Annotated in this window: 108 protein-coding genes and 1 rRNA gene (1 of these 109 running past the window's edge); 47 read left to right on the forward strand and 62 right to left on the reverse strand. The window is 72.4% G+C overall.

Translation table 11 applies throughout. The annotated features are described in order from the left end of the window. Window positions 1-92, reverse strand: a 16S ribosomal RNA gene (locus ABZ386_RS15605); the annotation flags it as partial. An 838-nt stretch (window positions 93-930) separates the two neighbouring features. Between ABZ386_RS15605 and trpS the strand changes: the two genes are divergently transcribed. Next, complete coding sequence (gene trpS / locus ABZ386_RS15610; RefSeq protein ID WP_356618626.1) at window positions 931-1,959, forward strand: tryptophan--tRNA ligase; 1,029 nt, start codon at window positions 931-933, stop codon at window positions 1,957-1,959. 39 nt (window positions 1,960-1,998) lie between these two features. Here the strand turns inward: trpS and proC are convergent, their stop codons facing one another. The 6 genes from proC to ABZ386_RS15640 all read right to left on the reverse strand — a co-directional run bounded on the left by proC (window position 1,999) and on the right by ABZ386_RS15640 (window position 6,523). Then, the gene (proC, locus tag ABZ386_RS15615; protein ID WP_351339886.1) at window positions 1,999-2,811 is read right to left on the reverse strand and encodes a pyrroline-5-carboxylate reductase; all 813 of its coding nucleotides are present in this window, start codon (window positions 2,809-2,811) and stop codon (window positions 1,999-2,001) included. 100 nt (window positions 2,812-2,911) lie between these two features. Continuing rightward, window positions 2,912-3,691 (reverse strand): ABC transporter permease, encoded by a 780-nt coding sequence (locus ABZ386_RS15620; protein ID WP_356618624.1) that lies wholly within the window; start codon window positions 3,689-3,691, stop codon window positions 2,912-2,914. Then, a complete protein-coding gene (locus ABZ386_RS15625) occupies window positions 3,688-4,533 on the reverse strand; it encodes an ABC transporter ATP-binding protein (protein ID WP_356672887.1) in 846 nt (281 codons plus the stop codon). Before ABZ386_RS15625 ends, ABZ386_RS15620 begins: the two co-directional genes overlap by 4 nt. Window positions 4,534-4,565: 32 nt before the next feature. After that, window positions 4,566-5,396 (reverse strand): class I SAM-dependent methyltransferase, encoded by an 831-nt coding sequence (locus ABZ386_RS15630; RefSeq protein ID WP_358964911.1) that lies wholly within the window; start codon window positions 5,394-5,396, stop codon window positions 4,566-4,568. A gap of 249 nt (window positions 5,397-5,645) precedes the next feature. Beyond that, window positions 5,646-6,161: an EamA/RhaT family transporter gene (locus tag ABZ386_RS15635; RefSeq protein ID WP_358964912.1), complete on the reverse strand. Its 516-nt coding sequence runs from the start codon at window positions 6,159-6,161 to the stop codon at window positions 5,646-5,648. Window positions 6,162-6,202: 41 nt separating this feature from the next. After that, a complete protein-coding gene (locus tag ABZ386_RS15640; protein ID WP_355725803.1) occupies window positions 6,203-6,523 on the reverse strand; it encodes an SH3 domain-containing protein in 321 nt (106 codons plus the stop codon). A gap of 183 nt (window positions 6,524-6,706) precedes the next feature. On the opposite strand from ABZ386_RS15640, the gene ABZ386_RS15645 reads away from it, so the two are divergent. Further along, window positions 6,707-8,833 carry a serine/threonine-protein kinase gene (locus ABZ386_RS15645; RefSeq protein ID WP_358964913.1) on the forward strand — a complete coding sequence of 709 codons (2,127 nt, stop codon included), beginning with the start codon at window positions 6,707-6,709 and terminating at the stop codon, window positions 8,831-8,833. A gap of 82 nt (window positions 8,834-8,915) precedes the next feature. Here the strand turns inward: ABZ386_RS15645 and ilvD are convergent, their stop codons facing one another. The 4 genes from ilvD to ABZ386_RS15665 all read right to left on the reverse strand — a co-directional run bounded on the left by ilvD (window position 8,916) and on the right by ABZ386_RS15665 (window position 13,407). Continuing rightward, window positions 8,916-10,769 (reverse strand): dihydroxy-acid dehydratase, encoded by a 1,854-nt coding sequence (gene ilvD / locus ABZ386_RS15650; protein ID WP_351339870.1) that lies wholly within the window; start codon window positions 10,767-10,769, stop codon window positions 8,916-8,918. 139 nt (window positions 10,770-10,908) lie between these two features. Continuing rightward, window positions 10,909-11,538: a TetR family transcriptional regulator gene (locus ABZ386_RS15655; protein ID WP_358964914.1), complete on the reverse strand. Its 630-nt coding sequence runs from the start codon at window positions 11,536-11,538 to the stop codon at window positions 10,909-10,911. Then, window positions 11,535-12,359, reverse strand: coding sequence for a sugar phosphate isomerase/epimerase (locus ABZ386_RS15660; RefSeq protein ID WP_351339866.1), 825 nt, complete (start codon window positions 12,357-12,359; stop codon window positions 11,535-11,537). The genes ABZ386_RS15655 and ABZ386_RS15660 overlap by 4 nt, the downstream gene beginning before the upstream one ends. Before the next feature lie 115 nt (window positions 12,360-12,474). Continuing rightward, entirely contained in the window at window positions 12,475-13,407 is a 933-nt protein-coding gene (locus tag ABZ386_RS15665; protein ID WP_351339863.1) for a Ppx/GppA phosphatase family protein, read from the reverse strand. A 71-nt stretch (window positions 13,408-13,478) separates the two neighbouring features. On the opposite strand from ABZ386_RS15665, the gene ABZ386_RS15670 reads away from it, so the two are divergent. Continuing rightward, window positions 13,479-14,279 carry a hypothetical protein gene (locus ABZ386_RS15670; protein ID WP_355727712.1) on the forward strand — a complete coding sequence of 267 codons (801 nt, stop codon included), beginning with the start codon at window positions 13,479-13,481 and terminating at the stop codon, window positions 14,277-14,279. A gap of 257 nt (window positions 14,280-14,536) precedes the next feature. On the opposite strand, the gene ABZ386_RS15675 is transcribed toward ABZ386_RS15670, so the two are convergent. Then, entirely contained in the window at window positions 14,537-16,246 is a 1,710-nt protein-coding gene (locus ABZ386_RS15675; protein WP_358964915.1) for a hypothetical protein, read from the reverse strand. Between the two features lie 197 nt (window positions 16,247-16,443). Here ABZ386_RS15675 and radA point away from each other — a divergent pair, with 197 nt between their 5' ends. Both radA and disA read left to right on the forward strand, forming a co-directional pair. Then, window positions 16,444-17,853 carry a DNA repair protein RadA gene (gene radA, locus ABZ386_RS15680; RefSeq protein ID WP_351339856.1) on the forward strand — a complete coding sequence of 470 codons (1,410 nt, stop codon included), beginning with the start codon at window positions 16,444-16,446 and terminating at the stop codon, window positions 17,851-17,853. 80 nt (window positions 17,854-17,933) lie between these two features. Then, entirely contained in the window at window positions 17,934-19,058 is a 1,125-nt protein-coding gene (disA, locus tag ABZ386_RS15685; RefSeq protein WP_114254596.1) for a DNA integrity scanning diadenylate cyclase DisA, read from the forward strand. A 98-nt stretch (window positions 19,059-19,156) separates the two neighbouring features. Here the strand turns inward: disA and ABZ386_RS15690 are convergent, their stop codons facing one another. Continuing rightward, window positions 19,157-20,023, reverse strand: a complete 867-nt coding sequence (locus ABZ386_RS15690) for a hypothetical protein (protein ID WP_358964916.1) — start codon at window positions 20,021-20,023, stop codon at window positions 19,157-19,159. 174 nt (window positions 20,024-20,197) lie between these two features. Between ABZ386_RS15690 and ABZ386_RS15695 the strand changes: the two genes are divergently transcribed. Further along, a complete protein-coding gene (locus tag ABZ386_RS15695; protein WP_356618611.1) occupies window positions 20,198-20,851 on the forward strand; it encodes a phosphatase PAP2 family protein in 654 nt (217 codons plus the stop codon). A gap of 12 nt (window positions 20,852-20,863) precedes the next feature. Here ABZ386_RS15695 and ABZ386_RS15700 read toward each other — a convergent pair whose 3' ends face one another. After that, window positions 20,864-21,520 (reverse strand): response regulator transcription factor, encoded by a 657-nt coding sequence (locus tag ABZ386_RS15700; protein WP_351339848.1) that lies wholly within the window; start codon window positions 21,518-21,520, stop codon window positions 20,864-20,866. Continuing rightward, window positions 21,517-23,094 (reverse strand): histidine kinase, encoded by a 1,578-nt coding sequence (locus ABZ386_RS15705; RefSeq protein WP_356618609.1) that lies wholly within the window; start codon window positions 23,092-23,094, stop codon window positions 21,517-21,519. Before ABZ386_RS15705 ends, ABZ386_RS15700 begins: the two co-directional genes overlap by 4 nt. 187 nt (window positions 23,095-23,281) lie before the next feature. On the opposite strand from ABZ386_RS15705, the gene ABZ386_RS15710 reads away from it, so the two are divergent. From ABZ386_RS15710 to cseC, 5 genes are all read left to right on the forward strand, one after another. Beyond that, entirely contained in the window at window positions 23,282-24,247 is a 966-nt protein-coding gene (locus tag ABZ386_RS15710; RefSeq protein WP_351339844.1) for an A/G-specific adenine glycosylase, read from the forward strand. Between the two features lie 232 nt (window positions 24,248-24,479). Further along, window positions 24,480-25,019: a SigE family RNA polymerase sigma factor gene (locus ABZ386_RS15715; RefSeq protein ID WP_010048809.1), complete on the forward strand. Its 540-nt coding sequence runs from the start codon at window positions 24,480-24,482 to the stop codon at window positions 25,017-25,019. Between the two features lie 47 nt (window positions 25,020-25,066). Next, a complete protein-coding gene (locus tag ABZ386_RS15720) occupies window positions 25,067-25,666 on the forward strand; it encodes a hypothetical protein (protein ID WP_351339939.1) in 600 nt (199 codons plus the stop codon). A 135-nt stretch (window positions 25,667-25,801) separates the two neighbouring features. After that, window positions 25,802-26,503: a two-component system response regulator CseB gene (cseB, locus tag ABZ386_RS15725; RefSeq protein WP_114254590.1), complete on the forward strand. Its 702-nt coding sequence runs from the start codon at window positions 25,802-25,804 to the stop codon at window positions 26,501-26,503. Window positions 26,504-26,512: 9 nt separating this feature from the next. Beyond that, a complete protein-coding gene (cseC, locus tag ABZ386_RS15730) occupies window positions 26,513-27,862 on the forward strand; it encodes a two-component system sensor histidine kinase CseC (protein ID WP_351339840.1) in 1,350 nt (449 codons plus the stop codon). Window positions 27,863-27,917: 55 nt separating this feature from the next. On the opposite strand, the gene ABZ386_RS15735 is transcribed toward cseC, so the two are convergent. The 3 genes from ABZ386_RS15735 to ABZ386_RS15745 form a co-directional block, all read right to left on the reverse strand. Continuing rightward, window positions 27,918-28,364: a VOC family protein gene (locus ABZ386_RS15735; protein WP_355716636.1), complete on the reverse strand. Its 447-nt coding sequence runs from the start codon at window positions 28,362-28,364 to the stop codon at window positions 27,918-27,920. Window positions 28,365-28,426: 62 nt separating this feature from the next. Then, window positions 28,427-28,864, reverse strand: a complete 438-nt coding sequence (locus tag ABZ386_RS15740; protein WP_351339937.1) for a helix-turn-helix transcriptional regulator — start codon at window positions 28,862-28,864, stop codon at window positions 28,427-28,429. A gap of 158 nt (window positions 28,865-29,022) precedes the next feature. After that, window positions 29,023-30,618: an MDR family MFS transporter gene (locus ABZ386_RS15745; RefSeq protein WP_351339835.1), complete on the reverse strand. Its 1,596-nt coding sequence runs from the start codon at window positions 30,616-30,618 to the stop codon at window positions 29,023-29,025. Between the two features lie 124 nt (window positions 30,619-30,742). Between ABZ386_RS15745 and ABZ386_RS15750 the strand changes: the two genes are divergently transcribed. Beyond that, a complete protein-coding gene (locus tag ABZ386_RS15750) occupies window positions 30,743-31,339 on the forward strand; it encodes a helix-turn-helix domain-containing protein (protein WP_351339833.1) in 597 nt (198 codons plus the stop codon). Between the two features lie 25 nt (window positions 31,340-31,364). On the opposite strand, the gene ABZ386_RS15755 is transcribed toward ABZ386_RS15750, so the two are convergent. Next, window positions 31,365-32,087, reverse strand: coding sequence for a M23 family metallopeptidase (locus ABZ386_RS15755; protein ID WP_114254585.1), 723 nt, complete (start codon window positions 32,085-32,087; stop codon window positions 31,365-31,367). A gap of 452 nt (window positions 32,088-32,539) precedes the next feature. On the opposite strand from ABZ386_RS15755, the gene ABZ386_RS15760 reads away from it, so the two are divergent. Both ABZ386_RS15760 and ABZ386_RS15765 read left to right on the forward strand, forming a co-directional pair. After that, window positions 32,540-33,199, forward strand: a complete 660-nt coding sequence (locus tag ABZ386_RS15760) for an HAD family acid phosphatase (RefSeq protein ID WP_356527495.1) — start codon at window positions 32,540-32,542, stop codon at window positions 33,197-33,199. Window positions 33,200-33,258: 59 nt separating this feature from the next. Then, on the forward strand, window positions 33,259-36,312 hold the full coding sequence (locus ABZ386_RS15765) for an NACHT domain-containing protein (RefSeq protein ID WP_358964917.1): 3,054 nt from the start codon (window positions 33,259-33,261) through the stop codon (window positions 36,310-36,312). A gap of 66 nt (window positions 36,313-36,378) precedes the next feature. Here ABZ386_RS15765 and ABZ386_RS15770 read toward each other — a convergent pair whose 3' ends face one another. Beyond that, complete coding sequence (locus tag ABZ386_RS15770) at window positions 36,379-38,904, reverse strand: ATP-dependent Clp protease ATP-binding subunit (protein ID WP_114254583.1); 2,526 nt, start codon at window positions 38,902-38,904, stop codon at window positions 36,379-36,381. A gap of 441 nt (window positions 38,905-39,345) precedes the next feature. Between ABZ386_RS15770 and ABZ386_RS15775 the strand changes: the two genes are divergently transcribed. Beyond that, entirely contained in the window at window positions 39,346-40,209 is an 864-nt protein-coding gene (locus ABZ386_RS15775) for an SCO3374 family protein (protein ID WP_358964918.1), read from the forward strand. A gap of 9 nt (window positions 40,210-40,218) precedes the next feature. Here the strand turns inward: ABZ386_RS15775 and ABZ386_RS15780 are convergent, their stop codons facing one another. The 10 genes from ABZ386_RS15780 to ABZ386_RS15825 all read right to left on the reverse strand — a co-directional run bounded on the left by ABZ386_RS15780 (window position 40,219) and on the right by ABZ386_RS15825 (window position 48,502). Further along, window positions 40,219-40,554, reverse strand: a complete 336-nt coding sequence (locus ABZ386_RS15780) for an Lsr2 family protein (RefSeq protein ID WP_010048839.1) — start codon at window positions 40,552-40,554, stop codon at window positions 40,219-40,221. A 318-nt stretch (window positions 40,555-40,872) separates the two neighbouring features. Next, window positions 40,873-41,406, reverse strand: coding sequence for an amino-acid N-acetyltransferase (locus ABZ386_RS15785; protein WP_114254581.1), 534 nt, complete (start codon window positions 41,404-41,406; stop codon window positions 40,873-40,875). Window positions 41,407-41,415: 9 nt separating this feature from the next. Next, window positions 41,416-41,955: a BlaI/MecI/CopY family transcriptional regulator gene (locus tag ABZ386_RS15790; RefSeq protein ID WP_351339820.1), complete on the reverse strand. Its 540-nt coding sequence runs from the start codon at window positions 41,953-41,955 to the stop codon at window positions 41,416-41,418. 146 nt (window positions 41,956-42,101) lie between these two features. Continuing rightward, a complete protein-coding gene (locus ABZ386_RS15795; RefSeq protein WP_114254579.1) occupies window positions 42,102-42,290 on the reverse strand; it encodes a hypothetical protein in 189 nt (62 codons plus the stop codon). A gap of 18 nt (window positions 42,291-42,308) precedes the next feature. Further along, window positions 42,309-42,971 (reverse strand): hypothetical protein, encoded by a 663-nt coding sequence (locus ABZ386_RS15800; RefSeq protein WP_356668884.1) that lies wholly within the window; start codon window positions 42,969-42,971, stop codon window positions 42,309-42,311. A 102-nt stretch (window positions 42,972-43,073) separates the two neighbouring features. Further along, complete coding sequence (locus ABZ386_RS15805) at window positions 43,074-43,871, reverse strand: type III pantothenate kinase (RefSeq protein WP_031115868.1); 798 nt, start codon at window positions 43,869-43,871, stop codon at window positions 43,074-43,076. 17 nt (window positions 43,872-43,888) lie between these two features. After that, on the reverse strand, window positions 43,889-44,863 hold the full coding sequence (gene nadC / locus ABZ386_RS15810) for a carboxylating nicotinate-nucleotide diphosphorylase (protein WP_351339814.1): 975 nt from the start codon (window positions 44,861-44,863) through the stop codon (window positions 43,889-43,891). Between the two features lie 5 nt (window positions 44,864-44,868). Beyond that, window positions 44,869-46,578, reverse strand: a complete 1,710-nt coding sequence (locus ABZ386_RS15815) for an L-aspartate oxidase (RefSeq protein WP_356668885.1) — start codon at window positions 46,576-46,578, stop codon at window positions 44,869-44,871. Beyond that, window positions 46,575-47,576, reverse strand: a complete 1,002-nt coding sequence (gene panC / locus ABZ386_RS15820) for a pantoate--beta-alanine ligase (RefSeq protein ID WP_351339809.1) — start codon at window positions 47,574-47,576, stop codon at window positions 46,575-46,577. Before panC ends, ABZ386_RS15815 begins: the two co-directional genes overlap by 4 nt. Next, on the reverse strand, window positions 47,573-48,502 hold the full coding sequence (locus ABZ386_RS15825; RefSeq protein WP_114254575.1) for a DUF2520 domain-containing protein: 930 nt from the start codon (window positions 48,500-48,502) through the stop codon (window positions 47,573-47,575). Before ABZ386_RS15825 ends, panC begins: the two co-directional genes overlap by 4 nt. A gap of 187 nt (window positions 48,503-48,689) precedes the next feature. Between ABZ386_RS15825 and ABZ386_RS15830 the strand changes: the two genes are divergently transcribed. After that, the gene (locus ABZ386_RS15830; RefSeq protein ID WP_351339931.1) at window positions 48,690-49,859 is read left to right on the forward strand and encodes a beta-eliminating lyase-related protein; all 1,170 of its coding nucleotides are present in this window, start codon (window positions 48,690-48,692) and stop codon (window positions 49,857-49,859) included. 23 nt (window positions 49,860-49,882) lie between these two features. Here ABZ386_RS15830 and ABZ386_RS15835 read toward each other — a convergent pair whose 3' ends face one another. Continuing rightward, window positions 49,883-50,095 (reverse strand): hypothetical protein, encoded by a 213-nt coding sequence (locus ABZ386_RS15835; RefSeq protein ID WP_351339806.1) that lies wholly within the window; start codon window positions 50,093-50,095, stop codon window positions 49,883-49,885. 157 nt (window positions 50,096-50,252) lie between these two features. On the opposite strand from ABZ386_RS15835, the gene ABZ386_RS15840 reads away from it, so the two are divergent. Further along, entirely contained in the window at window positions 50,253-51,359 is a 1,107-nt protein-coding gene (locus ABZ386_RS15840; RefSeq protein ID WP_351339803.1) for a DUF5937 family protein, read from the forward strand. A gap of 41 nt (window positions 51,360-51,400) precedes the next feature. Here ABZ386_RS15840 and ABZ386_RS15845 read toward each other — a convergent pair whose 3' ends face one another. Together ABZ386_RS15845 and ABZ386_RS15850 are read right to left on the reverse strand one after the other, a co-directional pair. Next, on the reverse strand, window positions 51,401-52,069 hold the full coding sequence (locus tag ABZ386_RS15845; RefSeq protein ID WP_031115876.1) for a response regulator transcription factor: 669 nt from the start codon (window positions 52,067-52,069) through the stop codon (window positions 51,401-51,403). Window positions 52,070-52,137: 68 nt separating this feature from the next. Further along, complete coding sequence (locus tag ABZ386_RS15850) at window positions 52,138-53,328, reverse strand: sensor histidine kinase (protein ID WP_351339799.1); 1,191 nt, start codon at window positions 53,326-53,328, stop codon at window positions 52,138-52,140. Window positions 53,329-53,497: 169 nt separating this feature from the next. On the opposite strand from ABZ386_RS15850, the gene ABZ386_RS15855 reads away from it, so the two are divergent. Beyond that, on the forward strand, window positions 53,498-54,511 hold the full coding sequence (locus tag ABZ386_RS15855; RefSeq protein WP_358964919.1) for an SAM-dependent methyltransferase: 1,014 nt from the start codon (window positions 53,498-53,500) through the stop codon (window positions 54,509-54,511). Between the two features lie 4 nt (window positions 54,512-54,515). Here ABZ386_RS15855 and ABZ386_RS15860 read toward each other — a convergent pair whose 3' ends face one another. After that, window positions 54,516-55,667: an NADH-quinone oxidoreductase subunit D gene (locus tag ABZ386_RS15860; protein ID WP_114254570.1), complete on the reverse strand. Its 1,152-nt coding sequence runs from the start codon at window positions 55,665-55,667 to the stop codon at window positions 54,516-54,518. A 178-nt stretch (window positions 55,668-55,845) separates the two neighbouring features. On the opposite strand from ABZ386_RS15860, the gene ABZ386_RS15865 reads away from it, so the two are divergent. Next, window positions 55,846-56,355, forward strand: a complete 510-nt coding sequence (locus ABZ386_RS15865; RefSeq protein WP_351339926.1) for a PH domain-containing protein — start codon at window positions 55,846-55,848, stop codon at window positions 56,353-56,355. Then, window positions 56,352-57,695: a PH domain-containing protein gene (locus ABZ386_RS15870; RefSeq protein ID WP_351339794.1), complete on the forward strand. Its 1,344-nt coding sequence runs from the start codon at window positions 56,352-56,354 to the stop codon at window positions 57,693-57,695. The genes ABZ386_RS15865 and ABZ386_RS15870 overlap by 4 nt, the downstream gene beginning before the upstream one ends. Before the next feature lie 71 nt (window positions 57,696-57,766). Here the strand turns inward: ABZ386_RS15870 and ABZ386_RS15875 are convergent, their stop codons facing one another. Next, the gene (locus ABZ386_RS15875) at window positions 57,767-58,951 is read right to left on the reverse strand and encodes a hypothetical protein (RefSeq protein WP_356618591.1); all 1,185 of its coding nucleotides are present in this window, start codon (window positions 58,949-58,951) and stop codon (window positions 57,767-57,769) included. 141 nt (window positions 58,952-59,092) lie between these two features. Next, window positions 59,093-60,217 carry an alpha/beta hydrolase-fold protein gene (locus ABZ386_RS15880; RefSeq protein ID WP_355725884.1) on the reverse strand — a complete coding sequence of 375 codons (1,125 nt, stop codon included), beginning with the start codon at window positions 60,215-60,217 and terminating at the stop codon, window positions 59,093-59,095. Between the two features lie 232 nt (window positions 60,218-60,449). On the opposite strand from ABZ386_RS15880, the gene ABZ386_RS15885 reads away from it, so the two are divergent. The 6 genes from ABZ386_RS15885 (at window position 60,450) to ABZ386_RS15910 (ending at window position 65,483) form a co-directional block, all read left to right on the forward strand. After that, a complete protein-coding gene (locus tag ABZ386_RS15885) occupies window positions 60,450-62,294 on the forward strand; it encodes a phosphatidylglycerol lysyltransferase domain-containing protein (RefSeq protein WP_351339787.1) in 1,845 nt (614 codons plus the stop codon). A 62-nt stretch (window positions 62,295-62,356) separates the two neighbouring features. Then, window positions 62,357-63,238, forward strand: coding sequence for a dihydropteroate synthase (folP, locus tag ABZ386_RS15890; RefSeq protein ID WP_114254565.1), 882 nt, complete (start codon window positions 62,357-62,359; stop codon window positions 63,236-63,238). Beyond that, a complete protein-coding gene (locus ABZ386_RS15895; protein ID WP_114254564.1) occupies window positions 63,235-63,741 on the forward strand; it encodes a nuclear transport factor 2 family protein in 507 nt (168 codons plus the stop codon). The genes folP and ABZ386_RS15895 overlap by 4 nt, the downstream gene beginning before the upstream one ends. A 225-nt stretch (window positions 63,742-63,966) precedes the next feature. Beyond that, window positions 63,967-64,326, forward strand: a complete 360-nt coding sequence (folB, locus tag ABZ386_RS15900) for a dihydroneopterin aldolase (RefSeq protein WP_031115890.1) — start codon at window positions 63,967-63,969, stop codon at window positions 64,324-64,326. Next, window positions 64,323-64,934, forward strand: a complete 612-nt coding sequence (folK, locus tag ABZ386_RS15905) for a 2-amino-4-hydroxy-6-hydroxymethyldihydropteridine diphosphokinase (protein WP_114254563.1) — start codon at window positions 64,323-64,325, stop codon at window positions 64,932-64,934. The genes folB and folK overlap by 4 nt, the downstream gene beginning before the upstream one ends. A gap of 60 nt (window positions 64,935-64,994) precedes the next feature. After that, complete coding sequence (locus tag ABZ386_RS15910) at window positions 64,995-65,483, forward strand: DUF3180 domain-containing protein (RefSeq protein ID WP_358839999.1); 489 nt, start codon at window positions 64,995-64,997, stop codon at window positions 65,481-65,483. A gap of 30 nt (window positions 65,484-65,513) precedes the next feature. Here ABZ386_RS15910 and folE read toward each other — a convergent pair whose 3' ends face one another. The 6 genes from folE to dacB all read right to left on the reverse strand — a co-directional run bounded on the left by folE (window position 65,514) and on the right by dacB (window position 73,347). Then, window positions 65,514-66,119, reverse strand: coding sequence for a GTP cyclohydrolase I FolE (gene folE, locus ABZ386_RS15915; protein ID WP_114254561.1), 606 nt, complete (start codon window positions 66,117-66,119; stop codon window positions 65,514-65,516). Window positions 66,120-66,246: 127 nt separating this feature from the next. Then, window positions 66,247-68,286 (reverse strand): ATP-dependent zinc metalloprotease FtsH, encoded by a 2,040-nt coding sequence (ftsH, locus tag ABZ386_RS15920; RefSeq protein WP_114254560.1) that lies wholly within the window; start codon window positions 68,284-68,286, stop codon window positions 66,247-66,249. A gap of 186 nt (window positions 68,287-68,472) precedes the next feature. Beyond that, window positions 68,473-69,033, reverse strand: coding sequence for a hypoxanthine phosphoribosyltransferase (gene hpt / locus ABZ386_RS15925; RefSeq protein WP_031115895.1), 561 nt, complete (start codon window positions 69,031-69,033; stop codon window positions 68,473-68,475). A 60-nt stretch (window positions 69,034-69,093) separates the two neighbouring features. Next, window positions 69,094-70,143 (reverse strand): tRNA lysidine(34) synthetase TilS, encoded by a 1,050-nt coding sequence (gene tilS, locus ABZ386_RS15930; protein WP_114254559.1) that lies wholly within the window; start codon window positions 70,141-70,143, stop codon window positions 69,094-69,096. Between the two features lie 195 nt (window positions 70,144-70,338). Beyond that, the gene (locus ABZ386_RS15935) at window positions 70,339-71,466 is read right to left on the reverse strand and encodes a zinc-dependent metalloprotease (RefSeq protein WP_356504380.1); all 1,128 of its coding nucleotides are present in this window, start codon (window positions 71,464-71,466) and stop codon (window positions 70,339-70,341) included. Window positions 71,467-71,760: 294 nt separating this feature from the next. Next, window positions 71,761-73,347, reverse strand: coding sequence for a D-alanyl-D-alanine carboxypeptidase/D-alanyl-D-alanine-endopeptidase (dacB, locus tag ABZ386_RS15940; RefSeq protein ID WP_356618587.1), 1,587 nt, complete (start codon window positions 73,345-73,347; stop codon window positions 71,761-71,763). Between the two features lie 79 nt (window positions 73,348-73,426). On the opposite strand from dacB, the gene ABZ386_RS15945 reads away from it, so the two are divergent. Beyond that, complete coding sequence (locus ABZ386_RS15945; RefSeq protein ID WP_031115900.1) at window positions 73,427-73,918, forward strand: inorganic diphosphatase; 492 nt, start codon at window positions 73,427-73,429, stop codon at window positions 73,916-73,918. 121 nt (window positions 73,919-74,039) lie between these two features. Continuing rightward, window positions 74,040-75,737 (forward strand): threonine/serine exporter family protein, encoded by a 1,698-nt coding sequence (locus ABZ386_RS15950; protein ID WP_356618585.1) that lies wholly within the window; start codon window positions 74,040-74,042, stop codon window positions 75,735-75,737. Between the two features lie 26 nt (window positions 75,738-75,763). Here the strand turns inward: ABZ386_RS15950 and ABZ386_RS15955 are convergent, their stop codons facing one another. Continuing rightward, window positions 75,764-76,633, reverse strand: coding sequence for a VTT domain-containing protein (locus tag ABZ386_RS15955; protein WP_358840003.1), 870 nt, complete (start codon window positions 76,631-76,633; stop codon window positions 75,764-75,766). Window positions 76,634-76,768: 135 nt separating this feature from the next. On the opposite strand from ABZ386_RS15955, the gene ABZ386_RS15960 reads away from it, so the two are divergent. Beyond that, window positions 76,769-77,134, forward strand: coding sequence for a YbjQ family protein (locus ABZ386_RS15960; RefSeq protein ID WP_031115903.1), 366 nt, complete (start codon window positions 76,769-76,771; stop codon window positions 77,132-77,134). 16 nt (window positions 77,135-77,150) lie between these two features. Here ABZ386_RS15960 and ABZ386_RS15965 read toward each other — a convergent pair whose 3' ends face one another. After that, on the reverse strand, window positions 77,151-77,912 hold the full coding sequence (locus ABZ386_RS15965; RefSeq protein ID WP_356504386.1) for a MerR family transcriptional regulator: 762 nt from the start codon (window positions 77,910-77,912) through the stop codon (window positions 77,151-77,153). A 119-nt stretch (window positions 77,913-78,031) separates the two neighbouring features. Here ABZ386_RS15965 and ABZ386_RS15970 point away from each other — a divergent pair, with 119 nt between their 5' ends. Both ABZ386_RS15970 and ABZ386_RS15975 read left to right on the forward strand, forming a co-directional pair. Beyond that, a complete protein-coding gene (locus ABZ386_RS15970) occupies window positions 78,032-79,318 on the forward strand; it encodes an ion channel protein (RefSeq protein ID WP_358964920.1) in 1,287 nt (428 codons plus the stop codon). Between the two features lie 32 nt (window positions 79,319-79,350). Next, window positions 79,351-80,757, forward strand: a complete 1,407-nt coding sequence (locus tag ABZ386_RS15975) for a glutamate decarboxylase (protein ID WP_355719480.1) — start codon at window positions 79,351-79,353, stop codon at window positions 80,755-80,757. A gap of 20 nt (window positions 80,758-80,777) precedes the next feature. Here ABZ386_RS15975 and ABZ386_RS15980 read toward each other — a convergent pair whose 3' ends face one another. The 4 genes from ABZ386_RS15980 to ABZ386_RS15995 form a co-directional block, all read right to left on the reverse strand. After that, the gene (locus ABZ386_RS15980) at window positions 80,778-81,419 is read right to left on the reverse strand and encodes a PadR family transcriptional regulator (protein WP_114257537.1); all 642 of its coding nucleotides are present in this window, start codon (window positions 81,417-81,419) and stop codon (window positions 80,778-80,780) included. A gap of 10 nt (window positions 81,420-81,429) precedes the next feature. Then, on the reverse strand, window positions 81,430-81,981 hold the full coding sequence (locus ABZ386_RS15985; RefSeq protein ID WP_351339760.1) for a DinB family protein: 552 nt from the start codon (window positions 81,979-81,981) through the stop codon (window positions 81,430-81,432). Window positions 81,982-82,050: 69 nt separating this feature from the next. Beyond that, window positions 82,051-82,278, reverse strand: a complete 228-nt coding sequence (locus tag ABZ386_RS15990; RefSeq protein ID WP_358964921.1) for a DUF397 domain-containing protein — start codon at window positions 82,276-82,278, stop codon at window positions 82,051-82,053. Further along, entirely contained in the window at window positions 82,271-83,068 is a 798-nt protein-coding gene (locus ABZ386_RS15995; protein ID WP_358964922.1) for a helix-turn-helix transcriptional regulator, read from the reverse strand. Before ABZ386_RS15995 ends, ABZ386_RS15990 begins: the two co-directional genes overlap by 8 nt. A gap of 266 nt (window positions 83,069-83,334) precedes the next feature. On the opposite strand from ABZ386_RS15995, the gene ABZ386_RS16000 reads away from it, so the two are divergent. Beyond that, window positions 83,335-83,625, forward strand: a complete 291-nt coding sequence (locus ABZ386_RS16000; protein ID WP_351339752.1) for a hypothetical protein — start codon at window positions 83,335-83,337, stop codon at window positions 83,623-83,625. A gap of 26 nt (window positions 83,626-83,651) precedes the next feature. Here the strand turns inward: ABZ386_RS16000 and ABZ386_RS16005 are convergent, their stop codons facing one another. Both ABZ386_RS16005 and ABZ386_RS16010 read right to left on the reverse strand, forming a co-directional pair. Further along, a complete protein-coding gene (locus tag ABZ386_RS16005; protein WP_358964923.1) occupies window positions 83,652-85,115 on the reverse strand; it encodes an aldehyde dehydrogenase family protein in 1,464 nt (487 codons plus the stop codon). A 96-nt stretch (window positions 85,116-85,211) separates the two neighbouring features. Then, complete coding sequence (locus ABZ386_RS16010; protein WP_351339922.1) at window positions 85,212-86,036, reverse strand: helix-turn-helix transcriptional regulator; 825 nt, start codon at window positions 86,034-86,036, stop codon at window positions 85,212-85,214. A gap of 364 nt (window positions 86,037-86,400) precedes the next feature. Here ABZ386_RS16010 and ABZ386_RS16015 point away from each other — a divergent pair, with 364 nt between their 5' ends. After that, window positions 86,401-86,895 carry an ATP-binding protein gene (locus ABZ386_RS16015; protein WP_358964924.1) on the forward strand — a complete coding sequence of 165 codons (495 nt, stop codon included), beginning with the start codon at window positions 86,401-86,403 and terminating at the stop codon, window positions 86,893-86,895. A gap of 93 nt (window positions 86,896-86,988) precedes the next feature. Here the strand turns inward: ABZ386_RS16015 and ABZ386_RS16020 are convergent, their stop codons facing one another. The 5 genes from ABZ386_RS16020 to rpmG form a co-directional block, all read right to left on the reverse strand. Beyond that, entirely contained in the window at window positions 86,989-87,207 is a 219-nt protein-coding gene (locus ABZ386_RS16020) for a DUF397 domain-containing protein (RefSeq protein WP_051648637.1), read from the reverse strand. Window positions 87,208-87,839: 632 nt separating this feature from the next. Then, entirely contained in the window at window positions 87,840-88,073 is a 234-nt protein-coding gene (gene rpsR / locus ABZ386_RS16025; protein WP_114254543.1) for a 30S ribosomal protein S18, read from the reverse strand. A gap of 6 nt (window positions 88,074-88,079) precedes the next feature. Further along, window positions 88,080-89,318: a GTP-binding protein gene (locus tag ABZ386_RS16030; RefSeq protein WP_358964925.1), complete on the reverse strand. Its 1,239-nt coding sequence runs from the start codon at window positions 89,316-89,318 to the stop codon at window positions 88,080-88,082. A gap of 4 nt (window positions 89,319-89,322) precedes the next feature. Next, window positions 89,323-89,571, reverse strand: a complete 249-nt coding sequence (locus ABZ386_RS16035) for a type B 50S ribosomal protein L31 (protein ID WP_114254541.1) — start codon at window positions 89,569-89,571, stop codon at window positions 89,323-89,325. A gap of 2 nt (window positions 89,572-89,573) precedes the next feature. Next, window positions 89,574-89,738 (reverse strand): 50S ribosomal protein L33, encoded by a 165-nt coding sequence (rpmG, locus tag ABZ386_RS16040; RefSeq protein WP_010044249.1) that lies wholly within the window; start codon window positions 89,736-89,738, stop codon window positions 89,574-89,576. Window positions 89,739-89,801: 63 nt separating this feature from the next. On the opposite strand from rpmG, the gene rpmB reads away from it, so the two are divergent. The 4 genes from rpmB (at window position 89,802) to ABZ386_RS16060 (ending at window position 91,702) form a co-directional block, all read left to right on the forward strand. After that, window positions 89,802-90,038: a 50S ribosomal protein L28 gene (rpmB, locus tag ABZ386_RS16045; RefSeq protein WP_031115922.1), complete on the forward strand. Its 237-nt coding sequence runs from the start codon at window positions 89,802-89,804 to the stop codon at window positions 90,036-90,038. Next, window positions 90,038-90,343 carry a 30S ribosomal protein S14 gene (rpsN, locus tag ABZ386_RS16050; RefSeq protein WP_355724130.1) on the forward strand — a complete coding sequence of 102 codons (306 nt, stop codon included), beginning with the start codon at window positions 90,038-90,040 and terminating at the stop codon, window positions 90,341-90,343. The genes rpmB and rpsN overlap by 1 nt, the downstream gene beginning before the upstream one ends. A gap of 122 nt (window positions 90,344-90,465) precedes the next feature. Then, window positions 90,466-90,981 (forward strand): hypothetical protein, encoded by a 516-nt coding sequence (locus ABZ386_RS16055; RefSeq protein ID WP_358965024.1) that lies wholly within the window; start codon window positions 90,466-90,468, stop codon window positions 90,979-90,981. A 160-nt stretch (window positions 90,982-91,141) separates the two neighbouring features. Then, window positions 91,142-91,702 carry a DUF4232 domain-containing protein gene (locus ABZ386_RS16060; RefSeq protein WP_358964926.1) on the forward strand — a complete coding sequence of 187 codons (561 nt, stop codon included), beginning with the start codon at window positions 91,142-91,144 and terminating at the stop codon, window positions 91,700-91,702. A 7-nt stretch (window positions 91,703-91,709) separates the two neighbouring features. On the opposite strand, the gene ABZ386_RS16065 is transcribed toward ABZ386_RS16060, so the two are convergent. Next, on the reverse strand, window positions 91,710-92,810 hold the full coding sequence (locus ABZ386_RS16065; protein WP_358964927.1) for a DUF2786 domain-containing protein: 1,101 nt from the start codon (window positions 92,808-92,810) through the stop codon (window positions 91,710-91,712). A gap of 109 nt (window positions 92,811-92,919) precedes the next feature. On the opposite strand from ABZ386_RS16065, the gene ABZ386_RS16070 reads away from it, so the two are divergent. From ABZ386_RS16070 to ABZ386_RS16080, 3 genes are read left to right on the forward strand one after another with little or no spacing between them, the layout of a single operon-like run. Next, entirely contained in the window at window positions 92,920-93,552 is a 633-nt protein-coding gene (locus ABZ386_RS16070) for a LysE family translocator (RefSeq protein ID WP_355724121.1), read from the forward strand. 59 nt (window positions 93,553-93,611) lie between these two features. Further along, window positions 93,612-94,355: a Clp protease N-terminal domain-containing protein gene (locus ABZ386_RS16075; RefSeq protein ID WP_356504407.1), complete on the forward strand. Its 744-nt coding sequence runs from the start codon at window positions 93,612-93,614 to the stop codon at window positions 94,353-94,355. Between the two features lie 54 nt (window positions 94,356-94,409). Then, window positions 94,410-96,089 carry a bifunctional 3'-5' exonuclease/DNA polymerase gene (locus ABZ386_RS16080; RefSeq protein ID WP_358840012.1) on the forward strand — a complete coding sequence of 560 codons (1,680 nt, stop codon included), beginning with the start codon at window positions 94,410-94,412 and terminating at the stop codon, window positions 96,087-96,089. On the opposite strand, the gene ABZ386_RS16085 is transcribed toward ABZ386_RS16080, so the two are convergent. The 6 genes from ABZ386_RS16085 to ABZ386_RS16110 all read right to left on the reverse strand — a co-directional run bounded on the left by ABZ386_RS16085 (window position 96,090) and on the right by ABZ386_RS16110 (window position 106,010). Beyond that, on the reverse strand, window positions 96,090-99,404 hold the full coding sequence (locus ABZ386_RS16085; RefSeq protein ID WP_358964928.1) for a BTAD domain-containing putative transcriptional regulator: 3,315 nt from the start codon (window positions 99,402-99,404) through the stop codon (window positions 96,090-96,092). 406 nt (window positions 99,405-99,810) lie between these two features. Further along, the gene (locus tag ABZ386_RS16090; RefSeq protein ID WP_355712992.1) at window positions 99,811-100,704 is read right to left on the reverse strand and encodes a glycosyltransferase; all 894 of its coding nucleotides are present in this window, start codon (window positions 100,702-100,704) and stop codon (window positions 99,811-99,813) included. A gap of 135 nt (window positions 100,705-100,839) precedes the next feature. Further along, window positions 100,840-101,781, reverse strand: coding sequence for an EamA family transporter (locus ABZ386_RS16095; RefSeq protein ID WP_355713081.1), 942 nt, complete (start codon window positions 101,779-101,781; stop codon window positions 100,840-100,842). A 73-nt stretch (window positions 101,782-101,854) separates the two neighbouring features. After that, on the reverse strand, window positions 101,855-102,352 hold the full coding sequence (locus tag ABZ386_RS16100; RefSeq protein WP_114254533.1) for a YbaK/EbsC family protein: 498 nt from the start codon (window positions 102,350-102,352) through the stop codon (window positions 101,855-101,857). After that, on the reverse strand, window positions 102,349-104,568 hold the full coding sequence (locus tag ABZ386_RS16105; RefSeq protein ID WP_358964929.1) for a class II fructose-bisphosphate aldolase: 2,220 nt from the start codon (window positions 104,566-104,568) through the stop codon (window positions 102,349-102,351). The genes ABZ386_RS16100 and ABZ386_RS16105 overlap by 4 nt, the downstream gene beginning before the upstream one ends. Beyond that, window positions 104,565-106,010, reverse strand: coding sequence for a hypothetical protein (locus ABZ386_RS16110; protein ID WP_358964930.1), 1,446 nt, complete (start codon window positions 106,008-106,010; stop codon window positions 104,565-104,567). The genes ABZ386_RS16105 and ABZ386_RS16110 overlap by 4 nt, the downstream gene beginning before the upstream one ends. An 897-nt stretch (window positions 106,011-106,907) precedes the next feature. On the opposite strand from ABZ386_RS16110, the gene ABZ386_RS16115 reads away from it, so the two are divergent. The 7 genes in view from ABZ386_RS16115 to ABZ386_RS16145 are tightly spaced (at most 3 nt apart) and all read left to right on the forward strand, a layout consistent with a single transcriptional unit that may run on beyond the window. Beyond that, a complete protein-coding gene (locus ABZ386_RS16115) occupies window positions 106,908-107,300 on the forward strand; it encodes a hypothetical protein (protein ID WP_355713003.1) in 393 nt (130 codons plus the stop codon). 3 nt (window positions 107,301-107,303) lie between these two features. Then, window positions 107,304-107,876, forward strand: coding sequence for a thiamine pyrophosphate-dependent enzyme (locus ABZ386_RS16120; RefSeq protein WP_198678245.1), 573 nt, complete (start codon window positions 107,304-107,306; stop codon window positions 107,874-107,876). Then, window positions 107,873-108,898: a hypothetical protein gene (locus ABZ386_RS16125; RefSeq protein WP_351339702.1), complete on the forward strand. Its 1,026-nt coding sequence runs from the start codon at window positions 107,873-107,875 to the stop codon at window positions 108,896-108,898. Before ABZ386_RS16120 ends, ABZ386_RS16125 begins: the two co-directional genes overlap by 4 nt. Beyond that, window positions 108,895-109,824 carry an isocitrate lyase/phosphoenolpyruvate mutase family protein gene (locus ABZ386_RS16130; RefSeq protein ID WP_351339699.1) on the forward strand — a complete coding sequence of 310 codons (930 nt, stop codon included), beginning with the start codon at window positions 108,895-108,897 and terminating at the stop codon, window positions 109,822-109,824. Before ABZ386_RS16125 ends, ABZ386_RS16130 begins: the two co-directional genes overlap by 4 nt. After that, window positions 109,821-110,936, forward strand: coding sequence for a hypothetical protein (locus ABZ386_RS16135; RefSeq protein WP_358964931.1), 1,116 nt, complete (start codon window positions 109,821-109,823; stop codon window positions 110,934-110,936). Before ABZ386_RS16130 ends, ABZ386_RS16135 begins: the two co-directional genes overlap by 4 nt. Beyond that, window positions 110,933-111,397, forward strand: a complete 465-nt coding sequence (locus ABZ386_RS16140) for a YjbQ family protein (protein WP_358964932.1) — start codon at window positions 110,933-110,935, stop codon at window positions 111,395-111,397. The genes ABZ386_RS16135 and ABZ386_RS16140 overlap by 4 nt, the downstream gene beginning before the upstream one ends. Then, a protein-coding gene (locus ABZ386_RS16145; RefSeq protein WP_351339690.1) for an alanine--glyoxylate aminotransferase family protein crosses the window boundary here: on the forward strand, window positions 111,394-111,560 show its 5' portion. The gene runs 976 nt beyond the window's last position; only the first 167 of its 1,143 coding nucleotides appear in the window; it begins with the start codon at window positions 111,394-111,396; its stop codon lies off the right edge, out of view. Before ABZ386_RS16140 ends, ABZ386_RS16145 begins: the two co-directional genes overlap by 4 nt.

Genomic DNA, 111,560 nt, shown 5'->3' on the forward strand with positions numbered 1-111,560 from the left:
CTAATCCCCACCGAAGTGGTTCATCGTTCGACTTGCATGTGTTAAGCACGCCGCCAGCGTTCGTCCTGAGCCAGGATCAAACTCTCCGTGAATGTGTACCGGTAATCCGGTCGACACCACGAGAGCGGAACAGTCAGGCGGAATAAGCCCGACCGTTCACAGCGTCCTCGCTGTGTTTTTTCAAAGGAACCTCGACCATCAGAGATCCGATGGACGGGGTATCAACATATCTGGCGTTGACTTTTGGCACGCTGTTGAGTTCTCAAGGAACGGTCGCTTCCTTTGTACTCACCCTCTCGGGCTTTCCTCCGGGCGCTTCCCTTCGGTCTTGCGTTTCCGACTCTATCAGATCTTTTCTCGATCCGATTTCCTCGGTGCTTTCCAGGTTCCCGCTTCCGCGTTTCCCTTTCCGGCGGTTCCGACTCTATCAGATCCTTTCGGGCCTGATTCCCAGTCAGTTGGGGTTGTCTTCGCGGCTGTTGGGCCGTTCCGACGAGTGAGACTTTAGCGGATTCCCCGGCTCCCGAGCCAATCGGGGGCCGCGTCCTTTCGAACGGGGATTCCTCATTCCGTAAATACGCATGCCAATGAAACGACGACAGAACTACTGCACGTCGAGTAGTGGTTGGTACTTGCGGATTGGCTGCCCGGGGACCGACCGGGGTCGGCGCTCACGTCGGGCAACTCGGAGAACACTACGGATCGGGTCTGGGCGTGTCAACTCACGGGCGGGCGGCACTCCCGGGGCGTACTCTGGGGCGCATGACGACGCGTACGTGCAGCCAGTTCTGGTGGGCCGCCTGACGGCGGCCGTCCTCACGTATGCACTCAACGGCCGCCGCTTCGGCGGCCGTTCTTGTTTCTCCCTCCAGGAACCACCGGGGGGCCGGCCGCCCGGGGCGGCGGTCCCGACCAGGAGGTGGAGGAGAGATGACACGGGTCTTCAGCGGGGTCAAGCCGACGGGGCATCTGACGCTGGGGAACTACCTGGGGGCCATGCGGCGGTGGGCCGAGGTCGATCAGCACGCGGCGGACGCCCTGTTCTGTGTCGTGGATCTGCACGCGCTGACCGTGGACCACGATCCCGCGCGGGTGCGCAGGCTGAGCCGGCAGGCGGCGACGTTGCTGCTGGCGTCGGGGCTGGATCCGGAGCGGTGCACGGTGTTCGTGCAGAGCCATGTGGACGAGCACGCGCGGCTGTCGTACCTGCTGGAGTGTGTGGCCACCGACGGTGAGATGCGGCGGATGATCCAGTACAAGGAGAAGGCCGTGCGGGAGCAGCGTCGGGGTGGGAGTGTGCGGCTGTCGCTGCTGACGTATCCCGTGCTGATGGCGGCGGACATCCTGGCGCACGGGACCGACGAGGTGCCGGTGGGGGACGATCAGCGGCAGCACGTGGAGCTGGCGCGGGATCTGGCCGTGCGGTTCAACCAGCGGTACGGGCACACGTTCGTGGTGCCGCGGGCCACGCGGCCGGGGGTCGCGGCGCGGGTGATGAACCTGCAGGAGCCGACGTCGAAGATGGGCAAGAGCGACGACGTCGGGCCGGGGATCGTCTATCTGCTGGACGAGCCGGACGTGGTGCGGAAGAAGGTCATGCGGGCCGTGACCGACAGTGGGCGGGAGGTCGTGTACGACCGGGAGTCCCGGCCGGGGCTCGCCAATCTGCTGGAGATCCTCGCGGCGTGCACGGGTGGGGAGCCCGAGTTGTTGAGTGGTGCGTACACGTCGTACGGGGACCTGAAGAAGGACACCGCGGAGGCCGTGGTCGAGGTGCTGCGGCCCTTGCAGGAGAGGCACAAGGAGTTGTGTACGGATCCCGCGTATGTGGAGGGGGTGCTGCGGGACGGGGCCGAGCGGGCTCGGGGGATGGCCCGGCCGACGGTGGATGCCGCGTACCGGGCGATCGGCTTGCTGCCGGCGGTGGCGGAGAAGGAGCCGGCCGACGCCCGGGTGTGACGTGGCTGCGGGGGCGGGTGTCGGGCCCGCCCCCGCAGGTCAGCTGTTGTTGCCGGTGGCCAGGGCGCGGCTGCGGTCGCGGGCGGCTTCGAGGGCGGCGATGAGGGCGGCTCGTACGCCGTGGTTCTCGAGTTCGCGGATGGCGTTGATCGTCGTGCCGGCGGGGGACGTGACGTTCTCGCGGAGCTTGACCGGGTGTTCGCCGCTGTCGCGGAGCATCGTCGCGGCGCCGATGGCGGACTGGACGATGAGGTCGTGGGCCTTGTCGCGGGGCAGGCCGAGGAGGATGCCGGCGTCGGTCATGGCTTCGACCAGGTAGAAGAAGTAGGCCGGGCCGGAGCCGGAGAGGGCGGTGCAGGCGTCCTGCTGGGACTCGGGGACGCGGAGCGTCTTGCCCACGGCGCCGAAGATCTCCTCGGTGTGGGCGAGGTGGTCGGCGGTGGCGTGGGTGCCGGCGGAGATGACGGACATGGCCTCGTCGACGAGGGCGGGGGTGTTCGTCATGACGCGGACGACCGGGGTGCCGGGGGCCAGGCGTTCCTCGAAGTAGGCCGTGGGGATGCCGGCGGCGCCGCTGATGACCAGGCGGTCGGCGGGGACGTGCGGGGCGAGCTCGTCGAGGAGGGTGCCCATGTCCTGCGGCTTGACCGTGAGGATCAGGGTGTCGGCGGTCTTGGCGGCTTCGGGGTTGGTGACCGGGGTGACGCCGTAGCGGGTGCGGAGTTCTTCCGCCCGTTCCTGGCGGCGGGCGGTGACCAGGAGGTCGGCCGGGGTCCAGCCGGCGCGGATCATTCCGCTGAGCAGGGCTTCGCCGATCTTGCCGGTGCCGAGGACTGCGACTTTCTGGGTCATGGCGCGGGGTGCCTCCGAAGGGTGCGTCGTCCGGGGTCCATCCTCGCACCGGGGAGTGGGGGGCGGCTCGGGTGTCCGCTGGGCGGGATGCGGGCGGGGGCTACGCCGTCCGGCGCCTGAGGGTCGCCGCGCCCAGGGTGAGGACCAGCAGGGCGCAGCCCGCGACGATCAGGACGTCGCGGACGAAGGTGGCCGTCATGTCGGTGTGGTGGAGGACCTCGTTCATGCCGTCGACGGCGTAGGACATGGGCAGGACGTCGGAGAGGGTCTCCAGGGCCGGGTGCATGGCGTCGCGCGGGGTGAACAGGCCGCAGAGCAGGAGCTGGGGGAAGATCACCGCCGGCATGAACTGGACCGCCTGGAACTCCGAGGCCGCGAACGCCGAGACGAAGAGGCCGAGGGCCGTGCCGAGGAGGGCGTCGAGGAGGGCCACCAGGAGGAGGAGCCAGGGGCTGCCGGTGACGTCGAGGCCGAGGAGCCAGAGCGCGAGACCCGTGGCCAGGGCGGACTGGATGATCGCGAGGGTGCCGAAGGCGAGGGCGTAGCCGGCGATGAGGTCGCCCTTGCCGAGGGGCATGGCGAGGAGGCGTTCGAGGGTGCCCGAGGTGCGTTCGCGCAGGGTGGCTATGGAGGTCACCAGGAACATCGTGATCAGCGGGAAGATCCCGAGCAGGGACGCGCCGATGTTGTCGAAGGTGCGGGGGCTGCCGTCGAAGACGTAGCGGAGCAGGAGCAGCATCACGCAGGGGATGAGGAGCAGCAGCGCGATGGTGCGGGGGTCGTGGGTGAGCTGGCGGAGGACCCGGGTCGCGGTGGCGGTGGTGCGGGAGGGGTTCAGGGCCTTCGGCGGGCTGGGGGCGGGGGTGGTCGTGGGGGTCATCGGGTCGTCTCCTTGGTGCGGGCTGCGGCCTTTGCCTCGTCGACCAGGTGGAGGAAGGCCTCTTCGACGGTTTCCGCGCCGGTGCGAGTGCGCAGGGCGTCGGGGGTGTCGTCGGCCAGGACCTCCCCCTCGCGCATGAGGAGGAGGCGGTGGCAGCGCTCGGCCTCGTCCATGACGTGGGAGGAGACCAGGAGGGTGGTGCCGCGGCCGGCCGCGATGTCGTGGAAGAGGGCCCAGAGGTCGCGGCGCAGGACCGGGTCGAGGCCGACGGTCGGTTCGTCGAGGACCAGGAGTTCGGGGGTGCCCAGGAGGGCGACGGCGAGGGAGACGCGGCTGCGCTGGCCGCCGGAGAGGGTGCCGGCCAGGGCGTCGGCGTGGGTGGTGAGGTCGACGTCGGCTATGGCCCGGGTGACGTGCTCGTGGCGGCGGTCGGCGGCGGCCCGGCCGGGGTCGAGTATCGCGGCGAAGTAGTCGAGGTTCTGGCGGACGGTCAGGTCGTCGTAGACGGACGGGGCCTGGGTGACGTAGCCGATGCGGGAGCGCAGGGTGGGGTGGCCGGCGGGGTGGCCGAGGACGTCGAGGGTGCCGGTGACCTTGGCCTGGGTGCCGACGATCGCGCGCATGAGGGTGGACTTGCCGCAGCCGGAGGGGCCGAGGAGGCCCGTGATCCGGCCTCGGGGAACGGTGAAGGCGAGGTCGCGCAGGACGGTGCGGGGGCCGCGGACGACGGTGAGGTCCTGGGCGTGGACGGCGGCCGGTCCGGTGTCGGTGGGGTCGGTGGGGTCCGTGGCCGAAAAGGTCTCGGTGGCCGGGCGCGGCGGGTCGGGAGCATTATTCATCATGTGATGAATAATGCTCCCGGGGAGGGGACCCGTCAAGCGGGTGGGCGTCGGGCCGGGGCCTTGGCGAGCAGGAGGATCACGTCGTAGACCTCCTCGACGTGGCCGTCCGGGAAGGCCCTGAGCAGGTGTTCGCGTTCCTCGGCGAGGAAGGCCGCGGTGTGGTCCTCGCCGTGCACCAGGAAGACCGAGTGGCTGCCGATGTTGGCGAGGTGGGTGTCGACGGGGACGCGGCGGCTCCAGCGGACCGTGCGGCGGGTGAAGTCGAGGCGGTCGGCCGGGTCGGCGGCGTGGGCGTTGACGTTGCGCTTCTCTGCGGAGACGTCGATGCCGAAGTGGCGGGCCGTGCGGGCGGCGGCCTCGGCGATCCACGGCACGTCGAGGGCGTCGGTGTTCCACCACAGGGCCAGGGCGCCGCCGGGGCGCAGGACGCGGAGCGCCTCCGGGACGGAGCGGGCGGGGTCGGTCCAGTGCCAGGCCTGGGCGTAGGTGACGAGGTCGACCGAGGCATCGGCGAGGGGGAGGTCGTCGCCCGTGCCGCGGACGAGGGGGAGGGCGGGATGGGCGCTGCGGAACTGGGCCGCCATGCCGTCGCCGGGTTCCACGGCGACGACGTCCGCGCCCCGGGCGTGCAGGAGGGCGGTGGCTATGCCGGTGCCGGCGCCGATGTCCGCGACGCGCGCGCCGTCGAGGGGACGCCCGGCGAGGTCTTCTACCGCGTCGAAGAGGGCCGGGGGGTAGGAGGGGCGGTTGGCCGCGTACTGGGCCGCGGCGGCGTTGAAGGAGTGGGCCCGGGCGGATCGGGTGGGTGGTTCGGGGGTGGTGGGGGCTCCGGTGGGGTCGTCGGCGGTGGGTGGTGTGGTCATACGGCCATGGTGGCCGGGGGTGGGGTGGGGGGCGGTGAGATTTCGGTGAGAGGGCCCGGGAGCCTAGGGCCTGTCGTTTGGATCACGCCGCAGACGCGGGGCGTGGCACGCGCATCTGCCGCGTTGTCGTCGGTTGCCGATGCTCCGCATCGCCGCCCTCCTCCGCCTTGCAGCTGCACGCACCACGCCCCGCTCACCGGCACAGAACGGCACCGTCACTTTCCTGCGACCTGATCCAAACGACAGGCCCTAGGCGCGGCGGCGCTTTTTCGACGGGTTGCCCGTGCGGCGGGTGGTGCGCTTCTCGTGCTGCCGGCGGGCTTCCTCGTACTCGGCGCGGTGGAGTTTCTCGCCGGGGGCCTCGGTGAAGGAGCGGACGAAGTAGGCGAGGAGGGAGCCGACGAAGCCGATGGTCAGCAGGCCGCGGAGGGACGCCTGGCGGTCCGGGTCGGGGCGGCGGGTGAAGCCGTCCCAGGTGTGGCGGAAGGCCATCGCGCTGCAGATCGCGAACATGACGGTCATGAGGAGCGTGACGAAGGTGCCGATCGCGGCGATCTGGAGGCCCTGGTAGGCGAGGCGGAGGACCAGGCAGGAGATGGCGGCGGCGGTGAGTGAGCCGGCGGAGACCGCGATACGGCGGGTGGTGTAGCCGTTGTCGTGGTGCAGCCAGGTCGTGCCGAAGAAGCGCAGGGGTTCGGGGCGGGGGCCGGTGGGGTCGGCCGGGGAGCCCGCGGGGGCGGCCGGGGTGCCGGGTTCGTCTCTCACGAGTCGATTATGGCTCCGGGGCGGCCGCGGGCTCCCGGGCCTCAGCCGCAGCGCGGGCGGACGTAGCCGTCGCTGCCCGTCCGCACGTAGGCGTCCGAGATGTACTCGCCGTCGGCGATGTTGTCCCAGATGTTCGACGTGCCGTACGGGCCCGAGACCGTCGTCCCCGGTGTCTGGCAGAAGATGGTGACTCTGGCCCCCTCGGGCAGGACCCGGACGATGGAGTAGCCGGTGCCGGGGCCGCTGCGGACGTTGACCCGGTAGCCCGGGGCCACCGAGTAGGTGCGCAGGGCCGTTGCCGCCAGGGTGGCGACTTCGCTCTCGTCCCCGCTCCCGACTGCTTCCACGCGATCGACAGACATGAAAAACCTCCCCCGTTGAACCCCCATGGCTGCCATGGGGTCCCGTTGATTCCCCCGAGTCGCCCCATGAAACACATGTGCGTGACTCGCGCAGGGAGGCTAGCAAGCCGCCTCTGTCCCGCACGAGTCATCGACTAGGCTCCGTGCGTCGCGCGCGCGGACGAACAGCACGGGGGTGGTCCCATGGCGCCACAGCGAGACGCCGGAGCGGACCCGGAAGCGGAACTTCCCGAGTACGTCGGTCACTACCGGCTGGAGTCCTGTCTGGGCTCCGGCGGCATGGGCGTCGTGCACCTGGCCCGGAGCACGTCCGGGATGAAGCTCGCGGTGAAGGTGGTGCACGCCCGGTTCGCCGACGACCCCGATTTCAGAGGGCGTTTCCGGCAGGAGGTGGCGGCGGCGCGCCGGGTCAGCGGGGCCTTCACCGCACCCGTCGTCGATGCCGACCCGGAGGCCGGACGGCCGTGGATGGCCACCCTGTACATCCCGGGTCCGACCCTCTCCGAAGAGGTGAAGCGGAACGGGCCCATGGCGACGGCCCAGTTGCGTCGGCTGATGGCCGGGCTGGCCGAGGCGCTGCGCGACATCCATCGGGCCGGAGTCGTCCACCGGGATCTGAAGCCGAGCAACGTCCTGCTCGCCGACGACGGGCCGAAGGTCATCGACTTCGGTATCTCCCGGCCGTCGGACAGTGAACTGCGGACCGAGACGGGCAAGTTGATCGGCACGCCGCCCTTCATGGCACCCGAGCAGTTCCGGCGTCCGCGGGACGTCGGTCCGGCCGCCGACGTCTTCGCGCTCGGGTCGGTGATGGTGCACGCGGCCACGGGACGCGGGCCGTTCGACTCCGACAGCCCCTACGTCGTCGCCTACCAGGTCGTGCACGACGAGCCCGACCTGGCCGGCCTGCCGGACGAGATCGCGCCGCTGGTGCGGCGGTGCCTGACCAAGGAGCCGGAGGACCGGCCCACGCCGGACGAGTTGATGCGGGAACTGCGCTCGGTCGCGGCCTCGTACGACACCCAGACGTTCATACCCGCTCAGCGGGCGGGGGACGTTCCGGAGCGGCAGCCCGCCGTCGAGGAGCCCGACCACGCGGCGGAGCCCGAACGCTCGGCGGAGCCCGAGCGCAAGCCGGGACGGCGCCTCGGCAGACGGGCGGCACTCGGTGCCGGACTGCTCGGCGTGGCCGTCGCCGGCGCTCTGGTGTCGCTCCCCTTGACCGGCCCCGGCGGCGGTGCCCCGCCGCACAGCGCCCCGCGGACGACGTCCGCCGCGTTCACCGGCTGGGAGACGACACCGGCCGCCTCGGGGGGAACGCCCCAGTGCTCCTACGGGGCGGAACGGTTGCTCTGTGCCGTGCCGGGACGGGTCTTCGCCCTCGATCCGTCCGACGGGCACCTCCTGTGGCGGCATGCCGTCGGCGCGGGCGTCAGAAGCGGACCGCCCGTGCTGACCGGCGGGCTCGTGCAGAGCGCGATCGGCCAGGGGCGTCACGTGGAGGCGCTCGACCCGGGGTCGGGCAAGGTGAAGTGGCAGCGGGACATGCCCGCGTACAGCGGCGTGGAGTCCGCCGGGGGCATGCTGCTGTTCACGGGGACGGACGGGACGGTCACCGGCGTGGACAGCGCGTCGGGCGACCCGCGGTGGAGCCACCGGATACCCGGCCACGCCATGCCGTACTTCGTCACGTTCTCCGGCGACCCGCTGGCGTACGTCACGAGCACGTCGGACGACGGCTCCGGCACACGGGTCACCGCCGTGGACCCGGAGACGGGAGACGTGCGCTGGGACGCCCGGCTGGACGGGGCGCTGCGGCCCTTCGACACGGTGGACGGGTCGCTGTTCCTGCTGTCCGTCGACGCGGTGCGCGGGGACGCGCGGGCCGTGGTCCGCTACACCCCGGGCAGCGGAGCGACGCGGCGGGTTCCCCTTGCCGTTCCCCTCCAGCAGGCTCGCGGCACCGCGCGCGGAGACCTGGTCTTCCTCACCGGCACCGGCGGCTCCCTCGTCGCCGTCGACCTGGCGGCCCGCAAGCAGCTGTGGAATCTCGAGACCGGCGTCGTGCGGAGTTCCACGCCCGTCGCCGGGGAACGGTACGTGTACATCACCGCGCCGGACGGGCGGCTGCTCGCCGCCGACGCCCGGCGCGGGACCCTCGCCGGGCAGACCTCGCCCCGGCTGAGGACGCAGTCGGACCGGGTCCCGGGAGCGCTTCCCGAGCCCCTGCTCGTGGGCGACCGGATCTACGCCACCGCGCCGGACGGCAGTGTCTTCGCCGTCGACGCGCGGGATCCGGGCGGGTGGTAGCCGGCCGGGTCGTAGCGGGACGCGCGGAGGGCCGCTCCCGGTGGACGGGGGCGGCCCTCGGCGGCAGCAGGGGGCAGGGGGGTCAGCCCAGCTTCGACACGTCCCGGACCGCGCCCTTGTCCGCGCTGGTCGCCATCGCCGCGTAGGCGCGCAGGGCGGCCGAGACCTTGCGGTCGCGGTTCTTCGGGGCGTACCGGCCGTTCAGGGCCTGCTCGCGGCGGGCCAGCTCGGCGTCGTCGACCAGGAGGTCGATCGAGCGGTTGGGGATGTCGATGCGGATGCGGTCGCCGTCCTCGACGAGGGCGATGGTGCCGCCCGCGGCCGCCTCCGGGGAGGCGTGGCCGATGGACAGGCCCGAGGTGCCGCCGGAGAAGCGGCCGTCGGTGACCAGCGCGCAGGTCTTCCCGAGGCCGCGGCCCTTCAGGTACGAGGTCGGGTAGAGCATCTCCTGCATACCGGGGCCGCCCTTGGGGCCCTCGTAGCGGATGACGACGACGTCGCCGTCCTTGACCTGCTGGGTGAGGATCTTCTGGACGGCCTCCTCCTGCGACTCGCAGACGACCGCCGGGCCCTCGAAGGTCCAGATGGACTCGTCGACGCCGGCCGTCTTCACGACGCAGCCGTCCACGGCCAGGTTGCCCTTGAGGACCGCGAGGCCGCCGTCCTTGGAGTAGGCGTGCTCGACGGAGCGGATGCAGCCGCCCTCGGCGTCCTCGTCCAGGGCCTCCCAGCGCTCGGACTGGGAGAAGGCCTCGGCGGAGCGGACGCAGCCGGGGGCCGCGTGCCACAGCTCGACGGCCTCCGGGGACGGGGAGCCGCCGCGCACGTCCCAGGTCTTCAGCCAGTCGGCGAGGGAGGGGCTGTGGACGGAGTGCACGTCCTCGTTGAGCAGGCCCGCGCGGTGCAGCTCGCCGAGCAGGGCGGGGATGCCGCCGGCGCGGTGCACGTCCTCCATGTAGTACGTGCGGTCCTTGGCCACGTTGGGGGCGACCTTGGCCAGGCACGGCACGCGGCGGGAGACCTCGTTGATCTCCTCCAGGCCGAAGGGGACGCCCGCCTCCTGGGCGGCGGCCAGCAGGTGCAGGATCGTGTTGGTGGAGCCGCCCATGGCGATGTCGAGGGCCATGGCGTTCTCGAAGGCGGCGAAGGACGCCACGCTGCGGGGCAGGACGGTGTCGTCGTCCTGCTCGTAGTAGCGGCGGGTGATGTCCATGACGGTCTTGGCCGCGTTGACATACAGCTGCTTGCGGGCCGTGTGCGTGGCGAGGACCGAGCCGTTGCCGGGCAGGGAGAGGCCGATGGCCTCGGTCAGGCAGTTCATCGAGTTGGCCGTGAACATGCCGGAACAGGAGCCGCAGGTCGGGCAGGCGTTCTCCTCGATGCGGAGGATGTCCTCGTCGGAGATCTTGTCGTTCACGGCGTCGGAGATCGCGTCGACGAGGTCGAGCGTGCGGACCGTGCCGTCGACGAGGGTGGCGCGGCCGGACTCCATCGGGCCGCCGGAGACGAACACCGTGGGGATGTTCAGCCGCAGGGCCGCGTTGAGCATGCCCGGGGTGATCTTGTCGCAGTTGGAGATGCAGATCAGGGCGTCGGCGCAGTGGGCCTCGACCATGTACTCCACGCTGTCCGCGATCAGGTCGCGGGAGGGCAGGGAGTAGAGCATGCCGCCGTGGCCCATGGCGATGCCGTCGTCCACGGCGATGGTGTTGAACTCGCGCGGGATGCCGCCGGCCTCGACCACCGCCTCGCTGACGATCCGGCCGACCGGCGCCAGGTGCGTGTGGCCCGGCACGAACTCCGTGAAGCTGTTGGCGACCGCGATGATCGGCTTGCGGCCGATGTCCGCACCGGGTACACCGGAGGCGCGCATCAGGGCGCGGGCGCCCGCCATGTTGCGGCCGTGGGTGACTGTGCGGGACCTCAGCTCGGGCATCGTCGCTCGCTCCTTCTACAGGCTGCGTCAGAGGATTCGGAGATTTCTGACTGCTACCGAGCGTACGCCGGTCATCCAGTGGGCGGGACGGAGTGTCCGGAATGCGGGATGCCCGTCTCGCGACGGCCCGGCCGGGGCGCTACGGAGCGGTCAGGTGTCCCTGGACGACGGGGGCCAGCCGCTCGATGATCTGCTCCGGGTCCGCCGAGGCCAGCGGCTCGACCTTGATGACGTAGCGCAGGACGGCCGTGCCCACGAGCTGGGCGGCGGCCAGCTCGGCCCGCAGTTCCGCGTCGGGCAGGTCCAGTCGTACGGCGATGCGGTGCAGGACCTGGGTGGCGACGATCCGGCGGAAGACGGCGGCCGCGGTGTCGTTGGTGAGGGCGGAGCGGACGATGGCGAGCAGGGGCGTGCGGGTCGCCGGGTTCTCCCAGACGCCGAAGAAGAAGCGGGCCAGCCGCTCCCCCACGCCGTCGAGGGGGCCCTCCTCGATGGCCTTCGGCGCCTGCAGCGCGGGTCCGAAGGACTGGGTGATCGCCGCCTCGAAGACCTGCTCCTTCGTGCCGAAGTAGTGGTGCACGAGGGCCGAGTCGACACCGGCGGTCTTGGCGATGCCGCGCACGGACGTCTTCTCGTAGCCGCGCTCGGAGAACTCGTCGCGGGCGGCGGTGAGGATGCGGTCGCGGGTGTCGGCGGACTCCGTGCGCGGGGGGCGGCCGCGGCGGCGGGCGGGGCCGGGCCCGGTGCCGGCCGGGGGCCGGTCGGTCATCGGCGCGGCACCTTCGCCGCCGAGGCCAGGTGGAGGCGGGTGAAGGCCAGGGCCTCGGCCAGGTCGGCCTCGCGCTCGGCGGTGGACATGGCGCGGCGGGTGTTGACCTCGATGACGACATGGCCGTCGAAGCCGGTCAGGGCGAGCCGCTCCAGCACCTCGGCGCAGGGCTGGGTGCCGCGGCCGGGCACCAGGTGCTCGTCCTTGGCGGAGCCGCGGCCGTCGGCGAGGTGGACGTGGCCCAGGCGGTCGCCCATGCGCTCGACCATGTCGAGGGCGTCCGTGCGGGCCGTCGCGGTGTGGCTGAGGTCGATCGTGAAGTGGCGGTAGTCGTCGTTCGTGACGTCCCAGTCGGGGGCGTAGGCGAGCATCTCGCGGTCGCGGTAACGCCAGGGGTACATGTTCTCGACGGCGAACCGTACGTCCGTCTCGTTCGCCATGCGCCAGATGCCGGTGACGAAGTCCCGGGCGTACTGGCGCTGCCAGCGGAACGGGGGGTGGACGACGACCGTGGACGCGTCGAGCTTCTCGGCCGCCGCGCGGGCCCGCTGGAGCTTGGTCCAGGGGTCGGTGGACCAGACGCGCTGCGTGATGAGCAGGCAGGGGGCGTGCACGGCCAGGACCGGGATCTGGTGGTAGTCGCTCAGTCTGCGCAGGGCCTCGATGTCCTGGCTGACGGGGTCGGTCCAGACCATGACCTCGACTCCGTCGTAGCCGAGGCGCGCGGCGATCTCGAAGGCCGTGGCCGTCGACTCCGGGTAGACCGAGGCCGTCGAGAGGGCGACCTTCGCGTCCGGGATCTTTACGGCTGGCTCTGCCATGGAGGACAGATTACGGGGTGGGGTGGGGAGGTCGTGGGGTGCCTGCTCGCCGTTGTGGTGATTGCCACGTGGCGGGTGCGGCGTCCGTCGTGGCTCGTCCCCGCCGCCTGGACGTCTACACGGACTCCATGTGGTCCAGCCGGCGCAGGATCACGCCCTCCCGGAGCGCCCAGGGGCAGATCTCCACGCGCTCCACGCCGAACAGGTCCATCGCCGCCTCGGCGACGAGGGCGCCCGCCAGCAGCTGGCCCGCCCTGCCCTCCGAGACGCCCGGGAGCTCGGCCCGTTCCGCCTCCGTCATGCCGGACAGCCTCGGGACCCAGCCCTCCAGGGACTCCCGCTTGAGTTCCCGCTGGACGTAGAGGCCCTCGGCGGAGCGGGCCGCGCCGGCGATGCGGGCGAGCTGCTTGAAGGTCTTGGACGTGGCGACGACGTGGTCGGGGGCGCCGAAGCGGCTGAACTCGCCGACCGTGCGGGCGATCTCCGTGCGGACGTGGCGGCGCAGGGCGCGGACGTCGTCCGGGGCGGGCGGGTCGCCGGGCAGCCAGCCGGCGGTGAGGCGGCCGGCGCCCAGCGGCAGCGAGGCGGCCGCGTCGGGCTCCTCGTCGATGCCGTAGGCGATCTCCAGGGAGCCGCCGCCGATGTCCAGGACCAGGAGCTTCCCGGCCGACCAGCCGAACCAGCGGCGGGCGGCGAGGAAGGTGAGCCGGGCCTCCTCCGCGCCGGTGAGGACCTGCAGCTCGACGCCCGTCTCGGACCGCACGCGCGCGAGGACGTCGTCGGCGTTGCGGGCGTCCCGGACCGCGGAGGTCGCGAACGGCAGCACCTCTTCGACGCCCTTGTCCTCGGCGGCCTGGAGGGACTCGTGGACGACCCCTATGAGCCGGTCTATGCCGTCGGGGCCGATCGCGCCGCTGTCGTCGAGGAGCTGGGCGAGGCGCAGTTCCGCCTTGTGCGAGTGCGCGGGCAGCGGGCGCGCGCCGGGGTGTGCGTCCACCACCAGCAGATGCACCGTGTTCGATCCCACGTCGAGGACACCGAGTCTCATGTACGGAACGCTACTGCCAGCGGTGCCGTCCGCCGTCCTCGGTGGGGGCATCAGGCCCGTACCCTGGACTCGTGCCAAAGACGAAAAAGGCCAAGCGCGACAAATCACCGGGCGTCGCGGTATCCGACGAGAAGGGGCTCGACTTCGCTCGCGCGTGGGTGGAGTTTCCCGATCCGGCGGACGACGAGCAGGTGTTCCGCTGCGATCTGACATGGCTGACCTCTCGCTGGAACTGCATCTTCGGCAGCGGCTGCCAGGGCATCCAGGCGGGCCGCGCGGATGACGGGTGCTGCACGTTGGGTGCCCACTTCTCCGACGAGGACGACGAGCAGCGCGTCGCCGAGCATGTGGCGAGGCTCACGCCGGACATCTGGCAGCACCACGCCGAGGGCACGGCCAACGGCTGGGTGTCCGAGGACGAGGACGGCGACCGTCAGACCCGCCCCTTCCAGGGCTCCTGCATCTTCCAGAACCGGCCCGGTTTCCCGGGCGGCGCGGGCTGCTCGCTGCACATCCTCGCCCTGAAGGAGGGCCGGGAGCCGCTGGAGACCAAGCCGGACGTGTGCTGGCAGCTGCCGGTGCGGCGGACGTACGAGTGGATCGACCGGCCCGACGACACGCGCGTGCTGCAGGTGTCGATCGGTGAGTACGACCGCCGGGGCTGGGGCCCGGGCGGGCACGACCTGCACTGGTGGTGCACCTCGGCGACCTCGGCGCACGGCGCGGGCGAGCCGGTGTACGTCTCCTACCGGCCCGAGCTGATCGAGCTGATGGGCAAGGCCGGCTACGACCGGCTGGTCGAGCTGTGCGAGGAGCGGCTGGCCTCGCAGCTGCCGCTGCTCGCGCCGCATCCGGCGGACCCGGCGGTCTGAGCGGCCGGGGCCTAGGGGGTGTCCGCAAAGTCACGTCGTTCGCCCGGAGGGCGGGCCCTGCGGCGTCATGGGGGTCCCCCCTGCTCGAGCGAAGCCGAGAGCTTGGGGGAGCGTGCTCTCGGCGTGCCGGGCGGACGCCTGCGTACTGGTTGTACTCGGGTGTTCGCCCGGTACGGCGAGTGGGGGCACCCCCTGCTCGAAGAGCTTGGGGGAGCGTGCCAGGCGTCACGGGGCAGGCGGGACTTTGCGGACACCCCCTAGGACGTGGCCGGGCTCGGGTCGCCGCTGTCCGGGGGCGGGGGCGGCGAGTCCGCCGGGGCGGTGGGCTCCGGGTCCGTCGGTGTGGGCGTGGGGTCCGGGTCGGGCGACGGGGGCGGCGTGGTCGGGGTCGGGTCCGGGGCGGACGTCGTGGGCGTCGGGTCGGGCCGGGTCGGGGGCGGCTCGGCCGGGCTGCTGGGGCGCGGGCCGGGGCCGGAGGGGCTGGGCACGGTGCCGTAGCCCTCGATGTGGACGACGGCGCCGACGGGTGCCACCGCCACCTGCGCGCGCCAGGGGCCGGAGGGGTCCCGCAGGTGGTCGACGTACACCTTGATCGTCAACGACTCGCCGGGCCGGAGCGTTCCCGACGACTGGCTGAGGTAGAGCCAGTCGGCTCCCGTGGTGGCGGACCAGCGGACCGGGGCGGGGCCCGTGGCCGTCAGCGTGATCAGGGTGGTGTCGCCGCTGTGGCCGGCCGTGACGTCCAGGGCGGCCTTGCGGCCGGCGCCGGGGACGCCGATGACCTCGACGGAGACGTCGGCCTTGCCGTCCTTGCCGAAGCGGGGGCCGGGGCGGGTGCTGGCGTTGCCCGTGTTCTCGTAGCCGCCGCCCGCCATCTCGCCGTCCAGGCCGAACGGGTCGTCCGCCTCGCGCGCGGAGGCCGAGCGGCCGTCCTGGCCCTCGCCCACGGGGGTGCCCCGGTAGGCGGCCCACAGGGCGAGCACGGGGGCGGCCACCACGGTGGCGACAACCGTGGTCGTGACGGCACGCGCGCGGAGCCGGTCCCTTCGGGCGGCGTGGTCCTTGGGGTCCATCGGGAAGCCGCGCCGGTCGAAGCGGGGCGCGGCGCCCCGCGCGCGCGGGTGGTGGGCCATGGCGACGTGCAGGGCCGCGCGGGGCGCCGGCAGGACGGGCAGTTCGGCGGGGGTGACGCTGGTGCCGGGCCAGCGGCCGGGGATGGCGCGCTCGGCGGTGCGGCGGCAGCGCGGGCAGTCGTCGACGTGCCGGACGAGTTCGCGGCGCAGGGCCGTGCCGAGCACGAGCCGGTCGTCGCCGACGAGGTGCGCGACGCTCGGGCACGCCCCGGTCTCGACGACGGCGAGGGCGGCACGCGTGCGTTCCACCTCGCAGGCGGCGGAGGCGAGCAGGTCGCGGGTGGCGGCCACGTCCATGCCGAGGACGGCGGCGACCTCGTGGGCGGCGAGGTGGTGGCGCACGGCGAGTTCGAGCGCCTCCCGCTGCTCCGGGGTGGTGCCGGCGGCCTCCGGCCAGGCCAGCAGGGCCAGTTCGGCGCGCCGGCGTTCCCGGACCTCCTCGGAGAGGGCCGGGGCGGTCTGCCGGTCGGCGCGCTGCCGGTCGGAACGGCCCGCCGCGTGGCTGCTCTGACGTTTCTGCTTGGCCTCGGCCAGCTTGCGCAGACACGCCCAGCGGGCCAGCGCGTACAGCCAGGCCCTGCGGTCCGCGGGCGCCTCGGGGACGTGCCGGCCGCGGCGTTCGGCGAGGGCGAGGACGTCGCCCAGAGCGGCGGTCGCGGCGTCGTGGTCGCACAGCACGGACAGGCAGTAGGTGAACAGGCCGTCCAGGTAGGGCTCGTAGCGCGCGGGCGGCCGCTGCGCCAGGGTGCGGGCGGCCCCGCGGTCACGCGCTTCCCGGTGCACCCGGTGTGCGCCGGCCGTGCGGGTCGAGATCTCCGGAGTACTGCTCATCATTCGGCGACCGTAGGGTGCCGGGAGTGGCACCTTCAGGCGGCTTGAGCGCTTTTAATCCGTACGGGTGAAACGATCCCTCAATCGGGGACAGGAACCCGGCGTTCCGCCGCTGGCGCGGGGTGGCGGGCGCCTGGCGCGCGGGGGGCCGCGCCCGCCCGCTCCCCCTGTTGTCAGTGGCTGCGGCTACGGTTTCGTCCATGGCTGCCCGTACGAAGACCACCAAGGACCGCCCGTCCTACCGCTGCACGGAGTGCGGCTGGCAGACGGCGAAGTGGCTCGGCCGCTGCCCCGAGTGCCAGGCCTGGGGGACGGTCGAGGAGTACGGCGCGCCCGCGGTCCGTACGACGACGCCGGGGCGGGTCACCACCTCCGCCCTGCCGATCGGCCAGGTGGACGGCCGTCAGGCCACCGCCCGCCCCACCGGCGTGCCGGAGCTGGACCGCGTGCTCGGCGGCGGGCTGGTCCCCGGCGCGGTGGTGCTGGTCGCGGGCGAGCCGGGCGTCGGCAAGTCGACGCTGCTGCTGGACGTGGCGGCCAAGTCGGCGAGCGACGAGCACCGCACCCTGTACGTCACGGGCGAGGAGTCGGCGAGCCAGGTCCGGCTGCGCGCCGACCGCATCGGCGCCATCGACGACCACCTGTACCTGGCGGCCGAGACGGATCTGGCGGCGGTGCTGGGCCACCTGGACGCGGTGAAGCCCTCGCTGCTGATCATGGACTCGGTGCAGACGGTGGCCTCCCCCGAGATCGACGGCGCGCCCGGCGGCATGGCCCAGGTGCGCGAGGTCGCCGGGGCCCTGATCCGGGCGTCCAAGGAGCGCGGCATGTCCACGCTCCTGGTGGGCCACGTCACGAAGGACGGCGCGATCGCGGGCCCGCGCCTGCTGGAGCACCTGGTCGACGTCGTCCTGCACTTCGAGGGCGACCGGCACGCGCGCCTGCGGCTCGTGCGCGGCGTCAAGAACCGCTACGGCACCACGGACGAGGTCGGCTGCTTCGAGCTGCACGACGAGGGCATCACGGGCCTGGCCGACCCGAGCGGGCTCTTCCTGACCCGCCGGGCCGAACCGGTCCCGGGCACCTGCCTGACCGTCACCCTGGAGGGCCGCCGCCCCCTGGTCGCCGAGGTCCAGGCGCTCACGGTGGACTCGCAGATCCCCTCCCCGCGCCGCACCACCTCGGGCCTGGAGACCTCCCGGGTGTCGATGATGCTGGCGGTGCTGGAACAGCGCGGGCGGATCAGCGCCTTGGGCAAAAGGGACATCTACTCCGCGACGGTCGGCGGGGTGAGGCTCTCCGAGCCGGCGGCGGACCTGGCCGTGGCCCTCGCCCTGGCGAGCGCCGCGAGTGACACACCTCTCCCCAAGAACCTCGTCGCGATCGGCGAGGTGGGCCTCGCGGGCGAGGTGAGACGGGTCACGGGCGTGCAGCGCAGGCTGGCGGAAGCCCACCGTCTGGGCTTCACTCATGCCCTGGTACCGGGCGACCCGGGCAAGATCCCGGCGGGTATGAAGGTCCTGGAAGTCGCGGACATAGGGGACGCCCTGCGGGTCCTTCCCCGGTCCCGTCGCCGAGAGGCCCCACGGGACGAGGAGGGTCGCCGGTAGACTTTGCCCTGGTCTCGCCCGTCCGTGCGAACCGAGCGCGCGACACGGGGGCGCCCAGAACCTGCGACCGGAGGAGTGCAGTGGCAGCCAACGACCGGGCATCAGCTCCCGGAAAGTCCGGCGGGAGTGCCGGTACCGATGGCCTGATGCGCGCCTCGCTGAGCGCCGTGGCACCCGGAACCGCCCTCCGCGACGGACTGGAGCGCGTGCTCCGCGGCAACACCGGCGGGCTCATCGTGCTCGGCTCCGACAAGACGGTCGAGGCGCTGTGCACGGGCGGTTTCGTGCTGGACGTCGAGTTCACCGCGACCCGTCTGCGCGAGCTGTGCAAGCTGGACGGCGGCATCGTGCTGTCCTCGGACCTGTCGAAGATCCTGCGCGCGGGCGTGCAGCTGGTCCCGGACCCGACGATCCCCACGGAGGAGACGGGCACCCGGCACCGCACGGCGGACCGCGTCAGCAAGCAGGTCGGCTTCCCGGTCGTGTCGGTCTCCCAGTCGATGCGGCTGATCGCCCTGTACGTCGACGGCCAGCGCCGCGTGCTGGAGGACTCGGCGGCGATCCTGTCCCGCGCCAACCAGGCCCTCGCGACCCTGGAGCGCTACAAGCTCCGCCTCGACGAGGTCGCGGGCACGCTGTCGGCGCTGGAGATCGAGGACCTGGTGACCGTCCGGGACGTCTCGGCGGTCGCCCAGCGCCTGGAGATGGTGCGCCGCATCGCCACGGAGATCGCCGAGTACGTGGTGGAGCTGGGCACGGACGGCCGGCTGCTCGCCCTCCAGCTGGACGAGCTGATCGCGGGCGTCGAGCCCGAGCGCGAGCTGGTCGTGCGGGACTACGTCCCCGAGCCCACGGCCAAGCGTTCCCGCACGGTCGACGAGGCCCTGGCCGAGCTCGACGCCCTCAGCCACGCCGAGCTGCTCGAACTGCCCACGGTGGCCCGGGCGTTGGGCTACACGGGCTCTCCCGAGACGCTGGACTCGGCGGTGTCCCCGCGCGGCTTCCGGCTCCTCGCCAAGGTGCCGCGCCTGCCCGGCGCGATCATCGACCGCCTGGTGGAGCACTTCGGCGGTCTGCAGAAGCTGCTCGCGGCGAGCGTCGACGACCTCCAGACGGTGGACGGCGTGGGCGAGGCGCGGGCGCGCAGCGTCCGGGAGGGGCTGTCGCGGCTGGCGGAGTCGTCGATCCTGGAGCGGTACGTCTAAGCACTCCCCCTCACCGCACTCCCCCCGCACCGGCTGGAACGGCTGAGGGCGGTACCCGTCGCCGGGTACCGCCCTCGAGTCTTCTTCGCCGCAGGCTTCTAGTCCGCCGACAGCACGAACGACGTCTGCACCTTCGCGAAGCCCGGAGCCTTGGCTTCCACCAGGTACGTGCCCGTCCCGGCCGAGCCCGCGGGAGGCGTGGCGCACTCGGGGGCGCTGGGCTTGCGGTCCCACGTCACGGTGTAGGTGATGCCGCTGCCGGCGGGGACCCGGTAGAGCTGGTGGGCGGCGGACTTGGGGCAGTCCGCGGAGGACCAGTAGTCGTCGTCGCTGCTCGCCGGGGTGACCGTGAACACCGCGCCCTTCGGCCCGAGATCGATCTTGCAGTCGCTGCCGGAGATGTTCCGCGCGGTCAGCAGGAACGTGGGCGTCTGCTCGGGGTCGTAGGTGTTGTGCCGGCTGCGCAGGCTGAACTTGACCACGCTGGCGGTGCAGTTGGGCAGCGTGGAGCCGGCCGGCAGGGTGTCGCCGATGCCGACGCCGCCCGCCGTGTCGCCGCCCGAGCCACCGCTGCCACCCGAGCCCGCGGAGCCGGAGCCGCCCGAGCCCGCGGAGCCGGAACCGTCGCCGGAGCCCGAGCCGCCTGTGGAGCCGTCGCCCGAGCCGCTGCCCGAACCGTCCCCGGAGCCCGACGACGAGCCGCCGGAGCCCGAACCGCCCGACTCCTCACGCCCGCCGGGGGCTTGACTGATGGCCGGACCCGAACTCGACGGGCCGGGGGTGATGGAGGGCGCGGGATTCTTGCCGTTGGCGCCGTTGTCGCTGTCCTTGCCGCCCCCGCCGCCCATGGTCACGATCCAGGTGATCAGCAGCGCCAACAGGGCGACCACAGACACCAGTACGACCCTCCGACGCCAGTAGATGGAGGAGGGAAGCGGCCCGACCGGATTGCGCAGAGATCCCACGGCGCAAACCTTACGAGAGATCGGCGCGTTCGCCGGTCCCACCCGCCGCCGGGACGACAACTTTTCCGGATCATCATCCCGGAAACTGCCGCCCCACCCCTGTCTTTCGTCAGGTTCGGAACGCGACGATCGCTGGGTGTGACGGGATCGGGATTCCGCCTACCGTCCGTGACCATGACCTTCGAGGACACCGCGCTCTACCGCGACATCACCGACTTCGCCCACGACTCCCCGATGTGGGTACGGCACGGGGCCGAGCTGTGGACGGAGGCCGGACTGCTGGTCTTCGTCGGCCTGTTCGCCGCCGCCTGGTGGCGGGCCCGCCGCGACAGCACCCAGGTGTTCGCGATCGCGGCCCTTGCACCTCTGGCCACGGCCGTGGCGTACGTGGTGAGCGAGCTGCTCAAGTCCGTGGTCGCGGAGGAGCGTCCGTGCCGGGCGGTCGCCGGGGCGGCCGCGTCCCTGGCCGCGTGCCCGGCGCACGGCGACTGGTCGTTCCCGTCCAACCACGCCACGATCGCGGGCGCGGCGGCGGTCGCCCTGGCCCTGGTCCGGCGCGCGCTCCTGTGGCTGACGGCCCCGCTCGCCCTGCTCATGGCGTTCTCCCGGGTCTTCGTCGGCGTGCACTACCCGCACGACGTCGTCGCGGGGCTGGCGTTGGGCACGGTCGTCGCCCTCGTCGCCGTGCGGCTGGGCACGGGGCCGATGACGCGGCTGGCCGGGGCGCTGCGCGGCTCACCGGCGCCGGTGGTGCGGTGGGTGGCGGGGCCCGGCCGCCCGAACCCTCCCACGGCCATACCGTCGTACGAGATGCCCGCGGAGCGCTGAGCGGACCGGCCGCTACGGCTCCACCAGCCCGGCCTCGTACGCGACGATCGCCGCCTGTACCCGGTTGCGTACGCCCAGCCGGTCCAGGACCGCGCTCACGTACGCCTTCACCGTGCCCTCGACGAGGTGCAGCCGGGCGGCGATCTCCGGGTTGGACAGGCCGGCGCCGACCAGGCCGAGCACCTCGCGTTCACGGGGGCTCAGGCCGGCCACGCGCTCGCGTGCCCGCGCCTCGCGGGTGAGCCGGCCGCCGCCGAGTCCCTCGTCGATGACGTACCGGGCCACCTTGGGCGAGAGGAACGCCGCCCCGGCCGCCACCGCCCGTACGCCCGCGATCAGTTCGTACGGGTCCCCGGACTTCAGCAGGAAGCCGGTGGCGCCGCCGCCGAGGGCGCGGGTCACGTAGGCGCCCTCGGAGAACGTGGTGAGCATCGCGACGGCCGTGCCGGGCACGGTCCGCACGATCTCCTCCGCCGCCGTGAGGCCGTCCAGGCGCGGCATGCGGATGTCGAGCAGGGCCACGTCCGGACGGTGGGCGCGGGCCAGCTCGACCGCCGCGCGCCCGTCGCCCGCCTCGGCGACGACCTCCGTCTCGCCGCTGCTGCCCAGGATGGCGCGCACACCGGCGCGGACCATGGCCTCGTCGTCGGCCAGGAGCACGCGGATCACTGTGAGAACTCCTCGAATTCTTCCCGGCCTTCGCCGGACAGGCCGATGCGGGGAACGACGTCCTTGGCGACCAGCCGCCCGGCCTCGAAGCACAGCCGGAAGTGGTCGACGGAGACGAAGAGTTCGCCGCTCGCACGGTAGTAGCGGCAGTCCGCCCCCTCGGGCGGGGCGGGGGCCCGTTCCTCGGGCGGGTCGTTCACGTCCCGCTCGGGCAGCAGGTGCCGGACCTCGGCCGCCGGGGTGCCCAGGCGCAGTTCCGCGTACGCGGCGGGTTCCAGCACCGAGTGCTTCTCCGCGTACGCGTACCAGCCGAAGGCCACGCCGACCAGGACGGCGCCCGCGCCGGCCGCGGCGCCGAGGGCGGCGGCGACACGGCGGCGGGCGTGCCGGAAGGGAGCCGGGCCGGGGGGCTTGGCGGTGGGCTGCTGCTCGGGGGCGGCGGGGACGTACGCCGAGACCCGGAACCCTTCCTCGTGCGGGCCGGCCTCGAACGTGCCGCCGGCGGCGGTCACGGCGGCCCGCAGCCCGAGCAGGCCCGTACCGCCCCCGGAGGGCCGGGAACCGTCCTGCGCGGCCCGGCCGTTGGTGAGGGTGACGGCCGTCCCCGTGGGCCTCCCCTCCACCGCCACGACCACGGGGGCGCCCGGCGCGTGCCGTGCCGCGTTGGTCAGTGCCTCCCGGACCACGCGGTGCAGCAGCCGCTCGGCGACCCCGCCCGGCTCCACGGGCGGGTCCTGTCCGGCGGGCTCCCAGCGCACGGGGAGCCCCGACTCCGCGGCGCGGGCGACGAGTTGCTCCAGGGTCTCGCCCGCCGGGGCCAGCGGCGCCGGCTCGTCGTCGTCCTCGCGCAGCACGCCGATGATGCGGTGCAGCCGGTCCGTGGCGTCGGCGGCCGCCGCGCGCAGGTCGGCCGCCGCGCTCCGGTGCTCGTCGCCGAGCCCGGGGGCGACCTGGAGGGCGCCCGCGCGCAGGGCGATGAGGCTCAGTTCGTGGCCGAGGGAGTCGTGCATGTCCTGGGCGATCCTGGCCCGTTCGCGCAACCGGGCGCGTTCCTCCGCGAGGCGCTGCTCGTCCTCCAGCCGGGCGGCGCGCAGCCAGCCCGCCTCGGCCAGCTCGCGGCTCTGCCGCCAGTAGCGCCCGCCGAGCCAGGGGAAGACGCAGCCGAACAGCAGCGTGCCCGTCATGACGAGCCACTCGGGGGCCGGATCGACCCCGACGAGCGCGATCCGCGCGGTGCCGGCGCAGGCGACCGCCGCGAAACACAGCACCGCGGGGCGCGCCCGGCCGGCCCGCAGCCCGAGCAGCAGCGCGAACAGGCCGAGGGCCGGGCCGTAGGAGGCGGTGAACAGTGCCGGGGCGGCGGTCAGGCTCAGGGCGGCCGCCAGTGCGAAGGCGGTGAGCGGTGACCGCCGGGACAGGGCGGCCGCGACCGCCAGCACGGCCACACCGACCGCCTGCTGCCAGGCCGGCCGGGGTTCGTTCAGCCCGATCCGGTCGGCCGTGAGCGCCGGCAGCGCGAGAGCGGCCCACAGGAGGGCGCCCCGGGCGAGAGGGGCCGGACGAGGACGTTCCATGCGCGTGACGCTACAAGCGCCGGGCGGGGTGGCACTGCTGCCGATCGTCAGGTACGTGGCTGCCCTGTGCCCGGACGTCAGATGCCTGGCTCCTTCGGAGCGCGGCGCCCGGACGTCAGGTACCTGGCTCCCTCAGGGGTGGCGGTGTGCCCGGATCGGTGGCTCTGCGTGGCACCATCGAGAGGCCATGACTGCTCCCACGAAGCCCCCGCGCCCCACCGCCTCCCCCACCACCTCCCTGACCGAAGCGTCCTCCGAAGCCCCCTCCGGCCCGCCCCTCGGCGAGAACCTGCACTCCCCCGTCATCGACTGGTTCGACGAGAACGCCCGTGACCTGCCGTGGCGGCGTCCCGAGGCCGGGGCGTGGGGGGTGATGGTCAGTGAGTTCATGCTGCAGCAGACGCCGGTGAGCCGCGTGCTGCCCGTCTACGAGCAGTGGCTGGCCCGCTGGCCGCGCCCCGCCGACCTGGCCGCGGAGGCGCCCGGCGAGGCCGTCCGCGCCTGGGGCCGGCTCGGCTACCCGCGCCGCGCGCTGCGGCTGCACGGAGCCGCGGTCGCCATAACGGAACGGCACGGCGGTGACGTGCCGGCCGACCACGCCCAGCTGCTGGCCCTGCCCGGCATCGGCGAGTACACGGCCGCCGCCGTCGCCTCCTTCGCCTACGGGCAGCGGCACCCGGTGCTCGACACCAACGTGCGCCGGGTCTTCGCCCGCGCGGTCACCGGCGTGCAGTACCCGCCGAACGCCACCACCGCCGCCGAGCGCAGGCTGGCCCGCGCGCTGCTGCCCGAGGACGAGCCGACCGCCGCCCGCTGGGCCGCCGCCTCCATGGAGCTGGGCGCGCTGGTGTGCACGGCCAAGAGCGAGTCCTGCCACCGCTGCCCGATCGCCGCGCAGTGCGCGTGGCGGCTGGCGGGCAAGCCGGAGCACGACGGGCCGCCGCGCCGCGGCCAGACGTACGCGGGCACCGACCGGCAGGTGCGCGGGCGGCTGCTCGCCGTGCTGCGGGAGGCCCACGGTCCGGTTCCGCAGGCGGCCCTGGACCGGGTGTGGCACGAGCCGGTGCAGCGCGCGCGGGCCCTGGACGGCCTCGTCGCCGACGGGCTGGTGGAGCCGCTGGCGGGCGGGATGTACCGGCTGCCGCTGACGTGACACGGCTTCCGTTGCCGTGAGACGGCGCGCAAATCGCCCGTAACCATGCCAACCAACCCAGCCCTTTACCCGCGTCCGACAGCTGTTACACAACCGACGGACAGCCGAGCGCTGGCCGCAGGCTGCTTCGGACAGCGCCGTGACAACGCCTCCGTAGCTTCTTCTCCGTCATCAGGGACAGCGGAACCCGGCGGCAGGACGCGCCGGTATACGGGGATGGAGGCGGTTGCACATGGCGCAGGGCGAGGTGCTCGAGTTCGAGGAGTACGTGCGCACCCGGCAGGACGCGCTGCTGCGCAGTGCCCGCCGCCTGGTCCCGGACCCGACGGACGCGCAGGACCTGCTGCAGACGGCGCTGGTCCGCACGTACGGCCGCTGGGAGACCATCGAGGACAAGCGGCTGGCGGACGCCTACCTGCGCCGGGTCATGATCAACACCCGGACGGAGTGGTGGCGGGCCCGCAAGCTGGAGGAGGTCCCGACCGAGCAGCTCCCGGACGCCTCGGTCGACGACTCCACCGAGCAGCACGCCGACCGCGCCCTGCTGATGGACGTGCTGAAGGTGCTCGCCCCGAAGCAGCGCAGTGTCGTGGTGCTGCGACACTGGGAGCAGATGTCCACGGAGGAGACGGCCGCCGCCCTCGGCATGTCGGCCGGAACGGTCAAGAGCACGCTGCACCGGGCGCTCGCCCGGCTCCGCGAGGAGCTGGAGTCCCGCGATCTCGACGCACGCGCGCTGGAGCGTGAGGAGCGGGAGCGGTGCGCGGCCTGACCGGCGAGGGTTCCGCGGGGAACCGGGGCGGCATCCAGGCGGTGATCATGGCACTGGCCGTGTTCGCCGCCCTCGCCCTTTTCGCGTCCTCGTGCGCCGCCGGCGGCACCGGCGCGCGTGACGAGGGCCCGGCGCACACGGACTCGGACTCGGTGGCGGGTGCCGCCGGCACGCCGTCCGCCGCGCCGTCGAAGACGCCCGACGCGGTGAACGCGGTCCGGCTCGTCAAGGACGACCCCGAGGTCGCACCCGAGGTGAAGCGCGACCTCAAGCCGTGCGTCGCCGACGAGTACCCCGTCGACGTCTCCTACGGCAACCTCACCGGCGGCTCGGCCGACGATGTCGTCGTCAACGTGCTGACCTGCGGTGACGCGGTGGGTGTGGGCAGTTACGTGTATCGCGAGCAGGACGGCTCGTACAAGAATGTGTTCAAGGCGGAGGAACCTCCGGTCTACGCGGAGATCGACCGCGGCGACCTGGTGGTGACGAAGCAGGTGTACGAGAAGGGCGACCCGGTGTCGAGTCCCTCCGGGGAGAACGTGATCACGTACCGGTGGGCCTCCGGCCGGTTCACCGAGGAGTACCGCACGCACAACGACTACGGGAAGGTCGTCGGCGACAGCGCGTCGCCGGTGCCCGCGAGCTGAACGGGCCGGGCCGCGTGAACCGGTCGGGCCGCTCGGAACGATTCCCCGGTGAACGCGTCGCACGGACCGTGCGTCCCAGCAGAGAGAACGCACCCCACGCACCCCACGGATCACACGAGGACTGAGAGCACCGGGATGGCAGACCAGACCCACGTCCTGTTCGTCGAGGACGACGACGTCATCCGCGAGGCCACGCAGCTCGCCCTGGAACGGGACGGCTTCGCGGTCACCGCCATGCCCGACGGCCTGTCGGGCCTGGAGGCGTTCCGCCGGGACCGCCCCGACATCGCGCTGCTGGACGTCATGGTGCCCGGCCTCGACGGGGTCAGCCTGTGCCGCCGGATCCGGGACGAGTCGACCGTGCCGGTGATCATGCTGTCGGCGCGGGCCGACTCCATCGACGTCGTACTGGGCCTGGAGGCGGGCGCCGACGACTACGTGACCAAGCCGTTCGACGGTGCCGTCCTGGTCGCCCGGATCCGCGCGGTGCTGCGCCGGTTCGGGCACGCGGGCGGCGGCCGGGGCGAGGAGCAGGCCGCCCCGGCGAGCGGCGGGGTGCTGACCTTCGGGGAGCTGGAGGTCGACACCGAGGGCATGGAGGTCCGCCGGGCCGGGCAGCCGGTGGCGCTGACGCCGACCGAGATGCGGCTGCTGCTGGAGTTCTCCTCGGCGCCGGGCACGGTCCTGTCCCGCGACAAGCTGCTGGAGCGGGTGTGGGACTACGGCTGGGGCGGGGACACCCGGGTCGTCGACGTGCACGTGCAGCGGCTGCGGCAGAAGATCGGCCAGGACCGTATCGAGACGGTCCGCGGCTTCGGCTACAAGTTGAAGGCCTGAGCAGGGGTTATGAGGGGGCATTTCCGGCGCCTGGTCGCCACGGGCTTGGAGCGCGCGGGCATCCGCACGGGCCTCAGATGGAAGCTGAGCGCGGCCATCGCGCTGGTCGGGGCGCTGGTGGCGGTCGCGCTGAGCCTGGTCGTGCACAACGCCGCGCGGGTGTCGATGCTGGACAACGCCCGGGACCTCGCCGACGAGCGCATCATCATCGCCCAGCGCAACTACGAGCTGTCCGGGCGGATCAACTTCCCCAACACCAAGATCGACGACCCCGATCTGCCGGCGGCGCTGCGGGACCGGGTCGAGGCGGGGCAGCGGGCGACGTACGTGGCCGACCGGCCGGGTGACGCGCCCGACATATGGGCCGCCGTGCCGCTGAAGAACGGGCATGTGATGTCCCTGCACTCGGGCTTCACGGACCGCAGCTCGGACATCCTGAAGGATCTCGACCAGGCCCTGGTGATCGGCTCCATCGCCGTCGTCCTCGGCGGCAGCGCCCTCGGGGTGCTCATCGGCGGGCACCTCTCACGGCGGCTGCGCAAGGCGGCCGTCGCGGCCAACCAGCTCGCGGGCGGCGAGACGGACGTCCGCGTGCGGGACGCCATGGGCGGGGTCGTCCGGGACGAGACCGACGACCTGGCGAGCGCGGTGGACGCCATGGCGGACGCGCTGCGGCAGCGGATCGAGGCCGAGCGGCGGGTCACCGCCGACATCGCGCACGAGCTGCGCACCCCGGTGACGGGGCTGCTGACCGCCGCCGAGCTGCTGCCGCCCGGCCGGCCGACCGAGCTGGTGCTGGACCGGGCCAAGGCCATGCGCACGCTCGTGGAGGACGTGCTGGAGGTGGCCCGGCTGGACGGGGCCTCGGAGCGGGCGGAGCTGCAGGACATCATGCTGGGCGAGTTCGTCGCCCGGCGGGTGGCGGCCAAGGACCCGGACGTCGAGGTGCGGATCGTGCACGAGTCGGAGGTGACCACCGACCCGCGGCGCCTGGAGCGGGTGCTGTTCAACCTCCTCGCCAACGCGGCCCGGCACGGCAAGCCGCCCATCGAGGTCACCGTCGAGGGCCGGGTCATCCGCGTCCGCGACCACGGCCCCGGCTTCCCGGAGGACCTGCTCGCCGAGGGGCCGAGCCGCTTCCGCACCGGCAGCAGGGACCGGGCCGGCCACGGTCACGGCCTCGGCCTGACCATCGCGGCCGGGCAGGCCCGGGTACTGGGCGCCCGGCTCACCTTCCGCAACGTCCGCACGCCGGGCGCGCCGGAGGAGGTGCCCGCCGAGGGCGCGGTGGCGGTGCTGTGGCTGCCGGAGCACGCGCCGACGAACACGGGGAGCTATCCGATGCTGCCGGGGTCGTAGACCGCCGCCCCGATCAGGCGCCGGAGGCCGTCCCGGTCAGCAGGTCCAGTCCCGGTCAGCAGGTCCAGTCCTGGTCCATGTCGAGGCCGCCCTCGCGGGGCTGGGTGAACGAGAACCAGTTGCCGGAGTCGTCGCGGAACAGCGCCTCCGTGCCGTACGGGCGCTCCTGCGGCTCCTGGAGGAACTCCACGCCGCGGTCCTTGAGCTTCTTGTAGTCGCCGTGGATGTCGTCGGTGGTCAGCACGCCCGCGCCGAGCGCCCCCTTGGTCACCAGCTTGCGGAGCATCTCGGCCGACTCGGGGTCCATCGCGGGGCCGCCGGGCACCATCAGCGTCAGCTCCACGTCGGGCTGGTTCGGCGAGCCGACCGTGAGCCAGCGCATGCCGCCCTCGCCCATGGTCATGTCCGTACGGACCTCCAGGCCCAGTTTCTGGGTGTAGAACTCCTTGGCGCGGTCCTGGTCGAGGACCCAGACGGTCGAGATGGCGAGACCCTTGATCATGGCGTGCTCCTGCTGCTCGCGGCCGGTTCGTGCGTGTCCTGCCACCGTAGGCAGCGGGGGTGTCAGCCCGCTTCTCCGGAATTGCGCTGCTGTCCCGGCCCGGCCCCGGGCCCGGGTGGGGTGCGGAAGCCGCCCGCCCAGAGCATGGCGTAGCAGCCGGGTATCAGCGCGGCTCCGCGGCCCACGTGCTGGTGCCGGTACTCGCTCGGTGTCAGCCCGGTCCAGGCCTTGAAGCGCGCCGAGAACGTGCCCACGCTGCTGAAGCCGACCAGGTGGCAGATCTCCGTCACCGAGAGGTTCGCCGTGCGCAGCAGGTCCTCGGCGCGGTCTATGCGGCGGTGCGTGAGGTACTGGCCGGGGGTCTCGCCGTACGCCTCCTTGAAGGCGCGGATGAAGTGGTAGCGCGAGTACCCGGCGTGCGCGGCGACGGTGTCCAGGTCGAGCTCGGGGTCGGCCCAGTCCCGGTCCATGGCGTCCTTGGCGCGCCGCACCTGCCGCATCTTGTCCATGCGACCGATGGTGGCACGGGGGTCTGACAGTGGGGTCCGACCGATCCGGCAGCGGGGGTCCGACAGCGGGAAGCCGGCAGCCGGGCCCGGTGCGGCCGGGCAGGGCGAAGCCCCCGGGGCGGACACCCCGGGGGCTTCTCACGGTCCGGTCAGACGGCCTCGACCACCGGCGTCTGCGCCGCCGGGCCGTCCGCGCGGTCCTCGTCCGCCGTCTTCGGCCCCGCTCCCCGCAGCGGCACCTCCTTGACGAACACGGCGGCCGCCAGCGACACCACCGCCACCACGGCCCCGAGCAGGAACGCCGAGTGCGTGCCGGCGGAGACCGCGTGCTGGTAGGCCTCGCGGGCCAGCGCCGGCAGCTTGGCGAGGCTCGCCGCGTCGAGCTGCGCCGACTGCTCGGTCACCTTGGAGCCCAGCGCCCCGGCCCGCTCGGACATGACGTCCTGGACGCGGCTGTTGAACAGCGCGCCCATGATCGCGACGCCGAAGGAGGAACCGAGGGTGCGGAAGAGCGTGGTGGACGAGGAGGCGACGCCCATGTCCTTCATCTCCACGCTGTTCTGCGCGACGAGCATGGTGATCTGCATCAGGCAGCCCATGCCGAGCCCGACCACGGCCATGAAGACCCCGGAGGTGAACCGCGAGGTGCCCGTGTCCATGGTGGACAGGAGGTAGAGCCCGACGATCATCAGCGCGCTGCCGAGCACCGGGAACACCTTGTACTTGCCGGTGTTCGTGGTGACCCGGCCGGCGACCATGGACGTGACGAGCATCGCGCCCAGCATCGGCAGGAGCAGCAGCCCCGAGTTCGTCGCGGAGGCGCCCTGCACGGACTGCTGGTACAGCGGCAGGAACAGCGTGGCGCCGAACATCACGAAGCCGGTGATGAAGCCGATGACCGACATCAGCGTGAAGTTGCGGCTGCGGAAGATGTGCAGCGGCAGCACCGGCTCGGCGGCCCTGGTCTGCCAGAACACGAACCCGACGAGCGCGGCGACGCCGATGCCGATCAGCTCCATGATCCGCGCGGAGCTCCAGGCGTACTCCGTGCCGCCCCAGGTGGTGACGAGCACGATCGCGGTGATGCCGACGGTCAGCAGCGCGGCGCCCAGGTAGTCGATGCTGGCCTCGGCCCGCTTCTTCGGCAGGTGCAGCACGGCGCTGACGGCGACCAGTGCGACCGCTCCGAGCGGCAGGTTGATGTAGAACGCCCAGCGCCAGCCCCAGTTGTCCGTGATCGTGCCGCCGACCAGCGGGCCGCCGATCATCGCCAGCGCCATGACGCCGGCCATCATGCCCTGGTACTTGCCGCGCTCCCGGGGCGGGATCAGGTCGCCGATGATCGCCATGACGCCGACCATCAGACCGCCGGCGCCGAGGCCCTGCACGGCCCGGAAACCGATCAGCTCGCCCATGTTCTGGGCCATGCCGCTGAGCGCCGAACCGATCAGGAACAGCACGATGGAGGACATGAACGTGCCCTTGCGGCCGTACATGTCGCCGAGCTTGCCCCACAGCGGGGTCGAGGCGGCGGTGGCCAGGGTGTAGGACGTGACGACCCAGGAGAGGTGTTCGAGGCCGCCCAGCTCGCCCACGATCGTCGGCATCGCCGTACCGATGATCATGTTGTCGAGCATCGCGAGCATCATCGCGATCATGAGCGCGAGCAGCACGACCCGCACGCTCTTCGGCTGTTTCCCCCCGGTGTCGGCGCCGACCGCCGGTGTGTCCGTCGTGTCCGCCATGGTTTCCCCACTCCCCAGCTACCGCTACTTACTTGCCGACCGGCTAGTGACTACACTCGGGAAGCTAGCCGCGGAACTAGCCGGGCGTCAAGTAAGTTTTATGGAAAGCGGGCGGCGTAGGAGGATGGGCGGCACCATGGACGGCACCAGGCAGCGGCGCCGCGGGGACACCCGCCGGCGCATCCAGGACGTGGCCCTCGACCTCTTCGCGGAGCAGGGCTACGAGAAGACGTCCCTGCGCGAGATCGCCGAGCGCCTGGACGTCACCAAGGCGGCGCTCTACTACCACTTCAAGACCAAGGAAGAGATCCTCGTCAGCATCTTCGAGGACCTCACGCAGCCGATCGAGGACCTGATCGACTGGGGCCGGCGCCAGCCGCACACGCTGGAGACCAAGCAGGAGATCATCCGCCGCTACGCCGACACGCTCGCCCAGGCGGCACCGCTGTTCCGTTTCATGCACGACAACCAGGCGTCGGTACGGGACCTGCGGATCGGCGAGTCCTTCAAGGCGCGCGTGCACAGCCTGCGCGAGATCATCGTCGACCCGGACGCGGACCTGGTCGACCAGGTCCGCTGCGCCAGCGCGATCTTCACGCTGCACGCCGGGATGTTCCTGCTCCAGGACGTGGGAGACGACCCCGAGGAACGGAACAAGGCCGTCCTCGAGGTCGCCACGGACCTGGTGACCCAGGCCCACCGGGGAACCAGGGGCTCCTAGCGGACCCGGGGGGCGCGGGGCCGGGTCAGACCTTCACGCCCTTGGCGCGCAGGAACTTCACCGGGTCGACCGCCGAGCCGTAGTTCGGGGTCGTACGGATCTCGAAGTGCAGGTGCGGGCCGCTCGAGTTGCCGGTGTTGCCGGACCGGGCGATCTCCTGGCCGGTCTTGACGATCTGGCCGATCCGCACCTTCACCTTCGACAGGTGGGCGTACTGCGAGTACGTGCCGTTGCCGTGCTTGATCACGACGGCGTTGCCGTACGCGGGGCCGTCACCGGCGCCGTTGCCGCCGGCCTTGACCACCGTGCCGCCGTGCGCGGCGACGACCTGGGTGCCGCTCGGGACGGCGAAGTCCTGGCCGCTGTGGGTGGACTGCCACATGCCGCCGTTCTGGGCGAAGCTCGCGGAGAGCTTGTACTTCTTCACCGGGTCGACCCAGGACGGCTTGGCCTTCTTCGCGGCGGCCTTCTTGGCGGCGGCCTTCTTCTCGGCCGCCTTCTTCGCCGCGGCGGCCTTGGCAGCCTGCGCGGCCTTCTCGGCCTTGGCCTTCGCGGCCTCGGCGGCCTTGGCCTGGGCGGCGGCCTGCGCCTGGACGGCGGTGGCCGCACCGGACGCGGCCGTGGTGTCGGCGGCGGACGCGACCCCGGCTCCCAGTGCGACCGAGACACCGAGGCCGGCGGCCAGCACGGTCGCACGGGTGCGGAGCTGGGACGTACGGGAGGAACGGGACGTGACGCGCTGGGACATCGAAACCTCATGGGGAAGGGGACGGAGAAAACCACCCGGCGCGCAGTCGCTCGCCGAATGGCCATCCCTTGGTAACCCGAAGTCCGACAAACTCCCAAAAGCGTGATCTACGACAGAAGTTAGTAATTTCGTTCAGTGTTCTATGTCTCTTGACACAGCGCTCATTCGGGACGAATCAGCCCACTGCCCTGCACTTCACCCGGCAACGCCGGGCGAGAATCCCTTTCCTCCCGGCCCCTTCAGCACTATTCCGCCTAGTAACGGACATATCGCCTGTGCGCCATGTCACCGGGGCCCCTCTTCGGCCATTCCGGAAATGTGGCGCACGCCTCTAGGCGCCTACCGTCCAGTAACCCTACGGTTCCCCTCGCGCCACCCTCGCGCACGAACATGCACACGACATGTTGGCAGCGTCACGGACGTGAGAGGACCCCCACGACATGCAGACCCGACTGCAGACCCGACGCCCCTGGTTGCGCCGCGCCTCGGTGACCGCCGTCTCGGCGGCGGCCCTCGTGGCGATGGCCGCACCGGCCGACGCCACGACCACCGCCCAGGCCTCCACGGCGACCGCCCAGGCCTCCACGGCGGCCACCACCGCCACCAGCACGGCCGCCGCCGTCGACTACGCCACCTGGCAGAAGGACTGCCAGGCGGTGATGGACCAGGCGCTGCCCTACCTGAAGCAGCGCATAGCGGCCGCGAAGCCCGGCGAGAAGCAGGCGATCGTCCTCGACATCGACAACACCGCGCTGGAGACCGACTTCGGCTTCAGCTACCCGCAGCCGGCCAACAAGCCGGTCCTGGAGGTCGCCAGATACGCCCAGGAGCGCGGCGTCGCCCTGTTCTTCGTGACCGCCCGCCCGGACATCATCCAGTCGTTCACCGAGTACAACCTGAAGCAGGCTGGCTACCAGGTCTCCGGCCTCTACGTCCGCAACTTCATCGACCTCTTCAAGAACGTCGCCGAGTACAAGACGGCCCAGCGCGTCGACGTCGAGAAGAAGGGCTACACGATCATCGCGAACATCGGCAACAGCGCCACCGACCTCTCGGGCGGCCACGCCGAGAAGACGTACAAGCTGCCGGACTACGACGGCCAGCTCTCCTGACCCGTCCCCAACTCCGGGTAGTCTCACCCCCGTTCGCGCGATCACGGGGGTGAGGCGGTTTGGATCCGACGGTACTCGGCGGCAAACTGGCGTCCGCGCTGGTCGGCCCGCTGCTGAAGAAGCTCTTCCGCCCGGACGGACCGGGAGCGGGCCTGGTCGACAAGCCCGTACGCCTGTCCGCTCTCGTGTCCTTCCGGGGCGAGAAGCGCACCCTGACCGAGCCGGACGTGCACAAGCTCGCCGAGCGGATCGTGGCGCAGGCGGTGGACTCCCCGGGCGAGCCGCCCTTCCCGGCCGACGAGCGGATCGCCGTCACCGACACCCTGGCCCGCAGGCTGCTCGCCCTCGGCGACCTCGACATGGACGACGTCCAGGCGGTCCGCCTCGGCCACCGCGAGCTGGCCAGGAAGCTCCACTACGCGGCCTCCGCACCCGACGGCCTGTCCGCCGACTCCTGTCACTTCCTCGACCACACGACCGACTGGGCGTGCCTGAACATCCTGGAGTTCTTCACCCGCCGCTCCACCTTCGTCGCCCGCACCCTCGTCGAGCAGACCCAGGCCCAGGCGGAACTGATCGCCAAGATCGACGAGCTGATCACCCGCACGCCCCGCCCGGGCGCCCGGGACGGCGCCTTCGAACGCCGCTACCTGCCGTACGTAGCCGAGCGCCACAACCACATCACCATCTACGGCATCGACCTGCGAGACTCCCCCGACCGCTGGCCCCTGGAAGTCGCCTACCTCAGCCTGGAGGCGACGGGCGGCGAGCAGACCGCCGTACCCGATGCGCCGCCGGGCGAGCAAGCAGCCGCCGCGACCGCCACCGTCCGGCTGCCCGCCGAGGAGGCCCTCGGCAGCCACGACCGCGTCATGCTGCGCGGTGACGCCGGCTCCGGCAAGACCACCCTGGTGCAATGGCTGGCGGTGACCGCCGCCCGGGACGGGGCTCGCATCCCGTTCGTCCTCCCCCTGCGCACGCTGATCCGCGCGGGCGCGCTCCCGGCACCGTCCACCTTCCTCACGGCGGTGGGCTGCCCGCTCACCCCGCCCGAGGGCTGGGCCGAGCGCGTCCTGACCGCCGGCCGGGGCCTGGTCCTCGTCGACGGTCTGGACGAGATCCCCGCCGCCGACCGGCACCGCGCCCGCGACTGGCTGCTGGCCCTGATCCACGCCTTCCCCGGCAACCACTGGCTGCTGACCTCCCGCCCCACGGCCGTACGCCCCGACTGGCTGGCCACCGAGGGCTTCCGGGAACTGACCCTCACCCCGATGCGCCGCGCCGATGTGACGACGTTCGTGCACCGCTGGCACGCGGCGGCCCAGGCGCCCGAGTACGAGACGCAGCTCCTGGACGCCCTGCGCACCAAACGCGACCTGGCCCGCCTCGCCACCAACCCCCTGATGTGCGGGTTGATCTGCGCCCTGCACCGGGAGCGGCGGGGCTACCTCCCCACCGGCCGCAAGGAGCTGTACGACGCCGCCCTCGGGATGCTGCTCGCGCGCCGCGACCGGGAGCGGGGCATGGGCGCGGTGGACGGGGTCGAGCTGGGTGAGGAGGCCCAGCTGGAGCTGCTCCAGCGCCTGGCCTACGCGCTGGTGCTGAGCAGCCGTACCGAGATGGACCTGGAGACGGCGGAGGGCATCGTGGCCCGCTGCCTGCCGGCCATCGCGCCGGCGTCGGGCCAGGGCGACGCGGGGGCGGTCCTGCACACACTCCTGCTCCGCAGCGGCCTGCTCCGCCGCCCCGGCGAGGGCGTCGTCGACTTCGTCCACCGCACGTTCCAGGACTACCTGGGCGCCCGGTACGCGGTCGAGGAGGGGCACCTGGACGTCCTGGCCGGCCACGCGGGCGACAGCCTCTGGGACGACGTGATCCGCATGGCGGTCGCGCACGCCCGCCCCCGGGAGCGGGCGACGCTGCTCCGCCGGCTACTGGCCGAGGACACCCCGCGGCTGACCCTCCTGGCGCTGGCGTGCCTGGAGCACGCGGCGGCCCTGGACCCTGGAGTACGGGGGGAGGTGGAGGAACGGGCCGGGGCGCTCATTCCGCCGCGTACGACGCCGGAGGCGAAGGCTCTGGCGGAAGCCGGGCCGCTGGTCCTGGAGCTGCTGCCCGGGCCGGAAGGGCTGACCGCCAAGGAGGCCCACGGCGTCGTCGTCACCGCCTCGCTCCTCGGAGCCAAGGAGGACGAGGGCGCGTTCGCGGTGCTGCGCCGCTTCCGCGAGCATCCGGATCTCGACGTACGACGCCAGCTGGTGGGCACCTGGAGCCGCTTCGACACCCGCGAGTACGCGGTCGAGGTGCTCGACCACCTGGAGCGGGGCGGCCTCTTCCTGAACTGCGAGTCGGCCGAGCAGCGGGCGGCGCTCCGGCTGATGCGCCCCTGGCGGTGGCTGAGGTTCGACGGCCCGCTGACCGCGACCGAACTCCTCGACTGCGTCCCGGAGCCCGCCGAGGTCCGCCAGCTGGACCTGCGGGACAACCCGAGCCTCGGCCACCTGGGGGAGCTACTGGCGTTCCCGTCCCTGACCGGTCTGTGGCTCCAGCGCTGCTCCGATGCGGTAGGCCTCTCACCGCTGGCGGAGCTTCCGCTCACCGGTCTGGTCCTGTCCAGCGTGAGGGCGGACCTTACCGGGCTAAGGACACTGCGCCTGCTCACCCAGCTCTCGATCGACCAACAGCTTCCGGGGGACTGCCTCACCCGCACCCTCCCCACCGAGGCGCCCCTGCGGAATCTCATCCTGGGCTTCAATTCCATCCGCTCGACAGGGCTGCGCGGCCTGAGCCGGTGGCCCACGCTCCGGTCGCTCACGTTCGGTGTGTCCGGTCGGCAGCGCCTGAGCGCCGAGGACTGGTCCGAGGTGGCCGCCCTCCCCGAGCTCACGCAGCTGTCCCTCTACGGCGAGACCTACGCTCACGACGCCATGCCGGAACTGCCCGGCATCTGGAACCTTCGGATTCTCGCGTACTCGCCACCCCCGGAAGCGCTGCGTCTCCTCAGCTCCCGCCTGCCCGGGCTGCGCACCCTGGGCATCGCCACGCTCGACAGCGAGCAGTCCCTCGCCCCCTACGCCGAGATCTTCCCCACCGCCGAGATCATCCGCATCTGAACCCCGGACACGGAAAAGGGGCCGGTGCCCCGGAAGGCACCGGCCCCTCTCACTCGGCCGTGACGCTTACGCGTCCTTGCTCAGGTTCGGACCCGTGCCGCCGGCCGCCTGCTCGATCGGCGGGACGTCGGGCAGGGCCGACTTCTCCTCGCCGCGGAAGGTGAAGGTCTTGGCCTCGCCCTCGCCCTCCGTGTCCACGACCACGATGTGGCCGGGGCGGAGCTCGCCGAAGAGGATCTTCTCCGACAGCGAGTCCTCGATCTCGCGCTGGATGGTGCGGCGCAGCGGCCGGGCACCCAGCACGGGGTCGTAGCCCTTCTTGGACAGCAGCTCCTTGGCGGACTGGGAGAGCTCGATGCCCATGTCCCGGTCCTTCAGGCGCTCGTCCACCTTGCCGATCATCAGGTCGACGATCTGGAGGATGTCGTCCTGGCTGAGCTGCGGGAAGACGACCACGTCGTCGACACGGTTGAGGAACTCGGGCCGGAAGTGCTGCTTGAGCTCGTCCTGGACCTTGTTCTTCATGCGCTCGTAGTTGGTCTTCGTGTCACCCGAGGCCGCGAAGCCCAGGTTGAAGCCCTTGGAGATGTCCCGGGTGCCGAGGTTGGTCGTCATGATGATGACCGTGTTCTTGAAGTCCACGACCCGGCCCTGGGAGTCGGTCAGGCGACCGTCCTCCAGGATCTGCAGCAACGAGTTGAAGATGTCCGGGTGGGCCTTCTCGACCTCGTCGAAGAGGACCACCGAGAACGGCTTGCGCCGCACCTTCTCGGTCAGCTGGCCGCCCTCCTCGTAGCCCACGTAGCCGGGGGGCGAACCGAAGAGCCGCGACACCGTGTGCTTCTCGCTGAACTCCGACATGTCGAGGGAGATCAGCGCGTCCTCGTCGCCGAAGAGGAACTCGGCGAGCGCCTTGGACAGCTCGGTCTTACCGACACCGGACGGGCCGGCGAAGATGAACGAGCCGCCGGGGCGCTTGGGGTCCTTCAGACCGGCACGCGTACGGCGGATCGCCTTCGACAGCGCCTTGACGGCGTCGTTCTGGCCGATGACCCGCTTGTGGAGCTCCTCCTCCATGCGCAGCAGGCGCGAGGACTCCTCCTCGGTGAGCTTGAAGACCGGGATGCCGGTGGCGGTCGCGAGGACCTCGGCGATCAGCTCGCCGTCGACCTCGGCGACGACGTCCATGTCGCCGGCCTTCCACTCCTTCTCCCGCTTGGCCTTGGCGGCGAGGAGCTGCTTCTCCTTGTCGCGCAGGGAGGCGGCCTTCTCGAAGTCCTGCGAGTCGATCGCGGACTCCTTGTCCCGGCGGACGCCGGCGATCTTCTCGTCGAACTCGCGCAGGTCCGGCGGCGCGGTCATCCGGCGGATGCGCATCCGGGAACCGGCCTCGTCGATCAGGTCGATCGCCTTGTCCGGCAGGAAGCGGTCCGAGATGTACCGGTCGGCCAGGGTGGCGGCCTGGACCAGCGCCTCGTCGGTGATGGAGACGCGGTGGTGGGCCTCGTACCGGTCACGGAGACCCTTGAGGATCTCGATCGTGTGCGGCAGGGACGGCTCGGCGACCTGGATGGGCTGGAAGCGGCGCTCCAGGGCCGCGTCCTTCTCCAGGTGCTTGCGGTACTCGTCCAGCGTCGTCGCACCGATGGTCTGCAGCTCACCACGTGCCAGCATCGGCTTGAGGATGCTCGCGGCGTCGATGGCGCCCTCGGCGGCACCCGCACCGACCAGCGTGTGCAGCTCGTCGATGAACAGGATGATGTCGCCGCGGGTGCGGATCTCCTTGAGCACCTTCTTCAGGCGCTCCTCGAAGTCACCGCGGTAGCGGGAGCCGGCGACCAGGGCGCCGAGGTCCAGGGTGTAGAGGTGCTTGTCCTTGAGGGTCTCGGGCACCTCGCCCTTGACGATGGCCTGGGCGAGGCCCTCGACGACGGCGGTCTTGCCGACGCCGGGCTCACCGATCAGCACCGGGTTGTTCTTCGTACGGCGGGACAGCACCTGCATGACCCGCTCGATCTCCTTCTCGCGCCCGATGACCGGGTCGAGCTTGGACTCACGAGCGGCCTGGGTGAGGTTCCGGCCGAACTGGTCGAGGACCAGGGACGTGGAGGGCGTGCCCTCGGCAGGACCGCCGGCGGTGGCGGTCTCCTTGCCCTGGTAACCGGAGAGCAGCTGGATCACCTGCTGCCGCACGCGGTTCAGATCTGCGCCCAGCTTGACCAGGACCTGGGCGGCGACGCCCTCGCCCTCGCGGATCAGGCCGAGCAGGATGTGCTCCGTGCCGATGTAGTTGTGGCCCAGCTGAAGGGCCTCGCGGAGCGACAGCTCCAGGACCTTCTTGGCACGGGGGGTGAAGGGGATGTGCCCGGACGGGGCCTGCTGGCCCTGGCCGATGATCTCCTCCACCTGCTGGCGGACCGCCTCGAGCGAAATCCCGAGGCTCTCAAGGGCCTTGGCGGCGACACCTTCACCCTCGTGGATCAGGCCCAGGAGGATGTGTTCAGTGCCGATGTAGTTGTGGTTGAGCATCCGGGCTTCTTCCTGAGCCAGGACGACAACCCGCCGCGCGCGGTCGGTGAACCTCTCGAACATCGTTAATCGCTCCTCAGAGCGGTCAGGCAGTGGGGGGAACTTCCCCTCCCTGTCCTTCCGCAGCTTAGTCCCGCAAGCGGGGACCGCTCATTCCAACTGCCGACACCGTCCTTGGCCTCCTGACCCCGAACGCCGACATCTGCTCCAACCCGATGGTGCGAGACGATGTTCCCGCAGGCCAGGCAGATACCCCACTCGCCAGTACGCCGATGGCGAACGTGAGACGTCCTTTCCTGCGTGTCGCCCCCTCCCACTAGGGATGTCTTACCCGCACGGACCGGAAGTCCATGCCGAGCGCCCCCGTTCCCTCCGCTACGGGCGAACAACCTTGCGCCTCCGCGCACCCCTCTCACGCCCCCCTTTCGCCACTCTGTGCACTCACTCCACTACGCAGCGTTCCATCAGCGTAACCCGCACGTCCTTCCGGCGGTTGCACTTGGCATGTTCAGCGCCTCTCCCCCCGTGCTCCCGTCCGCGTCCCGGGCCGTCCCGCTCCCCCGCCGGCCGCCCGGCCCGGTGGGTCCCGACGCCAGCGGGCGGCTCCGGCGGTGGTACGAGAACGAACTGGGCTGGCCGACGGTGCCCGGCGATCCGCTGCGGCTGGTGGTGGGGGTGCGCTTCGACGTCCTCGACGTGCCGGCCGAGGCGGGCCACGCCGCGCTGGGGCGCCTGGGGCGGGGTTCACCGGTGGCCGTGCGGGGCGACCGGATGCTGCTGCTGGTGGCCGCGGGCAGCGCGGAGGAGCTGCCCGGACTGCTGGAGTGGCTGGAGTGGGGAGGCCTCGCGCTCGACCTGGGGGCGATCGGCCCGCAGGGCTTCATGGACGCGCCACTGCCGACCGGGGCGGGCGAGCGTCCTGGGAGCGGCCTGACGACCGAGCGTCCTGGGAATGGCGTGCTGGCCGAGCACCCTGGGAGTGGTCTGGCGACCGAGCGTCCTGGAAGTGGCCTGGTGGCCGAGAAAGGCGCTCAGCTGCCGCCCGGGGTGGACGCGGAGCCGCACCCCGACAGGGCGGCGCGGTCCGTGACCGGAGCCGGTCCGTCACCGTCCCCCGGGCCCGGCCCGTGCGCCGGCCGGCCGCTTCCCCCGGGCCGATTCGGTTCCCAGGGGGCCGCTGTGTGGCTGCGGCCCCCCGAGCCGGGGTGCGAGGTCGAGGCCTCGCTGCCGACGCTGTCGGCCTTGGGGGGCGCTGGGGACGCCCCGGATCTCGTACGGCTGGTGGACACGGTGGCCACGTGGTGCCACCGGATCCGGCTGCGGCGCGCGGGCGCCCAGCCACCGGCCTCGCGTGCGCAGGGTCGGTAGTGCCGCTGTTCAGCCGTTGGCCTTCTCGTAGGCCTCGCGGATGGTCGCGGGAACACGGCCGCGGTCGTTGACCTCGTAGCCGTTCTCCTTCGCCCAGGCGCGGATGGCCGCGGTGTCCTGGCTGCCGCTCGAAGCCGCGCGCGCCTTTCCGCGCCCGCCCGAAGCACGGCCTCCGGTACGACGACCGCCCTTCACGTAAGGCTCGAGAAGGCCGCGGAGCTTGTCCGCATTGGCAGTGGTGAGATCGATCTCGTACGTCTTGCCGTCCAGCGCGAACGTCACGGTCTCGTCCGCCTCGCCACCGTCGAGGTCGTCGACAAGAAGGACCTGAACCTTCTGTGCCACCGGATTTCCTTTCATCGATATCTTCAGGGCCGGGGTGTGCCGGCGTCCGCCGTATCGCCGTCCCCTGTTATATGCAGTACTGCAGTACCTCGGAAAGCAAACCGCTTTTGCCGGAAAAACACAAACCCCCGGCAGAGACCGGTAGCCCTCCCTCCGCCCGGAAACGTGCGCGTTTCGGACATAGGGCACCGGGGCAGGGGCGGCGCCGCGGAATATGTCTCGACGAACCGGGCGGACACTCTTGCGACTGACTTGCGACCGCCTTCAGGCGGGGCTTGTGGTCGTCTTGTGTCCGTCCTGTTGTGTCCGTCCCGGCGATCACAGATGCAGAAGCATCCGGCTGTTGCCCAAGGTGTTCGGTTTCACTCGTTCGAGACCGAGGAACTCCGCGACGCCCTCGTCATAGGAACGCAGCAGCTCCGCGTAGACATCCGTGTCGACGGGGGTCTCGCCGATCTCCACGAAGCCGTGCTTGCTGAAGAAGTCGACTTCGAAGGTCAGGCAGAAAACGCGGCGAACGCCGAGCCAGCGGGCGGTGTGCAGCAACTTCTCCAGCAACCGGTGTCCGACGCCCGCGCCCTTCAGGCCGGGCTTCACCGCGAGAGTGCGGACTTCCGCGAGGTCTTCCCACATCACGTGCAGGGCGCCGCAGCCGACGACCTCGGCGTTGTCGTCGCGTTCCGCGACCCAGAACTCCTGGATGTCCTCGTAAAGCGTCACCGTCGCTTTGTCGAGCAGGATCCCGCCGCGGACGTAGGCGTCAAGGAGGCGGCGCACGGCCGGGACATCGCTGGTGCGGGCCCGTCGGACGGTGATGGCTTTTGCGGTGGCTTCGGGGCTCTTCGCGGGCATGAGCGGACGCTATCGCCCGTCGCGGTCCTGTGCGGAGGCGGGGTTCTCCGGGGAGCCTTCCCCGGCTTCTGCGGGTGCGTCGCCTTCTGCTGCGGGTGTGCCGCCTTCCACGCCTTCCGCGGGTTCCGCGCGTTCCGGCCGTTCCGCCGGGCGAGCGGATTCCGACGGTTCGGTCGGTTCTTGGGTTTCCGGGCCCTGGACGATGCGTACGGCATCGCTGAGAGCCTGGCGCTGTTCCTCGCTCATCATGCCGAAGAAGGCGACGAGAGCGGCGGCGGGGTTGTCGCTCTGCGACCAGGCGTCGTTCATCAGGGCGGCGGCGTAGGCGGCGCGTGTGGAGACCGCCTCATATCGATAGGCGCGGCCTTCGGCCTCGCGGCGCACCCAGCCCTTCTGATGGAGATTGTCCAAAACGGTCATCACCGTGGTGTAGGCGATGGACCGCTCCTTCTGAAGATCTTCCAGGACTTCTCGAACGGTCACGGGGCGGTTCCACTTCCAGACCCGCGACATGACCGCGTCTTCGAGTTCTCCCAATGGACGAGGCACAGCTCAGAACAATAGTGGGAGATCTCGGCAATGGCGTGACGGACGTGCGCTTCACCGACGAACGGGAACAAAAAGGGCGTACGACTCGAAAGCGCGGGCTGCGGCGGGGCGGCCTCGCGGAGTCGTACGCCGTCGGCGGGGTGGGGTCAGGCGTCTGCCTTGGGGCTGGTCGCGGCGGACCCGGGGGCGCCCTCCGCGCGGGCGAGGGCGGCGTCGACGGCCGCGTCCTCCTTGGCCTTGTTGGCGCCGCCCTGTGTCTTCACGATCACCCGGATCACGCCGATGAAGAAGACGGCCATGACGACCGGGGGCAGGAGCGCGGAGACGTAGTCCATGGATCCAGGGTAGCCACGTCAGCCCGCGGCGAGCTGCTGGGGGTTCGCCGGGGGCGGCGGGGCGGGTTTGCGGCGCGGGAAGACCTCGCCCGGGGTGGGGATCGGGCGGCTGGGCTTCGGCGTGCCCGGGGCGGGGGCCGGGGCGGGCTTGGGGCTGGGCTTCGGGGCTGCCGGCTTGCGTTCGGGCTTCTTCTCGGGCTGCTTCTCGGGGGTGTCCATGGCGGGGCTCCGGACTCCCGAGCGGCCTCCGGGGAGGGCGTGGAGGCGGGTGCGGGAGGCGGGGACGGTGGGGGTGGCCACGGGGCCGGCGAGGCAGGCGACCGCGCAGCGCTCCAGGAGGGCCGCCGCGGTGGGGTTGCCGCGCAGGGCGCGCAGGGCGGCGAGGTCGTCGGTATCAGGGCGGTATCCGGCGCCCAGGGCCTCGTCCAGGAGTGCGAGGTAGCCGGCGACGGTGCCGGGGAGGGCGGCGCGGTACCGGCCGAGGTCGGCCACGAGGAAGGCACGCAGCCTGGCTCCCTCCCGCATCGCCTCGTCGAGCGACTCTGCGAGGCGGAGGCAGTCCTGGAGGTCGTCGGACGAGGCGGAGGTGGGGTGGAGGGCGAGGGCGAGAGCGCGGCGGAGCACACGCAGCTCCTCCACGCCGAACGCCATGCCGCCGCGGGATCCGTATGGCGTGGGCATGCGGCGACGATACGCGCTAATCAGACAATTTCGACATAGGGGGCGGGTGTGGCGTGGGGGACCACTCGGGTGGGCGGCCGCCGGTGCCACACCCCGCACCGCTCACATGCGCGACACGTTCCGCTCGTAGACCAGCCGCAGGCCGATCAGCGTCAGCCACGGCTCGTGCTCGTCGATGACCGACGACTCGCCCAGGACCATCGGGGCCAGGCCGCCCGTCGCGATGACGGTGACGTCGTCGGGGTCCTCGGCCAGTTCGCGGGCCACGCGGTTGACGACGCCGTCGACCTGGCCGGCGAAGCCGTAGATGATGCCGGACTGCATCGCCTCGACCGTGTTCTTGCCGATGACGCTGCGCGGCCGGGCCACCTCGATCTTGCGGAGCTGGGCGCCGCGGACGCCGAGGGCCTCGACGGAGATCTCGATGCCGGGGGCGATGACCCCGCCCACGTACTCGCCGCGCGCGCTGACCGCGTCGAACGTGGTCGCCGTGCCGAAGTCGACGACGATCGCGGGGCCGCCGTAGAGCTCGACCGCCGCCACCGCGTTGATGATGCGGTCCGCGCCGACCTCCTTGGGGTTGTCCATGAGGATCGGGACGCCCGTCTTGACGCCCGGTTCGACGAGGACCGCGGGGACGTCGCCGTAGTAGCGGCGCGTCACCTCGCGCAGCTCGTGCAGGACCGAGGGGACGGTGGCGCAGATGGCGATGCCGTCGATGCCGTCGCCCAGTTCGTCGCCGAGGAGCGGGTGCATGCCCATCAGGCCCTGGAGGAGGACCGCCAGCTCGTCGGCGGTGCGGCGCGCGTCCGTGGAGATGCGCCAGTGTTCGACGATGTCCTCGCCGTCGAACAGGCCGAGGACGGTGTGGGTGTTTCCTACGTCGATCGTCAGCAGCATGGCCCGTACCCGCTCCCCTATTCCGCCGGCCGCAGGTCCAGGCCGATGTCCAGGATCGGCGAGGAGTGGGTGAGTGCCCCGACGGCCAGGTAGTCGACGCCGGTGTCGGCGTAGGCCTTGGCGTTGTCGAGGGTGAGGCGGCCGGATGCCTCCAGGGCGGCGCGGCCCTCGACGATCGCGACGGCCTCCGCGCACTCGCCCGGCGTGAAGTTGTCCAGCAGGATCAGGTCGGCGCCCGCGTCCAGGACCTCGCGGAGCTGGTGCAGGGTGTCGACCTCGACCTCGATGGGGACGTCCGGGAAGCGTTCGCGGACCGCCCGGAACGCCTGGGCGACGCCGCCCGCGGCGACCACGTGGTTGTCCTTGACGAGGGCCGCGTCCGAGAGGGACATGCGGTGGTTGACGCCGCCGCCGCAGCGGACCGCGTACTTCTCCAGGCTGCGCAGGCCGGGGGTGGTCTTGCGGGTGTCGCGGACCTTGGCCTTCGTGCCCTCCAGGACGTCCGCCCACGCGCGCGTGGCCGTCGCGATGCCCGACAGGCGGCACAGGATGTTCAGCGCGCTGCGCTCGGCCGTGAGCAGGTCGCGGGTGCGGGTGGTGACCGACAGGAGCTTCTGGCCCGCCTCGACGCGGTCGCCGTCCTCGGCGTGGCGCTCGATCGCCAGTTCCTCCTCGCAGACCACCGAGAGGACGGCTTCGGCGACGCGCAGGCCGGCCACGACGCCCGCCTCGCGGGCGGTGAAGTCGGCGGTGGCGACCGCGTCCTCGGGGATCGTGGCGACGGTCGTGACGTCCACGCCGTGGGCCAGGTCCTCCTGGACGGCCACGTTGGCGATGTCCTCGACCTCGACGGGGTCGAGGCCGGCGTCGGCCAGGAGCTGGGCGAGCGCGGGGTCCAGGCCGCACTCGAGGTACGCCTCGTCGTCCGCGCCGCAGGCGCAGCCGTCGCCGCAGCCTCCGGACGAGGCGAGGGGAAGGTCGGGGGTGCTCACGTCGGTCACTGCTCCTGGGGGGCCTGGGGCGGGGTGGTCGTAGGGAAGTTTGTGGTGTCCGTGGTGTGCACGGCCAGCGTCCGGTCGGGGTTCAGCTTCACGACGATGTGGCGGCGCCAGGTCGTGTCGTCGCGCTCGGGGCGGTCCTCGCGCCAGTGGCAGCCCCGGGTCTCCTCGCGCAGCAGGGCGGCGGCGACGAGGACGCGGGCCACGCACAGGAGGTTGGTGGCCTCCCAGGTGTCGACGCCGGGCTCGGCGGTCTTGCCGTTCTCGGCGAGGGCGTCGCGGGCGTCGGTGTGGAGCTGCTGGAGCCGGTCGGCGGCCTGGCCGAGGGACTCCGCCGAACGCAGGACACCGGCCCCGTTCGTCATGATCCGCTGGATCGTGAAGCGGGCCTCCGGGGTCTGCAGGGGGTGCTCGGGGGTCTCCGGGTGGGGCAGGGGCTGCGGCACGCGCGCGTGGAGGCCGCCCGCCGCGATGTCGGCCGCGATGCGCTCGGCGTAGACCAGGCCCTCCAGGAGGGAGTTGGAGGCCAGGCGGTTGGCGCCGTGCACGCCGGTGCAGGCGACCTCGCCGCACGCGTACAGGCCGGGCACGGTCGTACGGCCGTGGGAGTCGGTGCGGACGCCGCCCGAGGCGTAGTGGGCGGCCGGGGCGACCGGGATGGGCTCGGTGACCGGGTCGATGCCGTGGGCGCGGCAGGCGGCCAGGATCGTCGGGAAGCGGTGTTCCCACATGTCGGCGCCGAAGTGCCGGGCGTCGAGGTACATGTGCTCGGCGTCCTGCTCCTGCATGCGGCGCAGGATGCCCTTGGCGACGATGTCCCGGGGCGCGAGTTCGGCGAGTTCGTGCTGCCCGAGCATGAAGCGCACGCCGTCGGCGTCCACGAGGTGGGCGCCCTCGCCGCGCACGGCCTCGGAGACCAGGGGCTGCTGGCCCTCGGCGTCCTGGCCCAGGAACAGGACGGTCGGGTGGAACTGGACGAACTCCAGGTCGCTGACCTCGGCGCCCGCGCGCAGGGCCAGGGCGACGCCGTCGCCGGTCGAGACCGAGGGGTTGGTGGTCGCGGAGAAGACCTGGCCCATGCCGCCGGTCGCCAGGACCACCGCCGGGGCGTGGACCGCTCCGACGCCGTCGTGCTGGCCCTCGCCCATGACGTGCAGGGTGACGCCGGCGGTGTGGCCCTCGGCGTCCGTGAGGAGGTCCAGGACGAGCGCGTTCTCGATGGTGCGCATCCCGCGCGCGCGTACCGCCTCGACCAGGGCGCGGGAGATCTCGGCGCCGGTGGCGTCGCCGCCGGCGTGGGCGATGCGGCGGCGGTGGTGGCCGCCCTCGCGGGTGAGTTCCAGGCCGCCCTCGGAGGACTCGTCGAACTGGGCGCCGGTCTCGATGAGGCGGCGGACGGCGTCGGGGCCCTCGGTGACGAGGATGCGGACCGCTTCCTCGTCGCACAGGCCCGCGCCCGCGACCAGCGTGTCGTCCAGGTGCTGCTCGGGGGTGTCGCCCTCGCCGAGGGCCGCGGCGATGCCGCCCTGGGCCCAGCGGGTGGAGCCGTCGTCGAGGCGGGCCTTGGTGACCACGACGGTGCGCAGGCCCGCGGCCTCGCAGCGCAGGGCCGCGGTCAGGCCGGCGACGCCGGAGCCGACGACGACCACGTCCGCGGCGATGGACCACCCGGGGGCGGGCGCGTGCAGTCGTATGCCTGTGGTGGTCACGAGGCGGCTCCGAGGGTTCCGAAGGTGAGGGGGATGTTGTCGATCAGCCGGGTCGTCCCGACCCGGGCGGCGACGGCCAGGACCGCCTCGCCGGTGAAGTCGTCGCCGATCTCGGTGAAGTCGGACGGGTCGACCAGGGCGAGGTAGTCCAGGTCGAGCGGCGGTTCGAGGCGGGCGGCCTCGTCCAGGACCTGCCGGGCGGCCGCGCGGACGGCGGCGGGGCCGCCCGGGACGGCCGTGGCCACGGCGTGCGCGTCGGCCGCCGCGCGGGACTCGCCGATGGCGCTGAGGGCCTCGGCACGCGCGCGTGTGGCGGGCACTTCACGGGCCCGGGCGCGCAGCGCCTCCTGCGCGGCGTGCCGGTCCTGGCCCGCGAACAGCGCCCGGGACAGCGCGAGGGCGGTGCGCCGCTCGGCGGGCGAGAGGTAGCGGTTGCGGCTGGACAGGGCCAGGCCGTCCTCCTCGCGGACGGTGGGGACGCCGACGATCTCCACGCCGAAGTTCAGGTCCCGCACCATGCGGCGGATCAGGGCGAGCTGCTGGGCGTCCTTCTGGCCGTACAGGGCGACGTCGGGGCGGGTGAGGTGCAGCAGCTTGGCGACGACCGTGAGCATGCCGTCGAAGTGGCCGGGGCGGGAGGCGCCCTCCAGGCGCTCGCCCATGGGGCCGGCGGTGATGCGGACCTGGGGCTCGCCGCCCGGGTAGACCTCGTCGACGGCGGGGGCGAACACGACGTCCGCGCCCGACTGTTCGGCGAGCTTGACGTCGGCGTCCAGGGTGCGCGGATAGCGGTCGAGGTCCTCGCCCGCGCCGAACTGCAGCGGGTTGACGAAGACGGTGACGACGACCTCGCCCTCGCGGCCGGCCAGGCGGCGCGCGGTGCGGATCAGCGTGGCGTGGCCCTCGTGCAGCGCGCCCATGGTCATCACCACGGCGCGGCGGCCCGTACGCGCGCGTGCGTGCAGTTCGCCGGCGGTGCGCAGCAGGGTGGTGGTCATCGGGCGTCCCCTTCGGTGCCGTCGGTCCCGTGGGCGAGTACCCCGAGGAGGTCCTCGGCGAGCTCGGGCTTCAGCAGGCCCCGGGCCAGGGCCCGGTCGGCGGTGGCGCGGGCCATCGCCAGGTAGCCGGCGACGGTCTGCGGGGCGTGCCGGCGCAGCTCCGTGACGTGCGCGGCGACCGTGCCCGCGTCGCCGCGCGCGACCGGGCCGGTGAGGGCCGCGTCGCCGGAGCGCAGGGCGTTGTCCAGGGCGGCGCCGAGCAGCGGGCCGAGCATCCGGTCGGGGGCCGCGACGCCGGCCGCGCTCAGCAGCTCCATGGACTGGGCGACCAGGGTGACCAGGTGGTTGGCGCCGAGCGCGAGGGCGGCGTGGTAGAGCGGCCGGTTCTCCTCGGAGATCCACTCGGGCTCGCCGCCCATCTCGATGACGAGGGCCTCTGCGGCCAGGCGCAGTTCCTCGGGCGCGGTGACGCCGAAGGAGCAGCCGGCCAGCCGCTGGACGTCCACGGGCGTGCCGGTGAAGGTCATGGCGGGGTGCAGGGCGAGCGGCAGGGCGCCCGCGCGCAGGGCGGGGTCGAGGACCCGCGCGCCGTACCGCCCCGAGGTGTGGACGAGCAGCTGTCCCGGGCGGACGGAGCCGGTGTCGGCGAGGCCCGCGACCAGGTCGGGCAGGGCGTCGTCCGGGACCGTGAGCAGGACCAGGTCGGACCGCTGGAGGACCTCGGCGGGCGGCATCAGCGGCACGTCGGGCAGCAGTTGCGCGGCCCGGCGCCGGGAGGCGTCGGAGACCGCGGAGACGGCGACCGGGCGGTGCCCGGCGAGCTGGAGGGACGCGGCCAGTGCGGGTCCCACGCGGCCGGCGCCGACGACGCCGACGGTGAGCCGCGCGGGGCGGTCCTTGGGGTCTGGCTGTGGGGTTGTGTTCACTCGACGGCGGCCTTCCCGTTCCAGTCCGCTCCGGGTACCGGACGATTTCTCGTCATGTTAACGCGATCGGTTCGAGGGGCGTTCGGTTGTCCACAGGGTGTGCATGCCCATGCGCGTTTCCGGACGGCGTTCGAAATGCGGGTGCCCGGCGGCACGCGCGCGGGGGAGGATCCGGGCCATGACTGACATGGCGGAACGCGATGAGCAGGCGGCGGACCCGGACCGGGGCGCGGGGATCCGGGAGCGGCGGCTGGCGGCCCACCGCGGCGCGCGGCGGGTGTTCGCGCGGTTCGGTTTCCACCGGACCCTGCGGGAGCGGCTGGCGGTGCTGGACGCGGCGGGGGACGTCCACGACCTGGACGAACTGTCGGACGTGTACGGCGACGGCGTCGTCGAGGCGCTGGAGACGAAGGTCGCGGCGCTCCTCGGCACCGAGGCGGCGGCGTTCTTCCCGACGGGCACCATGGCCCAGCAGGTGGCCCTGCGCTGCTGGGCGGGCCGCACCGGCAACCCGACCGTGGCCCTGCACGCGCTCAGCCACCCGGAGGTGCACGAGCGGAACGCGTTCAGCGAGGTCGGCGGCCTGCGCCCGGTGCGGGTGACGGGCGAGCCGCGGCTGCCGACCGCCGCGGAGGTGCGTGACTTCGAGGAGCCTTTCGGGGCGCTGATGCTGGAACTGCCCCTCAGGGACGCCGGTTTCGTGCTGCCCACCTGGGAGGAGCTCACCGAGGTGGTCGGGGCCGCGCGGGAGCGGGACGCGGTGGTGCACTTCGACGGGGCCCGGCTGTGGGAGTCGACCGTGCACCTCGGCCGGTCCCTGGAGGAGATCGCGGGCCTGGCCGACAGCGTCTACGTGTCGTTCTACAAGTCGCTGGAGGCGTTCGGCGGCGCGGCCCTCGCCGGTCCGACGGAACTGGTGGAGGAGGCGAAGGCCTGGCGGCACCGGTACGGCGGCCAGGTCTTCCAGCAGTTCCCCACGGCCCTGTCGGCGCTGGTCGGACTGGAGCGGGAACTGCCCCGGCTGCCGGAGTACGTCGCCCACGCGCGCGTGGTGGCCGCCGCACTGCGCGAGGGGTTCGCCGCCGCCGGGCTGCCGTGGGCGCGCGTGCACCCGGAGGTGCCGCACACCCACGACTTCCAGGTGTGGCTGCCGTACGACGCGGACGTCCTCGGGGAGGCGGCGGTCCGGGCGGCCGAGGAGACGGGCTGCGTCCTGTTCGGCTCCGCCTGGGACCGGGGCGGTCCGGGGCTGGCGGTCACGGAGGTGCATGTGCGGGCCGCCGGGCTGGAGTGGACCGCCGAGGACGTGAAGAGCGCGGTGGCGGAGTTCGTGGCCCGGCTGCCGGAGCGGGCGTGAAGCAGGGCCGGTGAGGCACGGGGTCAGGCGGGGCGCCGCACCCAGCGGCTCAGGGTGGCGCGGAACCGGTGGAACCGGCGGCGGGCCGGGCGGCCCGCCAGGACCGCCCTGAACTCCCGTTCGTCGCGCCACTCCCGTACGACCTGCCAGTCGTGCGCGCCCGGCGCGGGCGGGGCGGGCTCGCCCCGGGACCGGGCGCGGTGGGTGTCGAGGAGGTACTGCTGCGTGATGCTCATGGTGGATTCCCTCTGCGGGACGGGGTGATGGAGGCCCGAAGCTCCGCGGCTGCCCCGGTGGATCCACCGTGCGCCCGCACCGGAGGCGGCGTCGCGTCGATTGACGACGCCCGTCAATCGACGGGGCGTTGTCAGTGGCGGGATGCACCATGAGGGCATGAGCGTGCACATCGACATCGCGGGGCTGCGGCCGGAGAGGGTCGCCGTCGTGCCTTCGCCCCTGGCCGAGCTGGGCATGGCGCTGCACGCGCTGTCCGAGCCGGCCCACCACCCGGGCCTGCAGGGCTGGGTGACGGGCGTGCGGGCCCGGCTCGACCCGCATCTGGCCGACCGGATGTGCGAGGCGGACTTCCTGTGGCGGACGACGTTCTCGGACCTGTTCATGCCGTTCGCCGGCATCCCGGGCCGCAGCACGCTGCCGTGCGGCACGCTCGCCGAGGAGCTGGACCTGCTCGACAAGCTGACGGACGAGCAGTTCGTGGACGCGGCCCTGGAGTTCACGTGCGCGCTGCCGTACTGCTCGCACGGCCCGGACGCGCTGGCCGACGAGGAGATACGCCGCCGCGCCCTGGAGCTGGCCGCCGCCCGCGGGCCGCAGCAGCTGCGGTTCAGCGAGCGGCTGCTGGCCGACCCGCCCAGGATCCGCGCCTGGCTGCGGCAGTTCCTCCAGGACTGCGACGAGGCGTTCTTCGCGGAGGCCTGGTCCCGGCTGCGCCACCAGCTCGCGGCGGACGCCCGCCACAAGACGGAGCTGCTCAGGCGCAAAGGCCTGGCCGAGGCGCTGGCGGCGGTGTCCCCGGCGGTGATCCTCGACGAGGACGCCGCCCGCATCACGGTCGACAAGCTGGGCGAGGGCCGTACGGCCACGGGCGACGGCGGCCTGCTGCTCGTCCCGACGAGCCTGGGCTGGCCGCACCTGATGGTCCTGCACCGGCACGGCTGGCAGCCGCTGCTGCACTACCCGGTCGGCTCCCCCGAGCTGGCCGCGCCGCCCTCGCTGGAGCAGCTGGCCCTGCGGATGACCGCGCTGTCCCACCCGGTGCGCATGCGCATGTGCCGCCATCTCGCCCGCAGCGCGTACACCACCGGCGAGCTGGCGCAGGTGCACGGCATGACGGCCCCGGAGATATCCCGGCACCTGGCCGTGCTGAAGAAGGCGGGCCTGATCACCACCCGCCGCCGCGGGCGCTACGTCCTGCACCAGCTGGACGTGACGGTGGTGGCCCGGCTCGGCAGCGAGTTCCTGGAGGGGATCCTCCGATAGCGGGCCGGCCTAAGGACGGCGGGCCGCCCGCTACCGGCGGCTCAGCCGTGTCCGCCGGCGCGCACCAGCCCGGTCTCGTAGGCCAGCACCACCACCTGCACCCGGTCCCTGAGGCCCAGCTTGGTCAGAATGCGGCCCACGTGGGTCTTCACGGTCGCCTCCGACAGCACCAGCCGGGCCGCGATCTCGCCGTTGGACAGGCCCTGCGCGACCAGCACCATGACCTCGCGCTCCCGGTCGGTGAGCCGCTCCAGCTCCTTGTGCTGGGGCTGCTGGGTGCCCGGCAGCATGGGCGCGAAGCGGTCCAGGAGCCGCCGGGTGGTGGAGGGCGCGACGACGGCGTCACCGCTGTGCACGGCCCGGATCGCGGCGAGCAGCTCACCCGGGGGCACGTCCTTGAGCATGAACCCGGAGGCGCCCGCCTTCAGCCCGGAGAAGGCGTACTCGTCGAGGTCGAACGTGGTCAGGATGAGCACCTTGGGCGGGTCGGTGTCCGCACAGATCCGGCGGGTCGTCTCCACACCGTCCAGCTTCGGCATGCGCACGTCCATGAGGACGACGTCCACCTCGGTCGTCCGCAGGACCTGGAGGGCCTCGACGCCGTCGCCCGCCTCCGCCACGACCTCCATGTCCGGCTGGGCGGCGAGCACCATCCGGAACCCGGTGCGCAGCAGCACCTGATCGTCGACGAGCATCACGCGGATCGTCATCTGGCCTCTTCCGTTTCGGTGGTCACATCGGTGGTCACAGGTGTCAGTGAGGGGCGCGCGTGCCGAGGTCAGTGCGCCGGTTTGAGCGGCAGCAGGGCGCTGATGCGGAATCCTCCGCCCGGGCGCGGTCCGGCGTCCAGGGTGCCGCCGACCATACCGACCCGCTCCCGCATGCCGATGAGGCCGTGGCCCTGCCCGTCGAACCCGCCCTCCTCGTACAGCTCGTGCGGGGCGCCCTTGCCGTCGTCCTCGACGAGCAGGCCGAGGCCGTCGTCGAAGTAGACCAGGCGCACGCTGGCGCCCGCGTTGGGCCCGCCGTGCTTGCGGGTGTTGGTGAGCGCCTCCTGGACGATGCGGTACGCGGTGAGCTCGACGCCGCTGGGCAGGGGACGCGGGGTGCCCTCGACCTTGAAGTCGACGGGCAGCCCGGAGCCGCGGCACTGCTCGACGAGGTCCTCGATCTGCTGCACGTCCGGCTGCGGCACGTACTCGCCGGCCTCCTGGTGCTCCCCGGTGCGCAGCACGCCGAGCAGGCGGCGCATCTCGGCGAGGGCCTGGCGGCCGGTGGAGGAGATGGTCTCCAGGGCCTTCTTCGCCTGGTCGGGCGCGGCGTCGAGGACATAGGCGGCGCCGTCGGCCTGCACGACCATCACCGAGACGTTGTGCGCGACGACGTCGTGCAACTCGCGCGCGATGCGGGCCCGTTCGGCGGCGACGGCGACCTTGGACTGCGCCTCGCGCTCCTTCTCCAGGCGGGCGGCCCGCTCCTCCAGCTGGGCGAAGTAGGCGCGCCGGGTGCGGATGGAGTCGCCGAGCACCCAGGCGAGGGCGAAGGGCACGGCCATGAAGACCGTCAGCACGACGTTGCCGGCGGCGGACGTCTCCTCGGTCGGCCAGCGCAGCTGGGCCAGCGGGGCCGCGCACAGGCCGGCGCCCAGCGCGAAGCGGGAGGCCCAGCGCGCGCCCTCCGCCGCGACCGTGTAGACGATCACCAGCAGGGCGAAGTCGGCCGGGCCGATCTCCACGTCGGTGACCAGCTGGGCCACTCCGACCCCGGTCGCGAGCAGCAGCATCTTCTCCGGGTGCCGGCGGCGCAGCGCGATCACCAGGCAGAGCAGCAGGGCGAGGGGGACGGCGAGGGCAGGGGAGCCGTACCCGCCCGCCGCTCCGCCCACCAGCGACATCCCGAGGAGGACGAGGGCCCAGGTGCCGTCGACCCACATCGGGTGTCTGCGGAGGAAGTCATAGAGGCGCTGCACGTAACCCAGCGTAGGGAAGCGGGATAGGTGCAGGGGTCAACCGGAGGACCGATCCGCGTCCGGCGCGCGTACTCCGCAAGGTGGAGTTGCGTTCGTTGTGTCCGCTTAGCCTGGGCCGGTGACAGCAGTGACGAGGGGCGAGGGACCAGAGGGACTGGAGGGGCCAGCGGTGCCCAAGGGACCAGCGGGACCCGAGGAACCGGAGCCGCGGAAGTGGCAGGGGTGGCGCGCGGCCGCGCAGGAGGCCCTGTACGGGCCCGGCGGCTTCTACCGGCGGGCCGAGGGGCCGGCCAGGCACTTCCGCACGTCCGTGCACGCCTCGCCGCTGTTCGCCGGGGCCGTGGCGCGGCTGCTGTGCCGGGTCGACGAGGCGCTGGGACGACCCGCGGCGCTGGACTTCGTCGACATGGCGGCCGGGCGGGGCGAACTGGCCGCCGGGGTGCTCGCCGCGCTGCCCGCCGAGGTGGCGGGCCGCACGCGCGCGTACGCCGTCGAAGTGGCCGAGCGGCCCGCCGGGCTCGATCACCGGATCGAGTGGCTGGCCGCGCCTCCTGAGGGGACGACCGGACTGCTGTTCGCCAACGAGTGGCTGGACAACGTGCCCGTGGAGGTCGCGGAGGTGGACGCCGCGGGCACGGCCCGGCTGGTGCTGGTCCGCACGGACGGGACCGAACGGCTCGGGGATCCGGTCGGCGGGGCGGAGGCCCGGTGGCTGGAGCGCTGGTGGCCGCTGCCCGGTGCGGCGGGGCTGCGGGCCGAGATCGGGCTGCCCCGGGACGAGTCCTGGGCCGCGGCGGTCGCGACGCTGCGGCGGGGGCTCGCGGTCGCCGTGGACTACGCGCACACGGCGGACGCCCGGCCGCCGTTCGGGACGCTCACCGGTTTCCGGGAGGGCCGCGAGACCACGCCCGTGCCGGACGGCTCCTGCGACATCACCGCGCACGTCGCGCTGGACGCGTGCACGCTCCCCGGCGGGCGCGTGCTCCGGCAGCGGGAGGCGCTGCACGCCCTGGGCGTGACCGGCGCGCGCCCCCCGCTCACGCTGGCGTCCACCGACCCCGCCGCCTACGTGCGCGCCCTCGCGGGCGCCGGGGAGGCGGCCGAGCTCACCGCGGCCGGCGGGCTGGGCGACTTCGGGTGGCTGGTGCAGCCGGTGGGGATCCCGGACCCGTTCCGGGCCTGAGCTCCTACTTGTCGATGTCCCCGACCACGAAGAACATCGACCCCAGGATCGCCACCATGTCCGCGACCAGCGTCCCCGGCAGCAGCTCCGTCAGCGCCTGGATGTTGTTGTACGAGGCGGAGCGCAGCTTCAGCCGGTACGGCGTCTTCTCGCCCTTGCTGACCAGGTAGTAGCCGTTGATGCCGAGGGGGTTCTCGGTCCAGGCGTAGGTGTGCCCCTCCGGCGCCTTGAGGACCTTCGGGAGCCGCTGGTTGACCGGCCCGGGCGGCAGCTCCGCGAGGCGGTCGAGGCAGGCGTCGGCCAGGTCCAGCGCGTTGTGCGTCTGCTCCAGGAGGCATTCGAAGCGGGCGAGGCAGTCGCCCTCCTGCCGGGTGACCACCTTCAGGGTGCCCTGGAGGTCGCCGTAGGCGAGGTACGGCTCGTCGCGGCGCAGGTCGAAGTCGACGCCCGAGGCGCGGCCGATCGGCCCGCTGACGCCGTAGGCGTGCACGGCCTGCGGGGACAGGACGCCGACGCCCCGGGTGCGGCCGCGGAAGATCTCGTTGCCGAGCACGAGGTCGTCGAAGCGGTCCATGCGGGAGCGGACGTCGGCGACGGCGGTACGCGCGCGTGCGGTCCAGCCGGCCGGCAGGTCCTCCTTGAGGCCGCCCACCCGGTTGAACATGTAGTGCATGCGCCCGCCGGAGACCTCCTCCATGACGTGCTGGAGTTCCTCGCGCTCCCGGAAGGCGTAGAAGATCGGGGTGATCCCGCCGAGCTCCAGGGGGTACGAGCCGAGGAACATCAGGTGGTTGAGCACCCGGTTCAGCTCGGCGAGCAGCGTGCGCAGCCACACGGCGCGCTCGGGGACCTCCATGCCGAGCATCCGCTCCACGGCGAGGACGACGCCCAGTTCGTTGGAGAACGCCGACAGCCAGTCGTGGCGGTTGGCGAGCATGATGATCTGGCGGTAGTCGCGCGCCTCGAACAGCTTCTCCGCGCCCCGGTGCATGTAGCCGATCACCGGCTCCGCGTGCGTGATGCGCTCGCCGTCCAGGACGAGCTTCAGCCGCAGCACCCCGTGCGTGGACGGGTGCTGGGGCCCGATGTTGAGCACCATGTCGGTGCTCTCCGCGGCGCCGCCGATTCCGACCATGGTCTCCGTCGTAGGAGTCATGGACACAGTCTCCCCTACGTACCCTGACCTCATGGAGACGGGGAGCCCGCACGAGGCGGGGCCGACGGGGACCGGCAGCGCGGCCGGGCCGACGGGGGCAGAGGACACGGCCGGGGCGGCGGCAGCGGGTGGGCCGACGGGGGCAGAGGACACCGCCGGGGCGGCGGCAGCGGGCGGGATCGTGCCCGCAGGGGCCGGGGCGACCGGCGAGGCCCGGCCCGAGGACGAGCCCGTCTGGATCGCCCTGCCGCCCGGCCTGCTGAAGATGCGGCGGCTGCTCCTGGTCGTCTGGCTGGGGCTGGCCGCGCTGGCCGCCGGGCTGCTGCCGGGGCTGCTCGCCGGGCCCGGCTGGGCCGTGTTCGCCGTGCTGCCGCTGGCGCTGATGGCCTGGGGCTGGGTGATGATCGACCGCAACTGGCGTTCCTGGCGGTACGCCGAGCGCGCCGACGACCTGCTGATCAGCCGCGGCGTGCTGTGGCGCGAGGAGACGGTCGTGCCGTACGGGCGGATGCAGCTGGTCGAGGTCACCTCCGGGCCGGTCGAGCGGCACTTCGGGCTGGCCAGCGTGCAGCTGCACACGGCCGCCGCGGCGACCGACGCCACCATCCCCGGCCTGGACCCGGCCGAGGCGGAACGGCTGCGCGACCGGCTCACCGAGCTCGGCGAGGCCCGATCGGCGGGCCTGTGACGGCGCCCGGGGCCACCGGAGAAGCCGGGGCGACCACCGCCGAGGGCGGGCCCGCCGAGCGGCGGCTGCACCCCGTCACACCGCTGCGGCGGGCCTGGGCACCGGTCGCCGTGGTCGCCGGCTGGGCGGTGCACGATCCCGACGGGGCGCAGCGCCAGCTGGCCCGGCTGACGACGACCACGCTGCTGATCGCCCTCGCCGTGATCGTCCCGGCCGCCGCCCTGTACGGCTTCTGCTCCTGGTGGTTCACGCACTTCGCGGTGACCGGGACCGAACTGCGCATCCGTACCGGACTGGTGTTCCGGCGCACCGCGCACATCCGGCTGGAGCGGGTCCAGGCCATCGACATCACCCAGCCGCTGCTCGCCCGGGTCGCGGGCGTCGCCAAGCTGAAACTCGACGTCATAGGGACCGACAAGAAGGACGAACTGGCCTTCCTCGGCGCGGACGAGGCGCGGGCGCTGCGCGCCGAACTGCTCGCGCGGGCGGCCGGGTTCGCCCCCGAGACCGCCCACGAGGTCGGCGAGGCCCCGTCCCGGCAGCTGCTGCGGGTGCCGCCCGGCGTGCTCGCCATGTCGCTGGTGCTGAGCGGGGGGACCTGGGGGTCGCTGGCCGCGGCGCTCGTCGTCCCGCCGCTGCTGTGGATGGCCACCGAGAGCGTGTGGACGGTCCTGGCCACGGCCCTGCCGCTGCTGGGCGCTGCGGGCGCGAGCAGCGTGGGGCGGTTCGTCGGCGAGTACGACTGGACGGTGGGCGAGTCGCCCGACGGGCTGCGCATCGACCACGGCCTGCTGGACCGGGCCCACGAGACGGTGCCGCCGGGCCGTGTGCAGACCGTGCGGATCGTGGAGCCGCTGCTGTGGCGGCGGCGCGGCTGGGTGCGGGTGGAGCTGGACGTGGCGGGCTCGTCCAACTCCGTGCTGGTGCCGGTCGCCCCGCGCGAGATCGCCGACGCCGTCGTCGCGCGCGTGCTGCCCGGGGTGACCGTGCCGGAGCGCGCGGCCCTGTCGCCGTCGCCGCGCCGCGCCCGCTGGTGCGTGCCGCTGTGGTGGCGGGGGTACGGACTCGCCGTCACCGACGCGGTGTTCGCGGCCCGGTCCGGGCTGCTGCGGCGGAGCCTGGCGCTGGTGCCGCACGCCAAGGTGCAGAGCGTACGGATGACGCAGGGCCCCTGGGAGCGGGCCCGGGGCGTGGCCGACGTGCACGTGGACACGGGCGCGAACAAGACGGTGACGGCCCGGCTGCGGGACGCGGCCGAGGCGCGCGAGCTGCTGGCGGCGCAGGCGGAACGGTCCCGCACCGGGCGCAGGGACGCGCGGCCGGACCGCTGGATGGCGTGACCCTCACGGAAGCCGCAGACAAGCCGAAGGCCCCCCGGAGACAGCCGGGGGGCCTTCCGCCGCAGCGGAGTTCAGGACACCGCGCTCCGCAGCCCCTGCACGTCGATCTGCTCCGTCTCGTCGTGCGCCGTCAGGTCGATGACCTGGCCGATCCCGCGCGACTCCTCGTCCACCGGCTTGAACCCGGCCTCGGTCTCGGCCTTGTGCAGGGCGAGGGCCTCCTGCCCGACGACATCGGCGAGGTCCTCGTTCTGCACGGCCTCCAGGGCGGCCCGCGAGGTGCCCTGCTTGGTGCCGAAGAAGTCGAACCCGCCCTCGGTCAGGGGCCGTCGCACCGGCGCCTGCGGCGCGACGGCCACGGCGGTCGGGACGGTGTAGTGACCGGAAACCGCCTTCTCGGCACTGTCGGCCTTCTCGGTACTGCCGGCCGTCTCGGCACTGTCGGCCTGCTCCGCGGTGGCGGCGGTCGCGCGCTCGTGCCCGTCGACCGCCTCGGACTGCCCCTGCGCCTCGTCCTCCGAGGCCTGCTCCCGCTGCTCGGCCGTCTCCCGCCGGGGCTCCCGCGCGGGCTCCGCGTCCTCGCCCTTCGGCACGCCGTCGCCGTCGCCACCGCCGTCCGGCTCCGGTGCCCTCTCGCCGTCGAACCGGGCGAGCGCGGCCGCGGCCCGCAGGAACAGCCGGGAACCCTCGGGCGAGAACACCGCGGGAACCGCGGGCTCCTCCTCGACGGTGAGCGGCGCCCCGTCCTGCCCGGCGGCGGCGTCCGCCACCCCCGCGGGCAATGCCGCGCGCACCGGAGCCGTCGCCTCTATCTCGAGCACCCGGCGCTCCTCCAGGACGCTCGCGCGCTCGGTCTCCGCCGTGGCGTACCGGCGCAGCAGCGCGGCGTGCTCGTTGCGCAGCCCGGCCAGTTCGGTGCGCTTGGCGCGCAGCCGCTGCTCCAGCTTGGCGCGCAGCTCGCGGGACTCCTCGAGGTCGGCCTCCAGTTCGGCGACCCGTTCCTCGAAGCGCCACTCGTCGCTCGCACGCGCGCGCGTGAGGTCGGCGACCTGCTTGCCCGCCTGGATGTCCCAGCGGCGCAGCACGACCGCGCCGACGACCGCCGTCGCCGCGGCGGCCGCGGCCAGACCGCGGAGCACCATCGGCTCCGTGAACACCCAGGGCCCCAGGGCGCAGACGAGGGAGACGCCTGCGATCGCCGACGGGGGCAGCAGCCTGTGCAGGGGCGGGGAATGGCGATGACGTCCACGTGGCATGGCCAGAAACTTACCGCGCGTAGGCGAATCGTGGTGACCCACCCCGCAAAAACAAAGCCACCCCAAGGGACTCACACGGCATCAGAACTCGGCAAGAAGCGGAATCAGCCGCTCACTCAATTCCCCGGATCATTCCCAAGATCATTTCCAGGGGCCGTCGAGGCGCCCGCTCATCCACTCCAGCGTCGCCGGAATCTCGCGCCGCCAGGTGTTGAAGTTGTGCCCGCCGCTTTCCAGGATGATCGACGAGATCCGCGTCAGGCCGGTGCCCTTCACCCGGTCTATGAACTTCAGCGTGTCCTTGTAGTCGGACTCGCCCACCTTGCTGCTGGTGACCAGCAGCGAAGTGTCGGGCGCGGGCATGTGCTCGAGATACCACCACAGGTCGGCGCGATTGCGCAGCCCCTTGTCGCCCTGGAAGAGATCGCCGGTCGTGGCGTCGATCGGCGCCTTGTAGTACGCGGACAGACCCGCCCCGGCGGCGTACACATCGGGATGGTGCATGGCGATCTTCAAGGCGCAGTAGCCGCCCGTCGAGTTGCCGATGATGCCCAGGCTTCCCGGCTTTTCGGCCACCCGGTAGTGCGAGCGCAACGCCTCGGGCAGATCCTTCGCGAAGAACGACTCGGTCTGCGGACCGCCCGGGACGTCCACGCACTCCGTGTCCCGGGGCGGCGCCACCGTAGGCCGCAGCATCACCAGGATCATCGGCTTCGCCCGGCCCTCCCGGGCCAGTTCCAGGGCCGTACGCGGGTAGTGGAGCTTCTCCACCAGCGCCGAGGCCGTGCCCGGGTAACCGGTCAGCACGACGGCCGCGGGGAACCGGTGGGTGCGGTACCGCGGCTGGAAGTACTCCGGCGGCAGATAGACGTACGCGGGCGTCGCGATGTGCGTCGTACGGCCCACGAGGTCGACCTGCTGGATCCGGCCCCCGGCCTGGGGGCGCACCCCGGCCGCCCCGGGCACCCGCCGCGAGCCGACCACCTCCAGCGGGCCCTCGCCCGGGGTGTGGTCCACGACCACGCCCTGGTCCTTCTCCTGCCCGAACAGGTCCGCCCAGCTCGCGTAGAACCCGAAGGCCTGGTTGGCGGCCAGGCCCACCGCGGCGAACAGCGCCAGCTGCGTGGCCAGCAGCAGCCCGACGCGTCCGCCCACGGCCGGCCAGCTCCGCCGGGCCAGCCGTGGCCACAGCCAGACCGTGCCGGCGAACAGCAGCACGGCGGACAGCACCGCCAACACCAGCACCTTGTTGCTCGTCAGACCCATGGGTTGGTTACCTGCTCGCGCTCTCCGCCCGGCCCCGCCCGCGAGCACACCTTCGCTCGGGCTTGTCCCGGACTTTCCTCGGCCTTTGAAACGGCTTTGACATGGGGAGTGAACCTCTCCCCCCGAGACACCGTCCTAGAGGGCGCAATGTCGCCGGATGCCCGAATCGGCACCGGATCCAAGGTCTCTCGCAGAACTACGGGATGCGATGTCTGTCAGGACAGATGAGGAAATGTCGGGTGAGGTTCCGACCCGTCGAAGCGGCGCGGCCGGTACGGACCGGACGAGCCGGGTGCGCCGCCTGCTGCGCGGACCACGCCCCGAGGCGGTCCCCCTCCTCGTCGGCAGAGCCTGCGCCCTCGTGGGCCTGCTGGACATCGCCGCGGGCGTCTTCCCGCGCTTCCGGCACAGCCGCATGCACGCCATCGCCGAGGTCCTGCCCGGCGCGCTCGGCCCGTTCGCGGCCGCGCTGTCGCTGAGCACCGGTGTGCTGTTGCTGCTGCTCGCCCACGGCCTCAAGCGCGGCAAGCGCCGGGCCTGGCGGGCGGCCGTGGCCCTGCTGCCCGCCGGTGCCGTGGCGCAGTTCACCTACCGGCACTCCCTCGTGGGCGTCCTGATCTCCCTGGCGCTGCTGGCCCCCCTGCTGCGCCACCGCGACCAGTTCGACGCGCTGCCCGACCCGCGCAGCCGCTGGCGGGCGCTCGCCAACTTCGTCCTGATGAGCGCGGGTTCGCTGCTGCTGGGCCTGCTCATCGTCAGCGTCCACGGCGACCGCATGCTCGGCGACCCGAGCCTGGCCGACCGCATCACCCACGTCATCTACGGCCTCTTCGGCTTCGAGGGGCCCGTCGACTACCGGGGCGACACCTCCTGGACCGTCGCCTTCTCGCTCGGCGCCCTGGGCCTGCTCACCGCCGTCACCACCATCTACCTGGCCTTCCGCCCCGAACACCCGGCCGCGCACCTCACCGAGGAGGACGAGGCACGCTTGCGCGCCCTGCTGGAGAAGCACGGGCGCCGCGACTCCCTCGGCCACTTCGCGCTGCGCCGCGACAAGGCCGTCGTCTTCTCCCCCAGCGGCAAGGCGGCCGTGACCTACCGCGTGGTCTCCGGCGTGATGCTCGCCAGCGGCGACCCGATCGGCGACGTCGAGGCCTGGCCCGGCGCCATCGAACGGTTCATGGACGAGGCCAAGGCCCACTCCTGGACCCCCGCCGTGATGGGCTGCTCCGAGACCGGCGGCGAGGTGTGGACCCGCGAGACCGGGCTCGACGCCCTCGAACTGGGCGACGAGGCGGTGGTGGACGTCGCGGATTTCTCCCTCGCCGGCCGCGCGATGCGCAACGTGCGCCAGATGGTCAAGCGCATCGAGCGCGCCGGTTACGAAACCCGGGTACGACGTGTCCGTGACCTCGGGGACGCCGAGCTGGAGCGCATCCGCCAGGCCGCCGACGACTGGCGCGGCACCGACACCGAGCGCGGCTTCTCCATGGCCCTCGGCCGCGTCGGCGACCCCGCCGACGGCGACTGCCTCATCGCCACCGCCCACAAGCAGGACGACCACCCCGGCCCCTACGGCGACCTGAAGGCGATCCTGCACTTCGTGCCCTGGGGCCCCGACGGCGTCTCCCTGGACCTGATGCGCCGCGACCGCTCGGCCGACCCCGGCATGAACGAACTGCTCATCGTGGCCGCCCTCCAGGCCGCCCCCAAGCTCGGCATCGAGCGGGTCTCCCTCAACTTCGCCATGTTCCGCTCGGCCCTGGCCCGCGGCGAGAAGATAGGCGCCGGTCCCGTGCTGCGCGCCTGGCGCGGACTGCTGGTCTTCCTCTCCCGCTGGTTCCAGATCGAGTCGCTGTACAAGTTCAACGCCAAGTTCCAGCCGCGCTGGGAGCCCCGCTTCGTCGTCTACCGGGCCTCCGCCGACCTGCCCCGCATCGGCTTCGCCGCCATGCAGGCGGAAGGTTTCGTCAACCTCGCCCTGCCCCTGCCGCGCTTCCTGCGCCGCCGGCGCCCGGCGAACCGCCGCCCGTGCGCCCACGGCACCACCACGGAACGGAGCGTCAGAGCGGCGTGACCCGCCCGGACCGACCCGGGCCGCGGCGCCTGACGGCCGTCCCCTGGGCCTACGCTGAACATATGAGCAACCAGAGCGGACGCGGGCGCGTGGCGGGCCTACCGGAATGGGACCGCTGCGCGGTCATGGGAGTCGTGAACGTCACCCCCGACTCCTTCTCCGACGGCGGCCGCTTCTTCGACACCACGGCCGCCGTCAAGCACGGCCTCGACCTGGTCTCCGAGGGCGCGGACCTGGTCGACGTCGGCGGCGAGTCGACCCGCCCCGGCGCCACCCGGGTGGACGAGGCCGAGGAACTGCGCCGCGTCGTCCCGGTCGTCCGCGGCCTGGCCTCCGAGGGCGTCACCGTCTCCGTGGACACCATGCGCGCCTCCGTCGCCGAGCGGGCCCTCGCGGCCGGCGCCGCCCTAGTCAACGACGTCAGCGGCGGCCTCGCCGACCCCCGCATGATCCCGGCCGTCGCCGACGCCGGCGCCCCCTTCGTCGTCATGCACTGGCGCGGCTTCCTCCAGGGCGGCAACGTCCGCGGGGTGTACGGGGACGTCGTCACCGAGGTCGTCGACGAGCTGCACGCGCGCGTGGAGGCCGTCCTGGCGGGCGGCATCGCCCCCGACCGCGTCATCGTCGACCCCGGCCTCGGCTTCTCCAAGGACGCCGAGCACGACCTCGCGCTCCTGGCGGGACTGCACCGGGTCCTCGGCCTCGGCCACCCGCTGCTCGTGGCCGCCTCCCGCAAGCGGTTCCTCGGCCGCGTCCTGGCCGGCCCGGACAGCCCGCCCCCGCCCGCCCGCGAGCGCGACGCCGCCACCGCCGCCGTCTCCGCGCTCGCGGCGCACGCCGGCGCGTGGGCGGTCCGCGTGCACGAAGTCCGCGCCACCGCCGACGCCGTACGCGTCGCGCGCGCCATCGAGGGAGCACGCACGGGCGCAGAGGGAGCCCGGTGAGCGCCCCGCACACCGACGTCGAGCAGGTCGAGGCCGCCAACACCGCCTTCTACGAGGCACTGGAACGGGGCGACTTCGAGGAACTGGCGTCGCTCTGGCTGACCCCCTCCGACCTGGGCGTCGACGAGACCTACCACGACCCGGCCGACACCGGCGTGGTCTCCTGCGTGCACCCCGGCTGGCCCGTGCTCACCGGCCGCGGCGAGGTCCTCCGCTCGTACGCCCTGATCATGGCCAACACCGACTACATCCAGTTCTTCCTCACCGACGTGCACGTCTCGGTCACCGGCGACACCGCCCTGGTCACCTGCACGGAGAACATCCTCAGCGGCGGCCCCGCCCCCCAGGGCGAGGACGAGGAGCTGGGCCCGCTGGTCGGGCAGCTCGTGGTCGCCACCAATGTGTTCCGGCGCACGCCCCAGGGGTGGAAGCTCTGGTCGCACCACGCTTCCCCGGTCCTGGCCGAAACCGACGAGGACGAGCAGGACGACACCCCCGCCTGAGTGGGTAGTCGCCAGGTAGTGGTTGGAATCACGGAGCCGCGGGTATGGGCGGCTACCAACCCGTGAGCCGCCGGGTTCCCCGAGGGAAACGCCGGATGAATCCTGCCGGGCCCGGACCCCGTGGCCCGGCCCCGTCCGGGCTCGCAGGTAGATTCGACCGAGGCCGGTGTGCCGCCCGCACCCGGCACCGACCGGCCGAGACCGACGATTGCAGGAGTGATTCGCGTGGATCGTGTCGCGCTGCGCGGCCTGAAGGCCCGCGGGCACCACGGTGTGTTCCCGAGGGAACGCGAGGAGGGCCAGACCTTCATCGTGGACCTCGTCCTCGGCCTGGACACCCGCCCGGCCGCGGCCGACGACGACCTGGCGAAGACCGTGCACTACGGCATCGTGGCGGAGGAGGTCGTGGCCGTCGTCCAGGGCGAGCCCGTCGACCTCATCGAGACGCTCGCCGAGCGCATAGCCCAGGTATGTCTGAAGCACGAAGGGGTCCAGCAGGTCGAGGTCTGCGTCCACAAGCCGGACGCCCCGATCACGGTCCCCTTCGACGACGTGACCGTCACCATCACCCGGAGCCGAGTATGACTGCACCCTTCCTCAAGGGTCCCAGCGACCCGACCGTACAGCCGGTACCCGCCTCCGTCGTCGACAAGGTCGACGCCGCCGACACGACCCTGTCCAACCCGAAACGGGCCGTGGTCGCCCTCGGCTCCAACCTCGGCAACCGCCTGGAGACCCTCCAGGGCGCCATCGACGCCCTGGAGGACACCCCCGGCGTCCGCATCAAGGCCGTCTCCCCGGTCTACGAGACCGAGCCCTGGGGCGTGGACCCCGGCAGCCAGCCCTCCTACTTCAACGCGGTCGTCGTCCTCAAGACCACGCTGCCGCCCTCCTCGCTCCTGGAGCGAGCCCACGCGGTCGAGGAGGCCTTCCACCGCGTCCGCGACGAGCACTGGGGCCCCCGCACCCTCGACGTCGACATCGTCTCGTACGCCGACGTCGTCTCCGACGACCCGCAGCTCACGCTCCCCCACCCCCGTGCCCACGAGCGCGCCTTCGTCCTGGCCCCCTGGCACGACCTGGACCCCGAGGCGCAGCTCCCCGGCCGCGGCCCGGTGGCCGGCCTGCTGGACGCCGTCACCCGCGAAGGCGTGGCGGCGCGCACCGACCTGGAACTCCGGCTGCCCGAATAGCCGTTAAGGTCAAGACGGCCGCGAACCGCGCCGGACCGGCCGGGGAACCGAAGGGACACCGTGAGAGAGCTGCGCATCAGGCTGCTGGCCGGAGTCTTCGTCGTGGCCGGAGTGCTGTCCTGGGCGGGCGCCCGCCTCTGGAACTCGGTGGGCACCCTCCCGAGCGTTCCCCTGGCCGCCCCCATCGTCCTGGCCCTGATCGCCGTGGTCCTGCTGGCCACGGCGCTCTCGCTGCGCGCCCGCCTCAAGGCCCAGCGCGAGCGGCAGCCCGACGCCAAGGGCGTCGACCCCATGATGGCGGCCCGCGCGGTCGTCTTCGGCCAGGCCAGCGCCCTGGTCGCCGCCCTCGTCTCCGGCATGTACGGCGGCACCGGCGTCTTCCTGCTGGAGTCCCTGGACATCCCGGCCCGCCGCGACCAGGCCATCTACGCCGGCTTCTCCGTCCTCGCGGGCATCGGCGTCATAGCGGCGGCCCTCTTCCTGGAGCGCGTCTGCAAGCTCCCGGAGGACGACGAGCACGACGGCGCGGGGACCGCCCCCGCCGCCTGAAGCCCGCGTCGGCGCGGCGTCAGCGCCCGGTCAGCGCGCCATGATGAGGCTCATCGCCTCGTTGCGGGTCGCGGAATCGCGCAGCTGTCCCCGCACGGCCGACGTGATGGTCTTGGCACCGGGCTTGCGCACCCCCCGCATCGACATGCACATGTGCTCGCACTCGACGACGACGATCACGCCACGCGGCTCCAGGATCTGCATCAGGGAGTCGGCGATCTGCGTGGTGAGTCGTTCCTGCACCTGCGGACGCCGCGCGTACACGTCCACGAGCCGGGCCAGCTTCGACAGGCCGGTGATCTTGCCCTCGACGGACGGGATGTAGCCCACGTGCGCCACCCCGACGAACGGCACGAGGTGGTGTTCGCACGAGCTGAGGACCTCGATGTCCTTCACCAGCACCATCTCGTCGTGCCCGAGGTCGAACGTCGTCGTCAGCACGTCCTCCGGCTTCTGCCACAGGCCCGCGAATATCTCCCGGTACGCCCGCGCCACCCGCGCCGGCGTCTCCCGCAGCCCCTCACGGTCCGGGTCCTCGCCGACCGCGATCAGGAGTTCGCGTACGGCGTTCTCGGCACGCTTCTCGTCGAACTCGCCGATCTGGCCGTCGCCGTCCAGCGTCACGGGGTCGGTCATCTGGTGCCTCGTTCCTGTGTCCTTCTCGGGGCGGCCTGCGGAAATGGCGGAAAGCCGCGCCCCCCAGGCTAAAACCTGGGGGGCGCGGCATCCATTCCGGACCCGGTGGGGCCACCGGGAGAGCGGGTCAGCTCTCGGGGCGGTCCTCCGGGGCTCGCTCGGGCGCCGGGGCGGGCTCCGCCGCGGTGCTCTTGGCCGTGGTGATGGCCGGCGTGGCGCCGTTCGCCCCGTTCGTCAGGGCCAGCTCCTTGGGGGAGAGGACCGGCGGGCGGGTCGACGGCGTACGGCGGGAGGATCCCGTCCAGGCGGGCCGCGGCGGGCGCTTGACGATCGGGGCGAAGATCTCGGCGATCTCCTCCTTGCCCAGCGTCTCCTTCTCCAGGAGGGCCAGGACCAGGTTGTCCAGCACGTCGCGGTTCTCGACCAGGATCTCCCACGCCTCGTTGTGCGCGGTCTCGATGAGCTTCTTGACCTCTTCGTCGACCAGCGCGGCGACCTCTTCCGAGTAGTCGCGCTGGTGAGACATCTCACGTCCGAGGAAGGGCTCGGTGTTGTCCCCGCCGAACTTGATCGCGCCGAGACGCTCGGTCATGCCGTACTGCGTGACCATCGCGCGGGCCAGGCCCGTGGCCTTCTCGATGTCGTTGGCGGCACCCGTGGTCGGGTCGTGGAAGACGAGCTCCTCGGCCGCGCGGCCGCCCAGCATGTAGGCGAGCTGGTCGAGCATCTCGTTGCGCGTGGTCGAGTACTTGTCCTCGTCCGGCAGCACCATCGTGTAGCCGAGGGCACGGCCTCGCGACAGGATCGTGATCTTGTGGACGGGGTCGGAGTTCGGTGAGGCCGCCGCGACCAGGGCGTGTCCGCCCTCGTGGTACGCGGTGATCTTCTTCTCCTTGTCCGACATGATCCGGGTCCGCTTCTGCGGGCCCGCGACCACACGGTCGATCGCCTCGTCCAGCATGTGGTTGTCGATCAGCTTCTGGTCGCTGCGGGCCGTCAGCAGGGCGGCCTCGTTCAGCACGTTGGCGAGATCGGCACCCGTCATGCCGGGCGTACGGCGGGCGACGGCCGACAGGTCGACGTCCGGGGCGACCGGCTTGCCCTTCTGGTGGACCTTGAGGATCTCCAGACGGCCCTGCATGTCCGGGCGGTCGACGGCGATCTGCCGGTCGAAGCGGCCGGGGCGCAGCAGCGCCGGGTCGAGGATGTCGGGCCGGTTCGTCGCGGCGATGAGGATCACGCCGCCCTTGACGTCGAAGCCGTCCATCTCGACGAGCAGCTGGTTCAGGGTCTGCTCGCGCTCGTCGTGACCGCCGCCGAGGCCGGCGCCGCGGTGGCGGCCGACCGCGTCGATCTCGTCGACGAAGACGATCGCCGGGGCGTTCGCCTTGGCCTGCTCGAACAGGTCACGGACTCGGGAGGCACCGACGCCGACGAACATCTCGACGAAGTCGGAACCGGAGATCGAGTAGAACGGCACGCCCGCCTCGCCCGCGACGGCACGCGCGAGCAGGGTCTTGCCGGTACCGGGAGGCCCGTAGAGCAGGACGCCCTTGGGAATCTTGGCGCCGACGGCCTGGAACTTGGCGGGCTCCTGGAGGAACTCCTTGATCTCGTGGAGCTCCTCGACGGCCTCGTCCGACCCGGCGACGTCGGCGAACGTCGTCTTGGGGGTGTCCTTGGTGATGAGCTTGGCCTTGGACTTCCCGAAGTTCATGACGCGGGAGCCGCCGCCCTGCATCTGGTTCATCAGGAACAGGAACACGACCACGATCAGCACGAAGGGCAGCAGCGAGAGCAGGATCCCGACGAACGGGTTCTGCTTGGACGGCGAGACCGTGTAGCCGTCCGGGATCTGCTTGTCCTGGTACTTGTTCTGCAGCGTGTTGGCGATGTCCACGCCCTGGTCGCCGATGTAGCTCGCCTGGATCTTCGAGCTGCCCTCGACCTTTACGCCGTCCTTGAGCGTGACCTTGAGGGTCTGCTCGTCACCGGTGGTGAGCTTGGCCGACTCGACCTTGTTCTGGTTGATCGCCTGGACGACCTGGCCGGTGTCCACCGTCTTGTAGCCGCCGGACGAGCCGACGACCTGCATCAACACGACCACGGCAAGGACGGCCAGCACGATCCACATGACCGGCCCACGGAAGTATCGCTTCACGTCCATCCATACGGAGCGGTGCCGCCCCGTCCCTCCTGCCATAGTGAGTTTGATAAAAGACTGTTCTTCGGACGGTACCCCAGCAGTGCCACCTGAAGCCGCGTGGGACGGCTGGCGATCCGCCTACGCCTGCTCCAACGGCGGGAAGCCCGCTGGGGTTCCCGATCACCGTCACGGCACCCCGGCCGGAATTCAGCCGCCGTACACGTGGGGCGCGAGCGTACCGACGAACGGGAGGTTGCGGTACTTCTCGGCGTAGTCGAGGCCGTAGCCGACGACGAATTCGTTGGGGATGTCGAAGCCGACCCATTCCACGTCGATGGCGACCTTCGCGGCCTCGGGCTTGCGCAGCAGCGTGCACACCTTCAGGGAGGCGGGCTCGCGCGAGCCGAGGTTGGAGATCAGCCAGGACAGGGTCAGGCCGGAGTCGATGATGTCCTCGACGATGAGGACGTGCTTGCCCTTGATGTCGGTGTCGAGGTCCTTGAGGATCCGCACCACACCGGAGGACTGGGTGCCCGCCCCGTACGAGGATACGGCCATCCAGTCCATGGTGACGGGGGTGGACAGCGCCCGCGCGAGGTCGGCCATGACCATCACCGCGCCCTTCAGGACGCCGACGATCAGCAGGTCCTTGCCCGCGTACTCCGCGTCGATCTTCGCTGCCAGCTCGGCCAGCTTGGCGTCGATCTCTTCCTTGGTGATGAGTACCTGCTGGAGGTCGGCACCCATGTCTTTCGCGTCCACCCGCATCACTTTCGGTCGTCCCACCGGCCGGCCGGCCCCTCCTGCGACTGCTGGGAGGGGTCCGGTTCAGCCTTGCCGAATCACCAGTCTGCCACCCTGCCGCCGGGCCACGACCTTGCCGGGGAGGTTGATGGCTCCCTGGCCGCGCCAGCCGGTGATGAGCCGGTCGACTTCCTCGATGTGGCGGGCGAACAGGGATCCGGCCGGGGCACCGGCGGCGATGGCGGCCCGGCGCAGGACGCGGCGGCGTACGGCGGGCGGCAGGGCGTAGAGCTTGGCGCACTCCAGGAGCCCGGCGGCGTCGCGGACGGTGGCCTCGGCCTGGGCGGCCCAGGAGTCGAGGGCGTCGGCGTCGTCCCGGGAGAGCTGGGCCGTACGGGCGAGGGCCTCGACGACGCCCTTGCCGAGGGCCTTCTCCAGGGCGGGCAGGCCCTCGTGGCGCAGCCGGGAGCGGGTGTAGGCCGGGTCGGCGTTGTGGGGGTCGTCCCAGACGGGCAGGGACTGGACCATGCAGGCCTTGCGGGCGGTCTGCCGGTCGAGTTCCAGGAAGGGACGGCGGTAACGGCCGCCGGCCCCCGAGACCGCGGCCATGCCGGACAGGGAGCGGATGCCGGAGCCCCGGGCGAGGCCGAGCAGGACGGTCTCGGCCTGGTCGTCGCGGGTGTGGCCGAGCAGGACGGCGGCGGCGCCGTGGCGTTCGGCCGCGGTGTCGAGGGCGGCGTAGCGGGCGTCGCGGGCGGCGGCTTCGGGTCCGCCGGCGCGGCCGACGGTGACGGCGACGGAGTCGACGGGGTCGAGGCCGAGTTCCCGCAGGCGCTGGACGACTTCCGCGGCGCGCAGGTCGGAGCCGGGCTGGAGGCCGTGGTCGACGGTCACGCCGCCGGCTCTGATGCCGAGCTTGGGGGACTCGAAGGCGAGGGCGGAGGCCAGCGCCATGGAGTCGGCGCCGCCGGAGCACGCCACGAGCACGAGCGGCGGGGGCGGCGGCTCGTGCGGGGAGGCATGCGTGGGGGCGTGCGGGACCGCGGCGGGGGCGCGGTGGTGTTCGGTGAGGAGGTCGTGGAGGACGCGGCGTACCGCCAGGCGTATCGCCGCGACCGCAGGATGGGGACCCATGTCCGGTTCCCTTCATGAAGTTTTCGGGGGGTGAGCCCGGGGTCGGTCACGCAGAGTGTGTAGATGGTGACAGAACCGGGCCGTTCCCCGAGCATTGCACGCCTACCCCTGCCTCACGGTCCCTCGGACGGGTGATTGGAGGGGCGTTCGCCTGCCGTCGACCGGTTTTCTTTCACGACCTTCCCGCCTTGTTCACTACTCGGCCCTGCGGTGCACCCGCGCGATCCAGTCCGCCGGTTTGGCGATCTCCGTCTTGGTGGGGAGGGTGTTGGGCGAGGTCCACACGCGGTTGAAGCCGTCCATGCCGACCTCGTCGACGACGGCCCGTACGAAGCGTTCGCCGTCCCGGTACTGCCGGAGTTTCGCGTCCAGGCCGAGGAGCTTGCGCAGGGCCAGGTCGAGGCGGGAGGCGCCCTTGGCGCGGCGCTGCTGGAACTTCTCGCGGATCTCGCCGACGGACGGTACGACGGCCGGGCCGACGCCGTCCATGACGAAGTCGGCGTGGCCCTCCAGCAGGGACATCACGGCCGTGAGGCGGCCGAGGATCTCGCGCTGGGCGGGGGTCTGGACGATCTCGACGAGGGAGCGGCCGCCGTCGTCCTCCTCGGCCTCGGGGCGGCCTCCGGCGAGGCTCTGGGCGGCTTCGCGGACACGTTCCAGGACGGTCATGGGGTCGACGTCGGTCTCCCCCAGGAAGGACTGGATTTCACCCTCCAGGTGGTCCCTCAGCCAGGGCACGGCGGTGAACTGGGTGCGGTGGGTCTCCTCGTGGAGGCACACCCAGAGGCGGAAGTCGTGGGGGTCGACGTCGAGTTCGCGTTCGACGTGGACGATGTTGGGGGCGACGAGGAGGAGCCGGCCGCCGCCGTTCTCGCCGGCGGGGAGTTCGCGCGAGGCGGGGGCGAAGGTCTCGTACTGGCCGAGGACGCGGGAGGCCAGGAACGACAGGAGCATGCCGAGTTCGACGCCGGTGACCTTGCCGCCGACGGCGCCCATGACCGCGCTGCCGGGGCTGCTGCCGCGCCGTTCCTGCATCTTGTCGAGCAGGGGCCTCAGGATCTCCCGGAACCCGGCGACGTTCGCGCGGATCCAGCCCGGGCGGTCGACGACGAGGACGGGGGTGTCGTGGCCCTCCTCGGTGCCGAGCCGGGTGAAGCCGCGGACGTGTTGCTCCGAGGCCTTGGCGTGCCGGCGCAGCTCGGCGACGACGGCCCTCGCCTCGTCGCGGCTGACCTCGGGGCCCGGCCGCACGAGCCGGGTCGCGGTCGCCACCGCGAGGTTCCAGTCGACCATGCCGGTTGAAGCACCACCGATGCTCGTCATGCGTCAACCGTACGTGAGCGCTCGCCGCTGGGGCAGGGCGGCGAGGGGTGGGTGATGCCGGGGTGCGTTTTCAGGTGCTCGGGGTTCTCGGGGTGCTCGGGGTCGGTGACGGCCGGAGTTTCTTCGCCGGTGCTCGGCGTCGGTGGCCGTGCCCACCCGTTCCGCCGTGCGGAACGCCTGCCCACGGCGGGGCGGAGCCCCGGCCCACGGCCGGGGCGGGGCGGCGGGCTCGGGCGGGGCGGGGCGGCGGGCTCGGGCGGAGGTCCGCGGGCGGCCGGGCGTGCCGGTGCGTGGCTACCCGCAGCCGCACGCCGCCAGTGTCGTCGCCACCCTGTCCAGGGCCTTCTGTGTCGCCGCCTGTTTCCCCGGGTCCGTGTCCGTGGCCATGACGGCGAAGGCCAGGAGGCGGCCGTCCTGGTCGACCAGGGTGCCCGCGAGGGTGTTCACGCCGGTGAGTGTGCCGGTCTTGGCGCGGACGACGCCGGCCGCTCCGTCCGTGTAGCGGCTGGTCAGCGTGCCCGTGAAGCCGGCGACCGGGAGGCCGGTGAGGGCCGGGCGGAGTTCGGGGTGGGAGGGGTCGGCCGCCTTCGCCAGGAGGGCCGTCAGGAGGTCCGGGGTCAGGCGGTCGGCGCGGTTGAGGCCGCTGCCGTCCTTGAAGGCGGCGCCCTTGAGGGGGAGGCCGAGCCTGCGCAGCTGGGCGCTGATCGCCTTGTCGGCGCCGGCGAAGTCGGCCCGGTGGCCGGTCGCGATCGCCGTCTGGCGGGCGAGGGCCTCGGCGATGTCGTTGTCGCTGTTGGTCAGCATGCGTTCGACGAGGGCGGACAGCGGGGGCGAGGAGACCGCGGCGAGGGTCCTGGCACGGGTCGTGGCCTTGGACGGGCCGGGGGCCGTGGTCTTGATGCCGTGGGACTTCAGCAGGTCACCGAACTGGCGGGCCGCGTCCTCGGCCGGGTCGGTGACGCGGGTGACCGGGCCGCTCGTGGAGTCGTCCGTGCGGCCCTCGTCGGCCATCAGGGGGCTGACGAGCGCGAGGTTCGGGTTGACCCCGATCGGGTGCATTCGGGGGCCCGAGTAGAGGGTCGTGTCGTAGGAGAGCGTCACCTCGCGCACGCCCCGGTCGGCCAGTGCGGCGGCCGTCCCGGCGGCCAGGGTGCGCAGGCTCGCCGCCCCCTCGGCCTTCTCCCGGGCCGTGAGGGTGGGGTCGCCGCCGCCGACCAGGACGACTTCCTTCGTGTCGGGTTCCAGCGCGGCGCGGGTGGTGAGGCGGTGGTCGGCGCCCATCGCGGAGAGCGCGGCGACGGCCGTGGCGATCTTCGTGGTCGAGGCGGGGGTGAACGCGGCGTCCGGGTGCGCCCCGTACAGGCGCCTGCCGGTGGTGACGTCGACGACGGCCGCGGCGGGCCGGGGGCCGAGCGCCGGGTCCTTCAGCAGGGGCGTGAGGGCCTTGGCGAGGGCCTTGCCGTCCGGGGCGGACTTCACGGTGCTGACGCCGCCGAGGCCGGTCAGCACGGGGTCGGCGCTGGGGGCGGGCCGGGGCCGGCCGGGCGCGCCGGAGGTGCCGCCGTGATCTGTGCCACCCGCGCGGCCGAGGGCGGCGGCCCGGTCCCGCTCGGCCGTACGCTGACCCGAGGAGTCCCAGGGACCGGCGGCGGTCACCACCCCGGCGGCCAGTGCCAGACCGGCGGTGGCGGCGCCCGCGGTGTACTGCCAGGTCTTCGGCAGCGTGACCCGCGCGACCTGCGGTTTCCCGGCTCGTACGAGCCGTGTGACCCGGGGTTTCGCGGTCGCTGCGGCCCGGGCCAGGCGCGGTCGTACGGCGTCCGCGATCCGCACCACGTGCGGTCTCGCGGCCCGCCAAGGCCTCAGCTCTGGCACGACCACCAGCCCCTTTCGCGATCACACACCTGCGTGAGGGACACTTAACCACCAGAACTATGTGTTGATCATGGAGGAGCCACCGGTGGAGTTCGACGTCACGATCGAGATTCCGAAGGGTTCGCGCAACAAGTACGAGGTGGACCACGAGACCGGTCGTATCCGCCTGGACCGGCGACTCTTCACCTCGACCGCCTACCCGACCGACTACGGCTTCGTCGAGAACACCCTCGGCGAGGACGGCGACCCGCTGGACGCGCTGGTCATCCTCGACGAGCCGACGTTCCCGGGCTGCCTCATCAAGTGCCGCGCGATCGGCATGTTCCGCATGACGGACGAGGCCGGCGGCGACGACAAGCTGCTGTGCGTGCCGGCGACGGACCCGCGCGTGGAGCACCTGCGGGACATCCACCACGTGTCGGAGTTCGACCGCCTGGAGATCCAGCACTTCTTCGAGGTCTACAAGGACCTGGAGCCCGGCAAGTCGGTCGAGGGCGCCAACTGGGTGGGCCGTACGGACGCCGAGGCCGAGATCGAGCGGTCCTACAAGCGCTTCAAGGAGCAGGGCGGTCACTGATCGCCGTTCCCTGTGATGCCTACGGGCCGCACGCGCGCGCGTGCGGCCCGTTCGTCCGTATGTGCGCATACTGAGGCTGAGGGGTACTGAGGCTGACGTGTCGTACAGGGAGCGCCAGGCAGTGACGGACGCGGAGGACCGCAAGCCGAAGTCGGACGAGGCGAGGAGTGCCTTCGCGCCTCCGGGTGGGGCCGCCGTCGACGGGGACATGTCGACGACCTCGGAGTTCGCGATCCCCGAGGGCCTGGCCGTGCTCCGGCCGGCCGGTTCGGAGTCGGAGACGACGTCCGAGTTCGCCCTTCCGGAGGGCCTGGACGTGGCGCCGGCGCCCGCGGTGGAGCCGGAGGGGTCGGCGTTCACGCCGCCGAGCACGTACAGCGCGAAGCACGCCCCGTCGGCCTTCACGCCGCCGACCGGGGTCCCCGTGGTCAGTCTGACCAAGGACGTGCCCTGGCAGGACCGGATGCGCACCATGCTGCGCATGCCGGTGGCGGAGCGGCCGGCGCCGGAGGCGGTCCAGCGCGGCGGCGACGAGGCGGGCCCCGCGGTGCCGCGCGTGCTCGACCTGACGCTGCGTATCGGCGAGTTGCTGCTGGCGGGCGGTGAGGGCGCCGAGGACGTGGAGACGGCGATGTTCGCGGTCTGCCGGTCCTACGGCCTGGACCGCTGTGAGCCCAATGTCACCTTCACGCTGCTCGCTATCTCCTACCAGCCGTCGCTGGTCGACGACCCGGTCACGGCGTCGCGGACCGTGCGCCGCAGGGGCACCGACTACACGCGGCTGGCGGCCGTGTACCAGCTGGTGGACGACCTCAGCGACGACGAGACGGCGGTCTCCCTGGAGGAGGCCTACCGGCGGCTCGCGGAGATCCGCCGCAACCGGCACCCGTATCCCGGCTGGGCGCTGACCGGCGCGAGCGGGTTGCTGGCGGGCGCGGCCTCCGTGCTCGTCGGCGGTGACCTGATCGTGTTCGTGGCGGCGGCGCTGGGCGCGATGCTCGGCGACCGGCTGGCGTGGCTGTGCGCGGGGCGCGGGCTGCCGGAGTTCTACCAGTTCACGGTGGCCGCGACGCCGCCGGCCGCGATCGGGGTCGCGCTGACGCTGGGCCAGGTGGATGTGAAGGCCTCCGCGGTCATCACCGGTGGGCTGTTCGCGCTGCTGCCCGGGCGGGCGCTGGTGGCGGGGGTGCAGGACGGGCTGACCGGCTTCTACATCACCGCCTCCGCTCGTCTGCTGGAGGTCCTGTACTTCTTCGTGGGCATCGTCGCGGGTGTGCTGCTGGTGCTGTACTTCGGCGTGCAGCTGGGGGCGCGGCTGAACCCGGACGCGGCGCTGGGGGTCTCCGACGATCCGGTGCTGCTGATCGGCGCGTCGATGCTGCTGTCGCTGGCCTTCGCGGTGCTGCTCCAGCAGGAACGATCCACCGTGGTGTGGGTGACGCTGAACGGCGGTGTCGCGTGGGTCGTGTACGGCGCGATGCACTACGCCGGGGACATCTCGCCGGTGGCGTCCACGGCGGCGGCCGCGGGCCTGGTGGGGTTGTTCGGGCAGCTGCTGTCCCGCTACCAGTTCGCTTCCGCGCTGCCCTACACGACCGCGGCGATCGGGCCCCTGCTGCCGGGTTCCGCGACGTACTTCGGGCTGCTGGCGATCGCGCAGAACAAGATCGACGAGGGGCTGGTGTCGCTGTCGAAGGCGGTGGCCCTGGCCATGGCCATCGCCATCGGGGTGAATCTGGGGTCCGAGATCTCGCGGATGTTCCTGCGGATCGGCTCCGCGGAGAAGCGGCGCGCCGCGAAGCGGACCAGGGGTTTCTAGCGCCGCGTCCCCGAGAACAGGCCGGCTCAGTAACCGCCGTTGTACGGCTGCTGGCCGCCGCCGCTCTGCTGTGAGTGGCCGTAGCCCGGGGCCTGGGGGTACTGGCCGTAGTACTGCTGGTCGTTGTAGCCGTTCTGGTGGCCGTACGGGGGCTGCTGCTGGGGCTGCTGGTGGGGCGGGCGGTCGTCGGGGGTGATGCGGCGGAGCTGGGTCGTCGCGTCGTCCATGACCGGGATGTGGGGCTGGGTGGCGGCGGGGTCCTGCGTCGCGGCGCGCTTCTTCTTCTTCGACCGCTCGCGCAGGTACTCGATGATGATCGGGACGACGGAGACGAAGACGATCAGGATGAGGATGGCCTCGACGTTCTTCTTGATGAAGTCGATCTGGCCGAGCCAGTAGCCCGCGAGGGTGACGCCGGTGCCCCAGGCGATGCCGCCGATGACGTTGTACGTGAAGAACGTGCGGTACTTCATGCGGCCGGCGCCGGCGACGATGGGGGCGAACGTGCGCACGATCGGGACGAAGCGGGCCAGGACGATCGCCTTGGGGCCGTACTTCTCCATGAACTCGTGGGCCTTGTCCAGGTTCTCCTGTTTGAAGAGCTTGGAGTTGGGCCGGTTGAAGAGCTTCGGGCCGAGGAACTTGCCGATCATGTAGCCCACTTGGTCGCCGACGACGGCGGCGATCACGATCAGCGTGCAGACCAGCCACAGGGGCTGGGTGATGTACGTGCCCTCGGCCACGAAGAGGCCCGCCGTGAACAGCAGCGAGTCGCCGGGCAGGAACGCGAAGAGTCCGGACTCGGCGAAGACGATCAGCAGGATGCCGGGCAGGCTGAACGTCGAGATCAGGTAGTCCGGGCTGAGCCACTCGGGGCCGAGCGCAAGCGTGGTCACGGGGATGTGGCTCCTGCTGCTGTGAGATACGGGCTGGGGCTGGCTGCCTCAAAGTATCAACGCAGCCGTCACGACCCAGGTTCCATGGGGGTACCCAGGATGCACTGTGGGTCCCCCCGGAGAAAGCTGAGAGGCATGGGCATCGATGAATACGGCGGCGGTCAGGGCCCCCAGCCCGACGTGCTCGTCGTCACCACGAACGACGTACCCGGCTACCGCGTGCAGGAAGTGCTCGGCGAGGTCTTCGGCCTGACCGTGCGCTCGCGTCATGTGGGCAGCCAGATCGGCGCCGGGCTGAAGTCGATGGTCGGCGGCGAGCTGCGCGGGCTCACCAAGACCCTCGTGCAGACCCGCAACCAGGCCATGGAGCGACTCGTCGAACAGGCACGCGCGCGTGGCGCCAACGGCGTGCTCGCGTTCCGCTTCGACGTGACCTCGGCGGCGGACGTCGGCACCGAGGTGTGCGCGTACGGCACGGCGGTGGTCCTGGCCCGGGAGTGAGCCCCCGGGCCAGGGATCAGGAGGTGCGGCGGGCGGCGTTCGCGGCGATCGCGTCCTTCAGGTGCTCGGCGAGGCCGGGGCGCATCGACTCGTAGAACGCCTTGAAGCGCTCGTCGGCGACGTACATCTCGCCCAGGCGGCGGTGCTGCTCGTAGGAGCACTCGTAGTACCAGGTGCAGATGTGCTGCCGGTGCTCCTCCGCCAGGGCCATGGCCGCCTCGCCGGCGGGCGGTTCGCCGGCGGCCATCAGGGCGCCGTAGCGCTCGGCCCAGTCGGCGGTCTGGTCCTGGATGCGCTGCCAGTCCTCCTTGGTGTAGCGGGCGACGCGGCGCTGGGACTCGGCGTAGTGCTCGGTGCCGCCCCAGCGCGCTTCCGCCTCGTCGGCGTACTGCTCGGGGTCCTTGTCCCCGAAGACCTCGAACTTCTCCTCGGGCGTGAGGTTGATGCCCATGTGGCGTGCCTCCATGGCGTGCTCCACGGCCGCCGCCATCTTCCGCAGTTTCTCGATCCGGGCGGTCAGCAGGTCGTGCTGGCGGCGCAGGTGCGCGCGCGGGTCCGCGTCCGGGTCGTCGAGCAGGACGGCGACCTCGTCGAGCGGGAAGCCGAGTTCCCGGTAGAACAGGATCTGCTGCAGCCGGTCGAGGTCGGCGTCGCTGTAGCGCCGGTGGCCCGCGTGGCTGCGTTCGCTCGGGACGAGCAGGCCGATGTCGTCGTAGTGGTGCAGGGTGCGCACCGTGACGCCGGCGAAGCCCGCGACCTGTCCCACGGAGTAGCTCACTTCCGCTCCCTTCTTCTTCCGTGCTCCACGGTCGGGCCTCACGCCACGTGAGGTGCAAGCGTGTTTCCTGTTTGCGTAAATTCCCTGTTTGTCCCCTTTGGGCCACATATCGTGTGCCCGTGGTCCAGGACAGCGAGCAGCGGGCGCCCTCCGTCACCCCGGCGACCCCGGCGCGCCTGCTGCTGCCGTCGATCGTGCCCGCCGCGGCCGTCGGTGTGCTCTCCAGCCTGGTCCTGGTGGGGGTGAGCGCCGCCGCCGAGGAGCTCCAGGAGGTGCTGTGGGGGCCGCTGCCGGACGTGCTGGGGATCGGCCGGTACTCGGTGCTGTGGATGGTGGTGATGCTGGTCGGGACCGGGGTGGCGGTCGGTCTCGTGGTGTGGCGGATGCCGGGGCACGCGGGGCCCGATCCGGCCACCGTCGGCCTGGACGCCCCTGTCCTGCCGCCCGCTGTCCTGCCGGGGCTGCTGCTGGCGACCGCGCTGATGCTGGCGGGCGGGCCCAGTCTCGGCCCGGAGAACCCGATCATCACGGTGAACGTCGCCCTGGCCGCCTGGCTGGGGGCGCGGGCCCTGCCGAAGGTGCCCGGCCGCGTCTGGCCCGCGCTGGCGGAGGCGGCGACCATCGGCGCCCTGTTCGGCACGCCGGTGGCGGCGGCCCTGGTGATCTCCGAGGCGCTGGCCCGGCAGGAGACCCGCGGACTGCTGTGGGACAACGTCTTCGCGCCGCTGACCGCGGGCGCGGCCGGTGCCCTGACGGCCACCCTGATCGACCACCCGAGCTTCGACCTGGACCTGCCGTCCTTCGGCCGGCCCGGCTGGGCCGACCTGCTGGCGGCGGTCGTGGTCGCCTCGGCGGGCGCGCTGCTCGGCATGGCCGCCGTGCGGGCGTTCCCGTACGTCCACGGGGCCTTCCGGACGCTGCGGCACCCGATGCTGATGCTCCCGGCGGGCGGGCTGGTGCTGGGCGGTCTCGCGGCCCTGGGCGGCCATCTGACGCTCTTCAAGGGGCTGGACGAGATCGCCGAGCTGGCGCGCGACCCGGACGGCAGGCCGGCCGGGGAGTACGCCCTGCTGACGGTGGTGAAGCTGGCCGCGCTGCTCGTCGCCGCGTCCTGCGGCTTCCGGGGCGGGCGCATCTTCCCGGCCGTGTTCGCCGGCACCGCCCTCGGTCTGTGCGCGCACGCCCTGGTGTCCGGGGTGCATCCGTCGGTCGGGGTGTCGGCGGCGGTGCTCGGGATGCTGCTGGCGATCACCCGGCAGGGCTGGGTCAGCCTCTTCGTCGCCGCGGTGCTGGTCGCCTCGCCGGGGATCCTCGCCCTGCTCTGCGTCGCCTCCCTGCCCGCCTGGCTGCTGGTGACGGGCCGCCCCCAGATGCAGCTGCGCGAGGACGGCACACCGGTCCGCTGACACACACCGTCGAATCCACCCTGGAGGCTCCCTTGCCGCTCAACGAAGGCCCCCGCCGGCCCGGTGGGCACCGCCTGTCCGTCAACCCGTTCTACGGCCCCGCCAACCCGGTCGGCGACATGGCCGAGGCCCCGCCCACGCACCGGCTCCCGGACCAGCCGATGGCCCCGGCGACCGCCCACCAACTGGTCCGCGACGAGCTGATGCTCGACGGCAACGCGCGGCTGAACCTCGCCACCTTCGTCACCACCTGGATGGAGCCGGAGGCCGGGGTGCTGATGGCGGAGTGCCGGGACAAGAACATGATCGACAAGGACGAGTACCCGCGCACGGCCGAACTGGAGCGGCGCTGCGTGGCGATGCTGGCCGACCTGTGGCACGCGCCCGACCCGGCGGCGGCCGTGGGGTGTTCGACGACCGGGTCGAGCGAGGCGTGCATGCTCGCCGGGATGGCGCTCAAGCGGCGCTGGGCCAAGCGCAACGCCGACCGCTACCCCGGGGCCCGGCCCAATCTGGTGATGGGCGTGAACGTCCAGGTCTGCTGGGAGAAGTTCTGCAATTTCTGGGAGGTGGAGGCCCGGCTGGTGCCCATGGAGGGCGACCGGTTCCACCTGGACCCGCAGGCGGCCGCCGAGCTGTGCGACGAGAACACCATCGGGGTCGTCGGCATCCTGGGCTCGACCTTCGACGGCTCCTACGAGCCGATCGCCGAGCTGTGCGCGGCGCTGGACGCGGTGCAGGAGCGGACCGGGCTCGACATCCCCGTGCATGTGGACGGGGCGTCCGGCGCCATGGTCGCGCCGTTCCTCGACGAGGACCTGGTGTGGGACTTCCGGCTGCCGAGGGTGGCGTCCATCAACACCTCGGGGCACAAGTACGGGCTGGTCTACCCGGGCGTCGGCTGGGCGCTGTGGCGGGACGCGGAGGCGCTGCCGGAGGAGCTGGTGTTCCGGGTGAACTACCTGGGCGGCGACATGCCGACTTTCGCCCTGAACTTCTCCCGGCCGGGCGCGCAGGTCGTGGCGCAGTACTACACGTTCCTGCGGCTGGGCCGGGACGGCTACCGGGCCGTGCAGCAGGCCGCGCGGGACGTGGCCACGGGGCTCGCCGGGCGGGTCGAGGCGCTCGGCGACTTCCGGCTGCTGACCCGGGGCGACCAGCTGCCGGTGTTCGCCTTCACGACCGCACCGGACGTGTCGGCGTACGACGTCTTCGACGTGTCCCGGCGGCTGCGCGAGAGCGGCTGGCTGGTGCCCGCGTACACCTTCCCGCCGCACCGCGAGGATTTGTCCGTGCTGCGGGTGGTGTGCCGCAACGGCTTCTCCGCGGACCTGGCCGACCTGCTCGCGCAGGACCTGGAACGGCTGCTGCCGGAACTGCGGCGGCAGCCGCGCCCCTTCACCCAGGACAAGGAGGCGGCCACCGGGTTCCACCACTAGGAGGCCGGCAGGCCAGGAGGCTAGGAGGCGTCTCCGGGGTGCGGCTCGCCCGTCGCGTACGGGTTCTCCTCGCCCTCCGCCAGCACGCCGACGAACGGCTCGCCCTCGTCGGCGAAGGTGTAGGCGCCGCCCTCGATGCGCTGGATCAGGCCGCGGGTCCACTCGGCCTCGGAGTCGGCCGTGTGGACCCACATGTTCATGATCTCGCCGATGTGGCCGAGCCCGTCGAGTCCCTCCTCGGGCACGTAGTCCTTCAGGACGGAGGCCCGCCACTGCTCGATCCGCAGGGTGCGCTCCTTCAGCAGCGCGACCGCCTCCGCCCTCGGCAGGTCCACGATGAAGCCGACCGCGGCCGTCTTCACCTCCCCGCGCTGGTCGTAGGTGACCAGCGCCTCCCGCAGCAGCCGGAAGTACTCCTCGGTGCCCTGCTCGGTGATCTCGTACTCCGTGCGCGGCGGCCCGCCGGCCGTGGACGGGGCGATCTCGTGCGCGTGCAGCAGCCCCTGCTTCGCCATCTGCTTCAGGGCGTGGTAGATCGAGCCGGGCTTGGCGTGGGACCACTCGTGCGCGCCCCAGTACTCCAGGTCGTTGCGGACCTGGTAGCCGTGGGCGCGGCCGTGCATGCGGACCGCGCCGAGCACGAGGAGACGGATCGCTGACATGCGGTCCACATTAGGACGCGGCGGCCACCTGCTGTTCGGCCGCCACCAGCTCGAAGGCCGTCGCCCCGTCCAGCGACTCGCGGATGATGTCGGCGTGGCCCGCGTGCCGGGCCGTCTCGCGGATCAGGTGGAGGCAGAGCCAGCGCATCGAGAGCTGCTCGTCCCGCGGGTTCCAGGACGTCGCGGGCAGCTCGAAGGTGTCGTCGAGGCTCGGCACCGCGCGGATGAACGCCTCCGTCTCGGCGGCCACCTTCTCGTAGTACGCGAGCTGCGCCTCCACGGTCTCGTCGCCGACCAGCCGGAAGCACTCGTGCCAGTTCGACTCGTCGCGGTGGACGGCCGGCTGCTCGCCCTTGGCGCGGGCGATCCAGCCCTGCTCGACCTCGGCGACGTGCTTGAGCAGCCCGGCCAGGGACAGCTCGCTGGCACTCGGGCGCGAGGAGGCCTGCTCGTCCGTCAGCCCGAGCAGCGCGCGCCGGACGCCGCCGCGCTGCTCTGCGATGAAGGAGAGCAGCGCCCCGCGCTCGTCGCCGTGTGCTTCCGCCGGAACGTGAGTGACCATGACCGCCGCCTTTCGTCGGGCCCGGGGGCCGCTCCCCCCTGACACCGACGACGTTACGAGGGCTTGCGGTCAGCTTCTGTCCGCAACGGCCCCGCCCTTCAGGGCCGTGACGAAGTGCGACCAACCAGGCGCCCTGAAGAGCAGGGCGGGGCCGTGGGGGTTCTTGGAGTCGCGGACCGGTATGCCCGAAGGGTGGTCGTCGAGGACTTCAAGGCAGTCACCGGCGTTGTTGTCGCTGTACGACGACTTGCGCCAGCCGCGCAGCGTGGCCGCGTTCGGGATGGTGCGCTCAGTCATGGTGTCCGTACTCCTTCGCGGTGGCCCTGATCAAGGCCAGTGAGTCCTCCAGCGGCATTGCCTGGCTCAGTGCCAGAGAGTAGCGATGCTGCAACTGGTGGACCACGGACGGGGAGTCGTGCAGCTTCCCCATGTAGCCGCCCTCGGTGTACGCCAGCGGCGGTTGGTCTTCGAACCACATCAGCTTGAGCATGCTGTGCGCCAGCGGATGGTGGCCTACAGCAAACGGCAGCACATGCACCCGGATACGTCCAGCCTCCGCGAGGCGGACGACGTGCATGAACTGCTCGGCCATGACGTCCCCGTCGGCCACGGGACGGCGCAGCAGCGTCTCGTCCAAAAGCGCCCACACTACGGGACTCACGGGGTCTTCGAGGATCTTTGCGCGCTCCAGGCGTGTGACAACGCGCCTGTCACACTCCTCTTCACTCACAGGGGGGAATGCCGCGCCCAGAACCGCACGTGCGTACCTTTTCGTCTGGAGGATGCCCGGGAAGTACGCCAGGGCGAACTCGTGGATGGACGACGCCTGTTGTTCGAGTACGCGGACCCTCTCGAAGTACTCGGCGATCGATACGTCATCGTCCTGCGGCAGGAAGCTGCTCAGCACGTTTCCCGTGTTCAGCGCCATGTCGAGGCGCCGCGCGTCCTCCTTCGACGGGACCCGGCGCCCCGCCTCGATGTGCGCGATGTGCGAACGCGTCATGATCGCCCGGTCCGCCAACTGCTGCTGCGTCAGGCCCGCCGCCTCGCGCTGCTCCTTGAGCCAGTCGCCGTAGATGGAACCCATCGGATCAACCCCCTTGTGACAAAAGCTCTGTCACCTGCGTCTCTCTGGCGAGGCTAGCCCGGACGGCGTCACAGTGTGAGCGGTTCGCTACACAAAGCGAGACCGCCGACCACAGGGAGTTGATGACAGGTGAGGGTTCTGCGCGCGATCGGGCGGACCGTCCGCCATATGGGACGTCATGTCCCGCGCCCGGCGCCGACGGCCGTGCCGCCGGGGATCGGCATCGGCTCGCTGGGCATGCCCGTGCGGGAGACGAGGGGGAGGAAGTGACGGGCGGCGGCGAGGGCGAGACCCGGCTGCTGCCCTGGGCCGGCACGGGCGGCAAGCCCTGCTATCTCGTGACCGACGGGACCGGACACGTCTCCCGGGTCGCCGACACCGTCGAGAGCGTGCAGCTCGGCATGGCCGGTGGTCTCCTCGACCACGCGGCCGACATGCTCGCCGACCCGGGGGCGACGCCCGCGCAACTCCGCTTCCTGCTCGCCCGGATGAGCGAGGCACTCACGGACGTCCGCAGGATCGCGGAGAGCCGCGGTGCCCGCCTCTCCGAGTCGTAGAAGGACGGGACGATGCCGGAACGCCGTCAGAACGGGAAGCCGCTCCGGCCGTGCTGCACCGAAATCCACTTGGTGGTGGTGAACGAGTCCAGCATCGTGTCGCCGTTGAGCCGGCCGAGGCCCGAGTGCTTCTCGCCGCCGAACGGCACGATCGGCTCGTCGTGCACGGTGCCGTCGTTCACGTGGAACATGCCCGAGTCGATCTGCTTGGCGAAGGCGACACCGCGCTCGATGTTCCCGGTGTGGACGGCGCCGCTCAGGCCGTACGGGGTGTCGTTGACGAGGCGGACGGCCTCCTCCTCGCCGTCGAACGGGACGAGGAAGGCGACCGGGCCGAAGACCTCCTGCCGCAGCAGCGCCGAGTCGGCGGGCAGGCCGGTGAGGACGGAGGGCTCCACGAGGTTGTCGGTCCGGCCGCCGCGCACCAGGGCCGTGGCACCCTCGGCGAGGGCCTGCTCCACCACGCCCGCGACGGCCTCCGCCTGGGAGGAGTTGATGACCGGGCCGATGACGGTCTCCGGGTCGCGCGGGTCGCCCGCCTTGAGGGCCTTCACCTTGGCGACGAACTTCTCGGTGAACTCGTCCGCGACCGACCGGTCGACCAGGACGCGGTTGGCGGCCATGCAGACCTGGCCCTGGTGGACGTACCGGCTGAAGACGGCCGCGTCCACGGCGTAGTCGACGTCGGCGTCGTCGAGGACGACCAGCGCGCTGTTGCCGCCCAGTTCGAGGACCGAACGCTTGAACAGCCGGGCGCAGACCGTCGCCACGTGCCGGCCGACCTGGTCGGAGCCGGTGAAGGAGATGACCTTGGGGACCGGGTGCTCGATGAAGGCGTCGCCGATCTCCGCGATGTCGGTGATGACGACGTTCAGCAGACCGCCGGGCAGCCCCGCGTCCTCGAAGATCCTCGCGACCAGGGCACCGCCGACGATCGGCGTGTCCTGGTGCGGCTTGAGGACGACCGCGTTGCCCAGGGCGAGCGCCGGGGCGACGGACTTGACCGACAGCAGGAAGGGGAAGTTGAAGGGGCTGATCACGCCCACCACCCCGACCGGCACGCGGTAGACGCGGTTCTCCTTGCCGTCCACCGGGGAGGGGATGATCCGGCCCTCGGGGGCCAGCGCCAGATGGACCGCCTCGCGCAGGAACTCCTTGGCGAGGTGCAGCTCGAAGGCGGCCTTCAGGCGGGTGCCGCCCAGCTCGGCGATGATGGCCTCGGAGATCTCGGCCTCGCGCTCCTCGATCAGGCGCAGGGCCTTCTCGAAGACGGCGCGGCGGGCGTACGGGTTGGTCTCGGCCCACTGCTTCTGGGCACGGGCGGCGGCCCGGTACGCCTGGTCGACCTCGTCGGCCGTGGCTATGGTGATCGACGCCAGCTTCTCGTCGTCGTACGGGTTGAAGTCGATGATGTCCCAGGAGCCGGTGCCCGGGCGCCACTCACCGTCGATGTACTGCTGTGCAAGGTCGGTGAAGCAGGACGACGACATGTGTGATCCCTCGATCCCTGGCAGACCTCTGATCGCGCCTTCACGATCTGATCACACGTCATCGTACTTGCGCATCAGGAGAGTTGGAGGAGTACTTCAGGAGAGCTGGAGCAGGCCCCGCAGAAGGTCCCGGCTCTCCGAGGGGCCCGGGCTGTCGCTCTGCAGCTCCTTGAGCGCCTTCTCGTACTGGGCGACGTCCTCGGGCTTGTCCAGGTACAGCGCGCTGGTGAGCTGCTCCAGGTAGACGACGTCCGACAGGTCGGACTCCGGGAAGCTGAGGATCGTGAACGCGCCGCTCTCGCCGGAGTGGCCACCGAGGCTGAACGGCATCACCTGGAGGCGCACGTTGGGCCGCTCGGAGATCTCGATGAGGTGCTGGAGCTGGCCGCGCATCACCTCGCGGTCGCCGTACGGGCGGCGCAGGGCGGCCTCGTCCAGGATGATGTGGAAGTCGGGCGCGCTCTCGTCGACGAGGTACTTCTGCCGCTCCAGGCGCAGCGCCACGCGCCGCTCGACGTCGGCCTCGCTGGCGCCCTGCATGCCACGCCGGACCACCGCGTGCGCGTACGCCTCGGTCTGCAGCAGGCCGTGCACGAACTGCACCTCGTAGGCCCGGATCAGCGAGGCGGCGCCCTCCAGGCCGACGTAGGTGGGGAACCAGCTGGGCAGCACGTCCGAGTAACTGTGCCACCACCCCGCGACGTTGGCCTCCTTCGCCAGGGACAGCAGCGAGGCGCGCTCCTGCTCGTCGGTGATGCCGTACAGCGTCAGCAGGTCCTCGACGTCCCGGGTCTTGAAGCTCACCCGGCCCAGCTCCATCCGGCTGATCTTCGACTCGGAGGCGCGGATCGAGTAGCCCGCCGCCTCGCGCGTGATGCCCCGCGCCTCACGCAGTCGCCTGAGTTGTGATCCGAGCAGCATGCGCCGCACCACCGATCCCGGCTCTCCCGCGCTCACGTTCGCCAGCCTCCCCAACGTCTTCAGGGGCCGAAGTCTGCCACTAAAACACTCCGAGCAGTACTCGCCCGGTTACAGAAACGGAATCGAGACAGGCGGCGCACGCACGCGTGCTGAAGAAGTGGGCAAGTGAACGGCCGGTCGGGCACGTGAAGATGACGGAAAAATTGACCAACAAGCGGTACGGGACGCCCCATTCCGGTCAGCTGCACGTGCATCTGCCCTTGCATCTGCTGTACGCATCCGAAACCATGGTCCCGCACCACCGCCGCATCGCACCGACCGCGAATTCCCGGGAGTGCCTCGCATGGGGACGAATGGATCGACCATGCTCGAGCCGTTACGGCAGGGCCTTCCGCCGCTGGATCCCGCGGCCGTGTCCGACGCCGCCTCCTGCGCGCTGCCCGCGCGCTACGAAGCGGTGCGCGAAGCCCGGCAGTTCACCCGCAGGACCCTCGACCAGTGGGACATGGGCGACCGGTTCGACGACGTCTGCCTGGTGGTCTCGGAACTCGTCACCAACGCCCTGCGGCACGGACTGCCGTCGAGCGGCCGGTGCGCCACCGGGCAGGAGCCTCCGGTACGGCTGCACCTGATGCGGTGGACCGAGCGTCTGGTCTGCGCGGTGCGCGACCCCAGCCACGAAAGCCCCGTCGCCCGGGAGACCGACGACTTCTCGGCCGAGTCGGGCCGCGGGCTGTTCCTCGTCGACTCCTTCAGCGACAGCTGGGGCTGGCACCCGCTCGCGGGCGCGCTCAGCGGCAAGGTGGTCTGGGCGCTGTTCCGGCTGCCCCGGGCCGGATCGGGACCGCACGGGGAATGAGAAAGCCGCGGCGCATCCTGGCGCCGCGGTTCTACGCGCGTCACGGCGAGCCGAACGCCGGTGGCCGGCCCTCGCGCCGGGCCCGTCCGGCCGTCAGCCGCCCACGAGGTGGTCGAACTCGCCGTCCTTCACGCCCAGCAGCATCGCCTCGATCTCCGCGCGGGTGTAGACCAGCGCGGGCCCGTCGGGGAAGCGCGAGTTGCGCACGGCCACGTCGCCGCCCGGCAGCCGGGCGAACTCCACGCACGAGCCCTGCGAGTTGCTGTGCCGGCTCTTCTGCCAGGCCACACCGCGCAGCCTGGCGGCCGCCATCCCGTTGTACACGTCGTGGTCCACAGGTCGCTCCCCGGTGGTGCACTGGCTGGTGTGGCCATTGGTGCAGTGGTCAACTGACCCGGATCATAGCCCTGTTCATGTGCAGACGCATGGGCAGATGCACGTGCACGCGGGGTGGTCCTGCGGTTACAGCTTTGACGACTGCTTTACCGAAGCTCTGGCCTGTTTGACGGCGCTCCCCGGCCCGGCGTTCCCGGAAGCCCGCGGCGAAGTCGGCGGGTTCGGCGGAGGTCCGGTGGAGGCGGAGCATCCGCTCGACGGCGGAAGCGGGCCGCTGTGCGGCTCCGGAAGGGCCGGCCGGCCGCCATGCGGAAGCGGCGGACACCGGCCGGGAGCAGGGAGAAATGGGCCGTGCGCGGGACGGCGAGGTCGTCCTGGCAGCGGGTGTCCGGCTCGGACCATCGCCGGATGCCGGGTGGGCGTACGGCACCTGACGCCTCGTACGGCATGCGTGCCCGGCCGTCCGCCGGGCGTCCTGCCCATGACGGCCGACCGGGCACGCAACCGCCCCCCGGGCCCTGCGGTGGCGGGCGCGGAGGGCGGTCGTCCCACGGTCACGAGGTCCCCCGGGCGTCAAGCGTGGGGAAGCTCACGCGGACCGCGGGCGTTCAGCGGCTGGAGTACGGCAGGAGCGCCATCTCGCGGGCGTTCTTGATCGCGCGGGCCAGCTGCCGCTGCTGCTGGGCGGAGACGCGGGTGACGCGGCGGCTGCGGATCTTGCCGCGGTCGGAGATGAACTTCCGCAGCAGGTCGGTGTCCTTGTAGTCGATGTACGTGATCCCGGCCTGGTCCAGGGGGTTGGGCCGGTTCTTGGCGGGCTTGCGCTCGGGCTTGCGGGGCATGTCGGGTCAGACCTCCAGGAGGGTGTCGAAGGCGTGCGGCAGCCGCTGCCAGGCGTCGCGCCCGGCGGCGTACTCGGCGTCGGTGAGCAGGCAGGACTCCAGCAGCCGCTCCAGGCCGTCCCGGTCGAGGCCGGGCGAGGTGAAGACGAGGTGCTGGCCCCGGTCGCCGTGCTCGGGGTGCCAGTCCAGCGCGGCGGCGGCGCGGCGCACCGGCGGGACCATCTCCCAGGCCGCGTCCGGCAGGGAGGCCAGCCACGGCCCGGCGCTCTCCACGCACAGGGCCCCGCCCGCCGCGTCCCAGTGGAAGAGCGTGTCGGGCTTGTCGGCGAGCCAGAACCGGCCCCGGCTGCGGGCGGCCGCGCAGGTCAGGTCCTCCAGGGCGGCGTAGAGCCGCTCCGGGTGGAAGGGGCGGCGCTGCTGCCAGACCAGGGTGGAGACGCCGTGCGCGTCGGCCTCGGCGGGCAGCAGCGCGCAGGCCGGGTGCTGGGCGGCGGCGGCCGCCTCGACGTCGAAGCCGGCCAGGGCGGCCTCGGCCAGCGGCGAGTGCCGGCGCCGCCGCGGGGGCGGCACGGTCAGGCCGTCGGCCGTGTCCCGCGCGAAGGGGCCGAGCGGGGGTGCGCCCGCCAGGTCACCGTGGCCGATCGGGACCTGGCGGGCCGTCGGGTGCAGCTGGGCGAGCAGCTCGCGGTCCTCGTCGTCGGCCTCCGGGGACTCGGCGATCGCGAGGACGGGGGCGTACTCCAGCTGGCGGGCGAAGGTGTCGGCGACCGTGCGCTGGTCGGTGGCGGCCGCGGCGAGACCGCCCTCGGCGAGGTCGTCGCCGTTGCCGAGGTAGGGCAGGACCAGGGCCGGGTCGACGGCGGTGATCACGCCGGTGACGGTGAGCCCGCCGGCCGTGACGACCTCGGCCATGGCCTTGGGCTCGACGGAGTCCCACAGCTCGACGACGGCCAGGGGCGTCCGCCCGGCGTCCGCGAGCCGCTCCAGCTCCGGGACCAGGTCCTCGCGCAGGGCGCAGCAGGCACAGTCGTTGACGAGCGGCGCCTCCCCCGCGTCCAGGACGCCGGTGGCGTCCCGGACGGTCCGCACGACCGTGCCGGCCGCGGCCGTCGCCAGGTCGTGGTGGAGTGCGACGCTGCCGGGCACGTCGGCGAGCAGCTGCGCCACTGCCGCCTTGCGGGCGTCGGCATGCAGCCCGCCGACGATCACGACGGGGAGCCCAGGAGAGACAGCGGGGACAGCCACGGGGTCAGCCCTTCTTTCCGTACCGGCGCTCGAAGCGCTCGACGCGGCCGGCGGTGTCCAGGACGCGGGCGGTGCCGGTGTAGAAGGGGTGGCTGACGTCGGAGATCTCGACGTCGACGACCGGGTAGGTGTTGCCGTCCTCCCACTCGATCGTCTTCTCGCTCGTCATGGTCGAGCGGGTGAGGAAGGCGTAGTTCGCGGCACGGTCGCGGAAGACGACGGGCCCGTACTCGGGGTGGATTCCCTTGCGCATGGTCAGCGCTCCTCTCGGAAGTCGACGTGGCGGCCGACGACCGGATCGAACTTGCGCAGGGTGAGTCGGTCCGGGTCGTTGCGACGGTTCTTGCGGGTCACGTAGGTGTAGCCGGTCCCGGCGGTGGACCGGAGCTTGATGACCGGGCGGAGTTCGTTGCGTGCCATGCCGCTATGCTACTGAAAATGAATTCCATTTACATCACCTGAGCCAGAGAGGTACGTCACCACATGTCCGCGCACTGCATGCTGACCGGCACCCAGCCCGGCTTCGGCAACCGCATCTCGCACTCGCACCGGCGCACGTCCCGCCGGTTCGACCCCAACATCCAGTCCAAGCGCTACTGGCTGCCGAGCGAGGGCCGGTACGTCCGGCTCCGGCTGAGCGCCAGGGCGATCAAGACCGTCGACACGATCGGGATCGAGGCGGCCGTCGCCCGGATCCGCGCCCGGGGAGTGAAGGTCTGATGGCCAAGAAGAGCAAGATCGCGAAGAACGACAAGCGGCAGGAGATCGTCGCGCGGTACGCCGCCCGGCGGGCCGAGCTGAAGGAGATCATCCGGCGGCCCTCGTCGACGGATGCCGAACGGCTGGCCGCGCAGATGGAGCTGCGCAAGCAGCCGCGCGACGCGAGCGCCACGCGGGTGCGCAACCGCGACCAGGTGGACGGCCGGCCGCGCGGCTACTTCCGGGCCTTCGGGCTGTCCCGGGTGAGTCTGCGGGAGCAGGCGCACGCGGGGTATCTGCCCGGTGTGCGGAAGTCGTCCTGGTAAGAGGCTCCTCCGGAGGCTCTTGACGGGCCCTGGTAGCTTGCTGCGATCGTTCCGGCGGGTTCCGTCCGGATGTCCGTTCGGGTCGGCCGGCTACAGCTTGGGGGCTTGCAGTGACTTCGGTGATGGTCTGGCGTCGCTCCGGCGGCGTGCGCGTCGCGGCGGTGGCCGCGGGGCTGGTGGGCGCGCTGACGCTGACGGCGTGCAGCGGCGACAGCGGCTCCGGGGACGACTCGGCGTCCCCCAGCCCCTCGGCCACGGCGTCCGCCGGAACCGGCGGCTCGGACTCCGGCTCGGACTCCGGGTCCGGTTCCGGCGGGGCGGCCTCCGACGAGCTGGCGGGCAGCTGGCTCACGACGACCGACGGCAAGGCCGTGGCGCTGGTGATCACCGGCAGCAAGGCCGCGCTGTTCGCCACCGGCGGGAGCGTGTGCAGCGGCACCGCGGGCGAGGAGTCCGGCATGCGGATGATCCACCTGAAGTGCACGGACGGCTCCAAGGACCGGATGACCGGCATGGTCGACTCCGTGAACAAGACCAGCCTGAAGGTCACCTGGGAGGGCGGGCTCGGCGCGGAGACGTACACGAAGGCCGAGGGCGGCAAGATGCCGACCGGGCTGCCCACGGCGGGCCTCGGATAACAGGACCTCGATCCGTGCGGACGGGCCGTGGAGCGCCTTCGGGCGCCGCGGCCCGTCCGGCGTTCGGGGGATTCGCAGGGGGTGCGTGCCCGTGCGGCATCCGGGTGCGTGATGATCCAGGGACCTGAACCGCCCACGTTCACCACGCCCAGAGGACTCCATGCGCACCTTGCCCCTCACCCTGGCCGCCGCCCTCGCCGCGACCCTCCTGCTCACCGCCTGCGACGGCGGCGGCTCCGGTGGCTCCGGCACCTCAGGCGCCTCAGGCGACGACGCGAAGAACGCGGATCCCGGTAACGGCTCGGCCTGCGCGCTGTCCGACCTGGGCGTCGAGGTCGGGGCCGGCGCCGCCCCGGCCGCCGGGGACACCGGCACCGTCACCGTGACGCTCACCAGCAAGGGCGCGGAGTGCACCCTGAAGGGCTTCCCGGCCGTGGACCTCCTGGCCGAGAGCAGCACCACCAACGTGCTCCCGGAGGAGGGCGCCAAGGCCCAGCCGCTCACCCTCGCGAAGGGTGCCACCACGTCCTTCACGATCACCTACGTCCGCGGTGAGGCCGACCCCGCGAAGAGCCTCGTCGTGCACGCGGCGTCCTTCACCCTGCCCGGTGCCCCCAAGGACGCGCACGAACTCAAGTGGTCCTACGGCCCGGTCGCCCGGCCGGACGACGGCGGCCAGGCGCGGGCCACGGTGAGCGGCTTCGAGTCCGCCGGCGACTGACGGCCGCTCAGCGCAGCGGCGGCCGGTGCCTCAGCCGGGCCCGGTCCGCCGCCCGCGCGCCCTCCGTCCAGCCCGCCTCGTCGCGCACGCCGCGCAGGCGGGTCGTGGTCGTCTCCGGGAACATGCGGTCCAGCCGTCCCGTGACGGCGAGTTCGCGGGAGGCGAGGACCGGGAGCAGGTCGTCGGACACCTGGCTCTCGGCGGCGGCCGCCAGACGGGTGCCGACGCGGTGGGCGTAGGCCGCGAGGAAGGCCTGCCGGAACGCCTTGGTGCGCTTGCGTCCCCCCGCGCGCTGGGCCGCCTCCGCCTTCGTCATCGCGGTCGTGGCCTGCACCAGGAGTGAGGTGTGGAGGAGTTCGACGGCCTCCAGGTCGGTTTCGAAGCCGACGACGGTGGAGAAGCCGAGGGGCTCGTTCCACACCGCCCGGCAGTGGTTGGCGGTGGCGACCGCGTCCAGCAGCACCGCCTTGGCCTGCTCGTACGGCGGCTCGACCCCGATCCGGCAGGCCCCGGGCGTGTCCGGCGAGGGCGCCCGGGCCGCGAGCAGCGCCTCGTCGACGCTGTGCCGGGCCATCAGCTCCTGCGCCTTGGCGCTCAGCGCCTCCGCCTCCTCGGGGAACCCGGTCGCCTCCGCCTTGGCGAGCAGGGCGCGGATGCGGGTGAGCATGCGGGACTCCGGCCTCGCCTCCCCGGACGCCTCGTCGAGGGATTCCAGCGCCGGCAGGCGCAGCAGCAGGCGGTACAGCTCCAGTACGGCCGTGGCGTGGGAGAAGCGGTCGGCGCGGGGCGGGGCACCGGCGGGGAGTTCGGCGAGCTGGGCGCTCCAGCGGCGGCCACGGGGCCGGTCGTGCGGCGCCTGCGCGCGGATCAGCTCCGCCGCGAGGAGCACGTGGACGTCGTCCAGCTCGCGCCGGACGATCCGTACGACGTCGGCCGGCTGCCAGCCGCGCCGCCAGGCCGCGGCCACGAACTCCTCCCCGCGCCGGGCCAGTTCGGCGTCGGCCGCCGGGTCGGAGGCGAGCAGGGACGCGCCGGTGTCGAGGGCCGTCTCGCCGGTCTCGTACAGGGCCGTTTCGAACGCGCGGTCGACGGTGGTGGACGTACTCACGGGCCGATGGTGCCACGCCGTCACCCTGGGGCCGGTGCCCATGACCTCGTGCGTCTCACTCCCCGGAATTCGGTCGTCCCGGCCCGGCGGGGCTTCGAGCATGGCCCGCATGGTGGACATGTCTCTCTACGCGGCGTTCCTCGTCGCCGCCTTCGCGCTCTGCATCACCCCCGGCCCCGACATGATGTTCATCGTGGCGATGGGCGGCCGGGGCGGACCGACCGCCGGGGTGATGGCCGCGTTCGGGGTGGCGTGCGCGATGCTCGTGCACGCGGTCGCGGCGGCCCTCGGCCTGTCGGCCCTGTTCACGGCGTTGCCGACGCTGTACCACGTGCTGCGCTGGGCGGGCGCGGCCTATCTGCTCTACCTGGCGGTGAAGGCGTTCCGTGACCGGTCGGTGCCGGGCGAGGAGGGGACCGGCGCCGTGGGTGCGGGGATGCGGCGGGCGTTCTGGCAGGGCGCGATCACGAACCTGCTCAACCCCAAGGTGATCCTCTTCAACGTGGCGTTCCTGCCGCAGTTCGTGGACCCGTCGCTCGGCCACGTCCAGGGCCAGTTGCTGCTGCTCGGCGTCACGCTCGTGGTGATGGGCTTCCTGTGGGACGGCAGCGTCGGCCTGCTGGCGGGGCGGCTGGCGTCCCTGCTCAGGCGCAGTGCGCGGGTGAACCGCTGGCTGAACATCGTCTCCGGGACGGTGTTCACGGGGCTGGCGGTGCGGCTGGTGGCGACCTCGCCGAAGTAGACGGGGCGAGTGTCAACTCGCGGTTGACACCTTGGGGGGTGCAACCTACGGTTGACAGCATGACGACGAACCCCAACATCACGTCATCCGTGCGCCTCGACGACCTCATCGCGGCGATCAAGAAGGTTCACCAGGAACCCCTCGAACAGCTCCAGGACGCGGTACTCGCCGCCGATCACCTCGGCGAGGTGGCCGACCACCTGATCGGCCACTTCGTCGACCAGGCCCGGCGTTCGGGCGCCTCCTGGACGGACATCGGCAAGAGCATGGGGGTCACCCGGCAGGCCGCGCAGAAGCGGTTCGTGCCGAAGGAGTCGGCCGACCTGGACCCGAGCCAGGGCTTCAACCGCTACACGCCCCGCGCCCGCAACACGGTGATGGCGGCGCACAACGCGGCCAGGACCGCGCGCAACGCCGAGGGCGTGCCCGAGCACCTCGTCCTCGGCCTGCTGGCCGAGCCCGACGGTCTCGCCGCGAAGGCGATCGTCGAGGAGGGCGTCTCGCTCGACGCGGTCCGCGCGGCGGCGACCGCCGCACTGCCGCCGGCCGTCGAGGAGGCCCCGGAGCTCGTGCCGTACGGCCAGGCCGCCAAGAAGGTCCTGGAGCTCACCTTCCGCGAGGCCCTGCGCCTGGGCCACAACTACATCGGCACCGAGCACATCCTGCTCGCCCTGCTGGAGCACGAGAACGGCGAGGGCGTCCTCAGCGGACTCGGCATCGGCAAGGAGCGGACCGAGCGGTACGTGGCCGAGGCGCTGGAGAAGATCACGCAGGCGCAGCAGGACGTGCCGGGCGCGTCCTGACCGCGACCCGCGCAGCGGGGACGCGTTGTCAGACCCCCCTGGCACACTCGCGGCATGACCGACCGGTGGGCACTCGCTCCGGCCGAGGACGGTGGCGTGGACGTCGCCCCCCTCGGCCCGGACGGGCTGCCCGCCGGGCCGGTGCGGCGGGAGGCCGATCCCGCCGAGGCCGTGCGGAGCCGTCCCGGCGTCACGCGGTGGGTGTGGCGGTCCACCGCCGAGGTCTACCCGCGTCTGCTCGCCACGGGGGTGCGAGTCGAGCGGTGCTACGACATCGAGGCCGCCGAGACACTCCTCCTCGGCCACGAGGGGCGGTACGGGGAACCCCGCTCGGCCGCGGCCGCCCTGGCCCGGCTGCGCGGCGGCCCCGTACCGCCCGATCCGCCGCTGCGCTCCGCCGAACCGGGCTCCCAGTCCTCCCTGTTCGAGCCGCAGGGCGTCCCGCTGCCCCTGCCGGACCTCCTCGCGGTCTACGCCGAGCAGCAGCGGCGGCACGAACGGGCCGAGCACCCCGACCGCATGCGCCTGCTGACGGCCGCCGAGTCCGCGGGCATGCTGGTCGCCGCCGAGATGAACCGCTCCGGGCTGCCCTGGAGCGCCGAGGTGCACCGGGCCGTGCTGCACGACCTGCTGGGCGAGCGGTACGCGGGCGGCGGCGAGCCCCGCCGCCTGGCCGAACTGGCCGACGAGGTCTCCGCCGCGTTCGGCAGACGCGTCCGCCCCGACCTGCCCGCCGACGTGATCAAGGCCTTCGCGCAGGCCGGGATCAAGGTCACCTCCACCCGCCGCTGGGAGATCGAGTCCGTCGACCACCCGGCCGTGAAACCCCTGATCGAGTACAAGAAGCTGTACCGCATCTGGGTCGCCCACGGCTGGTCCTGGCTCCAGGACTGGGTGCGCGACGGCCGGTTCAGACCCGAGTTCCTCGCGGGCGGGACGGTGACCGGGCGCTGGGTGACCAACGGCGGGGGCGGGCTGCAGATCCCCAAGGTGATCCGGCGGGCGGTGGTCGCCGACCCCGGCTGGCGGCTCGTCGTCGCCGACGCCGACCAGATGGAACCGCGCGTACTGGCCGCCATCTCGCGCGACCCCGGACTCATGGAGGTGGCCGGCCGGGAGAGCGACCTGTACCAGTCGGTGTCCGACCGGGCCTTCTCCGGCGACCGCGACCAGGCCAAACTCGCCGTGCTCGGCGCGGTGTACGGCCAGACCTCCGGCGACGGCCTGAAGAACCTCGCCGCGCTCCGGCGCCGCTTTCCCCGGGCGGTGGCGTACGTCGACGACGCGGCCCGGGCCGGGGAGGAGGGGCGGCTGGTGCGGACCTGGCTGGGCCGCACGTGTCCCCCGGCGGTCCGGGCGGCCGACGAGGGCGCGGAGGAGGCGGGCATCCCCCTCGCCGAGGACGACCCGCAGCAGTGGGTGCCCGGCTACGCCTCCACCAACGCCCGCGCCCGGGGCCGCTTCGCCCGGAACTTCGTCGTCCAGGGCAGCGCCGCCGACTGGGCCCTGCTGCTGCTCGCCGCGCTGCGCAGGACCTGCGCGGACCTCGCGGCCGAGCTGGTCTTCTTCCAGCACGACGAGGTGATCGTGCACTGCCCCGAGGAGGAGACGGAGACGGTCGTGGCGGCGATCCGCGAGGCGGCGGACCTGGCCGGGCGACTGACCTTCGGGGAGACGCCGGTGCGGTTCCCCTTCACGACGGCGGTCGTGGAGTGCTACGCGGACGCCAAGTAGTCATGCCCCGGCGGCCAGCAGCGCGCGGAGTTCCGCGACCACCGCGTGCTCGTCCGTCCCCTCCAGCGCCGCGAGCGCCCTGCCCCACTCCTCGCGCGCCTCGCCGGGACGCCCCCGCTCGCGCAGCAGCAGCCCGTTCTGGTGGCGGGCGAGACCGGCGGTGTAGCGGTCGGCGCGGGCCTCGGCCCGCCCGAGCAGTTCGGCGCACTCGCGGGCGGCCCGCCCGGTGCGGCCCAGCAGCCGCAGGGCGCGGACCAGACCGAGCCGGGTCTGGGACTCGCCGTGCCAGTCGCCCTGACCGCCGAGGATGCGCAGGCTCTCCTCGAAGTGCGGGAGGGCGGCGTCCGGTTCGCCGAGCCGCAGATGGGCGTAGCCGATGTTGCAGTGCGCCGAGTGGCGCACGATCACGGCGCCGATCTCCTCCCCGAGCGCGAGCGAGAGCCGGTGCTGCTCGATGGCGGCCCGCGGGTCGGTGTGCTCATAGAGGTTGCCGAGATGGCTGTGGGTGACGGCCTCGCCGTACGGGTCGCCCAGCCGCCGCGCGTACTCCAGGCTCCGCGTCAGCGCCTCCCCCGCCTCGGCGTGCCGGCCGAGCCCCTCCAGCAGCAGGCCGCGGTTGTTGAGGCAGCGCCGGATCCAGGAGGGGTGCTCCAGCCGCCGCCAGAGGTCCAGCGCGCGGTCGTTGAGGGAGAGGGCTTCCGTCTGGCGGCCGGTCAGGAAGTGCAGCCCCGCGAGGTCGACCAGCGCGTACGCCTCCGCCGTCGCGTCACCGAGCCGCCGCGCCACCCGAAGGCCCACCCGGCCGAGCACCTCCATCTCGGGGACGCGTCCCCGGCGGTGCGCGTAGGGGAAGACCAGCCGGACCAGCGCGGAGACCAGGGCCGCGCGCCGGCCGCACGGGTCGTCCCCGTGCCGCTCGACCAGGGTGACGATGTTCGCCAGCTCCCGGTCGCCCCAGGCGAAGGCCGCCTCGGGGGTGTCGAAGGGGGCGACGTCGTCGTCGTGTGCCGGATGGCCGGCGGCGGGACGGGCGGTGGGGCGGCGGCGGTCGTCCTGGTCGGGGCCGGGGCCGAGGATGGCGGCGAGGGCGCGCTCGGCGACGGCGGCGTACCAGCGCAGGGCGGTGTCGGTGGCGCCGGTGACGTCGGTGGCGTCGGTGCTGTCGGTGGTGTCGGTGGTGTCCGCCTCCCGCGACTTCGCCCGCTCGCGGGCGAAGTCGCGCACCAGGTCGTGGGGGGCGTAGCGGCCGTACGCGGTCTCCTCCAGCAGGGCCACGTCGACGAGCCGGTCCAGGGCGGCCTCGGTGCGCGTCTCGCCGGTGCCGGTGAGGCGGGCGAGCAGGGGGGCGCCGTACGTGGGCAGGTCGAGCGCGCCGATGCGGCGCAGGGTGAGCGCCGCGTCCCGGTCGACCTCGCGCTCGGAGGCCGCCAGCGCGTCCTGCGCGACGGCCAAGGAGCGGCGGACGCTCAGGTCGTCGTACTCCAGGTGTCGCAACCGGTCGTCCGCGGCGACCAGTTGACCGGCCAGGACGTCCGGGGTGAGGGCCTGCCGGGCAGCCAGCCGGGCGGCGACGACGCGCAGGGCCAGGGGCAGGCGGCCGGTCAGTTCGACGAGGAGCCGGGCGGCGTCCGTACCGTCCAGGCCGGCACGGCCCGAGGCCGCGCGCAGGAGGTCGGCGCTCTCCTCGTCCGACAGCGGGGCCAGCGGGAAGCGGGCGACGCCGTCGAGGGCGGTCAGCGGTGAACGGCTGGTGACGATCACCGCGCAGCCGGCGCCGCCCGGCAGCAGCGGCCGTACCTGGGCGGCGCTCGCGGCGTCGTCCAGCACCAGGAGCGTGCGGGTCGGAGCGAGCAGGGAGCGCAGCAACGCGGCGGCCGCGTCCGGGGGTTCGGGGATGCGGCCGGGTTCGGTGCCGAGGTCGCGCAGCAGGGCGGTGAGTGCCTGGCCCGGGGTGAGGGGGGTCATGCCGGGGGTCGCGCCGTGCAGGTTGAGGTAGAGCTGCCCATCGGGGAAACGTTCCGCCAGCGCGTGCGCGACGTGCAGCGCGAGGGCGCTCTTGCCGACACCTGGCATACCGCTGACGACCGCGGTGGGGTGCGGAGTGGGTTCGGTGAGCGCCCGGACCAGGGCCTCACGCTCGGCGGCACGCCCGGTGAAGTGGGCCGGGGGTGGGGGGAGTTGCGCGGGGAGGGGTGTGGCGGTGGGGGGAGGGGCGGGGGTGCGTGCGGGCCTTTGGGCGCCGGGGGTTTTGGGGCCGGGGGGCGGGGGTGAGTGGGGGGCGGGGGCGCTTGGGCTCGGGCCCGCAGGCGCCTGGGAATGGGAGGCATCCGGGCCCGCGCCCGCAGACGGCCGGGCGCCAGGAGAACTCGGGCCCGCGCCCGCAGACAGCCGGAGGCCAGAGGAACTCGGGCCCGCGCCCGCAGACGGCCGAGCGCCGGGGCCACCCGGATCGATGGGCGACCCGGAACCGCGCTCCCCCTCCCCCGGCCCTCCCGAACCGCCGCCGTGCCCCTTGGCCCCCCGCAGTACCTCCACGTGCGCCTCGCGGATGCCCGGGCCCGGTTCGATGCCGAGTTCGTCGATCAGGCGGGTGCGCAGGTCGCGGTGGACCGCGAGGGCCTCGGCCTGGCGGCCCGTGCGGTGCAGGGCGAGCATCAGCTGCCGGTGGTACACCTCCCGCAGGGGGTACTCGCCGGTCAGCGCCGCAAGCTCCGGCACCAGCCCGTCCAGCCGGGGCCCGCCCAGCGCCAGCTCGGCGTCGTAGCGCCACTCCAGGAGCAGCAGCCGTGCCTCGCGCAGCCGCCGCGCGAAGGCGTAGCCGCCCACCTCGGGCGGCAGCCCGGCGAGCGGCGCGCCCCGCCACAGGGCGAGCGCGGCCCCGCACTCCGCGACGACCCGCCCCCAGTCCTGGCCGGCGTGCGCGGTACGTGCCGCCGCCACATGGGCGTCGAAGACATGGACGTCCAACTCGCCCTCGTCGACGCGCAGCACGTACCCGGACGGCACGGTCCGCAGCCGCTCGGGGTCGCCCAGCAGCCGCCGCAGCCGGGCCACGTGGTTGTGCAGCGAGGCCTGGGCGGACACGGGCGGCGCCCCTCCCCACAGCGCGTCCTTGAGCGACTCGACGGAGACGACCCGTCCGGCGTCGAGCAGCAACGCGGCCAGCAGCACACGCGTCTTGGGGCTCCCGATGGCCCGGGCCACCCCGCCCGGGGCGTCGTCGTACAGCACCGGTGGTCCCAGCAGCCCGAACCGCAGGCCGTACCGCTCGCCGGATCCCCTGTCGCTGCCCGAGCAGGGAGATGCCGCCCCCATCGCGCCCCCGCCTTCCCGCGCCGCCGCCCTGGACACATTCCCACCGTGACGGGTTTCCGTCCCTGGACAGCGGTTTTCCGTCACCTTCGTCCCCGCGTCCCCCGCCCGGATCCGCCGCTGCCCTGGCCTTCTCGGACCTTGGTTCGGCGACTTCACGCCAATCGGCAGACGACGCAACGGAGAACCGTTGGCCACATGTTAGCGATCCGTTGGCAAAGCCTGATCTGATCACTACATCGGATCTGGCCCGGCGGCGCGCGCGTCTGGACGCGCAACTCGGGGGAGTGTCGCCGCCGCGGCCGGGTCCGGGTCCCGGTCGGCGGAGGTGATCGGCCGGGGCCCACTCACACTCGACTCCCGCGACGTCCGCCGGCCGACGTCAGATGCGGGCGTCAGATGACGAGCGTCAGATGACGGGCGGACGCCCCAGCCGGGTGAGCCGCCACACCGTACGCCAGCGCATGGGCCGCCGCTCTCCCGCCGACTCCCGTACGCCTTCCACGAATCCGCCGAACCACGCCCGCAGCCCGGCACCGGACCGGTTCCGCGCGAGGGTCAGCAGCACCCAGACGCCCAGATGGACGGGGACGAGCGGGAGCGGCAGCCGGCGGCGGGCCAGCCAGACCCGGTTGCGGGCGTTCACGCGGTAGTAGATGGCGTGCCGGGCGGGCGAGGTCTTCGGGTGCTGGAGGAGCAGTTCGGGCGCGTAGAGGATGCGCCAGCCCGCGTCGGCCGCGCGCCACGCCAGGTCGGTCTCCTCGTGCGCGAAGAAGAACTCGGCGGGCCAGTCGCCGATCTGGTCGAGCATCGCCATCCGCAGCGCGTGCCCGCCGCCGAGGAAGCCGGTGACGTATCCGCCCCGCTGGGGGTCGGAGTTTCCGATCCGGGGCACGTGCCGCTGCTGGGTCTCGCCCAGTTCGTCGGCGATGCGGAAGCCGACGATGCCGAGCCGGTCGTCGGCGGCGTAGAGGTCCCGGACGCGGCGCAGCACATCGGCGTCGACGAGCAGACCGTCGTCGTCCAGATCCACCACGACGTCGATGTCGCCGAACCCGCGCAGCCGCGCCAGGGCCGCGTTCCGCCCGCCGGGGCAGCCGAGGTTCTCGTCGAGCTCGATGGCGGTGACCTCGCCGGGCAGCGACAGCCGCCGGGCGAACTCGGGCAGCGGGCAGCCGTTGCCGACGATCACGATCCGCTCGGGCGGCACGTCCTGCTTGGCCACCGACTCCAGCAGCGCGTCGACCTCCTCGGGCCGGTTGCCCATCGTGACCACGGCGACGGCGATCCTGGGCGCCCCCATGTCCTCACCTCATCCCGGTCGGCAGCTGACGGGCCGACGGGCGATGCTATCCGTTCACGATAAGGACCCTTTAAGTACGCCTGTCGGACCGCGGCGCGTCTACGCCGTCCGGGCGAACCGCCACGCACCGGGTTCTCAGCGGGCCGCGCGTTCCTCCACGGGGGCGACGGGCGCCTGCTGCGGGGTGGTGGCCGGGCGTCGGACCGGGCGGGGCAGTGTGCCGTGGGCCGCCATGATCCCGGCGATGACCAGTACCGCCCCGAGCGGCTGGTTCCACGTCAGCCGCTCCCCCAGCAGGAGCACACCCGCCGTGACTCCGACGACCGGGGTGAGATAGGTGACCGCGGCGGCGTTCACCGCGCCCCACGCCTGGACGATGTTGTTGTTCCACAGATAGGCGAGGCCGGTGCTCAGGGCACCCAGCGCCAGCATGCTCAGCGCGATCGGCGCGTCGACGCGGGGCGCGGGCGCCGCCAGCCAGGGGGTGGCGGCCAGCATGACGAGCGCGCCGATGGTGACCTGCACGAAGGCGACGCTGACCGCGGGCAGCCCGTACGGGGTGATGAACCGGCGCAGGCAGACGAAGGCGACGCCGTAACAGGCGGTGGCGCCCAGACAGGCCAGCTCGGCCAGGAGATGCCCGCCGCCACCGGTCAGGCCCGCCGGGCCGATCAGCACCAGGACCCCGGCGAACCCGGCGAGCAGTCCCGCCGTACGGCGCTTGTCGAGCCGCTCGTTCGCCAGGGCGACCGCGCCGACCGCGAGGGTCAGCAGCGGGGTGGTGGCGTTGAGGATGCTCGCCATGCCGGAGTCGATGTGCTGCTCGGCCCAGGAGAAGAGCAGGAACGGTACGACGCACAGCAGCATGGACACGACGGACAGCCGCAGCCACAGGCCGGGATCCCGGGGGATCCTGCTGCGGGTCACCGCCATGACCACGCAGAGCGCCAGCGCGCCCAGCACCAGTCGGCCCCAGACGACCTGAGCGGGCGTCATCCCCTCCAGCGCGACCTTGATGAACAGGAAACTGGAGCCCCACGCGCACGCCAGCGCGACGAACTGTGCCCCGATGCGCACGCGCAAGCCGACGCACTCCCCTTGACTCGTGTCGGTCCCTTGTGTGGGTCTCTACTCCGCTGTGTGCCGGTCGCTACTCCGCGGCGGCCGGGACCGCCGGCGCCGCGATGGGCGCCACCGCGGGCGCCACGATCCGGACGTAGTCCTCCGTGGCCATGACCACCGACCGGTCCAGCCGCCCCGCGTTGAAGGCGATCTCCTCGTGGGCCGCGAGGAACTCCTCGTCCACCACGACGGGCAGCGTGCCGGACAGCGACAGCGGCGGGATGGCGCCGACCACGCAGCCGGTGAGCTGCTCGGCCAGTTCCGACGGGGCGAACCCGCCCTTCTTGCCCTCGACCGCTGCGACGACCTTCTTCAGGTCCGCGCGCCGGTCCCCCGCCAGCACGGCCAGCACCGCCGGGGACTCGATCCCCTTCACCCGGCACACGAGCGCCTTCGCGCCCTGCGACACGGTCGTGCCGCGCACCGCGGACACCTCCTCGGAGCGTCCTTCGGCCGGGTGCTCGACCACGCGGTAGGTGGCCTTCTCCCGGTCGAGAAGGTCGAGGATCTGCTCAAAGGGACTCAACTGCGGCCTCCTGGGGCCTCGGCGGGCGTACGGCCGCGGAGCGGGGCGGCGTAGCACCGCTCCAGCCGGCTGACGAAGGTGTCGACGAAGGACGGCGGCGCGTCGGTCCAGGACCGCCAGTCACGCGTCGCCTCCGCAAGGTACGACATGCGCCGTACGTGCTTCCAAGTCCCGTCCCCCGTAGGCGCATCGGAGCCCGGGGTGAGGTCGACGGGGAGATGGGCGCGGAGCGCCTCCAGGTAGTCGGCGTAGACCCCGCTGCCGAAGTTCACCCGGGCGACCCCGTGCGCCGGCAGGGACGCGAGGTCGACCCGGGAGATCGAGCTGCCGCCGTGCACGACCAGGGCGCGGCCGGTGCCCCGGAGGACGCCGGTGAGGGTCTGGACGAGTCCGTGGTCGATCGCCGCGTACCGGTGTTCGCGCGCGGGTTCGGTGGCGAAGACCTCGTCCCACAGTTCGGTCTTGCGCCGGACCTTGGCCAGCCGGCGCTCCAGCCACTCCCTCTCCAGGGCGTCGAGCAGGGGCCGCTGGAACACGGGGACGCGGGCCCGGGCCTCGCGGAACACGGCGTCGAGCCGCGGCCCGGCGTCCGGACCGGCCCCTTCCGCCGTGGCTTCCGCCGTCTCTGCCGCCGTGGCTTCCGTCGTGGCTTCCGTCGTGGCCCGGCGGGCCAGCGCGGCCACCAGCCGGTGCTCGGCCGAGTAGCCGGGCAGCCCGGAGTCCGTGAGGTCCTTCTCGACGCGCGCGCAGGCCTCGGCGAAGGCGTGCAGGTCGTCGCCGGTGGCGCGGTCGTCCATCAGACCGACCTCGGCCAGCGACCGGCGGGTGGCGGCGAAGCCGTAGTCGAAGCTGTGGAACTGGCCCACGTGGGCGCCCACCAGGTCGAGGTCCGTGTCCTCGACGAACCGGGTGAAGTCGCTCAGGGTCGTCTTGTTCCACTTGCGCAGCCCGGCCCCGTCGATGGAGCCGATCTCGCCCTCGACGACGACGCCGTAGCGGCGAGCCAGTTCGGTGGCGGCGTTGGTGAACAGGACGTTCTGGTGCAGCGTGCGGCCTGACCCGTCGACCATGACCGAGTCGAAGCCGGCCTCGCAGGCGGCCTGGACCACCTCGTGGTCGTCGGCGTGGTCGAGGTGCAGCCGCAGCCGCGAGCCGAGCGCGGTGTTGAGCCGGTCGACGTCCCGCCGGAGCGTGTTGAACACCCCGGCGACGGCGGCGGCCGGGCCCCGGCCGACGCTGTCGGCGACGAACAGCAGGGCTTCCTGCGGCGAGATCTCGCAGTACACCTCCCGCCGTGTGCGCGCCGAGAGCAGGGCGTACGGCAGCAGCATGGAGGGGTGCTTCACGTTGAAGTTCGGCACGGTCCCGGTCCACCGGGCGGGGGGCGCCGCCGCTTCCCGGGCCGGTGGTGCGGCGGGGCGGCGGTTGCGCAGTTCCCAGTGGTACTCGTGCCGGACGCGCTGCACTTCGGCGAGGAAGTCGGGCAGGTCCGTGTCGCCGGGCGAGAGGGTGCGCACCAGCGGGCCGAGGGCGCGCGGGTCCAGGGCCCGGGGGTCCTCGACCATGAAGACCACGCCGAGCAGCGGGTCGTCGCGGCGCAGTGCCTCGGTGCGGCGAGCCGCCCAGGTCATCGCGGCCAGGCCGCTGACCGGGAGTTCCTCGCAGACGAACGCCACGGACTGGGCGGCGAGCGTGTCGAGCACGCGCTCGCAGGACAGCCGCTCGTCGGCGATGACCGTCCGCAGTTCGAGCCGTTCCAGGAGCGGCCGGGCCCACTCGGTGTGCCAGACCTCCGCGCTGATCACGGCGTGCGGCACGTCGGCGCCGCGCGGCCTTACGACAGCGCGCAGCACGCCGGGCGGCAACGGGGGCCGGGTGCTCCGGTTGGTCGCCGGACGCCCCGGGGAGTCCGGGGCCGCGGTGCCTGCGATGGCCGTGTCGGCCGTGTCGACCGGGGCCAGAACGGCGGCGGAAACCGCCGTGCCGGCCGCGACGCCAGTACCCGCGCGGGCCGCCGCAGCGGCGACACCGGCCGTGTCGGCGACGGCCGGAACGCCTGCGTGCGTGGCCGGACGCGCAGCACCCACCGTGTCCGGGACGCTCGCCGGACCCGCCGTGCTCGCCGGAGGCGCCGTCTTCGCCGGAGGCGCCGTCTTCGCCGGACCCGCCGTGCTCACCGGACCCGCCGTGTTCGCCGGAGGCGCCGTGCTGCTCATCGGAACACCTCGCCCAGGAGGCGGGCCGCGGCCGGGGAGTCGACGTAGGCGTCGAAGGAGTAGGCGAGCCGGTCCAGGGTGTGGTGGCGGAGCAGGTCGGCGACCTCGGCGCGGACCGCCGTGGGCTCGGCGCGGCGCAGCACGACCTTGGCCACCAGCCGGGCCACCTCGCGCATCTCCGCCTCGCGCAGCCCGCGCCTGGTCATCGCCTGGACGCCGAGCCTGAGGCCGTGCAGCCCGTTGGCCCCGGGCACCTCGATGTTGGTCGTGCGGATGCCGGCGTGCGCCAGGTCGCCCAGGGACAGCCGCAGCGCGTCGGCGGCCGACCCGGTGATGACGTGCACCTGGTGGGTCTCGGTGAACCCGAACGACTCCCCGGAGACCCGCACCCCCTCCTCGTGCAGGGCGTGCGCGAGGGCCTTGGCGTTGGCGAGGATCTGACGCGCGTAGTCATGGCCGTAGAGGGCGATCTCGGACAGCGCCACGTACATGGGTGCGATCAGCTCGGCGTGCGAGTTGCTCTGCATCTGCGGGCAGACCCAGTCCGACACCGCCCTGAGCTTCGGGTGGTCCGCGTCCCGGAAGGCGATGTACGCCTTCTGCGGTCCGGCGATGGTCTTGTGGGTGTTGCCGTGCACCGCGTCCGCGCCGAGCAGCGTCGGCTGCGGCAGCGCCCCGCCCGCGATCAGGGCACCGTCGTGGCTGGCGTCGTAGGCGAGGAAGACGCCCTCGGGCAGCGCGGCCCTGATCTGGGCGAGCGGCTGCCAGCGCAGTTTGAACGACTGGTCGAGGATGACGAGTTTGATCTCGGGGTGCTCGGCGCACAGCGTGGCCAGCCGGTCCACGTCGATGAGCAGGGTCCGGTCGACCATCGGCAGGTGGTACGTGTTGACGCCGGCCGCTGCGGCCAGCGACTCCAGGGCGAAGTGCCCGCCGTCCTTGTGCGCGAAGTGCACGAAGCCGTCGCCGCGCCCGCAGGTGCCCAGCAGTACGGCCTGCTCGGCGACCGAGCCGCCGTTGGGCCGCCAGTCGAAGGTGGCCGACTCGAAGAGCTGCCGGCCGATCCCGGTCAGCTTCCCCACCAGGGACGCGTTCGCGCCGGAGTCCGGGAAGGCCCACTCGCCCGCCTCGGCCGGGTACGGCGGGGCGAACTCGTAGAAGCCGCCCTGCAGTCCGCTGCCGAGCATCCGGACGAGCTTGCTCGGGTAGTTCTCGCTGGCCGTGAGGCTCAGGTGCTGTTCCCGGTAGGTGTTGTCGAGCACGAAGTCCGAGGCGAGCCGCTCCAGCAGGTGTGCCACCCGGTCGTCCGACCACGCCTGGCCGAAGACACCGTCGATGTCGTTCCCCGAAGCCTCGTCGATGATTCCCTCGGCCGCCTCGACCGCCGCCTGTGCTTCGTCATCGGCAAAGCCGATACCACTGTCTTGTTCTGCGGCACGCATGAATCATCCCCGTTGCATGTCGAAAAGAACCGAAAAGAAAAAGAAGAGACGCCGGAAAGGGCGAAGGGACGACACCCGCGCACGGCGCTGTGTGGGGTGGCGCATCGAAACAAACCGGATCCGGCTGTCGATGCTCTTCGACGAGCCGCCTCCGCCCCGGAATCCCCGGGGCCCCCTTCCGGAGGCATCCACACGTCAATGGCGGCGACTGTACACGGCGGGGAATAGTCCCGGCCTACCGCAATCCAGCCACTCTGCGACCCGCCTTTCTACGCCCTGCGGAAGGTGCGCGATACAGACAGATCGGCCAGGACGCCCGTCCCGAGCGCCCGGATTGCACCTACACATCCCGCAATCCGATACACACTCGGCGCCCGGCACCGCACCCGGAAACCCGCCTCCGCTTTGACTCGAATTCGCTCCACGAGCAACCGGTTTCTGACCTCCACAGCACCCTCGGCCGGCCCCGGGGCGACCGAGAACCTGCAGGTCGGCGGGGCTCTTGAAGCGGCTTCCGCGTCCGACTCCCGACCCGCACCGGAAGCTGCGCCCTCCAGGCACCACAATCACGCCAAACATCGAAATTCGGCCATCCCATTCACAGAAGCGACCGATAAAGAACCTCGACAAAATTCCCCTGTCCGTATTCCGGAAGGTCATTGCGCATTCGCCTGGGAGTCATGCACCATCCACACCGCCGGGGGGCACGGAGACGCTCCTCGCCGGGCGTGATCACGTCCGTGCTTCGCAAAAGAAAGGTCATGCGTGCTGCCTGCACCTTCGTTGACAGCAGGAACCGGGGCCAGCGTCGCGGAAACCTTGCTCAACGCCTTCTTGAACCGGGGCCATTCGCACTTCACCGGCGTACCGTGTTCCCTGCTCAAGGGATTCTTCCGGTTGCTGGAGGACCCCGGATGTCCGGCCGCGTACATTCCGGCGCCACGTGAGGACAGCGCCCTGGGCGTCGCCTCCGGTCTCGCCGTGGCGGGAGCCAGGCCCATCGTCCTCATGCAGAACTCCGGCCTCGGCTACTCGCTCAACGTCCTGACCTCGTTCAACCTCATCTACGACGTGCATCTGCCGATCGTGGTGAGCTGGCGCGGCCACGACGGCAACGACGCCGTGGAGCACGACGTCATCGGACGGGAACTCACCCGGCTGCTCGACGTGTTCGGGATCCCCTGGACCGTGCTGGACAACGAGCACCCCGAGGACTCCGCGGAGGCGTTCCTCAAGCAGTACGACTCCGGCCGGAGCACGGCCGTGCTGATCGTCCGGGAAGGGATCTGAGCGTTGCTGGACATCCGTGACGCCCTGGGCGCACTGCTGGAGCGCGAGTCCACCGCCCTGACGGTGACGACCTGCGGTTACATCACGCGCGACGTGTACAACATCCGCGATCGCGCCAACCACTTCTACCTGGTCGGTTCCATGGGCATGGCCGCGCCGATCGGGCTCGGCATCGCCCTGGCCCACCCGGACCGCCGGGTGCTGGTGCTGGACGGCGACGGCTCGTTCGCCATGAACCCGGGCTGTCTGCCGATGATCGCCGAGCACCGGCCGGACCTCGTCCACGTCGTCCTCGACAACGGCGCCCACGAGAGCACCGGCGGCCAGCGCACCGTCGCCCTCGGCGACCCGGCCGCCATGGCCCTCGCGGCCGGTTACGCCGCCGCCCACACCGTGGACGACCTCGACCAGCTGGCCGCGCTGGACCTGACCGGCACACCCACGCTGGTACGGATCCGCTGCAAGCCCCGCAGCCACCCCGCCGGACAGCGCGTGCAGCAGACGCCGCAGCAGCTCGTGGAGCGCTTCCGCGCCCAACTGGCCGACCCGGCGGCGCATCTGGAAGGAGCCGTGTGAAACCCACCCTGCTCGACTGCACCCTGCGCGACGGCGGGAACCAGAACGACTGGCAGTTCACCGCCACCGACGTCCACACCATCGTGAGCACCCTGGACGCCGCCCGCGTCGACGTCATCGAGGTCGGCTACCGCGGCGGCTCCGGGAGCAAGTCCAGTGCCACGGCGGGCCCCTCGGCGCACTGCACGCCCGAGTACCTCGCGGCGCTGCCGGCCGTCTCGCACGCCGAGCTGGCCGTGATGGTCGTCCCCACCGTGTGCCCGGTGACGGCCATGGACGACCTGCCCGACAGCCCGGTGTCCATGGTGCGTATCGCCGCCTACCCGTGGAACATCGACGGGGTCCCGGAGTACGTCCGTGCCGTGCGGGCGCTCGGCCTCAAGGTCGGCGTCAACCTCATGGCCGTCAGCTACACGACCCTGGAGCAACTGGCCGAGGTCGCCGCGGTGGTGGCCGGGGAGGCGCCGGACGTCTTCTACATCGCCGACTCCTTCGGCGCGCTCACCCCGGACGACGTCCGCCGGCGGATCGAGCTGCTGGCCGAGCGGCTGCCGACACCGCTCGGCATCCACGCCCACAACAACCTGGGCCTGGCCGCGGCCAACGCCGTCGCCGGTCTGGACGCGGGCGTGAGCTGGCTGGACGCCTCGCTGTGCGCCATGGCCCGGGGCGCCGGGAACCTCGCCACCGAGCAGGCCGCGGCCTTCCTCACCGCGTGGCCCAAGTACGACACCCACGCCGATCTGCCGCTGGTCTGCGAGGCCGCCGAGTACGTGGCCGAGCAGGTCCTGCCGCGCCCGATGACGGTGCGCCGGGCGGAGATCGCCGCCGGGATCAACGACCACCACTTCTACTTCCAGGACCGCATCGAGAAGATCAGCGCCCGCCACGGGCTGGACCCGTGGGAGGTCGGGCGCAGGATCGGCGCGGCCCGGCCGCGCAAGGTCCTCGACGAGACGGTCGAGGACGTGTGCCGGGAACTCGCCGGACAGACCGAACACACCAACGGAGGGGACGCATGACCGGGAGACGACCGCAGGAACGGAACGAGGCACCGGCCGGCGCGGCACAGCGGCTGCGCGCGGCGCTCGCCGCCCCGCGACTGACACGTGCCATGGGCTCGCACAGCCCGCTCAGCGCGCGGCTCGCCGAGGAGGCCGGCTTCGACGTCGTCTGGTCCAGCGGACTGGAGATCTCCGCCGCGGCCGGCGTGCCCGACGCCAACATCCTCGCCATGGGCGAGTGCCTGGAGGCGGCGGCCGACCTCGCGTCCGCGGTGGACATCCCCGTCCTCGCCGACTGCGACTCCGGGTTCGGCAACGTCAACAACGTCATCCACATGGTGCGCTCCTACGAGGCGCGCGGCGTGGCCGGCGTGTGCATCGAGGACAAGCAGTTCCCCAAGCTCAACAGCTTCATCGAGGGCAACCAGGACCTCGCCCCGCTGCACGACTTCGCGGGCAAGATCCGGGCCGCCACCGAGACCCGCACCGACATGCTCGTGGTGGCCCGCCTGGAGGCGCTGATCTCCGGGCAGGGCATGGCCGAGGCGCTGCGCCGGGCCGACGTCTACGAGCGGGCCGGGGCCGACGCCCTGCTCATCCACTCCAAGCGCAAGGACCCCGAGGAGGTCTTCGCCTTCCGCGAGGCCTACCGCGGCGACCTGCCGGTGATCGTCGTGCCGACCACCTACAACCAGGTCACCGTCGAGGAGCTGGAGCAGCGCGGCTTCGCCATGGCGATCTACGCCAACCAGGCGCTCCGCAGCTCGATCCGGGCCATGCGGGAGACCCTCACCCGGATCATGCGGGACGGCACCACGCTGAACGTGGAGCCGGAACTCGCCCCGCTCAAGGAGATCTTCGACCTGCAGCGCATGCCCCAGATGCTGGAACAGCAGGACCGCTACGAGTCCCTGGGACGCGAACTCGCGGAGGCCGCACAGTGACCACCCGCCCCACCACCCTGTGGCTGGACTTCCACGGCACCCGGCTCGACCTTGAGGTGGCGCCCGGTGCCGGCGTCGAGGACGCGCTGGCCTTCCTGGCCACGCATCTGACCGCCGAGGAGGCCAAGCCCGACGAGACCGGCCGCGAGCCGGTCGCCACGCTGCGCGTGCACGCCCCGGACCCGGAGCGCCTCGCGCCGCCGGCCGGGACCGCGCAGGAGGACATCTACCTGCGCAAGAGCGCCAGCGCGTTCTTCACCGTGCCGGCCCGGCGCGCCGAGGTGGCCGGCCGGGAGTACCTGGAGTGCGTCAAGACCGGCACGCGTTTCCTCTTCGACCGGGCCGCCCGCGTGATCGACGTGACGCTCGGCGCCGGCGGGCACATGGACCTCGTCGAGCTGGTGCGCGACCTGGTGCTGAAGCACCAGGAGAACACCGGCGCGGCGGTACTGCACGCCACCGCCGCCTACCGCGACGGCGAGGCCGTCCTGGTCACCGGCGCGAAGGGGGCCGGCAAGAGCACGGTGCTCCTGGAGCTGGTGGAGCACTTCGGCTACCAGGTGCTCAGCGGCGACAAGACCGTGCTGCACGAGCTGCCCGACGGCTCGGTCGTCGCGGCCGGCTGGCCCGACTACCCGCACCTCGGCTACGGCACCGTCGCCAAGTACCCGGGGCTGAAGGAGATCGCGGGCATCGGCGACGACTACGTGCCCGCCGAGGGCCACGTGTTCTCCCCGGTGGGGAAGTTCGCGGTGGACCCGCTGCCGTTCCGGGAGCGCTTCCCGAGCGCCCCCGTCGGGGTGCGGGTGCCCGTCGCGGCGATCCTGCACCCGGCCATCGGCCCCGGCGAGCACACGGTCGTCGAGCCGCTGACCGGCAGCCGCGAGGAGCACGCCGAGGTGCTGCGCGCCAACGTCGAGTCGGCCTTCGACGGCGCCAACGCCGGCTGGCACCACTACCTCGACGACGGCCGCGCCGCTCACACCGCCCAGGTCAAGCGCATCACGGACCTTTTGGCCGGGGTGCCCGCCTGGACTCTGACCGGCCCCGGCGACCTCACGGGCGAGAACACGCCGGCGGCGATCGCCGGGCCCGCCGAGGTGGCCCCGTGATCGAACTGACCGTGGAGAGCACCGGCCTCAACTCCCACTACGACCTCACCGACCGGATCGCCGCCACCCTCCAGGAGCACGGCACGGGCGACGGGCTCGCCGGGGTGTTCGCCCACGGCAGCACCATCGGGCTCACCGTCATGCGCTACGAACCGGGCGCGGTGCAGGACCTGCTGCGCACTCTGGAGCGGATCGCCCCCGAGTCCCCCGCCGACGGCAGCCGCTATCTGCACGAGCTGACCACCGCCGACCCCAACGGCTTCTCCCACCTGAAGTCGTCGCTGCTCGGCACCAGCCTGCTCGTGCCCTTCCGGGAGGGCCGCCTCGCCATGTCGCCGAGCCACCGCGTGGTGCTCTTCGACTTCGACCTGAAGCCCGCCACCCGCCGCGTCTTCGTCGACGCGCCCCGGAGCGCGGCGCCCGTCCCCGCCACCCACACGATCAAGGAGAACAGCCGGTGAAGCTGCGGCTGGCCACACCCGGGCCCACCGAAGTCCCGCAGCGCCTGCTGCTGGCCGGGGCCCGCGAGATCATCCACCACCGCTCCACCGAGATGGAGCAGCTGATCCACGAGATCAGCGGCGGCCTGCCCCCGCTGTTCGGCACCAGCGCCCCGGTGTACAC

Origin of the sequence: Streptomyces sp. NPDC006140, assembly GCF_040628815.1 — a bacterium.
Taxonomy (GTDB): domain Bacteria; phylum Actinomycetota; class Actinomycetes; order Streptomycetales; family Streptomycetaceae; genus Streptomyces.

Bases quoted from the DNA above. Each gene is read 5' to 3' on its own strand.
- ABZ386_RS15935 (WP_356504380.1), bottom strand. From the start codon at position 71,466: ATGACGAGCATCGGTGGTGCTTCAACCGGCATGGTCGACTGGAACCTC.
- ABZ386_RS15665 (WP_351339863.1), bottom strand. From the start codon at position 13,407: ATGAGACTCGGTGTCCTCGACGTGGGATCGAACACGGTGCATCTGCTG.
- cseB (WP_114254590.1), top strand. From the start codon at position 25,802: ATGGCAGACCAGACCCACGTCCTGTTCGTCGAGGACGACGACGTCATC.
- ABZ386_RS15755 (WP_114254585.1), bottom strand. From the start codon at position 32,087: ATGTCCCAGCGCGTCACGTCCCGTTCCTCCCGTACGTCCCAGCTCCGC.
- ABZ386_RS15845 (WP_031115876.1), bottom strand. From the start codon at position 52,069: ATGACGATCCGCGTGATGCTCGTCGACGATCAGGTGCTGCTGCGCACC.
- folK (WP_114254563.1), top strand. From the start codon at position 64,323: ATGACTGCACCCTTCCTCAAGGGTCCCAGCGACCCGACCGTACAGCCG.
- rpmB (WP_031115922.1), top strand. From the start codon at position 89,802: ATGTCCGCGCACTGCATGCTGACCGGCACCCAGCCCGGCTTCGGCAAC.
- ABZ386_RS16005 (WP_358964923.1), bottom strand. From the start codon at position 85,115: ATGTCGTCGTCCTGCTTCACCGACCTTGCACAGCAGTACATCGACGGT.
- ABZ386_RS15625 (WP_356672887.1), bottom strand. From the start codon at position 4,533: ATGATGAATAATGCTCCCGACCCGCCGCGCCCGGCCACCGAGACCTTT.
- ABZ386_RS15705 (WP_356618609.1), bottom strand. From the start codon at position 23,094: ATGGAACGTCCTCGTCCGGCCCCTCTCGCCCGGGGCGCCCTCCTGTGG.
- ABZ386_RS16070 (WP_355724121.1), top strand. From the start codon at position 92,920: ATGGTGGACATGTCTCTCTACGCGGCGTTCCTCGTCGCCGCCTTCGCG.
- ABZ386_RS15835 (WP_351339806.1), bottom strand. From the start codon at position 50,095: ATGAGCATCACGCAGCAGTACCTCCTCGACACCCACCGCGCCCGGTCC.
- ABZ386_RS16060 (WP_358964926.1), top strand. From the start codon at position 91,142: ATGCGCACCTTGCCCCTCACCCTGGCCGCCGCCCTCGCCGCGACCCTC.
- ABZ386_RS15630 (WP_358964911.1), bottom strand. From the start codon at position 5,396: ATGACCACACCACCCACCGCCGACGACCCCACCGGAGCCCCCACCACC.
- ABZ386_RS15695 (WP_356618611.1), top strand. From the start codon at position 20,198: ATGACCTTCGAGGACACCGCGCTCTACCGCGACATCACCGACTTCGCC.
- ABZ386_RS15620 (WP_356618624.1), bottom strand. From the start codon at position 3,691: ATGACCCCCACGACCACCCCCGCCCCCAGCCCGCCGAAGGCCCTGAAC.
- panC (WP_351339809.1), bottom strand. From the start codon at position 47,576: ATGACCACCACCCTGCTGCGCACCGCCGGCGAACTGCACGCACGCGCG.
- ABZ386_RS16020 (WP_051648637.1), bottom strand. From the start codon at position 87,207: ATGGCGGCCGCCAGGCTGCGCGGTGTGGCCTGGCAGAAGAGCCGGCAC.
- ABZ386_RS16105 (WP_358964929.1), bottom strand. From the start codon at position 104,568: ATGAGCAGCACGGCGCCTCCGGCGAACACGGCGGGTCCGGTGAGCACG.
- ABZ386_RS15785 (WP_114254581.1), bottom strand. From the start codon at position 41,406: ATGCCCGCGAAGAGCCCCGAAGCCACCGCAAAAGCCATCACCGTCCGA.
- proC (WP_351339886.1), bottom strand. From the start codon at position 2,811: ATGACCCAGAAAGTCGCAGTCCTCGGCACCGGCAAGATCGGCGAAGCC.
- ABZ386_RS15660 (WP_351339866.1), bottom strand. From the start codon at position 12,359: ATGGCAGAGCCAGCCGTAAAGATCCCGGACGCGAAGGTCGCCCTCTCG.
- ABZ386_RS16075 (WP_356504407.1), top strand. From the start codon at position 93,612: ATGACGACGAACCCCAACATCACGTCATCCGTGCGCCTCGACGACCTC.
- trpS (WP_356618626.1), top strand. From the start codon at position 931: ATGACACGGGTCTTCAGCGGGGTCAAGCCGACGGGGCATCTGACGCTG.
- ABZ386_RS16080 (WP_358840012.1), top strand. From the start codon at position 94,410: ATGACCGACCGGTGGGCACTCGCTCCGGCCGAGGACGGTGGCGTGGAC.
- ABZ386_RS16035 (WP_114254541.1), bottom strand. From the start codon at position 89,571: ATGCGCAAGGGAATCCACCCCGAGTACGGGCCCGTCGTCTTCCGCGAC.
- folE (WP_114254561.1), bottom strand. From the start codon at position 66,119: ATGACCGACCCCGTGACGCTGGACGGCGACGGCCAGATCGGCGAGTTC.
- ABZ386_RS15735 (WP_355716636.1), bottom strand. From the start codon at position 28,364: ATGATCAAGGGTCTCGCCATCTCGACCGTCTGGGTCCTCGACCAGGAC.
- ABZ386_RS15710 (WP_351339844.1), top strand. From the start codon at position 23,282: ATGACTGCTCCCACGAAGCCCCCGCGCCCCACCGCCTCCCCCACCACC.
- folP (WP_114254565.1), top strand. From the start codon at position 62,357: ATGAGCAACCAGAGCGGACGCGGGCGCGTGGCGGGCCTACCGGAATGG.
- ftsH (WP_114254560.1), bottom strand. From the start codon at position 68,286: ATGGACGTGAAGCGATACTTCCGTGGGCCGGTCATGTGGATCGTGCTG.
- ABZ386_RS15960 (WP_031115903.1), top strand. From the start codon at position 76,769: ATGGGCATCGATGAATACGGCGGCGGTCAGGGCCCCCAGCCCGACGTG.
- ABZ386_RS16010 (WP_351339922.1), bottom strand. From the start codon at position 86,036: ATGCTGCTCGGATCACAACTCAGGCGACTGCGTGAGGCGCGGGGCATC.
- ABZ386_RS16130 (WP_351339699.1), top strand. From the start codon at position 108,895: ATGACCGGGAGACGACCGCAGGAACGGAACGAGGCACCGGCCGGCGCG.
- ABZ386_RS15840 (WP_351339803.1), top strand. From the start codon at position 50,253: ATGAGCGTGCACATCGACATCGCGGGGCTGCGGCCGGAGAGGGTCGCC.
- cseC (WP_351339840.1), top strand. From the start codon at position 26,513: ATGAGGGGGCATTTCCGGCGCCTGGTCGCCACGGGCTTGGAGCGCGCG.
- ABZ386_RS16090 (WP_355712992.1), bottom strand. From the start codon at position 100,704: ATGGGGGCGCCCAGGATCGCCGTCGCCGTGGTCACGATGGGCAACCGG.
- ABZ386_RS15980 (WP_114257537.1), bottom strand. From the start codon at position 81,419: ATGTCAGCGATCCGTCTCCTCGTGCTCGGCGCGGTCCGCATGCACGGC.
- ABZ386_RS16055 (WP_358965024.1), top strand. From the start codon at position 90,466: ATGGTCTGGCGTCGCTCCGGCGGCGTGCGCGTCGCGGCGGTGGCCGCG.
- ABZ386_RS15830 (WP_351339931.1), top strand. From the start codon at position 48,690: ATGGCGGAACGCGATGAGCAGGCGGCGGACCCGGACCGGGGCGCGGGG.
- ABZ386_RS15740 (WP_351339937.1), bottom strand. From the start codon at position 28,864: ATGCGGCAGGTGCGGCGCGCCAAGGACGCCATGGACCGGGACTGGGCC.
- ABZ386_RS15715 (WP_010048809.1), top strand. From the start codon at position 24,480: ATGGCGCAGGGCGAGGTGCTCGAGTTCGAGGAGTACGTGCGCACCCGG.
- ABZ386_RS15675 (WP_358964915.1), bottom strand. From the start codon at position 16,246: ATGATGAGCAGTACTCCGGAGATCTCGACCCGCACGGCCGGCGCACAC.
- tilS (WP_114254559.1), bottom strand. From the start codon at position 70,143: ATGGGTCCCCATCCTGCGGTCGCGGCGATACGCCTGGCGGTACGCCGC.
- rpmG (WP_010044249.1), bottom strand. From the start codon at position 89,738: ATGGCACGCAACGAACTCCGCCCGGTCATCAAGCTCCGGTCCACCGCC.
- rpsR (WP_114254543.1), bottom strand. From the start codon at position 88,073: ATGCCCCGCAAGCCCGAGCGCAAGCCCGCCAAGAACCGGCCCAACCCC.
- ABZ386_RS15770 (WP_114254583.1), bottom strand. From the start codon at position 38,904: ATGTTCGAGAGGTTCACCGACCGCGCGCGGCGGGTTGTCGTCCTGGCT.
- ABZ386_RS15885 (WP_351339787.1), top strand. From the start codon at position 60,450: ATGTCGGGTGAGGTTCCGACCCGTCGAAGCGGCGCGGCCGGTACGGAC.
- ABZ386_RS15990 (WP_358964921.1), bottom strand. From the start codon at position 82,278: ATGACTGAGCGCACCATCCCGAACGCGGCCACGCTGCGCGGCTGGCGC.
- ABZ386_RS15745 (WP_351339835.1), bottom strand. From the start codon at position 30,618: ATGGCGGACACGACGGACACACCGGCGGTCGGCGCCGACACCGGGGGG.
- ABZ386_RS15720 (WP_351339939.1), top strand. From the start codon at position 25,067: ATGGCACTGGCCGTGTTCGCCGCCCTCGCCCTTTTCGCGTCCTCGTGC.
- ABZ386_RS15805 (WP_031115868.1), bottom strand. From the start codon at position 43,871: ATGCTGCTGACGATCGACGTAGGAAACACCCACACCGTCCTCGGCCTG.
- hpt (WP_031115895.1), bottom strand. From the start codon at position 69,033: ATGCGGGTGGACGCGAAAGACATGGGTGCCGACCTCCAGCAGGTACTC.
- ABZ386_RS15645 (WP_358964913.1), top strand. From the start codon at position 6,707: ATGGCGCCACAGCGAGACGCCGGAGCGGACCCGGAAGCGGAACTTCCC.
- ABZ386_RS15995 (WP_358964922.1), bottom strand. From the start codon at position 83,068: ATGGGTTCCATCTACGGCGACTGGCTCAAGGAGCAGCGCGAGGCGGCG.
- ABZ386_RS15795 (WP_114254579.1), bottom strand. From the start codon at position 42,290: ATGGACTACGTCTCCGCGCTCCTGCCCCCGGTCGTCATGGCCGTCTTC.
- ABZ386_RS15775 (WP_358964918.1), top strand. From the start codon at position 39,346: ATGTTCAGCGCCTCTCCCCCCGTGCTCCCGTCCGCGTCCCGGGCCGTC.
- ABZ386_RS15655 (WP_358964914.1), bottom strand. From the start codon at position 11,538: ATGACCGACCGGCCCCCGGCCGGCACCGGGCCCGGCCCCGCCCGCCGC.
- ilvD (WP_351339870.1), bottom strand. From the start codon at position 10,769: ATGCCCGAGCTGAGGTCCCGCACAGTCACCCACGGCCGCAACATGGCG.
- ABZ386_RS15860 (WP_114254570.1), bottom strand. From the start codon at position 55,667: ATGACTCCTACGACGGAGACCATGGTCGGAATCGGCGGCGCCGCGGAG.
- ABZ386_RS15880 (WP_355725884.1), bottom strand. From the start codon at position 60,217: ATGGGTCTGACGAGCAACAAGGTGCTGGTGTTGGCGGTGCTGTCCGCC.
- ABZ386_RS16110 (WP_358964930.1), bottom strand. From the start codon at position 106,010: ATGCGTGCCGCAGAACAAGACAGTGGTATCGGCTTTGCCGATGACGAA.
- ABZ386_RS16085 (WP_358964928.1), bottom strand. From the start codon at position 99,404: ATGGGGGCGGCATCTCCCTGCTCGGGCAGCGACAGGGGATCCGGCGAG.
- ABZ386_RS15640 (WP_355725803.1), bottom strand. From the start codon at position 6,523: ATGTCTGTCGATCGCGTGGAAGCAGTCGGGAGCGGGGACGAGAGCGAA.
- ABZ386_RS15985 (WP_351339760.1), bottom strand. From the start codon at position 81,981: ATGGTCACTCACGTTCCGGCGGAAGCACACGGCGACGAGCGCGGGGCG.
- ABZ386_RS15800 (WP_356668884.1), bottom strand. From the start codon at position 42,971: ATGCCCACGCCATACGGATCCCGCGGCGGCATGGCGTTCGGCGTGGAG.
- ABZ386_RS16015 (WP_358964924.1), top strand. From the start codon at position 86,401: ATGCTCGAGCCGTTACGGCAGGGCCTTCCGCCGCTGGATCCCGCGGCC.
- ABZ386_RS15750 (WP_351339833.1), top strand. From the start codon at position 30,743: ATGGGCGGCACCATGGACGGCACCAGGCAGCGGCGCCGCGGGGACACC.
- rpsN (WP_355724130.1), top strand. From the start codon at position 90,038: ATGGCCAAGAAGAGCAAGATCGCGAAGAACGACAAGCGGCAGGAGATC.
- ABZ386_RS15875 (WP_356618591.1), bottom strand. From the start codon at position 58,951: ATGCCACGTGGACGTCATCGCCATTCCCCGCCCCTGCACAGGCTGCTG.
- radA (WP_351339856.1), top strand. From the start codon at position 16,444: ATGGCTGCCCGTACGAAGACCACCAAGGACCGCCCGTCCTACCGCTGC.